The following is a 115343-nucleotide window of genomic DNA, read 5'->3' on the forward strand; positions in this document are numbered from 1 at the left end:
GGACGGCACCCGATCGCCGGGATGGCCGCCGCCTTCGCGGGCGTTTCCGGCGGCTACAGCGCGAACCTCGTCCTCGGCACCATCGACCCGCTCCTCGCCGGCCTCACGCAGGAGGCCGCGCACATCGTCGACCCCACCTACTCCGTCAGCCCGGCTGCGAACTACTACTTTCTCGCCGTCTCGACGTTCCTCGTTGCGATCGCCGCCACGTGGGTCACCGAGAAGATCGTCGTGCCCCGGCTCGGGGCTTACACGGGCGCCGAGAAGGCCGACGGTGAGCTGCGCCCCCTCGCTGCCGCCGAGAAGAAGGGACTCCGCAACGCCGTCGCCGTCCTCGTCCTCTTCGGGGCCGTCGTCCTCTGGGGAATCATCCCGGAGGGAGGGTTCCTGCGCGACCTGAAGACGGGCGGGATCCTCCACTCGCCGCTTCTCACGGCCATCGTCCCGTTCATCTTCCTCGGCGGCGCGCTGGCGGGCGTCGCGTACGGCCTCGGAGCGGGGACGATGAAGAACGACGCCGACGTCATGAAGGCGATGTCGAAGTCGATGGAGACCCTCGGCTCGTACATGGTCCTCGTCTTCTTCGCCGCGCAGTTCGTCGCCTTCTTCAACTGGTCGCACCTCGGGCTGATCGGTGCCGTGAAAGGGGCCGAGGTGCTGAAGGCGACCGGCCTCGGCGGCATCCCGCTCATGCTCGGGTTCGTCGTCCTCGCCGCCGCGGTCAATCTCCTCATGGGGAGCGCGTCGGCCAAGTGGGCCGTCATGGCTCCCGTCTTCGTCCCGATGCTGATGCTCCTCGGCTACACGCCCGAGCTGACGCAGGCGGCCTACCGCGTCGGCGACAGCGTCACGAACGTCATCTCGCCGACGATGTCCTACTTCGCCCTCATCCTGGCGACGGTCCAGCGCTACGACCCGAAGGCCGGGCTGGGCACGCTCATCGCCACGATGCTCCCCTACACCCTGGTCCTGTTCCTGTCCTGGAGCCTGCTCCTCGTCGTCTGGATCGCCCTCGGCCTTCCCGTCGGCCCGGGCGCCGGGCTGCGGCTGCCGGGCTGACGCCAGAATAGAAAATCAAGACCTGACCCCAAGCCGTACGGCGCGCCAGGCGATGACGAGGGAGGCGCCGAGCCAGAGGACGCCCCAGGCGATCGACGGGATGCCGGTCAGGCGGGCGAGGGCGCCCGCGTCGCTCGCGGGGACGGAGCGGAGGATCAGGTCGGAGGCGATGTCCCACGGGGCGTAGAGGAGGCTCGTGACGCCGAGGAGACGGAGAACGAAGCTGGAGGCGCCCTCGGGAAGCCAGCGGGCCACGGCGAGGAGGAGCGCGCCCGCGACGAGGCCGTAGACGAAGCCGAAGCTGCTGCGGACGTAGAAGAGGGTCAGGGCGAGGAGCGCCAAGCCGAGGAGCGCCGCGACGGTCCGGTGCATTCGGGGTTTTCCGCGGACGCCGAGGACGAGGAACAGAGCCCCGAAGAGGGCGCTGCCGAGGTAGCCCGCCGAGGAGATGACGAAGGGCCAGCCCCCCGCGGTCGTGCAGAGCCCCCCCTCCCGCGGGGAGAGCTCGATCGAGACGATGCGCCCGCCGGTCAGGACCGCCGCGAGGCCGTGAGAGACCTCGTGGAGGAGGACGACGAAGAGCCGCAGCGGCCAGACGAAGATCGTCGACCAGAAGGCGTAGACGAGGAGCGCGAGCAGAAGCGGCACGAGGAGCCGCTTCCACCCGGGCCTGGAGACGGCCGCCGACACGCTCAGGCCGCGTACTTCTCGAGGACCCCCGAGACGACCCGACGCGAGAGGCCGTGGTACGTCGGGCTGGCTGCCGCGAAGATGTCGCGCGCCAGCGCCCGCGTCCGATCGGTGGCGCCGAGCGCCGTGTAGAGCGGCCTGAGGTACTTCATCCGCCCGACGCGCGAGAGGACCTCGCGGATCTTCCCGAATGCGGGCTCGTAGTCGCTCCCGGAGGCGATCACGAGCCACTCGACGAGGAGCTCGTAGTTCCCCTTCCCCGTCAGGCCGAACGCGGCGTCGAGGGCGGCGCAATCTGCGGCCGACATCTTCCGCGGCAGCTTCTGCAGGTAGACGAGCGTCTCCGACGGGCTCCAGCCGGCGATCTGCTCGCTCGACGGGCGGACGCCCTTCTCCCACCCTTCCGCGAGGGACGCCAGTGCCTCGGCCTTCTCCGACCGGAAGACCGGCGCGTTGGCGGGAAGCCCGGGCTCGTGGAGCCACGCATCGGCGTTCACCTTCGCGGCCGTGCCGGGGAGCTTCTGCTCGAGGAACGCGAAGAACTCCTCGGTCGTGATCGACTGGAAGCGGAACGTCTTCATGTAGTCGGCCAGGAAGGCGTCCCACGTGGCGCGCCCGACCGTCCGCTCGAGGAGGACGACGAGGCGCGCCCCCTTCTCGTACGGCACCGAGGAGAACGCGTCGTCGGGGTCGACCCCTTCGAGGTGCGTCCGGAGCTTCGTCAGCGGCGAGTCCGCGCCGAAGCGGGCGATGGAGTCCTCGAGCGCCTTCTGCCCGATGGCCCAGCCGAGCGTCGCGGCCTCCTCGCCGTGGATCGCCTCGAGGATCCGCCGCTCGGCCCACACCGTGAAGCCCTCGTTCAGCCAGAAGTGCTCGGCCGTCGCGTTCGTCACGAGGTTGCCGGTCCAGGAGTGGGCCAGCTCGTGCGCGACGACGTCGACGAGCGAGCGGTCTCCCGCCAGGAGCGTCGGCGTCAGGAACGTCATCCGCGGGTTCTCCATGCCCCCGTAGGGGAACGACGGCGGGAGGACGAGCATGTCGTAGCGGTCCCAGTCGTACGGGCCGAAGAGCCCCTCGGCCTTCACGATCATCTCCTCGACACCCGCGAACTCCCACGCCGCCTTCTCGACCGTCGCCGGCTCGGCCCAGACGCGGGCCCGCGGCGAGAGGTCGCGCGACTCGAGCTCACCGACGGCGAGGGCGAGGAGGTAGGTCGGGATCGCCTGCGGCATGTCGAAGAGGAAGGTCCGCGTTCCCTTCCCCGGGATCACTCCCGACGGGCCGGCCGACATGACGGCCGAGAGCGCCTCGGGGACGGTCACCTCCGCGTGGTACGTCACGCGGAAGCGGGCCGTGTCCTGGCACGGGACCATCGAACGGGCGTGGATCGCCTGGCACTGGCTGAAGAGGTACGGGTGCCTCTTCCCCTCGGTCTGCGCCGGGTCGAGCCACTGGAGGGCCGCGGCGTCCGGGGCCGTGTGATAGCGGACCAGAACCTCGGCCGTCCCCGGAGGAAGCTTCAGCCTCAGACGCCGGCCGAGAACCGGGTCCTCGGGCCCGAGGTCGAACAGGACTTCGCCGCCGCCGGACGCCGTGACGGCGACGATCGTCAACCCCTTCGTGTCGAGGTCCATCGGGCCGCCGGCCGGCGTAGCGAGCTCCAGTACGGCTCGCCCGTCGATCCGTTTCCTCCCGAAGTCCACCGCGAGGTGGAGTCGGAGGTGCTTCGTCCGGGGCTGGGCGTCGTCGGCGTAGGAGTGGGGGTCAACGAGGGCCATGGGGGTCCCCTTTCGCGATTCGCTCCGCCGCGGGGCGGGATCGGGCATTTTCACACCGGTTCGCCCCTATCATCCCTCCCCATGAGCGAAGCCAAGCCGGCCGGCCTCCTCCGGTCGTTTCCCAAGGTCTTCTGGGTCGCCAACGTCATGGAGCTCTTCGAGCGGGCGGCCTACTACGGACTCAACTCGGTCCTGGCCGTCTACCTGACGGCGAATACGGCGGACGGGGGGCTCGGCTTCGGCGAGAGCTCGGTCGGGTTCCTGCAGAGCCTCATCTACGCCTGCAACTACGTCGTTCCGATCCTCGGCGGGGCGCTCGCCGACCGCTACGGCTACCGGCGGATGCTCCTCGTCGCCTTCGCGATGCTCTCGACGGGCTATTTCGCCGCCGGCTACATGTCGGCGTACGCCGCGGTCTTCGCCGCGCTCCTCCTGATGGCGGCGGGAGGCGGCCTCTTCAAGCCGATCATCTCGGGGACGATCGCCCGCTCGACGAACGAGTCGAACTCGGGGTTCGGCTTCGGCATCTACTACTGGATGATCAACATCGGCGCGTTCCTGGCGCCGCTCGTCGTCTCGATCCTCAAGGGCTTCTCCTGGCGGTACGTCTTCCTCGCCTCGTCCGCCTACTGCGCCCTGATGTTCCTGCCGACGATCTTCGCCTACCAGGACCCGCCGCTCCCGGAGAACCGCAAGACGATCCGCGACGTCGCCCACAGCGCCGCGATGGTCCTCGGCGACGCCCGCTTCATGCTGATGATCGTCGTCTACTCGCTCTTCTGGATCCTCTACTTCCAGAACTTCGGGTCGGTCCTCTGGTTCCTCCGCGACTTCATCGACCCCGCCCCGATGAACGCCGTCTTCGCGTCGCTCGGCCTGCCGTTCAAGTTCGACGCCGAGTTCGTCACGGTGATCAACGGGGGGACGATCATCCTCCTCCAGGTCTTCGTCAGCCGGATCGTGAAGAACCTCAAGCCCCTGCCCACGATGCTCGGCGGCGTGGCCATCGGCGCCCTCGGATTCCTCTTCCTCGCCTTCGCCCAGAACGTCTGGCTCTTCATCGCCGGCATCGCCGTCTTCTCGATCGGAGAGATGACGGCCCACCCGAAGTACTACAGCTACGTCGGCCTCGTCGCCCCGCAGGACAAGAAGGCCGTCTACATGGGCTACGCGTTCCTCTACGGCGTCTTCGGAAGCCTCATCGGCTCCTCGCTCGGCGGCGCGCTCTACGGCGCGTGGCTCAAGCCGCTGGCCGGAACACCCGAAGGCATCGTCGCCTCGCGGAACTTCTGGCTCCTGTTCGTCCTCCTCGACGTCTTCGCCGTCGTCGGGCTCTTCTTCTACAACCGCGCGTTCGCCCACGACACGCCGGAGGCGACCGCGAAGGCCCGGACGATCATGATCGGCCTCTACAGCCTCTTCGTCGTCGTCGGCATCTTCTTCCTCTGGATGGCGCTCTTCGGCGGCGAGGACGTCTCGTACAAGACGCTCGTCCAGGCCTTCATCCTGACTCTCCTCGGCGTGGGCGGGGTCCTGATCAGCCGGAGCCGGACGACGGGGAAATAGTCGGCGGGGCCGTCGCGAAGGGGAGCCTCGCCCCCGCCCACGGACCAGACCGCGTGGCTACCTCGCCTTCGCCGTCGGTTCGAGCGGGAGCTTCGACTTCTTCACGTCGATGACCGGGCCGAGCTCCCAGACGTTCCGGTACCCGTAGTTGTAGAGCGCGATGAAGGTCGAGAGGTTGAGCGAAGCCGTCGGCAGCTTCGAGGGAAACGGCCCCTCGGCGCCGCGGAAGTTGTTGTTGCAGTAGATGAGGATCAGGGTCTCCTTGTCGGGGAGCGCCTTCTGCAGGCTCTCGACGGCGATGTCGGGGAAGCTGAGGTTGAGGGCACCCTTCACGTGGAGCTCGTCGAACTTCTCGCGGCTTCGCGCATCGAGGACGACCGTCCCCGCCTCACGGCTCACCCGGAGAAAGTCCTCCTCCGTCAGCCGCCGCGTCTCGCGGTAGATCGCGGCCTGCCTGGCGACCTTCAGATAGCCCCTCCATGTCGATGGCGGGATTGACGGGGGGGGGGGGGGGGGGGGGGGGGGGGGGGGGGGGGGGGGGGGGGGGGGGCTCTGCCTCCATCCGGATGACGGCACCGGCCCGCGGGCCGGGGACACTCCGCGGCCGAGAGTGGAAGGGGTGTGCGAGCCGACCCGGTCCGTGGCATCGTTGCCGATCGCGGCGGGCTTTCGCCCGCCCAAGGAGAAGTTGCGATGAAACGGATTTCCATCCTCCCGGCCGTTCTCCTTCTCGCCGTCGGCGCGTCCGCCCCCGCGGCCGACCTCGGGACGTTCCAGAAGGCCTTCTTCAGCTCCACGAAGCCCGGAAGCTGGGTGAAGTACGAGCAGACGTCGACCGATCCGAAGGGCAAGGTCCAGAAGACCGAGGTGACGATGTCCCGGCTCGGTGGTGACGGCGACAGCACCTGGTTCGAGATGCGCTCGGTCCCGATGGAAGGGACCAAGGGGAAGCCGACCACGTTGAAGTACCTTCTGAACACGGACTTCAAGGTCGAGAAGAACGCCCTCGACTACATGAAGTACGTCCAGACGATGATCATGCAGGAAGACGGCAAGGAGGCGATGGAGTACCCGGCCGACATGATGAGCCAGGTGGGGGCCTCCTTCGCGTCGTACGTCGACTACGGCGCGAACGTCACCGCGCTCGGCCCCTGCTCGGCCGACGGGAAGACCGGCGAGAAGTACCGGATACAGGGATCGTTCGACGTCAAGATCGTCATCGTCCGGATGAAGGGAACGACGGACTCCGAGCTCTGCATGAGCGAGTCGGTCCCCTTCGGCCGCCTCTACGAGAAGACCGTCACGACGAACGACAAGGGCAAGCCGATGGGGACGACGGAGATGCGCGTCCTCGACTCCGGGTCGGGCGCCGTGTCGGCGATCAAGGGACCGGTCAAGAAGGTCGAAATGCCCAAGATGCCCTGGGGGGGCTGAGGCTCTTCCGGACAGGAGTCGAGGGCGGCCACCTCGCTGGACGCCGCCCCGGCTCCCCGCCCGTTCAGGCCCGTCCGAACCCGACCAGGAGGACGATCCCCGCCGTCACGACGACGATCCCCGCGAGCACCCGCCCGGGGATCCGCTCCCGGCCGATGAGGAAGGCGAACGGAACGGAGAGAACGGGGGCGAGCGACGTGAGGGCCGCGGCGACGGCGAGGGGCGAGTGGGTCAGGCCGACGACGAAGAGCGCCGTCCCCCCCACGCTCTCCAGGAGAAAGAAGGGCCAGGAGCGTCGCATCTCGGCGGCCGGGACGAGGAGGGGCGTTCCGCGACCCCTCAGGAAGAGCCGGGCGAGCGGCATGAGGGCGATGGCAAAGCCCATCCGGAACGTGTTCACTCCCGCGACCGGCAGGTCCGCGCCGCCACGGGCGATGGCGAACGTGTTGAGGGCCCAGAAGAGAGAGGTCGCGGCCGCCAGGAGGACGCCGGTGGTGTGCCCGGAGTGCGCCCGGAATCCGCCTCCCGGCCGCTCCCCGTTCGTCGGCTCCACGCCGCGGCGCCTCACGACGGTGACGACACCCGCGACGACGAGGACGACGCCCAGGAGGCCCGCCGGGCCGACGCTCTGCCCCAGGAACGCCCAGCCCGCGACGGCCGACCAGAGCGGGTAGGTCGACGCGATCGCGAGCGCTGCCGGCACGCCCAGGAGCTGGGTGCTCGCCAGGAAGAGCGCGTCGCCGACCACGTAGCTCCCGACGACGCTGAGAACGAGCCACCCCGCCCGGCCCGCCGTCACCTGAGCCAGCCCCCCTTCCGGGCCCATCGCGAGCGCGGCCACGAGGAAGAACGGAAACGAGAGGCTCGCCCGCATGAAGTTGACGGCCATCGGGCTCGAGACGCGCGCCGCGCGGGAGTAGACGTTCGCGGAAAGAGCCCAGAGCGCAGCCGACCCGAGGCAGGCGGCAGGGCCGAGGAGAGGGGTGAAGCTCAGGACCGGGCTCCCGGGATCACGCGGGCACGGCGGTCGCGGTGGTCGCCGTCGTCGCGGCGGTGAGGGCCCGGTGACGGTCGACCCAGTACGCCCAGGCGACGAGGAGCCACTGTGCGTGGCCGGCCCACGCGATCGCCTCCACCCCTGGCGGCGTCGACCCGAAGAGGTTTGCCGCGTAGATCACGAGAAGGAACCCGACGAGGCTCCAGAGGGCGATGACGCCGGTCCGGTCGACGGCCCTCGTCTTGCGGAGATAGAGGGCGAGCCCGCCGCCGAAGATGGCGAGCTCGACGACGAGCGTGGCGGGCAGCGAGTCCCAGAGGCCGAGACCCACTTTCGTCGCGCTCCAGGGCGAGAGCGGCAGGTCGGGACGGTGGGTCAGCAGGTCGAGGAGCCAGTGGCTCACGACGGCCGCGAACATCGTGGCCGCTCCGGCGGCGGTGCGCCGCGCCAGCCAATGGACCATCGCGAAGAGAAACCCCCACAGCGCGACGGACAGGAGACCGTGTGAGATGGGGTAGGAGACGAAGTCGAGCGGCGTGACGCGGGTGATCCCGGGCCGGATCTCGACCCGCTCGAGACCGAGCAGCAGCAGCGTGGGCCAAAGGAGATCGACGAACTGCGACGCGAGAAAGAGCGTCCCCAGCGACGCACGGGGCGCAACCGCCTTCGCCGCGAATCCGACTCCGAAGTGGCCGACGAACATAGCGGGGCGGAGCGTAGCAGCCCACCCCGAAAGGCCGCTGAGGTCCGGATTCCGGATCTCCGAGACCGACGCTCCAATCGACCGACTCTCACCCTTAATGTCGAATTGAGTATTCCCTAAGTGTGATATCGCGCTAGACTCGGCCCAAGGGAATGGCAACCCTAGGTACCATGGCCTACCGAGTCCGCCCTTGCGAGGAGGGTGACCAGTCCAGACAGCAGCGGTCAGCCGGCCGACGTCTCGACTCCCGACGACGGCATCGCCACCCACCACCCCCACCCGAACCCGATCTCACTTTCCCTCCCGGCCCGATTCAGGGATCGCGTCTCAAATAACCAATCGAGAGGAAAGCGTTCATGCAGTGGCATCAGAACTACTCCGCGCTCGCCGGGAGCCTCCTCCTGACCGCGCTCGTCGTCGCCATCCCCATCGCCTTCCTTTTCTGGGCCCTCGCCGTGAAGCGGATGAAGGGACACGTCGCCGGGGTCGCGACGCTGCTCCTCACGATCGCGATCACGGTCCTCGTCTACGGGATGCCGGTGAGCGCGGCCCTCTCCGCTTCGGCGCTCGGCATGGTGACCGGCCTCTTCCCGATCGGCTGGATCATCCTGACGGCCGTCTTCCTCTTCAACCTGACGGTCGAATCCGGCCAGTTCCAGGTCATCAAGACGTCCATCTCCTACCTCTCCGGCGACCGGCGCCTCCAGGCGCTCCTCATCGCGTTCTCGTTCTCCGCCTTCATGGAGGGCGTCGCCGGGCAGGGGGCCCCCGTGGCCGTCGCCGCGGCGATGCTCATCGGGCTCGGCTTCCCGGCGATCCCCGCCGCCGTCATCTGCCTCGTCGCGAACACTCCCCCGGTCCCGTTCGGCCCGGTCGGCGTCCCGACGACGATGATGTCCACCGTCACCGGGATCGACCTGAAGACGATGGCCCGCGCGATCGGCTACGACATGGCCTTCCTGGCGATCCTGATCCCCTTCTTCACGATCGTCGTGATGGCGGGCTTCAAGAAGGCAAAGGAAGTACTGCCCGCCTGCCTCGTCGCCGGGATCAGCTACGCGGCGACGTCGTACGTCTTTTCCACGTACTTCGGACCGGAGCTCCCCGCCATCGCGGCCTCCTTCGTCTCCCTCGTGACGCTCGTCGTCTTCCTGTCGTTCTGGAAGCCGAAGACCATCTGGCGCTTCGACCACGACCCCGACGTCGCGGCGACCAGCGGCGAGAAGCGGTACTCCTTCGGCGAGGTCTTCAAGGCGTGGTCGCCGTTCCTGATCCTGATGGCCGTCATGGGAATCTGGGGAACGCCCGCCTTCAAGAACCTGATCCTCAAGGACCTGAAGTGGCTCGTCGCCGTACCGCACTGGCCCGGCCTGGACGGTGTCGTCTGGAAGGCCGCCCCGATCGTGGTGGAGCCCGCGGCCTACGCGGCGAGCTACAAGTGGGAGTTCTTCACGGCTCCCGGCACGGCGATGCTCCTCTCCGCCCTCATCGCGATGGCGATCCTCCGGGTCGCTCCGTCCACGGGCCTCCGGGTGTTTCGCGCGACGCTGAAGCAGCTCGCCTTCTCGCTCGTCACGCTCGCCTCGGTCATCGGTCTCGGGTTCCTCGCGAACTACTCGGGGATGTCGTTCACGCTCGGTCTGGCCTTCGCCACCTATACGGGCAAGGCGTTCCCGATCTTCTCCCCGGTCATCGGCTGGCTCGGCGTCTTCCTGACCGGGTCGGTCACGTCCTCGGCGGCCCTCTTCGGGAAGCTGCAGCAGGTGACGGCGGAACACCTCGGCATGAACCCCATCCTGACGACTTCGGCAAACCTCTTCGGCGGGGTCATGGGCAAGCTGATCTCGCCCCAGTCCATCGCCGTGGCGTGCGCTGCCACGGGTCTCGTGGGAAGCGAGACGGACATCTTCCGCAAGACGATTCGCTACTCCCTGGTCCTTCTCGGGATCGTCATCCTCGTCGTGCTGCTGCAGGCCTTCGTCCTGCCCGGCATCCTTCCGACCGTCGTCCCGGCGGGATGACGGCCGCACCCCGACGAACACGCCGAGCAATGGAGGCTTGAATGACACAGGAGCTGACGATTCCCAAGGGCCTGGTCGACTCGAAGCCCGACGTCGCGGTCCTTCTCGACCTCGCCGACTACTACGCCCACCGCGCCCTGCCGGCGAGCGGCGTCGACAGCGACGTCGCCTACGACTGCCCGCGCACGCAGCTGATGGTGAGGACCGCGGTGAAAGGGACGACGATCGGTCGCCACTTCCACTCGGTGACCGACGAGATCGTCGTCGTCACGGGAGGGCGCGGCGAGATCCTCGTCAACGGCGTCTGGATCCCCGTGACGAGGGGCTCGCTTCACGTCTGCCCGCGCGGGATCATCCACGACACGAGGGCTCTCGAGGAGAACCTCCAGTACCTTTCCATCTTCACCCCCCACCTCCCCCCGGGGACCGACATCAACTGGATCTGACGAGCCCCGCGCCGGCGCAGACGTCCTCCGCAGCGCCGGGCGGAGCGAGAAGGGAGCCGCCTTGATCAACGAAACGCTCACGATGATCCCGGGACCGTCACCGGTCCACACCCGCATCCTCCATGCGCTGGCCCAGCCGACCACCTCCCACGTGGCACCCTCCTTCGTCGAGGAGTTCCGCGGGGCCCTCGCCGGCTTCCGCGCGCTCTGCCAGAGCGAGACCGCCCAGCCGTTCATCGTCGCGGGCGGCGGCACGCTCGCGATGGAGATCGCCCTCGTCAACCTCGTGGCGCCCGGCGAGAGGGTCCTCGTCATCTCCCACGGCTACTTCGGCGACCGCTTCGGCGACCTGGCGGCCTCCTTCGGGATCGAGGCCGACCTGCTGAAGTCGGAGTGGGGAAAGGCCGTTCCGGCGGAAGCGGTCGCCGCGCGCCTCGCGGCCGGCTCCTACGCCGCCGTGACGATCACCCACGTCGACACGTCCACCGGGACGCTCGCCCCCGTCGAGGCCTACCTCGAGGTCCTGAAGGGACGGCCGGAGCTCGTCATCCTCGACGGCGTCTGCGCGACGGGCGGGGTCGAGGAGAAGTTCGACGCCTGGAAGCTGGACGTCCTCCTCACCGGACCTCAGAAGGCGATCGGCGCCCCTCCGGGTGTCGCCCTCTGCCTCTTCTCCGAGAAGGCCATGGCGCACCGGAAGGCGCGCACCTCCGTCCCCGCCTACTACGCCGACGTGATGCGCTGGCTGCCCGTCATGCTGGACCCCGGAAAGTACTACTCGACGCCGTGCGTGAACGAGATCGTCGCGCTCGCCGAGGCGCTCCGAATGGTCCACGCGGAGGGTCTTCCCACCCGCTTCGCGCGTCACGCGCGGAACGCCCGCGCCTTCCGGGCCGGACTCGAGGCGCTCGGCCTGAAGCTCTTCACCGACGCCGGCTGCCGTGCCGACACGCTCTCGGTGGTCCTGCTCCCCGAGGGGGTCGCCGACGCCGCGTTCCGCAAGGAGGTCGCCGGCAGGGGCGCCGTCCTCGCCGGCGGTCTCGGCCCGATCGCCGGCAAGGCCTTCCGCCTCGGTCACATGGGAAACATCAGCGCCGCCGAAGTGGTCGCGGTCCTCGGGGCGATCGAGGGAAGCCTCGCCGCCCTCGGTGTTTCCATCACCCCGGGCGCCGCGGTCGCGGCCGCCGCCCCGCACTTCTGATCCCGGCCGGCCGGGGGGGGGGGGGGGGGGGGGGGGGGGGGGGGGGCGGGGGGGGGGGGGCCGGGGGAGGGGGGGGGGGGGGGCCCCCCGGCGGGGGGGGGGGGGGGGGGGTGGGGGGGGGGGGGGGGCTTTGGCGGGGGCGGGGGCGGGGGGGGGGGGGGGGGGGGGGGGGGGGGGGGGGGGGGGGGGGGAGGACCGTGCCGTGAAGAAGAACGGGCCGACGACGAAGCCCGCTTCTCCCGGTCCGTCCGTGGGCGGCCTCTCCCGGCGCGCCCTCTCGACGCCCGAGCCGTTCGTCCGCCTCTTCGCGCGGCGCGTCCAGCAGGAGGGCGCCCTCGACCTGACCCAGGGCGACTACAAGAACGCCGACTTCGCGCCCCACCCCGAGGTCGTGAGGGCCGCCCAGCGGATCACGCGGAACACGGTCCACAGCTACGGACCCGCCGTCGGCCGGATGGACGTGCGGAGCGAGGTCGCCGACTTCTTCAATCGCGACGGCCTCCTCGACTACCCCGCATCGCAGGTGCGCTTCCTCCCGGACGAGGTCCTCTTCACGCCCGGCACCCGCTCCGGCCTCGCGATGGTCCTCGAGGTCCTCGGGGCCGACGGCTCGGGCGTCGTCGTTCCGCGGCCGAGCTGGGAGTACGACTGGTACGTCGAACGCGCCGGCAAGAAGCTGGTGGAGCTCCCGACCTCCGCGCCCGAATTCCTCCCCGACCCGGAGGACCTCGACCGCCTCCTCTCGAAGGGGGGCATCTCCTCCGTCATCCTGAACAACCCGCACAACCCGACCGGTCGCGTCTACCCGCGCGCCCTCGTGGAGGACCTCGTGCGGGTCGCGGTGAAGCACCGCTGCTACGTCCTCTACGACTCCGTCTACCAGCGGCTCGACTACGTCGGCTGGTTCGTGAACCCCGCCTTCGCCGAGCCCGAGTGGCGCGACTGGGTCGTGTCGCTGTCGGGTCTCTCGAAGATGGACATGTTCGGTGCCTCGACGGGGACCCGCGCCTGCTGGATGGTCATCTCGGACCAGATCCGCGCGGGCGGCGTGAGGGCCCGCGAGATCCTCGCGAACCTCTCGGCCTGGCTCGTCGCCACGCCCTCGACGCTCGCCCAGGACTGGGCACTCGCCGCCCTGCAGAGCCCTCTGGCCGTCCTCCGGCGACCGTCCCCCTACATGCGCGAGCGCCGCGACTTCATGGCGAAGGCCGCCGACGAGCTGGCCCCGCTCGGCGTCGAGCGGACCGACTTCGGAGGCACGTTCTACGCCCCCCTCGCCTTCCCGGGCCTCGTCGGCGAGCCGTTCGACCGGCTCCGCGGCGGCATCCACGAGAGGGCCGTCGTGAAGGACTCGGTCGACGCCTTCGAGCTCCTCCTCTCCGGCGGCGTCGGCGGAATCCCGTTCATCGCCTTCGCCGGCTCCGACGCGGCCCGCTACGGGACGTGGCAGCGGCTCTCGTACGGCTCGAAGGACGTGAAGGAGCTCTCGGTCTTCATCGACCGCGTCCGCGCGCGGATCACGAAGCAGGGACGCCTCGGATCGAGCGCTCCCGCGCCGTCCGGCGCGGCCGCCCGTACGTCCCTCGACGCGATCTGGGAAAGCGTCTGTACCGCCGACGGCTACGACGCCCTCGACGGCCTCGACCCGAAGGCGTTCGCCGCGGCACGGAAGACGTTCCTCGAGAACCCGCGCCACGAGACGCTCCGCCTGACCGGGACGAAGCACCCCGACGCGACGACCCATCGCGCCGAGCAGCTCGAGAGGGCGCTCCACGCGGCCCCGGCCGGAGCGCCCGGCCGGGCGAAGCTCGCGCTGAAGCACCTCGAGTGGAACCCCCTCGTGGAGGCGAAGCCGGAATACGAGGAGACGATCACCGACCTCCTCGGACCGTGCAGCGAGGTCCTCCTCGACTTCGAGGGGCGCCAGATCAGCCCCGAATGGCTCGACCTGCCCGAGAGGGTCGTCCTCGCGCTCCTGCGCCACGGGATCGTTCCGGGCGAGGACCGCCACCTCCTCTTCCGCGTCCCGAACCCCTTCATCGAGCAGGACGAGGAGAAGATCGTCCGGATCCTCGGCTCGGTCGCCCGCGCGAACGTCCTGTTCCACCTCGCCTGCGAGAAGCTCGGGGTCACCCCCGTCCAGAACGCGCTTCCCGAGATCACCGTTCCCCAGGTGAACTCGATCGCCGAGATCGGGGCCGTCATCAAGATCGGGACGCTCTACCGGGCGGCGATCGCCGGGCTCTTCGAGGCGGCGGACGGGCACGCCGACGTCTTCCTCGGGAAGAAGGTCCCCGAGGCGCTCCGGGCCGCGCTCGTCGAGAAGATCTCCCGGGTCCGGCTCGTTCCTCTCTGCGAGAACGTCGGCGCCCTCGCGCACCTCCCCGAGTTCCTCGAGGCGTTCTATCTCGCGCTCGAGCGGGGGCGCGGCCTCCCCGGCATCCCGACGGCCGGCGTCTTCCGGACCCGCTTCGACCGCGAGGAGGCCGTCGTCCGCGTCTTCGTGGCGATGTCGGACACGGCCGAGCAGAGCGGCAAGATCGCGACGGACGCGGCCTGCACGCTCGCCCTCGCCGGGCGGGAAGAGGCCGAGCGCCGCCTCGCCGCCCTCGCGAAGAAGGCCGGGGAGCCGGCGCCGCGCGTCACCTTCCTGATCGGGGCCGGGCGCGCCGGGTTCCGGGGCGGGTTCGACCCGGATCACCCCGGCGTCGTCCGCCAGTTCTCGCGCGCCGACGGCGTCACGATGCAGGGAATCCGTGCCGACGCCCCCGCCGAGGCCGCGCGCCTCGCCGCGGCGTTCCGCGCCGCCGTCGCCTCCGGGCCCTTCGCACCCGTCGTGTCGTCCGCCGACCACGACGCGCTGATGCGGCTGCTGGAAGCGGGGGTGAAGGCGCACACCGAGACGCTCCTGCGTATCGCACCGCTCCTCTCCCCCTTCGGCGGGCTCGTCCCGCAGACGCGCGTGCGGATCCGCGCGACCGGCTCGGTGAACTACGGCCGGTCGATCCCGACCTACCCCGAGGAGTGGGGCGGCGGAACGTCCCTCCCCGACAACCGCGACCTGCGCGACGCCTGGCCCGAGGGCGTCACCCTCCCGCGCGCCATCGTCTACAACCTCGGCTGCACGACGCTCGGCCTTCCGGCCGTCACGAGCGACCTCGTCGCGCTCGACCGGCGCGCGGCGGTCCTCCTCGAGAGGCACGTCCCGGGCTACCGCGAGATCGTCGCCACCGAGCTCCCCTGCTTCGTAAGAGAGTCGGCGGCCCTCGTCTTCGGGAAGAAGCTGGCCGAAACCACGGCCCGCCGCTGCCTGCGGGCCTCGGCAGCTCTCTGGGTCGACGCGCGGACGCGCGAGGACCTCGTCCTGCCGACGTGCCTCTTCGCCATGGAGTACCTCCGCTGGCTCGCCGAGGACTCGGAGAGCTGGGACGAGACGAAGGAGCACGAGAGCCGGACGACGCGCGAGGAGGAGCTGATCCGCGAGACCTCGAGCGGCTCGTTCGCGGCGCTCTGCGCCGAGCCCCCCGGCGACCGCTGGACGGTGCTGCAGGGGCTCGTCGACGCCGAGGATGCGACCCGCCTCCTCCTCGCCCGCGAGCTGACGATCGAAGAGAAGAGGGAGTTCGTCGACCTGCGGATCGAGGGCTGGCTCCGGTCGCTCCCCGAGGCTCTCGCGCGGGAGCTGCGGCGGGAGTGGGCGCGCCTGCGGGAGCTCGGCAAGGACGACCTCGAGCTCGACACCATCGAGCGGCTCGTCGCGCTCGAGAAGCTGCGCGGGAGCCGCGGAGCGTAGGTATCCTGTTCGTGAAGAAGACGTTGCTGGACCGCCTCGGAGGGCTGGCGCGGTTCGCCTCGCGCCACCAGGGCGTCTTCTGGACTCTCCACAGCCTCTGGGCGCTCGGCTGGGGTATCGCGTTCCTCGCCGTCGGGGCCGCGCGACCGCAGCTCCTCCGATTCGGCCTCGTCTCGGTGGGCGTCGTCTGGCTGTCGAGCCTCGTCCTGCCCGCGGTCCTGGCCAGCCCGTGGATTCCGGAAGGAAGGGAAGGGGCAGCCCGCAAGCTCGTCCTCTGGGGTCAGAAGTACCTGCTGCAGGCGCTCGCCTTCTTCCTGATACCGCTCTACCACGGCAGCGCGACGTACCCCTCCCGGCAGATCCTCTTCATGGTGTGCCTCGCCATTGCCGCCCTCGCGGCGACGATCGACGTCGTCTACGACGAGGTCGTCGCGCGGCACCGGCCCCTCTTCGGGGTGTTCCTCGCGTTCATCGCCTTCGCCTGCGTGAACATCACGCTCCCGATGGCCTGGCAGGTCGGCGGCGTCTGGAACCTCGCGGCAAGCGGGCTCCTCGCGACGGCGGTGTTCGTCTCTTTCGCCGCGCAGCACGAGAAGGGGCACCCTTTCCGCACGGCCCTCCGCACCGCGGGCGTGGGCCTCCTCTTCCTCGCCCTCGTCACGCTGGGTCGCCCGGCCGTACCGCCCGCCCCGCTGAAGCTCGCCACGGTCCACTTCGGCACCCGGCTCGCGGAGAACGGTCGCGACGTCGCCACGCCGCTCGCCTTCCTCCCGGCCGGCGTTCCCGTGCGCCTGATGGCCGTCGCCGCGATCCGTGCCCCTGCCGGCCTCCGGGAGGGAGTGCGGCACGTCTGGTCCGTCGACGGGACCGTCGTCCGGGAAGGCCGCCTGATCGAGATCACCGGAGGCCGGGGCCTCGGCTTCCGCTCGCGGTCCGGTGCGTCCCTCCCCGCCCTCCGCCCCGGCCAGCGCGTCCGTCTCGACGTGGAGACCGCGCACGGGCAGCTCATCGGAAGGCGCTGGGCGCCGAGCTTGGGGTCAGGTCTTGATTTTCTATTCTGGGTGAACGCGCCGCCGTCACGTCTCGGCGATCGCCGCGCGGATGTCCTCGAGCCCTTCGTCGAGCCTTTCGAGGTGCGTCCGGAACGACAGGACGCAGATCCTCAGGGCGAAGGAGCCGCCGAGGACCGTCCCCGAGATGTGGACTCGCTGCCGCGCGTTCACCCTCGCGATCAGGTCGCGGTTCAGGCGGTCAGCGCCTCCCTGTCGAGGCCCGGCTTCACGAGCCGGAACGCCACGATCGACAGCTGCGGCCCGGCGACGATCTCGACCCCCGGCATCGCCGCGAGCTCCCGCGCGGCGTGGAGCGCGAGGTCGAGCTTCTCGTCGAGGCTCGCCCGAAACGCGCCGAGGCCGTGGAGCTTGATCGGCAGCCAGACGCGCAGGCCCCGGAAGGCCCGCGAGAGCTCCGGCGAGATCTCGCAGGTGTCGACGAAGCCCGGGTCCTCCTGCATGTGCGGAAGGTAGTCGGCCCCCGCGGCGTGGGCGCGGCGGAGGACCGCGGCGTCGCGGACGAGGAGCGCGCCGGTGCCGTAGGGAAGGAAGAGGCCCTTGTGCGGGTCGAGAACGACGGAGTCGGCCTTCTCGATCCCGGCCAGCACGGCCCGGCCCCTTTCGGTCAGCAGGAAGAAGCCGCCGTAGGCCCCGTCGACGTGGAACCAGAGCCGCTCCCGTGCGCAGAGCCGAGCGATCGCCCCCAGGTCGTCGACCGCGCCGGTGTTCGTCGTCCCGGCGTTCCCGCAGACGAAGAACGGAGTGAAGCCGGCGGCCCGGTCGGCCTCTATCCGCCCGGCGAGGAGGTCGAGGCGCACCCGGAACCGGTCGTCGGACGGAATCGACCGGACGTTCTCCGCCGGGAACCCCGCGAGCGAAGCGGCCTTCGAGATCGCGTGGTGGGTCTGGTCGGAGACGTAGAGCGTCCCCTTCAGGAAGTCGGCGGGAAGCATCTCCCGCCGCGCCGCGACGACGGCCGTGAACGACGCGAGTGAGCCGCCCGTCGCGAGGTAGCCGCCGCTCCCCTCCGGGAGCCCGACGATCCCGCAGAGCCAGCGGACGACGTTCGTCTCGAGCTGGACGAGAGCCGGAGCCGCCTGCCAGACGCCGACGTAGCGATTCGTGGCGTCGGAGATCAGGTCGGCCACGGCGGAGGCGAAGACGCCCCCTCCGGGGATGTAGGCGAGATATCCGGGCCCCGCCGTGTTGAAGCTCTTCGGGATCGCGCGGTCGAAGAGAAGGTCGAGGAGCTCCCCTGCCGGCGCCCCCGCCTCCGGAGCCTCCGGCTCAGAGAGCTCCCGGGCCAGCTCCGCGGCCCCCTCCACGTCGGCCGCCGGCTGTGACGGGAGCGAAGCCACGTGCGCGATCACCCTCTCGCCCACCGCTTCGAGGAGCGCCCTCATCTCGGGGACCGAGAGCTCCAGGGAGGAGTCGACGGCCTTCTTCATGCGCCGCGACGATACCCCTCCGCCCGGGGTCAGGTCTTGATTCTCTATTATGGATCGGCAGACGTCAGGCATGATGAAGGAACCGCGCCCGACCCTGGCGACGGGCGGAGAAAGGTACGTGATGAAAGAGGGCGCCTGGGTGAAGGAGCTGAAGGCCGCGATCACGGTCTGCGACCGCGAGGGCGTGGCCCTGGAGATGAACGACCGGGCCGCCGAGACCCACGCGACGGACGGCGGACGCGAGCTGATCGGCAAGAGCATCCTCGACTGCCACCCGGAGCGTGCGCGGGCGCTCTTCGAGGAGCTGCTGAAGACGGGCGCGCTCAACGTCTACACCATCGAAAAGGACGGCGTGAAGAAGCTCATCTACCAGGCGCCGTGGTACGAGGGCGGCGAGTACCGGGGGATCGTCGAGCTCTCGCTGCCGATTCCTTTCGAGCTGCCCCACTTCGTCCGGAGCTGAGATGGCCGAGATGTGGAAGACGACCCGCTCGATCCTGGTCGAAGCCCTGCGGGACTTCCTCCGGTCGTGGAGGCGCCTCGTCGCGGCCGACGTCGCCTGGAAGGCCGTCGCGTTCGCGTTGCTGACACCCGGGACGATCCTCCTCCTGCGGATCCACCTCTCGAGGCACTCGGACGACGTCATCGCCGACGCGGAGATCGCCAGGACCCTCCTGACGACCGTTCCGGGAATCCTCTCTCTCCTCGTCGGCGTCGCCGTCCTCTCTGCGATCACCGGCCTCGAGCTGACCGCCCTGATGGCGGTCGGCTTCGCCGGCGCCGACGGCAAGAGGCTCGGCGCGAGACAGGCCCTCTTCTTCGCCTTGTCGAACGCCCCCGCGTCCTCCGCCTGACGACGCACATGGTCGTCCGCGTCGTCGCGGGTCTCCTTCCGTTCGGCGTCGCCGGGGCCTCGTCTACCTCGCTCTCCTCCGGCCGCACGACATCAACTACTACCTCTCCCGGCGCCCGCAGGAGTTCTGGCTGGCCGCGCTCCTCGTCGCCGCCCTCGCGTCGGTATTTCTCGCCCTTCTCGTACGGACTGCCGCCCGCTGGACCTTCGCCCTGCCAATCGTCCTCTTCGAGGGCGTCTCCCCGTGGCGCGCCCTCGGGGAGAGCCGGCGGAGGTCGGAGGGGGACCGCGGAGTGATCTTCTCCGCACTCGGGGTGTGGGCTGCGTTCGCGGCCCTCGTCCTGGCGGCGTTCAGGTGGCTGCCGGAAGCCGCCGGCCGTTCGCTCGCGCCCCACTTCGGCGGCTCGCTGGCGGGAACCCTGACGTTCGTCTTCGTCGTCGCGACGATCACGGGCTTCCTCGCGCTCGCGGCCGGGGTCGTGAACGCAGTCCTCCTCTCCCTCGTCCTCGCCCGCCTCTACCTCGCCGTCGGCGAGCCGAAGAGCCCGCAGGCACCGGGAGAGGCCGTTTCCGTGCCGCAGGGCTCTCTCATCCGACATCCGCGTTTCCTCGCTTCGATCGCAACCGTCTCGGTCCTCGCCGTCGCGGCCCTCGTCCTCCTCGCCGCGGCGCCCGCCCGGAAGCTCCAGGAGGTGGTCGTAATCGCGCACCGCGGATCTTCGGCGACGGCCCCTGAGAACTCGCTTGCGGCGTTCCGTCTCGCCGCCGACCAGAAGGCAGACTACGTCGAGCTCGACGTACAGGAATCGGCCGACGGCGAGGTCCTCGTCGTCCACGACAGCGACCTGATGAAGGCGGCTGGGGACCCGATGAAGATCTGGCAGTCGGAGGCCGCCCGGATCCGCGCCGTCGACATCGGCAGCCGCGTCGGAGCGCAGTTTTCCGCCGAGCGCGTCCCGACGCTCGCCGAGGCGCTCGCCGTCTGCAAAGGACGTTGCAAGGTCGTCGTCGAGCTGAAGCAGTACGGCCACGACGTGCGCCTCGAGGAGAAGGTCGTCGAGATCGTCGAGGCGGCCGGGATGGCGGACGACTGCGTCTTCATGTCCCTCGACCACGGGATGGTCCGAAAGATGAAGGAGCTGCGCCCCGGGTGGCGGACGGGCGTCCTCGCGGCGAAGTCGCTCGGTGACCTGACCAAGCTCGGGGCCGACTTCGTCGCCGTCGAGAAGAAGATGGTGACGCGCCTTTTCGTGCGGCACGCCCACCGCTCCGGGCAGGAGGTGTATCCCTGGACCGTGGACGACCCGGCCTGGATGTTCACCCTCATGAGCCGTGGCGTGGACGGGCTCATCACGAACCGGCCCGACCTCGCCCGGCAGGTCATCGACCGACGCTCCGGGATGACCGAGGCCGAGCAGGTCCTCGTGGCGCTCCTCGTCCGGCTCGGCGCGCGCCCCGAGGCCCTCGCCTCCGACGAGGACCTGAGGCCGTAACCGAACGACCCCGGAGGAGATCTGCCGTGAATCGTCCGACCGCTCTCGACGTCACCCTCGTTCTCGCCGTCACGGCAGCCTCCGCGGCCCGCGGCGCCGAGCCGCAGGCGCGCCTCGTCGCCCGGAGCGTCCTACCCGCGGCAACGGTCCGCGCCGGCTCGCCGCCCTCGGGGGCGTTCCTTTCCGCACCCGAGCGCGCGACCGCGGCCTCCAACGGCGTGCGCGGGCTGGCCGAGGGACCTTACCTCGCCACCCAACCGGTCCAGGGCTTCTCGAGCATGGTACCCGGCGAGCTCGGAACCTGGTGGGCGCTCGCCGACAACGGGTACGCCTGGCGGCCGAACTCGGCCGACTTCCAGCTCGTCTTCTACCGGGTCGATCCCCGCTGGAACGACCCGGCCGGCCCCCGGATCGAAGGGACGGTCGTCCTCCACGACCCCGACCGCCGTCTCTCCTGGACGATCGCGTGCGACCCGAAGCGGGGGACTCCACTCCCCGGCATCTCGTTCAACTCTCTCCCGCCCACACCGGCGGCATGCGGGACCGATCCGTCGACGAGAGTCTTGACGGGCTTTGACCTCGACCCGGAATCGTTCGTCCGCGCGCCCGACGGGACCTTCTGGGTGAGCGAAGAGTTCGGCCCTTTTCTCCTCCACGTCGCGGCGGACGGACGCGTCCTCGAGGCGCCGATCGAGCTTCCAGGGGTGAGGTCGCCGCAGAACCCGTTCCTTAAGATCGCAGACCGCGAGCACGCCGAGCGCCCGAACCTCGCCGCGAGCCGAGGCCCCGAGGGCCTCGCCATCAGCCCCGACGGCGGCACGCTCTACGCGCTCCTCGAGGGCGCCGTGATCGGAGACGATCCCCGCGATCTCCGGATCTACGTCTACGACGTCGCGATGCGCGCCTTCGTGCCCGGCTTCCTTCGCGTGCGCCTCGAGATGCCGAGCCAGGCCGTGAACCTTGCGGCCCTCGTCGACGCCTCGGGCTCCCGCGTCTACCCGGACGCCGCCGCCCCGGCCGCCGGGCCGGTCTCGATCGGCGAGCTGAAGGCGGTGAACGGACGCCAGCTCCTCATGATCGAGCGCGACAACCATGGCGACGACCTCATGGCGCCGCGGTTCAAGAAGGTCTTCCTCCTCGACCTGTCGGCGGCGGCATCCAGTGATGGGTACGTCGGGAAGACGCTCCTCGTCGACCTCCTCGCGATTCCGGATCCGTCGGGCGCCGGGAGCGACGGCGACTTCTTCCGCCTCCCGTTCTACACGATCGAGTCCGTCCACGTCGTCGACCGCCAGACGCTCCTCGTCGCCTCCGACAACAACTTCCCCTTCTCGAACGGACGCGCGCGCAGCCGGAGCCAGGACCGTCGTGGTCCGCTCGCCGCGGACGACACCGAGATGATCCTCGTGAGGCTCGGGACGCCGCTCGACGCGGACCCGCGCCTCTTCCCTCCCGCCGCAAGGTAGCGGCCGGCGACGCGCAGAGTGTAGAAGGTAGACCTGACCCCGCGCTCAGCCGAGCGGCCCGACCTCCCGCTCGACCTCGTCGAGAACGGCGCACGCCCGGACGAGTTCCTTCATGTTGGTGTGGTCGGTGTAGAGGGGACGGTCGACGTCGAGGTGGTCGACGACGGTTCTCACGACCCGGCGCGCGGCCGACACGCCGCGCCCTGGCGTGAACTCGCGGAAGTCGAGGGCCTGCGCCGCGGCCATCATCTCGATCCCGAGGACGCCGTATGCGTTGTCGAGGATCTGTCCGTTCTTGATGGCTGTGTTCATCCCCATCGAGACGAAGTCCTCCTGGTCGGCCGCCGCGGGGATCGACTGGATCGACGCTGGCATCGAGAGGATCCTCTGCTCGACGATGAGGGAGTCGGCCGTGTACTGGCTGAGCATCAGGCCCGAGAACATACCCGCCCCCTTCGTCAGGAAGGCGGGGAGGCCGACGGAGAGCGCCGGGTGGTTGAGCCGGTTCAGGCGCCGCTCGGAAAGGACCGAGACCATCGTCACCGCGGCGCCGATCATGTCCATCGGGAGCGAGACGGGGGTCCCCTGAAAGTTGGCTCCGGTGAGGGTCAGCCGTTCCTCGGGCAGGAAGATCGGGTTGTCGCCGACGCCGTTGAGCTCGATCTCGATCTGGACCCGCGCGAAGGCGACCGCGTCGTGCGCCGCGCCGATCACCTGCGGCGTCGAGCGCATCGAGTAGGCGTCCTGCACCTTGGTCTTGAGCTTGCCGGTGAGCAGGTCGCTGCCCTCGACGCACTTGAGAATCGACGCGGCGGAGCGAACCGCCCCGGCAAACCCGCGCAGCTGGTGCAGGCGGACGTCGTAGGGCTTGAAGTTCGCGAAGAGCGCCTCGAGCGACATCGCGCAGGCGATCTCGGCCTGCTTCAGCCAGCGGTCGATGTCGTAGAGGTGGATCGCGCTCATCGCCGTCAGGAGGTTCGATCCGTTGATCGTGGCGAGACCGTCGCGGGCCATGAGGCCGGGGACCTCGATTCCCGCCTTCTCCATCGCGACCTTCCCGGGAAGGCGCTCGCCCCGGTACGTCGCCTCCCCCTCGCCGAGCAGCAGGAGCGCGACCTGCGACATCGGCGCGAGGTCGCCGCAGGCGCCGACGGAGCCCTTCTGGCAGACGACGGGCGTGACGCCCCGGTTCAGCATCTCGACGAGCGTCTGGGTGATGACGGGCCGGCAGCCGGAGTTGCCGTGCGCGTGGACGTTGATCCGCCCCGCCATCGCGCCGCGGACGTACTCCTCGGGCGCCGGGTCGCCGATGCCGGCCGCGTGGTTGTAGATGAGGTACCGCTGGAACTCCTTGACCTGCTCGTCGGTCAGGACGACCTCGGAGAACTCCCCGATTCCCGTGTTGACGCCGTACATGATCTCGTGGGCGTCGATCTTCTCCTCGAGGACCGCGCGGCAGGCGCGGATCCTCGCGAGGGCCTCGGGGGCGAGCTCGACCTTCTCTCCGTGGCGCGCGATGCGGACGAGATCCGGGACCGTCAGCGACGTGCCGTTCAGGACGATGGCCATGTGACGACTCCCCTCGCGCCGGCGCGCTCGTCGCCCGCCGGGCCATCGGGAATTATGCGTCGGGACGGGGAGGGAAGCGTGTCGTCGGGGAGCCGCGGCCGCCCGGTCCAGGTGCGGCTCAGCGCGCGGCGCGCAGCGGGACGTCGGGCCGGGCGCTGCGGTAGTTCGAGAACTCGAAGCGGATCTCGCGACGGACGCCGAGGAACATCCCCGCCGTCGCCGTGATCCCGATCTCCTCGCGGCACGGGGCCCAGGTGCCGGGAAGCACCTCGCGGCTCTCGTAGACGAGCCGCACGCCCTTCAGGTCGAGCAGCGCGCCCCCGAGGACCTTCACCGGGGTCGTCAGGTGACCGTCGATCTTCCTCAGCTGGTGCTCCGCGACGTCGATCCACGTCGTGCCGGCGAAGGCGTTGAGGACACGGTCGCGGATCGTCTTCGACACCAGGCCCGGCTTCGGGCCGAAGGCGACGACGTGCGTGGCCCGCCCGTCGAGCAGCTCCTCGCCGACGTACCGGAACTGGAGCCGGTGCAGGAGGTCGAGGAGCGGAACGCGCCCCGACATCAGCTCCTCCTCGTCGGACCGGGCGCCGTTCGCCTCGAGCGACGCGAGCCGTCGCTTCTCGTCCTCCTTGCGCGACTTCGCTCTCTCTTCTGCGGTCGCTTCGCGGCCGTCCACCTCGAGGAGCTCGCGCGAGACGACCCCGCGCCTGTCCATCACGACGGTGTAGCGCCGCCTCTCGGGCGTCTTCCGTCGACCTTCCCCGTCGAGCTCGGTCTCCACCTCGACCCGCTCCAGGGTGATGCGCCCCGCGGCCAGCTCTCCCTCGCGCTGCCTCGCGGCGGCTTCGAGGACGAGGGCGTCGACGTCCCAGGCTCGGGCGGGCGCCGCGCTCAGCAGAAGCGCGCACGCGGCGCCCAGTGCAACGGGCACCCACCCCTGCCGAACCCGCTTCAAGCGCCTTCTCGCGTCATCCGCGCGCCGCTGCCTCCAGGCCGGGGCCTTCCGCCCGGGCCATGCGCGGCGGGAGGAGCGGCTGCGGCCCTTCGATCGGCTTCGGCTTCCAGAGGTACGTCAGCGCATTCGCGGCTTCCGCCTTCGCCCAGCGCGCGAGGCCGTGCGCGAGCATGACGAGGATCGAGCTCCTCACCGAGAAGCCGACGAAGCCGGGCCGCCGTCCCGCGTTGTGGTTTCCGTAGATGCCGAGGGCCTTCTTCCGCTTCGCGATCGAGATGAGCCGCCCCTGGTAGAAGCGCATCGGGTAGAGGCCGACCTCGGCTCCGTCGCCGTAGTAGGGAGGCATCGCGAGCCGTTCCGCCGACCTTCGATAGAGGGGGTGGACCGCGACGAGGTAGTAGAGGGCGGTGTCCATCAGGAACGCCGTGGTCATCGTGTCGTAGTCGCCCATCAGGTGGTACTTGTCGCGGTAGATCGCCTCGTAGAAGTAGCGGAAGAACCGGCCGTACCCCTTGTTGTGGACCGCGTACTCCTTCTCCATCTCCGCCGCGGGGGTCCCGGCGAGCGCCTTCAGGATCAGGTTCACGCGCATGTGGACCGAGAAGCTCATCTGGTCGAGGCCGGGCGAGTAGAACGGGTCGAGGAACCCGCCCGCGTCGCCGACGCAGGTCCAGCCCGGCGCGATGAACTTGTCGAGGAAGTAGGGCAACGTCCCGAGGTACCGGCAGTCCCCTTCGACCGGCTCGGCGTGCTCGAGCATCTCGCGCGTGAGCGGGTTCGCGTGGAGGAAGTTCGTCAGCTTCTCGAGCGGCGTCGCCCCCTCGGGCTGGACGAGGCGCGTGTCCCAGACGAGGCCGACGCTCGTCTCCCCGCCGCGCAGCGGGATGAACCAGATCCAGTAGCCCCAGCCCGTGAAGTGGTTCGTGGCGAGGCGCCTCGAGGCGATGACGCCGCGGACGAACGGGTCGGCCGGGTCGGTTCCGACGACCTCGACGCCGTCGAGGTCCTTCACGTTGCGATAGCGGACCCAGATGGACGACGTCGGGTGTCCCTCGACCGGCCGGATCCCGCCGCGCTTCCTCGCCAGGAGCGCCTGCCGCCCGGAGGCGTCGACGACCCACTTCGCGCGGACGGTCACCTTCGTCCCGTCCGCCTTCTCGACCGTGACCGAGTTCCCGGCCTCCCCCTCGAGGGTGAAGTCGACGACCTTCGCGGGCCGCCAGACCTCGCTCCCTTCCGAGGCCGCCACCTTCAGGACGTGCTCGTCGAGGACGGCGCGGTCGAGCTGGAAACCGGGCGTCCGCGCGAGCTGCGTCGACCCCACCTCCGAGGCCTCGCGCAGGCGCGTGACCTTCTCGTTGTGGAACCAGTAGCGGAACGCCTGCTTGGCGAGGTGCTCGCGGCTCAGGTGGTCGTAGAGCTTGAGGACCCGCGTGAGGAAGTAGGCCGAGATCTCGACCGTCGACTCCCCCACCTTCCAGTCGAACGCCTCGCCTTTCTCGACGACGAGGACGCGCAGAGCCGGGTTCCGGCGGCGGAGGAGGATGGCGGTGGAGGCGCCGGCGATGGCGCCGCCGATGACGACGACGTCGTAGTTTCCGGTCTCGCCCGAAGCGGTCTGTCCACCAACGAGGACCTTTTCCGTCCCGATCATGGGCGGATGATATTGGAAACCTCCTCCCGCGACAACAAGACGCCGGACCTCGTGATGCAGAGGCAGTTGCGACCTTCCCGGCGCGAACGCCGAGCTGGCCGCTCGCTGGATTGTGGCTAGAATCGACCCCAACAAGGGGGAAGACATGAGAACGACCATCACACTCCTGGCGCTCCTGCTCGCGCTCCCGGTCACGGCGGAAGAGATCACCGTCGACAAGATCCTCGCCGCGCACAGCTTTGGCGCTTCGGCAGAGAACATCCTCGCGAAGGTCAACGACCCGGGGAACACGGTCTCCGCCGTGACGCCTTCGGACGCCGACAAGCTCCGCAACGCCGGTGTTCCCGAGAGCGTCGTCTCGGCGCTCCTCGCGAAGACCCCGCCGGCCGCGCCCGCGCCGGCCGTGGCCTCGCCGGCCACGCTCTCCTCCGGCACCCAGCCCGACAACCCGAGAGCCGTGGACGTCGTCAAGGCCGTCCAGGCCGGGACCTCCGAGAAGCTCATCGTCGACCAGCTCATGCAGAAGGGCGTGGAGCAGCGCCCCTCGCTGAACGACCTGATCTACCTGAAGGAGAACAAGGTCCCCGAGGGCGTCATCCGCGCGCTCATGGATGCTCCCCTCGTCGCCTCCGGGACAGGAGCCGGCCGGTCGGCCGGTCCGGCGCCCGTGCCGTCGTCGATCGAGGTCGACGGTCTCGTCCGCAAGACCAGCCTCTGGTCGAAGAACCGCGGCGGGAAGCTCGTCCTGAAGGCCGACAAGATCGAGTGGCTGGACGGGACGAACCAGGCGGACAGCTTCGAGATGTTCCCGGCCGGCCTCAAGGCCGTGCGCACGGAGTGCCTCGCCAAGCCGGACGGCAAGTTCTGCCACGAGGTCGAGCTCCAGATGTCGAAAGGTTCGGACTTCGCTTTCACCGACGCGAAGTCGGAGGTCGGCGGGAACGAGTCGATCAAGGCGCTGCTGAACGCCGTGAAGGCCCTCTACCCGAAGCTTCCGATCGTCGAGAAGATCAAGTAGCCGCCGGATCGCTCCAGGCGGAATCCCCGAGGGCCGCTCGGCACGCGCCGTCCGGCCCTTTCCGTTCCCCGGAAACACCCGGCTCGGTCTTCTCGTATCCGTTCCCATGACACACGAACGCTCCTCCGAGGGATCGTCGGGCCTTGAACGGTCGGTATTCACCTGGACGATGCGCCGCGCCTTCGTGCCCGGCGCTTTCGCCCTCGCCGCCCTCCTCGGATCGACGGCCCTCGCGACCGGCCCCGCAGGGCAGAAGTCCGTCCCGTCGAACACGGGAACCCCCGCCCGCGAGCAGGGCGGCGACAGGCGGAGCGGGTCGGAGTGGTTCGATCGCGGGATGGAGCTCCACGAGGACGAGCGGTGGGACGCGGCCATCGATGCGTTCCGCAAGGCGATCGAGGCCGGCTACCGCGAAGAGGTCGCCACCTTCAACATCGCCTGCGCCAGGGCCCGAAAGGGAGAGAAGGACCTCGCCTTCGAGTGGCTCGACAAGGCGATGCAGGGGGGCTTCGACGTTCACGGACACCTCGACGACTCCGACCTCGACGGGCTCCATTCCGACCCCCGCTGGACGGAGCTCAAGAGGAAGGCGCGCGAGGCACGGGCCGGCCGCGACCTGGCGAAGGTCCGCCGGACGGCCGAGCGCTTCGACCTCCTCGTCACCCGCACCCCGCCGGATGGTCGCGCCCTTTACGACGTGGGCCGGGACCTTCTCAAGTACGCCGACTACGACCGCGCGGCCCGTGCGTTCGTCGCCGCCGCCCAGGCGGGAGTCCGGGAGGGAACGTCCCTCTACAACGCGGCCTGCGCCCGGGCGCTCGCAAGCCAGAAGGCGGAGGCGCTGGACCTTCTCCAGCGCGCCCTCGACGCCGGCTTCGACGACCCCGACCACCTCCGCGAGGACGACGACCTCGACGGCCTCCGCGCCGACCCCCGTTTCCGGCAGCTCCTGAAGGACGCCGAGGAGCTCACCCTCGACGGCTTCCCGAGCCTCGGGGCCCGGCTGCTCCGGTCGCAGATGGTCGCGGAAGGGGGAGGAGGCGACGACCCGCTTCGAGAGCTATCTGAAGCGCCACCCCGGCAGCGGCCGCGGCTGGTCCAACCTCGGGTACGCGAGCCTCGCCGCGGAAAACGACCGGCAGGCCGCCCGGGCCTACCGAAAGGCTCTCGACCTCGGCTACCGGAAGTCCGCCACGATGTACAACCTCGCCTGCGCCCACGCGCGCCTGAAGGAGAAGGACGCGGCGTTCGCGTGGCTCGACAAGGCGATCGACGCAGGGTTCGCCTCGTACCGCCGGATCGAGGACGACGACGACCTCTTCAGCCTCCGCCGGGACCCGCGCTTCGGGAAGGCCGTAGCGAGAGCCATGGCCGTTTCCGAGAAAGGCGCACCCGAGCCGTAAGTTCGGCCCCCGACCAGCACGCCGCGGGAAGCGTGGTACTCTTCTCGTCGCAAGGTCTCTCTCCGTCTCCTCGCTCGTTCCCGCTTACGAGATCGATGGCGCGGCACAGCGTACCAAGCAAGCCCCGTCGGTCACGCTCTTAGTCTCCACCCCCCTCGAACCCCGGCCGTCCCAGGGCTGCCGCTCAAAGCAAGGACTCCAGATGAAGCTTTACGTTGGAAACCTCTCCTACAACACCACCGACTCCACGCTCAACGACCTCTTCGCCCCGTACGGCCAGGTCGAGTCCGCCCGCGTCATCACGGACCGCGACACCGGCTCCTCGAAGGGCTTCGGCTTCGTCGAGATGTCGAACTCCGACGCGCAGAAGGCGATGGGCGCCCTCAACGGCCGCGAGATCGACGGCCGCGCCATCCGCGTGAACGAGGCCAAGCCGCAGGAGAGCCGGACCGGCGGCGGCGGCGGCGGACGCGGCCGCTACTAGCCCGACAGTTCCATACACTACTGACTCAACGTCAGCGGGGGTTCGGGCTCGGCCTGGACCCCCGTTTTTCGTAGGTCGCCCAGGAAGAAGCGGAGCATGACCACCACCATCTGGGTCCTTCTCGCCCTCGCCGTCGCGGGTGGCCTCCTGTACGTCTTCAAGCACCGGACCAAGCGCGAATCCGACAGGAAGGCGCACGCCGAGAAGAAGGCGACGACCGCCCGGAACGACGCCCAGGCCATCCAGCGCACGCTCGACGGAAGGCGCTGAGCGGTCTCCCTCCCCGGGCCCGGCTGCGCGAAGCCGGCCCCCTACGTCATCCTGAGGAGTGACGCCCTCTTCCTCTCGTACTCTTCGCCCAGCCCGAGGCCCAGCGCCACGTCGCACAGGCGGAGCGCCTCCTCGAACTCCCCCCGGTCGCTCCTCAGGGCGATGCCGCGCTCGAGGAAACGGAGCTCGCCGAGCTCCTTCGTGAAGCGGCGGCCCAGGTCCTTCCGGGCGACCTCGAGGTAGCTCTCCGCCATCTCCAGGGCCTCGAGCGCGGCGTCTTCGTCCTCGGCGTCGGCCGCCAGCAGGGCGTACGCGAAGAACTTCACGCCGTTCGGGAGCGAGTCCGACGACGCGATCGCGCGGGCCACGTACTTCCCTCCCTCGTTCTTCAGCGAGGCTTCCCGGTGCCCCGAGAGGAGGTCGTCGAGGCGCTCCTCGGGGCTCTTGCGGCAGGGCTCGATCCGTTTCGCCATGGCGCACAGGGTACGGGAGGGCCCGGCGGTATTGCGAGCCCGCCTCGCAGGGGCTCCGATCGCCTGCAGCGCGACGGCCTGCTTCCCGGCCGAGCGTCCTGAAACGCCATGCTAGATTCGCGCACAAGGCCCGCTGATCCGGAAGAGGGAGTTCGTTCCATTGCCATGCGAGATGTCGACCCAAGCACCAGTGCCAGCCGCCCGGAGAGCATCCTGCGCCGGTTGATCCGGGCGGAGTACCTGACCGTCGCCGACTGGGACGTCGCTCTCCGCGACACCGCACGCATGGCCCGCGAGGCGAGCGGCGCCGACGAGGCGCTCGTCGCGATCTTCCAACCCGCCCAGGGGCGTTGGACCGCCGTGACGAGCGGCGGGGAGAGCCTCGCGGACAAGGAGATCTCTCTCGTCGCCTCGCTCAGCGTTCTCGAGAGCGTCCTCGAGAGCGGGGAACCCATCCGCGCGGCCGCCGGGAGTCCCGTCCTGTCGCGCTCCCTGAGCGCCTCCCGCAACCTCCTCTCCTCGGTCGTCGCCGTCCCCCTGAGGTTCTCCGTGGCCGAGTCGCGGTCCGACGTCCGCGTCGGCGGCTGCCTCTACGCGGACAGGAGGAACGGCGAGCCCTTCACCGAGGAAGACGCCGAGAACCTCCTCGACATCGCCCGGCTCACGGAGCGCACGCTGAACGCGCTCGCGCACCTGCGCCTCGTTCAGCGGCTCCTCGCCGAGGCCGAGCAGCGCAGGCGCCACCATCGCGAAGAGGAGGTCGTCGCTCGCGAGGTCGACGGCGAGCCGGCCAGGGACCCGGCCTTCCTCGCCGAGGTCGTGGAGCCTCTCCGGCGCGCCGCGAAGACCGGTGGGCTCGGAGTCCTCCTGCTCGGCCCGACGGGCTCGGGGAAGTCGCACCTCGCCCGCCTCTTCCACGAGTGGTCACCGCGGCGCGACCGGCCCTTCGTCGTCTTCGACTGCGGCCAGGTGACTTCCGCGGAGGCGATTGGAGCCGAGCTCTTCGGCTACGCGAAGAAGTCCGGATTCAGCGCTCCCGTCGAGGGGCGCCCGGGCCGCGCCCGACTGGCCGACGGAGGGACGCTCTTCATCGACGAGGTCGCGACGCTGCCGCTCGAGCTCCAGCAGCGCCTGCTCCGCCTCCTCCAGACGGGCCGGTTCTCGCCTCTCGGTTCCGGCGTCGACGAGGCCGTCGACATCCAGATCGTGGCGGCCGCCAACCAGGACCTCCAGCCCCTCATCCGGAACGGCTCCTTTCGCGAGGACCTCTACTGGCGGCTCGCCGAGCTGGAGGTCCACGTTCCGCCCCTTTCGTCGAGGCCGCTCGACATCGCGCCGTTCGCGAGGAGATTCCTGAAGGACGCCTCCACGAGGCTCCATCGGGCCTCCATCGAGGGCTTCACCCCCGAGGCGCTCGCCGCCCTCGAGACGCACGACTGGTCCCGCAGCGGGAACGTCCGGGGCCTCGAGCATGCCGTCAGGCGCAGCGTCCTGCTCGCCCCGGCCGACCGCACCCTTCTCGACGTGATCGACCTCGTCATCGGCAGGGGTCTGCCCCAGGGCTCCTCGCCCCCGCCGCCGCCGGCGCCCGACGCGCTCGCGAGCCTCCTGATGGCCAGGATCGCGGAGCACCGGGGAGTCCTCGCCCGCGTGGCCGAGGATGCCGACGTCGCGCGCGCTCTCGGCTATCCGGGGCCTCCGGTCCCCGCATCCACCCTGCTCCTGCGCATCCGGGCGTGCGGAATCGAGGAGGCCCTCGAGCGCTCCCGCCGTGCGGACGAACTCGACGTGAGCGTCCTCGTCGAGGCCGTCCGGAGGACCGGGTCGGGGACCGCGGCGGCCGAGCACCTCGGGATAACTCGCGACAGCCTTGCCTGGACGCTCCGGCGCTCGGGCCTCTCGATTCGAAAGGTCCTCCAGGGAAATCTCCCCTGAATCGCCCGTCCCTTTCCGCGATCGTCCTGCTCTTCTCGGTCGGCGTGTCGGTCCCCGCCCGCGCCCTGCCCGCGGACCGGGCCATCTCGCAGTACGTCCTTCGCACCTGGACGCCGCGCGAGGGCCTTCCCGGCGTCTCGTCCTACGCCATCACCCAGACGCCCGACGGTCTCCTCTGGATGGGCACGACGGACGGGCTCGTGCGATTCGACGGCTTCGACTTCGTCCTCTTCCAGAAGCACGACACCCCGGCCTTCACCCAGAACGAGGTCTCCTACCTCCACACCGACCCCGACGGCGCGCTCTGGATCGGCCTCGCCGACGGGACGCTCGTCCTCTACGAGGCGGGTCGTTTCCGGAGGATCCTGACGGCGGCCGAGGGGCACACGGGCCGGCTCTCCACCCTTCCGGGCGGCGACCTCCTCCTGAGCGGACCGGGAACGATCTACTCGAAGAGGGACGGCTCGATCCGCCCGTTCCCGCACCTCCCCGAGCGCTCCGGCGCCGTCACGAAGGCGGCGTTCGTCGACCGGTCGGGGCGCAGCTGGTGGAACGCCACCGGGGGAATCGCCGTCGTCGAGCCCGAGGGACGGACGACGCTCCTCGCGCGGGCGTGCGGCCACGACGTGGCGACCTCGGCCTCCTCGTTCTCCGAGGGCGTTGACGGCGACGTCTGGGTCGCCGCGGGGAGGGTCTTCCGCTTCCGTGGCACGACGTGCCGCGGCTCCTGGGGCCTCTCCGAAGGGCTGCCCGCCGAGACCGCCGTGCGCGTCACGGTGGATCGGGACGGGAACGCCTGGGTTGGAATCGACTCCCACGGCCTCGCGCGCATCCGGCCCGACGGCGCGATCGAGAAGTTCGGCCCCGCCGACGGCCTCGTCGGAGAGCGCCCCTGGGCGATCTTCGAGGACCGGGAAGGGAACCTCTGGGTCTCCACCTGGGACGGCGGGCTCCACCGCTTCTCGGCCGGCGCGTTCACCACCTGGGGCGTCGCCGAGGGCCTCCCGCACCCGAGCGTCCGATCGGTCGCCGAAGACCATGAGGGCGCGATCTGGGCGGCCACCAAGGCCGGGCTCGCGCGGCTCGGGCCGGGCCGGGTCGAGGCGTTTCCCTCCGACACGCGGACGCCGAAGGGCTGGCTCACCGCTCTCGCCGAAGCCCGGCCCGGTCACCTCGTCGCCGGCTCGCACGACGGCCTCTGGGACCTCGCAGACGGCCGCCTCACCCCCTCGCCGCTCCTCGACGGCTGGAAGGGGAGCTGGGTCTTCGCGCTGAAGAAGACGGCGGACGGCCGCCTCTGGGCCGGCACCGGCACCGGCCTCCTCGAGATCCGGCCCGGCGGGATCGACCCCGTTCCCGGAACGGACGCCCTCGTCTTCGACCTCTTCGAGGACCGCGCCTCGACCCTCTGGGCGATGACGCGGAAAGGGCTCTTCCGAAGGCCCGCCGGGAGAAACCGCCTCGAGAAGGTCGAGAGCGGACTCCCCGCCACCTGGGACGTCTTCACCTGCGCCGCCCAGGATGCGCGCGGCGACCTCTGGTTCGGCACGCTCGACGCGGGCCTCTTCCGGCTCGGCACGTCGGGGCTCCGGCGCTATCGGATGAGCGACGGGCTCCCCTCGGAGAGCTTCTGGGGAATCCTCACCGACGACACCGGAGCGCTCTGGCTGAAGAGCACCGCCGGGGTCCTCCGGATCCGGCCCGAGGCCTTCGCCGCCCACGACGCCGGCACGGCCTCTTCGATCCCCTTCCTCGCGTTCGGTCCCGAGGACGGCCTTCGCACCACCGATCCGGGTGGCGGGTCGAGCCCGTCGGCCCTTCGCGCGCGGGACGGCCGCCTCTGGTTCGCGACGTCGAAGGGCCTCTCCGTCGTCGATCCAGGGAGCGTCGGCCTCGGCGCGGCTCCGGCCGCCCTCCTCTCCGGCCTCAGGGTCGACGGCCGCGCCGTCCCACGCGAGGCCCTCCGAAAGCTCCCCGCCGGCAAGCACCGGCTCGAGATCGCCTTCACCGCCATCCACCTCCGCGATCCGGGGCGTCTCCGGTTCCGCTACCGGCTCTCTCCCCTCGACCGCGACTGGCAGGCGACGACGGGCCGCCGCGTCGAGATCGCCGCTCTCCCTCCCGGCCGATACGACTTCGAGGTCCAGGCGGGCCTCGGGGATCGCTGGGGCGCCCCGGAGCGATTCGCCGTCGCGATCGCCCCCTTCTTCTGGCAGCACAACGCCGTCCGCGCCTTCGCCCTCCTCGCCCTCGGCCTCGCCGCGTGGCTCCTCCACCGCACGCGCATCCGCCGCCTCGAACGCCGCGAGGTGCGGCTGAGCGCCCTCGTCGACGAACGGACCTCCGAGCTGCGCGTCGAGCAGGAGAAGGCGAGGACGCTTCTCCTCGAGAAGGAGTCGGCGCGACGCGAGCTCGAGGCGCGGCAGGAGGCCGAGGCGCTCGAGGCGTTCGGGAGAAGCGTCTCCGGCCTCCTCGATCCGGCCGGGATTCTCGAGCGCCTCGACGACGCCCTGCGGGATCGCCTTCCGCACGCGCGCCGCCTCACGGCCGCCGTGCGCGAGGGGCGCCCTCCCATCGTCCTCCCGCCCGACGACCCCGCCGCGCGTCCCGTTCTCGAGGCCCTCACGCGCCATCCTCGCGAGGTCGCGACCTTCCTTTCGCGATTCGATCCCGCCGAACGCGCCCAGGGCGAGGTCTCCCCGGCGCTCGCCGCCTGGGGAGCGCGTTCCGTCGTCCCCGTCGTCAGCGGCGATGCGGGGACCGGCCTCGTCGCGCTCTCTCCGGCGGATGGAGCTTCGATCTCCGAACGCGACCTCGCCTTCGTCGCGGGCCTTTCGGCGCAGGCCGGCGCCGCCCTCTCCGGGGCGTGGCACTTCCAGGAAGCGCAGCGCTGGCAACGCGTGAGCGAAGCCCGAAAGGACTGGGCGGCCCTCGACCTCCTCTCGCGCCTTTCGTACGCCGCCGTCTCACGGCTCGGCTTCGGGGGCGCGGCGTCGGAGGCGGCCGTTCTCGAGAGCGTCGCCTCCGCCGCCCCGGACCTCGCCTCGGACGGCGGGGTCCGCCTGCGCGCCACGCTCGCCCGCCTCGCCGGCGAGGGCCTCCTCGAAGAGCCCGCGGCCGGCCGATACCAGCTCCGCGACGTGCGGCTCCTCTCTCTCCCGGAAGCGGGACAGCCGCTCGAGGAGATCTCCCGCCACGGCCGCCAGCGCGTCGGCGCCTACCGGCTCCTCGACCGGATCGGCGTCGGCGGCATGGGCGAGGTCTTCCGCGCCGTCGACCTCCACGACGGCACCCCCGCCGCCGTCAAGCTCCTCTTCCCGCAGGAGGGGACGGACGCCGAGGCGAGGCATCGGCTCGAGCGCGAAGGGGAGATCGTCTCCGCCCTCTCGCACCCGAACGTCGTCCGGCTCCTCGCGCGCGGCGAGCACGACGGCCGCCTCTACGTCGCCATGGAGCTCCTCGAGGGCGACACGGTCCAGGCCCGCCTCCAGCGCGGCCCGCTTCCTCCCGAAGACGTCCTCTCCGCCGCCCGGCAGATCGCGTCGGCCCTCGCGGAGCTGCACCGCCACGGGGTCGTCCATCGCGACCTGAACGCCGCGAACGTCATGCACGTCGCCCCCGACCGCTACGTCCTCCTCGACTTCGGCCTCGCCCGCCGGATCGACGCCTCGATCCTCACCGCCGCCCATTCGATCCTCGGCACCATCCCCTACATGTCGCCCGAGCAGCTCCGCGGGGAGCCGCTCGACGCGCGCTCCGACATGTGGTCGCTCGGCGTCCTCCTCTACCAGATGGCGACGGGCCGGTTCCCGTGGGGAGACGACACGACTCTCCGGATGGCCCTCTCGATCCTCCGCACCAGCGAGACCGGGCGGGATCTCACGGTCGTCCCGGCCGTGATCCGGCCGCTCCTGGAACGCCTGCTCGTGCCGGAACGGGAGGGGCGGGCGACGGCGGTGGAGATTGTGGGGGCGGTGGCGCGGGGGTGAGCGGCGAGGCCGCTTCGGGTGTGGGCGGCACCGGTGGCGGTGCGGCCCACACCCGACGGACGGCGAGGAATCGACCTCCCGGTCGACCACCTCGACTTTCCATCTCCTGGAGTGGCCTCCGCAACGGCTGACGGTCTACCAAGGGCAGAGGATCCCCGTGGCGAGCGACTTGCGCTCCTCGCCTACGTCCTGCCAAAGACTCCACCTCACCTGTCGGTTGGCGTCCAGGTCCAGCCGGACAGCGAGTCTAGCGTCGCGAGCCGGCTCGAGGCCCACGGCAGGCAGCTCGGCAAGCGAGAAGACGGACGAGCCGACAACCTCGCAAAGAGTCCCGACCGGAAATCGGCCCGGATCGACCGCCGTGAAGCTCTTCTCCCGAAGAACGGGAAGAGTTATGCCCTCGGGGAAAATCTCGACAACGGTCTCCGCGGGAATGACCTCCTCGGAACCAACTACGCGGACAGCTTCTCGAAAACGAACGCCCATGGCGTGCTCCAGAGTGGCGAGGTAAAGGCGTTCTTTCTCTTCACCGATCAGAAGCCTATGCACCGTAATCATGCCACGCCGTTGCAGGTCCGGAATGCGCGCGGGGCGACGATTGGCGGGAAGCAGGCTGACGAGCAACGGAAGAAGCTCGTCAGAGCGCGGGCCAAAGACCACGACCTCGCCCTCCGTCGATGCCCCCAGCTTCGACAGGGAACGCTCGAGGCGTGGACGGAGCTCGCCTTGCGGCCCCAGGATTTCGAACGATTGCGGGGAATGGACTTCGGCGACCCCCTCGCCGGCCACGGCGGTGCACAACGCCGTCTCTCCGTGGCCGGCGTACACCAGGATCACACCATTATTGGCCCCCTCCATGTACCGTTCGAGATAGTCTAAGTACCCGAGCGCGCCGTGATCCAGGGCGTGGTCGCAGCGGCTGTTGTAGGGACGCCATTCCCTGGTGTGTCCTGTCACTAGACAACGGGTGGCCTGCCCGCTCCCGAACCCAGGCGGATAGCTGACTATCCAGGAGTCTGGGCGGCCGAATGTGCGCCAAAGATCCGTCACTTTCGCTACGGGCGCCAGTGGGTCGTCCGGTTCCGGGATGAGGTCGTGGTCGAGGTCGGACGAGCCCGGCCGGAAGGCGAGGCGAAAGAGCCGCCCTCCTTCCCAGAGGTAGCTCTCCTGGCGCCAGAGTTCATTGACGGGCACGATGAGGATCGCCAGGTTCTCGGGATCGAGGACCGGCGAATCCTCAGCCTCTTCCTTCTTCATGAGCCGACTCCTGTCTCAAGTGGGAGGCACCTCGGAATAGCGAGGACGCTAAGACCGCGATCAGCTGCCGGCCACTCCGCTTCTCTTGGTTCTATCCCGCTCTCCCGGCACGGCGCCGAGGGGGATCCGCCCGATGGACCCCTGCAGGTCGAGGGTTCGAGAGCTCGAGCCTCAAGCTCCTGGGGCGCCCCGGGCACAGCGAAAGCCCGTGTCACCATCGCGGTAGGCAGGTGATTCCCAGTGGCGGTGGGACACCCGCACAAACTTGGGACGGACGACCCACGATCCGCCCCGTTGGATGCGCCACTCGCCTTTTGGTGGGCCTTCCGGATCGGCTCTCGGAGAAGCACCGTCATAGTCCGCTCCCGCCCAGTCTGCGCACCACTCCCAGACGTTCCCGCTCATCCCGTAGAGCCCGAATCCGTTCCCGGCAAAGGCCTTCACAGGATTGGTTCTCAGCCAGACGTCCCGCCCTCTCGTCGCGGGCCCTCCCCCCTCCGCTCCGTAGTTCGCCTGGTCATAGAGAGGCTCACCTCCCCACGGGTACCTCTCCCCGTCGGCACCGCCGCGCGCCGCGAGCTCCCACTCCGCCTCCGATGGCAGCCGGCCCCCGATCCACGAGCAGAACTCTGCCGCGTCGTTCCAGGAGACGTGAACGACCGGGTGGTCTTCTTCCTGGTGAAACGACGGGTGGTGCCACGACAAGCCCCTGCATTTCCTTCATCTCCGTCTCACCCCACACTCGCGATGTTCCGGCGCGCTCAGCATCCGTTTCGTACCCGGTGCCCGCGACGAACAGCCCGGAACTGCCTCACCGTCACCTCCGCGTTCATCAGCTCGTAGTCCCTGCTGATCCGGACCGAATGGCGGGGAAATTCGTTCTCGTAACAATCCGAGTCGCCGACCGTGCAGCCCCTCAGGAAGGTTGAGGCAGGAATCCGGACGAACTCCAGGCTCCCGTCAGTTGTTCTTTCGGGGGGCGGGGCCGGGCCGTGGCGGTTGCCGAGGGCGACGACGCCGGCCCTTTGCCTCTGTCTGCCCAAAGGAATGCCGCCAGCGTCGCGAACGCGACGGCTGCGCCCGCAAAGACAACCGTGCTGATCGGCAGACCCGGAGACGTAGCCGCCGTCGCTCGCGGAGGCGGCGCCCCGTGCCCGCTCAAATTCGGCTCCGGAGTCCCCGCCGGGTCGCTCGGCTGTGCCGATGGAAGGTCATCTGCCGCCGAGCCACCGAGCGCTCCCGGCGCCAGCACCTCGCACGCGGTCCGGGAGTCCCGAAGGCCCTCCTGGTACCTCTTCCTGAGCTGGGCCGTCGGCGCGTTTGTTAGCCGCACCTGTAGGTCGGTGAAGAGCTCCTGGTAGCGGCGCCTCACCTCCGCCGCGCTCGCATTGGCGGGAACGCCGAGAATCTCTCCGGCTTCTTCCTTCGTCATGTGCGCTCAAGCGTTGTCGATGGTCTTCGAGCGAGCCGGGCCCCCTCGCATCCAGCATGCGCTCCTCATGGCGCGCACACGGTCCCACTGGCATTCGGATTACTGTACTGGCAGCTGCACGGAGAACCGATCGGCATTGCCGGCTGCCCCAGGAATGGCCCGCAGCGCCCCCCCTGGAACATGCAGCAGCTTTGCCCGCTCGCGGGTGTTCCCATCCCCGTTCCGCCCTCGACGCCCGCCACAGCGCACTCACCCTGCCAGACCCCCGTCCGCCCCTGGCGACCTCCCTCGTAGAAGCTGAAGTCGACCCTGACCGTGCATCCGCCACGCGGCGTCACGACCGGGAGCTCAGTCCCGGGCTGGATCTCGCACGTGATACCAGGCTGCGGAGTGCAAACGCCTGGAAACGACCGGCCAGTCCTTCGGTCCACCTCCACGAAAGAAGTGACCCAGATCGGGGTGTCGCATTCGTTCCGGACGACCGGACGGCCACCGTTGTCGTCGATTTCGAGGCAGGCCGTCGCCGGGACGTTCCGCCGAAACGCAGAGCGCATGGAGTCGATGAAGGCCGAGTCGGAACCCGTGACGGCGCTCCGCTCGTACCTGATGCTCGCCGGCCGCTCTCCCGCCTCGCGTGCCTCGACCCTGCTCGCAACGAGGTCTGCAAAGCTGCTGGCGTCCCGCTCCATGTCCCGGGACGATGCGACGTAGGCGTGAGCAAACCCCTCGATCCCGAGGCTGGCGTATTGCATCGTGTGAAACAGCTCGTGAGCCCACAGCTGCCAGTCGGTTGCCGCGGCCTCGTGCCTGTCGAAGACGATCACATGACCGACGGTAATGGCCTCCACGTCGTTGTTGTGGAGGAGTGTCAGGTTGGCGAGGTCCACCCGGCTTCGATCGAGCGTCGTCCAGCGCGCGTTGTTGAGCACGTCCTCGGGAACGAAGCCCGACAGGCGAGCGCGAATGGGCCCTGGCACGGGCGACGCGCCCCGCTCGGCCTGCGCCCGCGCGTGCCGTATTGCCGCTGCGAGGCCGGCGCCCGCCGGGTTGAACAGATCCCGCGCCGCCCCCGCCACCGCCTCGGGGAGCGTCTCGACAGCTCGCCGGACGAGTTGCGGGATCTGCTCCGGCTTCGGCGGGTCGATGCGAACGTAGCCTTCGGCGAAGTTCACGTCGGTGTTGGTCACGTCGCTCAACCAGCTCGCCTCGCCCACGGTCGGGAGGCAGAGGGCCGCCGCGCACGTGACGGCTACGACTGATCTGAGAAAGTTCATGGTCTTCACGGTCTTTTCTCCTTGCCCGGCTCGCGGCGTCCTTGCCACTGAGCAACTCCAGGGCCAGGCCTCGCATCAGGGCGCAAGCCGCAGAGTTTCCAGCTCGCGCTTCGCGTTTTGGCGCGTATTGGCGCTCCACATGTGGGGACCACACCTGTTCGCGTGTCGTACGCACTCATCTGACGGCCTGACCGGGGCTCGGGACGATGGAAGGTGCGACCTCCTGCGGGGCGCTTTCCCGGCACATCGTTTGCGTTTGTCGTCGGCCAAGAACTCGAAAATGTACGAGCCAGTGGAGAGCAAGGACTGAACCGCATGGACGCCGCTTCGAAAACAGGGACAGACGCCATCGCCAGTGCCCTCCGCGAGCAGCTCGCGCGCCTCGATGCCGGCATCGCCGACCTCAAGGGCACGCTACCCGACCTCGAGCAGATTCGCGATGAAGGAACCTCCGACGCCCGCTCCGCGGTCTTCGGGTCCGTCCTTCGCATCGTGAAAGGCCTCAGCGACGGGGTGCTCGAGACCGCCGGCCGGGCGACGCCGGGGGTCAAGACGGCGCACGACGTCGCTCTCGGCGCCCTTGGCCTTGCCGGGCTGACCGGCGAAGGGTCCGGAGGGAGGGTCGCTTCCGGTGCCGAGTCGATTGCCGCGATCGCCGACGGGAGCGGGATCGAACACCCGCTGGGTTTTGCCGCCGCCGGCGTGCGCGGCATCGAAGCAGCCCTCGCGGGTGACACCGTCGACGCGGCCACGTCCTTCACTCGGGCTGCCGGAGAGCTCGCCTCGGACTTCGGAAAGCCGTACGGGAGCGTCCTCGGGGGAGCCGCGACTGCGGTCGGCGTCGGGCGCGATCTGGGAGAAGGTACCGCGGGGATTCGCCAGGGTCTGGAGCAGATCGACCAGATCGACCTGCAGTCCGGCTCGGTCCGCCGACAGGTCGAAGAGCATCTGGAGCGGCTGACTGCTCGGCGTCAGCAGATCCTCGAGGAGCTCGCCCGCACGCGAGATGGCGAAGCGTCCGGGCCTGCCGACACGGTCTCGATCCAGCGAGAACCCGGGATGATGGCGACGGAGGGGACGATGAGCGACGAATCGATCGGACTCAGCGCGGCCGCGGCCGCCTACGAAGCGCAGCAGCACGCTCAGTCGGCAGCGCAGCACGAAACCGAGGCCGAGCAGCACGCCCAACAGGCTGCCCAGCACGAGGAGGAGGCGTTGCGTGCGGGTGAGCAGTCCCGGGCGTTCGAGGAGGACGCCGGCAGAGGGGCCGATCAGGCGCAGGCGCACGAAGCCGAGGCCCAGGTGGGCGCCTTCCAGTCGCAGGCGCACGAGAACGAGGCCCGCCACGCCGCCGAGCTCGGGTACGTTCACGCAGCCGAGGCCCAGAGAGCCTCGGAGCAGGGCCATGCTCACGAGGAAGAGGCTTCGCGAGCCGCGGGGCAGGCCCAGGCCCACGAGGGCGAGGCGCAGCGCGGGGCGGACCAGGCGCAACAGCACGAATCCGAGGCGCTCCGGAGCTCCGGGCAGGCGCAAGGGCACGAGGGTGAGGCCCAGAGATCCGCCGACCAGGCCCACGCACACGAATCGGTGGCGGCCCGGGCGGCCCAGCAGGCCCACGGGCACGAGACCGAGGCCTCCCAGGCGGCGCAGCAGGCTCACGGGCACGAGGCTGAGGCTCAGAGGTCGGCCGAGCAGGCGGAAGCGCACGGACAGGAGGCGTCCCGGGCCGCTGACCAGAGTCACACGCACGAGCAGGAAGCGGCGCGTGCCTCCGAGCAGGCCCAACAGCACGAGAGCGAGGCTTCGAAGGCTGCTGACCAGGCGCACGCGCACGAAGGGGAAGCACAGCAGGCGGCCGCGCAAGCGCAGCAGCACGAGACGGAGGCGCAGAGAGCCGCCGAGCAGGCTACCGCACACGAGTCGGAAGGCTCGCGCGTCCTCGAGCAGATACGACAGCACGAGACCGAGGCTGCCCGGGCTCTGGAGCAGACGCAGGCGCACGAGAACGAAGCCTCGCGTGCCCTCGAGCAGGCCCGTGCGCACGAGCTCGACGCATCGAAGAGTCTCGAGCAGGCGCGCCAGCACGAGGCCGACGCCCAGAAAGCGCAGGACCAGGCCCACGCTCACGAGACGGCCGCCCAGCAGCTCCTGCAGCAGATCCAGGCCTTTCACGACGAGATCGCACGGCTGAAGGCGGAGAGCGACAACCTCCACCACACGATCGAGGACCTCAGGCACCAGGCAGAGCAGGGCGTGCAGAACGTTCACGATGCGCAGCGACAGGCGCAGGAAGCCGACCAGCAGGCCCAGGGGCATTCGCAGGATGCCGCGAGGGCCGCCGTGGAAGCCGCAGCCTCCGCAGCCCGCGCAGCCGCGCACGCCGGCTAGGTCGGGCGGGTCATCGGGTCTCCAGAGTCCGCGCGGCAGAACGTGCGCGGAGCGGCCCCCGCTGGAGGGCCGCTCCGCCGCCTACCCGGCGCACATCGCGGCCCGGGCCGCCGAGACGGCGGCTTCGGACGCGGAGCTTCCGGCTTCGTGAGCATGCCCGGCTGCTTCCTGCGCCGCGCCGTTGGCTTGATTCTGCAGGTCGTGAATCTGCTGAATGGCGTGCTCAGCCTGGCCTCTGACCTCCTCGAGGGACCGGTGCAGGTCTCCCGCTTCCGCCTTCAGCCGGAGGATCTCCTCCTGATACGCCTGGATCTGCTGCAGGTGCTGCAGCGACTCGCTCTCGTGGCCACGGGCCTGATCGGTCGCCTGGAGCGCCTCGGCCTCGTGCGCCTGGGCCTGGTCCGCCGCCCGCTGGGCCTCGGCCTCCTCCTGGTGAACCTGTTCGAGCTCACGCTCTCCCTCGGCCTCGTGAGCGTGGATCTGCTCCAGAGTCCGGGACGCTTCCGACTCGTGGACCTGCGCCTGCTCGAGAGCGCGCCCAGCCTCTGATTCGTGGGAGTGGGCCTGCTCGGAAGCCCTCTGGGCTTCGGTCTCGTGGGCGTGCGCCTGGTCTGCGCCCTTCAGGGCCTCCGCTTCGTGCGCGCGAGCCTGTTCCGCCGACCGGACTGCTTCCTCCTCGTGGCCGTGCGCCTGGTCCGCCGCCTTCAGGGCCTCCGCCTCGTGGACCGCGGACTGATCCGCCGCCCGCGCCGCCTCAGTTTCGTGTGTGTGCCTGGCCTGACGCCCGGGAGGCCTCCGATTCGTGAGCGTCAGCCTGGCCCGACGCTCTCTGGGCCTCGCCCTCGTGCTCGTGTGACTGCTGGGAAGCCCTGGCTGCGTCCGATTCGTGAGCCTGGCTCTGCTCCGAAGCCCGCTGCGCTTCGGCCTCGTGGGTATGACCCTGCTCCGCGGCGTGCTGGGCTTCGCGCTCGTGCTCTCGAGACTGGTCCGACGCTCTCGCCGCCTCCGCTTCGTGGCCGTGGCTCTGCTCCGAGGCCCGCTGAGCCTCCTCTTCGTGCGACAGCCCCTGTTCGGCCGCACGCTGGGCCTCGGACTCGTGGGCGTGAGCCTGTTCGGCTCCCCGCTGCGCCTCGGTTTCGTGCCCATGCGTCTGATCCGAGGCCCGCTCGGCCTGCATCTCGTGAGCGAGCGCCTGATCCCCTGCGCGCTGGGCCTCCGTCTCGTGCTGGGCGGACTGCTGGGCGTGCTGCTGCGCCTCAGTCTCGTGCTGCGCAGCCGCCTGGGCGTGCTGCTGGGCTTCGTGAGCCGCTTCGGAAGCGCTCTGACCAGTGAGGCCATCGCCCGGTTCCGGCGCCCCCGCACCACCGCCCTGACCGCCCTCGGCCATCAAAGCGGCTGCGAAACGCGTCATGCTGTGGTTCTGCCCCAGATGCTGCCCCTGGAGCACCACATCCGCGAGCATCTCGGTCGGTCTGAGAGAGACGCCGTACTCCCCTGGCTCCAGCGCATTCGCGTGCGGCCACACGAGGCCATGGTGCGACCCGAGAACGGTGCTGACCGGGTCCCCGCTTTCGACATGATTGAAGACGTTCTCGGAAGGACGGCCTGGATAGAGCTTCTCCACGATCCCGGAGACACCGGGGGCGTTGAACGTGTGCGCCTCGAGGCCCGTTCGCGCCGCCTCCACCTGGGCGATCGCGCCCCCGAGGGAGTGACCGCCGATCTTGATCGGAGCTAACCCGACCTGCTCCATCACTCCGTCGGTGAAGGCCCGGGCGCGCTCGAGCTGCGAATGGAATGCTCCCCCCGCTGGCATCCCGACCTGTCCCCTGAAGAGGTCGAAATCTGCCGCGACATCCGGTCTCTCGCTCGGATCCGTCCCACGGAACATCACGAAAATGTTCCCCGTCCCGGCGTGCCTGTACGCCGCCGCCTGAAGCCCGGACGCCTCGTCGTTGACCGAGTCGACGATTTCGTACCCGGGCGGAGAGGAAGTCTTGAAGTCCTTCCGGTAGACGAAGTCGCTCAGGAATGCGAGCCGCTGAAATAGCCTCATCGTCAGCCTTTCGTGCAAAGTCCCCGCCGCCAGGGACCACCGCCGTGACCCACCCTGGAGTCTGCAGGATATCTGCGCGCCGCCCGAAGGACCGCGCTAGCCCGTAGCCCTTCACGGAGACCGCCACCGCTCTCCGCTCCCGGACGCGCCCCGCCATCATCTTCGACTGCAGGACGATGACCACCGCGCTCCCGCCGGTCGCGCTCTCCAGGCCCGCCAGCCGGCGGGGCCGCTGATTCTGGCTGCTGCCCGCCCAGGCTTCGGAGCCATCCCGCACTCTGTCTGCTCAGGTTGGAAAGCTCGTTGACGCAATGCTGGTGGCCCGCCAGACCCGCGAGGGCCTTCACGCCCTTCGCGAGCCTGACGAGGACGGTCAGTTCGTCCAGGTCGCCCCGCAGCCGCTCCAGCTGGGGGCGCTTGTCGACGGAGCTGTTCGCCAGCTCGATGCGCCTCTGCACGCCGCGGGCACCGTTCCTCAGGTCGTGGCCGATGGTGCACTTGCGGTACCGGGAGACCCCCCCGACCTTGTTCTCCATCCAGACGGTCAGGTCGTAGGCCACCTTGAAGACCAGAAGATGCTCGTAGCGCGCCATCACGACACCTCAGGAAAGGACCGAATAGACCACACAAGACAATGACCAAATGACAAAATCACTCATCATCACCCTCCGGAAGGCCGAACGCACAACGCGCGGCCGCCACGATCGTCGGAGGTGTCGTACAGGAACAACTTCCCCATGTCGAAGCGGAAGACCCACGCGGAAGAGGACGTTTTCCTATTGCTAGGCCATGGGCAACAACCTGTCAAGGTCAGGGCCACTTGATTTTGTCGTCACCCAGCGGGAGGAGTCGTAGAGCCCCTTCAGTTCCTCGACATTCGGCAGCCGCCAGTCGCTGTACTCTCCCGCCCGGAAGGCGTCGCAGTAGCGGAACGCGGCGTTCCAGTCGACGTTTCTCCCGTTGTCCTTCATCGCCCACATCAAGCCCGTCGAAGGGTCGACCCAGCCACCCTTTTCCTCCAAGTGGGCGATCTCTCTGCGCTCTTGCTCCCTCTCGATCGAATTGGCCAGCTCCACCGTCACGACCTTCTGGCCCGCCCCTTCCACCTCGATGACCTTCCGCCAAGCGACCCCAGCGTCGAGGTTGATGGCTTTCACCACGTTCTGCCCGAGCTCGACGGAGACCTTCAGCGTCTTGCCGCCCCCCGCCTGCCCCTTGCCTTCCCCGTTCACTTCGACGGTGCACGGGGCATCTGCATCGATCAGGAGAAAAGCACGGGCCGCCGCGGGCTGCGGTGCAGGCTGCGACGGCGTGGCGGTCCTTGTCTTCGGCTTCGGCTTCGGCTTCGGGGGCGGCACGGTCTGGCAGTACACCGCTTCTTCCGCCAAGCCCAGGGCAACGAGCGCAACCGCTCCGCCCAGCACCGCTCGTGTCCAGCATCTCGAACCTCTCATGCGTTCATCCTCCTCATGCCCGTCCCCTCGTTCCTGCGCTGCGCGCTCGAATCGCCGCCGCTCACCCGTCCAGCGACAGCTCTAGCACCTTGCCCTTCACGGTTGACCACGTCCCCGACAAGAAGTACGTCTCTTCTTCGTACTGCACCTCAAGTGCGTAGAAGATGACCGCCCCGTCCCAGACGACGTCCTGCCCTTTCACGAACCGGAGCAGATTCTGCCCGCCCGAGCGAATGTCCCAGGTGGGGTAGTCGTAGGACGCGCTGTTGAAGGTCTTGAACCCGCCCGTCGCCGGGTCCCGGTACGCCGCCGCGAGGCCGCTGACGTGGAGAGCGCTCCGGCCCGCGTTGCGGATGACGAACTGTCCGTTAACGAGCAGCTCGAGCGCCTGCCGGAGGCCCTGGGCCTCGCCGCTCAGCTTCTCGATGGCCTGCATTTGCTGGGCCGTGTCGCCGCGCATAGCCTCCTCCAGGCTCAGCAGCTTGCCCCACTGCATCGCCAGGAAACTCGAGATCGCCGCCAGAAGGACCGCGACGACGCCAACGACGATCGTGCTCTTCGGTAGGGCGCCCGGAACTGTGGGAGTTGGGATCGGGGGAGCCGGCGAGGGACGGCGCGAAGCCTGCGCTGTCGCCGTCGGCGACTGGTAGGCCGGGGCGCTCGGCTGCGCCGCGGGCAGGTCCTCCACGCCGGAGTCGGCGATTACCCCCGGCGCCAGCACCTCGCACGCCAGCTGGAAGTCCCGCAGGCTTCCTGATACGTCTTCCTCAGCTGCGCGGTCGGGGCGTTCGTCAGGCGGATCTGGAAGTCGGAGAAGACCTCCTGGTAGCGGCGCCTCACCTCTTCCGCGGTCGCGGTGACGGGGATCCCGAGGATCTCTGCTGCTTCTTGCTTCGTCATCTGCTCTCAGCCATTGTTGATGAAGGTCGAGCGGACGAGCGCCCGCTGCGACGCCAGGTGGGACAAGCCCCCGTCGGCGTCGCGGCCGAAGACCTGGTTGAGCTCGACGCCGGTTTGCGAGTCGTACGCCTGGACCGACACGGTACCGTCCTCCCGGTTCTCTATCGTCACCTCGCAGACCGGCAGCTCGAAGGCCACACTGTAGGTCCGCAGGTGCTCGTAGCGGTCCATCATCGAGCCTCACGAAAAGACCAAATGGACCAAATAGGAACATGACCAAATGACGAAATCACGCATCATCACCCTCCGGAACGCCGAACGCACAACGCGCGGGGGGTGTAGTGGGCGAGGTCGAGGGGGCTCCGGTACCGCTTCCCCACGCGGAAGTCGAAGAAGGAGACGGCCCACTCGGAAGAGGTAACGTCAATACTGGAAGACCATGGGCAACAAGCTGTCACGGTCAGGGGCCACTTGATCCTATAGTCAACCCCTCGGGAAGCATCGTAGAGCCCCTCCAGTTCTCCGATCTTCGCCAACCGCCAGTCGCTGTACCCTCCTACCCCGAAGGCGCGGCAGTAGCTGTCCGCCTCTTTCCAGTCGACGTCGCTCCCGTTGTCCGTCATTGCCCACATCAAGCCCGTCGAAGGGTCGGTCCAGTAGCCCCTCTGCTGCGCCAGTTCCAGCTGCTGCGCCGCGATGGCGTGCTGTCTCTGCGCCGCAACCGCCTGTGCCGCCGCCTGTTTCCGCTCTGCGATGTCCTTCGCCAGCTCCACGTTCACGACCACTTGCCCAAAGCCCTTCACCTCGACGACCTTCTGCCATGCCCCCCCCGCGTCGAGACTGGTCGCCTTCACCACGTTCTGTCCGAGTTCGGCGCCGACCTTCAGCGGGCCGCCTTCCCCCGCCTGCCCCTTCTCTTCTCCGTTCACTTCGACGCGGCACGGGGCATCGGCGTAGATCAGGAGGAATGCTCGTGAAGCCGGTACCGTCGGGGGTACCCATTGCCCTCCTGCGACCGGCGTTGGCTTGCCCCGGTCGTTTACCACGGTGCTCGCGATGGCCGCCACAAGTACGGTGAGGATGACGCTGAGGATGATGGTGCTCTTCGGCAGGCCTCCCGATGTCCCGGGCTCCGGGACCGGAGGAGGGTGCGAGGGACGGCGCGAGGCCTGCGCTGTAGTCCTCGGTGGCTGGACGACCGGGGCGCTCGGCTGCGCCGTGGGCAGGTCCTCCACGCCGGAGTCGGCGATTACCCCCGGCGCGAGCACCTCGCACGCCAGCTGGAAGTCCCGCAGGCTTCCCTGATACGTCTTCCTCAGCTGCGCGGTCGGGGCGTTCGTCAGGCGGATCTGGAAGTCGGAGAAGACCTCCTGGTAGCGGCGCCTCACCTCTTCCGCGGTCGCGGTGACGGGGATCCCGAGGATCTCTGCTGCTTCTTGCTTCGTCATCTGCTCTCAGCCGTTGTTGATGAAGGTCGAGCGGACGAGCGCCCGCTGCGACGCCAGATGGGAGAGCCCCCCGTCCGCGTCGCGGCCGAAGACCTGGTTGAGCTCGACGCCGGTTTGCGAGTCGTACGCCTGGACCGACACGGTACCGTCCTCCCGGTTCTCCACCGTCACCTCGATCGGGTAGTTCTGGCGCGGAGCGGGAAGCGGCCCAACGACGAGCTGCCCGAGGCTGACGGCATCGGCCGGGCCCTCCCGGAACTGGACGAGCTCGAGGACGATCCGGTCCTGGTTGGGGCGTGTCGTGAAGTACGTCTTCTTCACCCTCACCGGGAGGGGCATGTTCTTCCGGATGATCGTGTCGATGGCCACGCGCCCGGTGTCGAGGCTGAGCGTACGGACACCCACCGCGTAGCCAGTGACCCCCTTGAACTCCGGCGGGAGCTGGTACAGGTCCGCCTCGCCGGCGAGCTGGCTGGCGTGGAGGGCCGCACCGAAGGCCACCGCCTTGCTCGGCTCGTGAAAGAGGACTCGCTGGCCGGGGCGCGTGAACCGCTTCCGCATCCGGTCGCCGACGGCCGGGACCAGGGACGAGCCGCCGACGAGGAGGATGCAGTCGACGTCGGCAGGGCGAAGGCCCGCATCCTCGATGCACTTGAGCGTCACCGCCTCCGCGCGCTCGAGGAGCCCGCCAATGGCCGCCTCGAAGTCCCTCCGGTCGAGGTTGACCTCGACAGCCTGATTGCCCAGGAGGACGAGCTTCCTCACCTTCGTCTTTCCTGGCATCCCCAGCTCGATCTTCAGCGCCTCGGAGGCGCGCCGCAGCTCCTGGAGCGTCCGGACATTGAGCGAGGAAGGACTCCCGAGGGCCCTGTGGAACTGGGCGAGGACCATCTCGCCGATCGCCTCGTCCAGCTCCTTTCCGCCGAGGTCCGTGACGCCCCCCTTGGAGAGGACGTTGACGCTGCTGGCATTGAGGCTCAGGACGGTGACGTCGAAGGTACCGCCGCCGAAGTCGTAGACGAGGAGTACCTGGTCGTGGCATTCCCTCGCGACGCCATAGTGGAGGGCCGCGGCGACGGGCTCCTCAACGAGGCCGAGGACGGGGATCTCCGCCAGGGCGGCGGCGGCGAGGACCGCCTTTCGCTGCGGGTCGTTGAAGTGCGCCGGTACCGTGATGACCGCTGACTCGAGCGTCGTGGCCGAGTAGCTCTCCGCGTCGAACCGCAGCTTCTTGAGGACCAGAGCCCCTACTGCCTCCGCATGCCACGGCGTTCCCTGGTCGTCGTAGTGGATGGGATCCCGCTGGCCGAAGTGCCGCTTGAAGAACCGGATGGTCTTGAGGCCGGGGTCCTGCTCCAGGAGGTTCTCGACGACCTGCCCCACGAAGGCACAGCTCCCTGAGAGGTAGACGACCGATGGAGTGTGGAAGGCGTCCTGGTCCATCTGGTCTGGCATGAGGACGGGGGCACCGTCCGTTCCCATCCGCGAGATGAGGGAGAAGGTGGTGCCGAGGTCGACGCCCACCCTCACGCCGTCCCCCTCGGCGCCGGCCGGAGCGCGGCGAGGAAGAGCTGCCGCAGCTCGCCCCGGAGCTGGGCGAGGCCGGTGACGACCCCGTCGCGCCCTTTCTGGGGCGCCTGGAGCTTGCGCTCCTGCGTCTCGAAGCCATGCAGCTGTCTCTGAAGCCTCAGCTTCTCATCGGCCGTTTCCGTTCCCTTACGCGCCTGGTAGTCCCGCCAGGTGCCCTCGACCTGGGAGAGGAGGTGCGGCTGCTGATCGGAGAGATGCTGCTGGAGGGCCTGCGCCCAGCCTCTCTGGAGTTCGGAGAGCATCCGCTTCACCTCGCCTCGAAGCGCCTCGCGCGCCTTCTCCAGCTCCCTGCGGGTCGACTCGACGCGCTCCTTCTTGACCGAATGCCAGACGTAGAGGCCCCCGCTGGACAGAAGGAGGATGGACGCCGGGACCATGAAGCCCTGGTACTGCCTCAGGAACGAGAGCCCGAAGGCGGAGATGAACATGAAGAGGATGACCTGGAAGCGGCGGGCCATCATGACGTATTCGAAGAAGCCGGACCTGGGCAGCTCGCCCTGGTAGCGCCGCTCGAGCGAGACGCTTCTCTCGAGCAGGCGCTCGAGCTTCTCGTCGGGCAGGTAGCCAAACTGAATGACGACGGTGGGCCCCCGGCCGCGTCGAGGACCCGGTCGACCTCGGCGGAGACGATCCGGTAGAGGTCTTTCAGGGCGACGAGGTCGCCGATGCAGTGAGCGGAGATCTTCTCGCGGAGGATGCGCAGGAGGTCGTCCTCGAAGGCCTTCGGCACCCCGAGGGCGCGGGTCTTCGCCCGCTTCTCCTCGTCGAGAAACGAAAGGCCCGCGACCGCGGCGTCGACTTCGGCCCAGATCGCTCCCGACGGCGCCGTCAGCTGGGCCGCGAGCCGATCGACCGCCCCCCGCTCGAACTCACCGAGCTGCCGCTGGATCAGGCTCCGGATTTCGCTCACGGTCTCCCCTGCGCCGGCGGGCCCCGGCCGGACCTGCTGAAGCTTGGCGGCCTTCTGCTGGGCGAGCATTCGTTTGGCCTTGAGCGCCCGGAGCTCCTGCTCGAGCGCCATGCCGAAGACACTCGCTACCGACTCGGATGCCCCGGCGACGACGTAGGCGCGCAGGAGATCGACCGTGGCGTCCCAGGGCGGCGTGTGGAAGCGGTCGACGAGGCTCTTCGCCGGGAGGGCCGCTGCGTCGACCTGCTCGGCCGACCAGACCAGCGGCTGGAGCGCCGAGGAGAGCTCGGCCGCCCAGGGAGCGCCCGCGGGCACGGCCAGGATGATCACCGGCCGGTCCTCGGCCAGCCGCTCGACCGTCGCCCGGGCGGTCTCATCCGGAGGCCGGCCCAGAAGGACGGCCAGGACTGGAGCGCGCGCCGCCCCCGCCCGGCTGACCGGGGGCTCGGCCAGGGGGTGCTCCCGGAGCCGGAGCCGAGCCGGCACCGGGCCGGCCGCCGCCTCCCGGCCCGGCTTTGGAGATGGGGCCGTCGGATCGCTCGGAACGCTGATCCAGCCCCGAAACCTGTCGACGAGATCCGGATCGACGCCGTCCTGGCAGGCCAGCTCGATCTCGAGGATGCGCTCGCGAGCCTCGACCTGCGCGGCGTCCAGAGCCGGAAGGAGAGCCTGAGCCGCCGGAAGATTCCCGGCGTCCTTGATCCAGCGGGAGAGGTCCCCAGCAAGCTGGCAGGACGTGGGAAGGGCGGTCGGCGGGCTGATTCTCAGCAGGGCCATGGGGTCTCCGGAGGGCGCGCGTTACAGGACTCGAGAGGTTTGAAGTCGAGGTCGAATGGGGGCAGTGCCCAAATCATGCCGCATCCTCCGGAACGCTCGGCTCATGCCCGCCCTCATTCATGGCGGATCAAGGGCAGCTTCAGCTCGATCGCCTCGTCGGTCGCCTCGAGCCACGCCGAACGGGCGGGGGTGGATCTCTCGGACGGCTTCGAGGCCGACAGCTCGGCTCGCAGCGCGAAGAGCGAGCCGCCGAGAACGTTCCTTGGCTTGCCGACACCGATCGCCTCGAGCACCAGGACGATCGGTTTCGAGAGCCGGACGGGGAGGAAGACGAGGCAGGAGAGGAAATGCGAGGGCCGGGGCCGCAGCCGCCTCAGGAGGCTGCGGAACGGAGTCGTCGCCGAGAGGGCGTTCCGCATCTCGTTTCGGAACGCGATTTCCGAAGAGCGGTGCACGAGGTGGAATCGCGGGGGCTCAGCCGAATCCTCGCGCCACAGGTCCTCGGGACGCAGGCCGGGCGTGAATTCCCTCAGGACGATCTCGATTTGCTCGCGGGCGAGCCGCCGGTCGATCGCCGCGGTCTCGCCGCCCAGAGGGACGCCGCGGGAACGGTGAATCAGGTCCCTCCCGGGCTGGACGACGGTGGCGACCTCGTCGCGTCCCCACGCCGAGGCCATGGCGGGGGTGACGTAGTCGCCGGTGACGTACCGGCTGAGGGGCATGATGAAGAGCTCGGGCGCCATGGCGGTCTCGTCAACCTCGAGGCTCGCGGATCAGCTTCCCCACGGCCCGCGCGAGGCTGTCACCGGTGAGCCCGACCCGGTGGATCTTCCCCTTCCGATCGAGGAGGACGGTGTGGGGGAGCCTGCCGATCTCGTACGCTTCGTCGAGACGGTCGTCGCCGCGAAGACGGTCGACGATCTGCGGCCAGGTGACCTTCTCCTCGTCGAGAAACGCTCGGAGGTCTCGCGACCGGGGCTCCTCCTCGTCCTCGTTCACGCCGATGATCTCGAAGCCGTCGTCCTCGTGCCTGGCATAGAGCTCGACGAGCCCCGGCATCTCGTCCCGGCTCGACCCGGACCAGGTCGCCCAGAAGACGATCAGGACGACCTTGCCCTCGAGCGCATGGAGATTGACGACGGTTCCGCCGACGGTCTCGGCGGAGAACTGCGGAGGCCGCTTGCCGATCGCCGACAGGTGACGCCGGCGGGGCTCCACCTCCGCGGGGACGCCGAAGTTCTCGGTCACGAGCGGGCTCGCCGCGGCAGCCTCGATCACCGCCGCGGCATCGCTCACCCGGTCCTCGTCGACGAGGGCGTCGTACAGCCGCAGGCGGTACTCGTGGATCCGGTGCTCGTCGGGAGGCTTCGCCGAGGCCAGGCGCTTCACCAGCCCCAGCGCCCGGTCGAGCTCGGAGGGGAGCTCGACGCAGGCGAGGAACTCCTCCGCCACCAGGTCGACTCTGGCCGGCACGGGGATCACCTTGCGATACCTGTCGTTCGTTCGGAGGACGGCTCGCGCGTCGTCGAGCTCGTTGTAGACGCCGGTGAGCTTGTCGAACGCTTCCTCGGTGTCCGCCGGGAGCGGGCGGCGGGAGACGTACTTCTCCAGCCAGCGCGCATGGAGCCCTGCGAGCCGGCGGTTGCTCTTCCCCTCGAGGGAGCCGAAAGAGGACTCGAGGTCCTGGAGCGTGCCCCCGATGGGCGGCGCCTCCTCACTTCGGGCACAGCCGGCGAGGAGGCCCGCCGCGAGGACGGCGGCGGCGAGCGGGACGCCTGGCGCGAGCCGCGCAACCCGGGCCCTGGCGATGGGGCGAGTCACGAGGCGGGCTCCGCGAGCGCGAGCTCGACGAGCGCGCGAAGGCGCCCGGGCGGGAGGAGGCCCTTCAGGTCCGCGAAGACCCGGCCGCTTCGGTCGACGACGATGGTCCTCGGGAGCTCCTCGACGGCGAAGAGCGCCCAGATGCGCTCGTCCTCGTCCGGCACCTGGGGAAAGGTCAGACCGAGCTCGGAGACGGCCCGGCCGCGGACTGGCGCGGCTTCGCTGTTGAGGCCGAGGACGACGACGTCCCGCCCTCCGAAGGTCCGGTGGAGCCTCTCGACGGCCGGCAACGCTTCACGGCAAGGGGCGCACCACGAGGCCCAGAACTCGAGGACGACGACCTTTCCGCGGAGCGCCTGGAGCGAGGCGGGAAGCGCCGCGCCCGTGGGGAGCTCGACCTGCGGTGCGGGCGGGCGCGTCTCCGGCCTGGGGGCGAGACGCTTCGGTTTCACGACACCCAGGGGCTGCGAAAGGGAGAAGACGGTGAGGGAGGCGCTGGGCACCGAAGTGGCGGTCGACGCCACGATCTCGATCTCCCGATCCGGACCGGGCGGCAGGAGGGCGACGACGCTCGGGGCGCTCGCGCCGCTGTCGGTGACCGCGAGCCGCTTTCCCCCTTCGTCGAGGAGCTCGAGACGCGCCGGCAGGGCCGAAGGGAGCTCCAGCTCCACGAGCGTCTCCCGGCCCGCGTCCGTACGGACCCTGCGCCGCCAGGTCGGACGGGTCGTCTCGAAGAACGCGGCTATTTGCCCAACCTCTGCCGGCCGGACGACCCTCTCGAGGGGAGTTCCCGACCGGTGTTTCCACCGCAAGGAGTAGGGAATCGAGCCCTTGGGGATGCGTGCGGCCGCGATCCGGAGCCGGTACCGGCCCGGTGCCGGAAGCCACTTCCTCAGCTCGAGCACGGGCGACGCCGGGCGGGCACGGGGGATCGCCAGGCAGTCGGCACAATCGGTCCCGGGAGGGCACGAGGCAGACACCGCTCCGGGCCGGCCGTCGTCGCACTCCCCGTCCGCAGAGTGGGGGCAGCCCCAGGAGCACCCGACGTCGGAAGCGGGACGGGACCGGGCGATCCTCTTGCCGGCGGGATCCCAGAGGGAAAACTCGAAGCGCCCTTCCGGGTCCGGTATTTCCGCCTCGAGGAGGCCGGGCTCGGTCACCTCGACCTCGGATACGGCCTCCATCCAGCCCGGGAGGTACTCGACGAGCGGCTCGAGGGAAGACTTCTCCCGGGAGGCCCGCTCGCGAAAGAGCGTCTCGATGACCTCCACCTGCGGAACGGCTGCGGAGTCGTCGAAGAGGGCGAACAGGAGCGGGCCGGAAGCGCCGGCGGTGAAGTCGAGGAGCTGGAATCTCTCCGGTCCGCCGTAGCCCTCCGGAGCCAGCCCCGCCGTGGCCACGCCTTCGAGCTCGGATCCGGAGGTCTGGAGCCCCGCGAACTCGCGGCCCTGGAACATCCGGATGACGCCGCGGGCGCCCTCCTCGAGATCGTCGGGCCGGTCGACGCCGTGACGGTGGAGGATGGACTCGTCGGAGGCGGCAGAAAGGGATCGGACGACGGCGGCGTCGCCCACGCGGAGGAGGTCCGCGGGGACGGCGGCCCGCGAGACCGCCTCGAAGGACCCGTCCGCCCGGAGCACCGCGGAAGGCACCGACTCCGGCGTCGTCAGCCGGATACGGCAGGGCCGGCGGCACTCCCCCTCGAAGAGGCGCGCCCGCCGGCGAAGACCCGCGCCTTTCGCGTCCAGCCGCAGCTCGCCGGCCGGGCGTAGGGTGAGAGAGCCTCTCTTCGTCCCCTCCACGTCGAACGAGCATCGCTTCCCGCGGTCATCCCTGAGGAGGATCTCGACCCGAAGGTTTCGGCCCCTCGCGGGGACGGCGAGCGCCTCCGCAGCGATCCACGCTTCGGCGCTGGCGTCGCCCCTGTCGTCCTCCGCCAGGAGCGTCCCGTTCTCGTCCCGGAACCGAACGATGACCGGGCCGTCCGGACTGTCGACGCGTGCGCGAAGGTCCGTCGGCTCGACGAGGTGAAGGTCGAGCGCGTAACCCGGCCGGCCGAGTGTGCGCCCCATCGGGGCGTCCGGGTCGATCGCCCCAGCCACTTCGTCGGCCCGGATGACCGGGCCGGGTGAGACGCCGCGCAGGGCAACGCCGGAGTCGCCGAGATCCGCGGACGGGAACGAGAGGAGGACCCCTTCGGAAGGCAAGTCCGACCACGTTCTCCAGTCGCTCTCGGCCCCACCGGCGCGGGCTTCGCGGGGGAACACCCCGGACGCGGTCCGGGGCACCAGCACGGCGCCCGAGGCCTCGTCTCGCATCACCTCGACGTGGGAGACCGATTCCCAGGCGCCGGCACGTTCGAGGACGACCCCCGAGACGGTCTTCCGCTCCCGGGCACTCACGACACCGTTCCCGGCCTCGATCTTTCCGGACGTCGAGAGGAGCTCCCGCCACCCGCCCGGACGCCAGGGCCGCTCGGAAAGCGTCACCCGGATGACCGAAGCCGGCGCCCAGGGGCGGCCCCTTACAACGGCCCTGTATCGGCCCGAGGTGACCCGGACCGCCCCGGCACGCCCTTCTCCGCCCCCGCTGATCGCAAAGCCCGCCAACGAGGCCGGCTCGTCCTCACCTTCGACCGTCCGCTCGATCACCAGCTCCCCGTCGAGGCCGGCCGGCACTCCCCCGAAAAGGAGGAGGCCCGCCTTCACGATCTGGAACTCGACGCACGCCTCCACCTCCGGGGGCCGGATGGCGACTTCGCCGTCGAACGGGAGGGTGACCGGCCGACACCCCATCCCACGGGTCTCATCCGCCGGCGCAGCCAGTGCCCCGAAGGAGAGGAGGAGGCAGGGGGCGAGAAGCCAATGCGCGCGGTATGTCATTCGGGTCTGCTCCTCCTCCTGGCGGGACGGACGGTAGAGGCGCGATCTGATGAGCAACCCATGGGCCAACAGGTCGCAAGGCAAATCCGACGGCCTGGCACAAGAGAGAAGCGCCGATTGCGCGATAGCAGCAGCAGGCGCCCAGCCGGGGCCGGGCCAGCGCCCTCGCGGGGCAGGGCAAGGGCGGGGGGCCGCTGCGTGTCGATCGTCGAACGGCACGAGGTCGTCCTCTTCCGGCCGCACGCCACATCTTCCCGTGCCGCCGCTCACGCGGTCCCGCGTCGCCTCGCCGGGCTCCTTGCGACCAGTCATAGACGATCGGGAGTTCGCCCGCCTGGAGGCGCGCGCCATCCTCGAGCAGGTCCGGAAGGACCCCCGAGCGGGTGCGATATCGCAGGCGCCGGCGGAGAGACGGCGGGGGCGCAAGCTCGCCATGCTCGAACGCCGGAAGGGCCCGATCTGGCTCTACGGCCAGATCGCCCTCTGCGTCGTCCTGTTCGGCTACCTCGGGTGCTCGCTCGTCAGATGATGCGTCTCGGTCAGAAGCTCGACCGGACGCCGGCCCGCACGCGCCTCAGGTCGGGTCGGGACCCGAACGGTCCGTACCTCGAGCCGTAGGGGACGTCGGCGCCGAGGGTGAGGGCGAGCGCGTCCGTCGCGTTCCACGAGACCTCGCCCTTCACGAGGCCGTCGCCGTGGCGAAGGCCCTGCGTCCAGACGGCGCGCCAGCTTCCCCACCGCTCGGTCCGCTGCCAGATGGCGAGGAAGGCCGGGAGGATGGCCCGGTCGAAGAGGAGGAGCGGGTCGACGGGGGTGGCGCTCGCATTCGCGGCGAGCGTGAGGAGAAGAGTCCCGTCGCCGAAAGCCCGCTCGGCGCCCACGGTCCAGACGAGCGCGTCGCCGAGCCCGGGATCGTCCGAGAAGAGGGCCGCCCCCTCGGCCCGAAGGACCCACGCGCCAGTGACGCGGGAGAGCTCGACGCCGACGGCGTCTTCCCGCGCGTAGCGGCGGTCGGCCGGAAGGGCGACCGCATCGCCGTCGAGGAAGGCGCGGTCGGGTCGCGGCGTCAGGAGGGGCGCAGGGCGTATGCCGGTGCGCCCCCAGGCCCCGACGTCCCAGTCGCCGAACGTCGCGAGGAGGCGGAGGGCGCCCCATCCCGTGCGTGGGAGGTCGTTCTCTCCGTCGACGAGGACGACGGGAAGACCCGCAACAGTGGAATCGACTGGCGCGAATCGGGGCGAGGAGACGGGAACGCGCCACGGCGTCCCGAGCGGAACGAAGACGCCGTCGAAGCGGAGCGCGCCGGCCTGGCCCCGGGTCCGGAGGCCCCAGAGTGGGAGCTTCTCGTCGGCGAACGGGTCGGTCAGGTCACGCGGCAGGAAGGCGTCGGCGGGCGAGTAGCCGTCGGTCTTGCCCCACCCCAGGAGGAAGCGCCCCGCCTCGACGTCGACGGTCGGCGCGACGCTCCACGACACCCAGGCTTCCCGCACGGAGATGGCAGAGACCCTCTGCTCGACGGTCCCCTGCGCGGTCGCCCAGCCGACGACCCAGGGGTCGCGCTCCGAGGCGCGGTCCGCGTAGGCGAATCCCCGGGTCTCGACGAAGCCGCTCCAGGTCTGGGCGGACGCGCTCCCCGCAGATGCCATCGCGACGAGGATCGCGCCCAGGACCCGAGCCGGAAGCTGCGGGGTTCTCAGTCGCCCCCCTCCCGCACGAGGTTCTGGAGCGTGTGGCGCCCTGCGGGCTGCGGCCGGTCGAAGGCGAGCTTCTCGAGGCGGATGACGGTCGTCGACCTCTTGCCGAGGTCCTGCATCGTCATGCGCCGGGCGACGTGGCGGCCGTCGACGAGGGCGACGTCCTCGAGGAGGAGGCGCTTGCCCGGCTCCTTCTCGCCAGGGCGGAAGAGGTCCATCCGGACCAGGTAGAGGATGTCCTTGCGCAGGAACAGGAGCTTCCTCTCGTAGAGGCTCTTCCCCGCGTCGGAGCGGGGCCGCGCCTCGATGACGAAGCAGGGCTGGCCCGCCACGGCCTCCTCCGCGAGGAGCTTGGCGTCGTATTTCTCGTGGTCGAGCTCCTCCATGTCCTCGTAGTTGAAGTCGGTGCCGACGAACGAGGCGCTCCGGTCCTGCGCGGCGATGCGGCGCTCGCGTTTCATCGACGGGAGGTAGAGCCACTGGTCGGGGTTCTTTCCCGGCCGCGGGAGGGAGAGGAACCCGACCCCCTTCACCTCCGGTGGCGCCGTGAAGCGGATGAGCATCTTCGAGTCGCCCGCGTAGCCGAGCCGGTAGCTCTTCCAGCTCTTGCGGCGTTCCCTGCCGTCCTTCGACGTGACGACGAGGTCTCCCTCGTACTCCTGGCTCTTCGTCCTGTGGCGCTCCTCGGACTGGACGAGGAGCGACCGCGCCTCGTCGGCAACGGCGGGCCGGGCGACGGCCGCGAGAAGGATGGGGGCCGCGAGGAACGCGGCGAGCGTGAAGCGGCGTCTACTCATACTCGAGGGCCTCCGTGACGGGCGTGCGCGCCGCCTGCCGGGCCGGGATCCATGCGGAAGCGGCCGAGAGCAGCGGCAGGGCGACGACGAGCTGGCCCAGGAGGAGCCACGGCGTCTCGTGCGGGAGGCTCCAGCCAGCGAACGCGACGGCGACGGTCTTCTCGACGAAGAGCGCGAGGAGCGTGCCGAGCGGCAGGGATAGGACGAGGGCCGCCGCGGAGATCGCGAGCGCCTCGAGGGCGACGCTCCTCCGGATCTGCCCGCCGACGGCGCCGAGCGCCTTCAGGAGGCCGATCTCGCGCGTCCGCTCGACGACGGAGATCAGGAGCGACGTGACGATGCCGAGGACGCCGACGGCGAGGGCGAGGACGAGCGTCACCTGCATGAGAGCGTAGAAGGCGTCGATCGCCTTCTCGACGTCCGCCACGAACTCCCGCTTCGTGGAGACGAGCGCGGGCATCCTCCCCTGGAGCTTCGTGCGGATGGCGTCGCGGACCTCGCCCGCGTCCGCCCCGGCAGCGAGGTTCACGTCGAAGACGTCGACCCGGTCGTCCTCGAATGCGGCAAGAAACGTCCGGCGGTCGACGAAGACCGTCCCGCGATCCGAGGTGTAGTCCTTCACGACGGCGGCGATCGGAAAGCGGACGGTCCCGCGCGCCCCGGGCAGCTCGACGACGTCGCCGACCCCCATCCCGAACTTCCGCGCGAAGTTGTCGGATACGGTGCAGGAGGCGCCGCGCCCCACCTCGCGTCGGGCGATCTCCTCGCTCCCCTCGACCCAGTCGTGCCGGGTGCGGTCGAGCATCGCTTCCATCTCGATGGAGGCGAGGACGATCGTCTCCCCCCGGTAGTCGAGCCGCGGGGCCCGGTACGACTCGACGGAACGGACGCCCGGGACCGCCAGGAGGTCGTCCTTCACCTCGGGAGCGAAGCGGTAGTCGGGGCGCGCGAAGTTCGCCGAGGCGCGGACGTAGATGTCGGAGGTGAGGATGTCCCTCATCCACCGCACGAGCGTCGCCGTCGTCGCCTCGATGTAGCCGCCGATCCCGACGGCAAACGTCAGGGCGAGCGTCATCGCCGTCACCGTCCCGGCGCTCCGGCGCGGGGACGAGAGGAGGGCGTCGGAGGCGAGGCGCCCCGACACCGGGAAGAGGCGCGCGACGAGCGGCGCCCCGAGCGCGAGGAGGCGATGCGAGATCGGGCCGACGAGGAGAAGCGCGGAGAACGCCCCGAGCGCGACGATCGCCAGGATCATCGGCATCCCGGCGAGGGGGGCCGCGCGCCGAAGGCGACGGTCGCCGCGAGGAGGGCGAGCCCCGCGGCGACGCGCCGGCCGCTCCAGGCCCCTCCCGCCTGGTGGACCCCTTTCGCAAAGGCCTCCGTCGGCGAGACGGCCGCGGCGGCACGCGACGGTGCGAACGCACCGACGAGCGATGCGAGGAGGCCGAGGGCGAGACCCTGGAGGACGAGCGGGAGCGTGAGGCGCGCCTCGGAGGAGGCGGCGACGCCGTAGACCTGCTCGGCCCCCTGCCGCATGACGTCGAGCGCGGCGCGGGTGAGGCCGATCCCCGCGAAAACGCCGAGGATCGAACCGACGAGGCCGAGGGCGAGCGCCTCGAGGAGGAAGAGCGCCCGGACCTGCCGGGGCGTGGCGCCGAGCGCGCGGAGAGTGCCGATGTCGCGGCGGCGGCGGTTCACGGCGACGCTGAAGGCGTTGTAGATCAGGAACGCCCCCAGGCCGAGGGCGAAGCCGCTCGTCACGTCGAAGCCGGCGGCGAAGTTCGCGACGAGCTTCTCCATCTGCCCGCTCCTGCGGTCGGGCGTCTCGACCTTCACGTTCGGGGAACGACGGCCCGCAGGGACGCGGTCGCCGCCTCGAGCGCCACGCCCTCCTCGAGGCGGACCTCGAGCCGGTCGAAGCGGCGTCCGCGCCCGAAGAGCTCCTGCGCCGCGTAGACGTCCATGACGACGAGGTTCCCGCCGAAGGCCTCGGCGAAGCCTTTCGGCGTCAGGAGCCCCCGGATCGTCACGCTTCGCGGCCCGGCGGGAAGCTTCAGGACGAGGACGTCGCCCGTCTTCAGCCCCGCTCTCTCGGCGAGCGGCCGGGCGACGGCGACCGAATCAGCCTGCGCGAGGAAGAGGAGCGGGTCGTCGAGGTCGGCGTCCTCCCCCTCGAAGCCGTAGTCGCGCATCTCCCGGTCACCGAGGAGGTCGACGCCGAGGACGAGGAGGCTTCCCAGCTCGCCCCGCTCGGGAACCACGACCTGCTCGATGACGGGCGACTGCGCGCGAATGCCGGGCCGCTCGCGGATCGCCTCCTGGAGCTCCTCGGGGACGCCCCCTTCCTGCGTCAGCTGCAGCTGGGCCTTCCCCGCCATCCGGTCGACCGTCTCGCGAATGCCTCCGAGGAGGCTCCCCCGCGCCCCGACGACCGCCACGTAGGTCGCGACGCCGACGACGACGCCGAGGAGCGTCAGCCCCGTCTTGGCGCGATGGCGCTTCACGTAGGAGAGCGAGAGCGTCCGGAGGAGGAACCTCACCCGCGCGTGTCCTCCACGACGCGCCCGTCGCGGAATCTCACGACCCTCTCGCACGCCGCCGCGGCGTTCGGGTCGTGCGTCACCATGACGATCGTCGTCCTGCGCGCCGCGTGGATCGCCTTCAGCAGCTGGAGGATCTCCTCGCCCCGCGCGGTGTCGAGGTTTCCGGTCGGCTCGTCGGCGAGGAGGAGCGGCGCGCCGGTGACGAGCGCCCGCGCGATGGCGACCCTCTGCCTCTCGCCGCCGGAGAGCTCGTCGGGAAGGTGTGTCGTCCGCGCGGTGAGGCCGACCTCCGCGAGGGTCTTCAGCGCCCTCTCCCGCGCCTCGGCCGCCGGCCTTCCCGCGAGGTGGAGCGGCAGCTCGACGTTCTGCGCCGCCGTGAGCGTCGGCATCAGGTGGTAGGCCTGAAAGACGTAGGAGACGTGAGTTCTCCGGAAGAGCGAACGCTCCTCCTCGCTCTTCGTCGCGAGGTCCGCTCCGGCGACGAGGAGCGCCCCCGACGTCGGCACGTCGAGGCCGCCCATGAGGTTGAGGAGGGTCGACTTCCCGGAGCCGGACGGCCCCATCACCGCGACCATCTCGCCGTCGCCGATCGAGAGCGACACCCCGTCGAGCGCGACGACGCGCGCCTTGCCTTCGTACACCTTCAGGACGTCCTTCAGCTGGAGCATCGGGGAATGCTCCGGCCGGGCGGGGAGGGCGTCAAGAAGAACGACCGGAATCCCGCCCAAGGAAGCCTAGAATCGCCGGTGGTGCGATCTCTCGGGACCGTGGCGCGGGCCAGTGCGCTGGCGTGATGCAGTGGCTGCCGCCGTGCGCGTTCTCGCCTGCGCCCTCGCTTTTCGGGTGCTCTGCCCCTCTTCCGCCGTCGCCCTCGACCCCGCCAAGTCCCTGACGCAGTACCGCCTCGACGCGTGGCAGTCGGAGAAGGGCCTTCCCCAGGATACGGTCCAGTCCCTGCTCCAGACTCGCGACGGATACCTCTGGGTCGGCACCCAGGAGGGCCTTGCGCGGTTCGACGGCGTGCGCTTCCGCGTCTGGGACGAACGGACGAATCCCGAGCTGCGGAGCGGCTCCATCGCGTCGCTCCTCGAGGACTCCAGGGGCCGGCTCTGGATCGGCCTGTCCGGAGGAGTCGCCCGCCTCGAAGCCGGAATCATCACGAGCCTCGACGCCGGGCTCGCACAGGGAGTCACGGCCTGGTCGATGTGCGAGACCCCGGACGGCGACGTCTGGGTCGCGACGAGCGGTGCCGGCCTCCTGCGGTTCCGGGGCAAGGAGAAGACGGCGTTCACGACGGCGGACGGCCTCCCGAGCAACGACCTGCGCTCGATCTGCCGCGACCGTGCCGGGGATCTCTGGGTCGGCACCAGCGGGAAGGGCGTTTTCCGGATGCGGAACGGGATGATCACCGTCGTCGACACCTCGAAAGGGCTCTCGAGCGACGTCGTCCGCTCGGTCGCGCCCCACGCCGACGGCGGTATCTGGGTGGGAACTGCGGGGGGCGGGCTCCTGACGGTGAGGGACTCCGGCCGCGTCGAAGTGTCGCGGGTCCGAGGCCTTCCGACCGAGCAGGTCTCCGCCCTTCACGTGGACCGGGACGGGACGCTCTGGGTCGGGACCTGGGGAAGCGGAGTCGCCCGGGTTCGCGACGGGCGGGTCGACCTCCTCTCCTCGAAGAACGGGCTCTCGAACGACCAGATCTGGAGCCTCGGCTCGGACCGTGAAGGGAACGTCTGGATCGGGACGTGGGTCGGCGGCCTCAATCGCCTCACCGACGGGAAATTCCTCCCGCTCGGGGTGCCGGAAGGCCTCTCGAGCGACAACACGCGGGCCGTCCTCCAGACCCGCGACGGCGCCCTGTGGATCGCAACCGCCGGCGGCGGCCTCAACCGGGTCGAGAACGGGGTCGTGACGGTCCTCGGCGCCGGTGACGGCTTCGGGACGGACGAGATCTCCAGCCTGTCGGAATCCGCCGACGGGTCCCTGCTGGTGGGCACCTACACGTCCGGCGCCTTCCGCGTGAGCGGTCGACGCGCGACCCCGCTCGTTCGAGAGGGCCGCCTCCCGTCGGAGGACGTGCGCGGCCTCCTCGAAGCCCGGGACGGCTCCGTCTGGGTCGGGACCTCCGGCGGCGCGCAGCGCGTGACGGCGGGACGGCTCGGGCCCGCCTTCCCGGGCGAGCCGGCTCCGCTCCGGCGCGTCATCGGCTTCCTCGAGGACCGGGCCGGAACGATCTGGATCGCCACGCACGAGGGGCTATTTGCCTGGGAGGCGGGCCACCTCGTCAAGCGAACGACTGCCGAAGGCCTGGCGAACAATCGCGTACTCACCCTTCACGAAGACCTCGAGGGAGTCCTCTGGATTGGCACCGCCGGCGGCCTGACCCGCTTCATGAACGGCCGCCTCGAGAGCCTGACCGCTTCAGACAGCCTCCTCGACGACACGATCCTGGGCATCGTCGACGACGCCATCGGGGACCTCTGGCTGACCTCCAACCGGGGTCTCTCCCGCGTCCACAAGGCGGATATCGACTCCTTCTTTTCGGGACGGACGACGAAGGTCCCATTTACCGCCTACGGAACCAGCGACGGCCTCCGCAGCCCGACGTTCGCAGGGGGACAGCAGCCCACCGGCATCCGGATGGCCGACGGCCGCCTCGCCTTTCCGTCGTACCGGGGCGCGGTGATCATCGACCCTGGCGCGATCGAGAACGCACCGCCGCCTCCGGCCGTCGTCGTCGAGGAGATCATCGCCGGGGAGCGCACCTGGAGCGGGCCCGGCCCCTTCGAGCTCCCGGCGGGCACGCGGGGCCTGGAATTCCGCTACACGGCTCCGAGCTTCGTCGCACCCGCGACCCTCTCGTTCCGTTACGAGCTCGAAGGCATCGATCCCGGTCCGGTCGAAGCCGGGAGCCGACGGCGGGCCTTCTACACGAACCTGGAACCGGGGACGTACACCTTTCGCGCCACGGCGAAGAACCACGACGGGCACTCCTCCCCCGGCCCGTCGGTCGTGGTCGTGCGGATTCCGCCCCGCTTCGTGGAGACCTGGCTCTTCAAGGGCGTGCTTCTCGTCGCGCTCGGGGCCTCCGTCTTCGGCCTGCACAGGCTGCGGCTCGCCGCCCTGAGAAGAGGCCGGGACGAGCTGGAAGCCACGATCGCCCGTCGGACGGAGGACATTCGTCAGCTCAACCTGACGCTCGAAACGCGCGTGCAGGAACGGACGTCCGAGCTGGAGGGAGCGCTGGGCGAGATGGAGACGTTCACCTACACCGTCTCCCACGATCTGCGCGCTCCTCTCCGCTCGATCGACGGGTTCGCCGCCATGCTCCTCGAGGACGCTTCGGACGCGCTCGACGAGGAGAGCCGGCACCGGCTCGGCGTGGTGCGCGCGAGCTCGCAGCGGATGGGCAGGCTCATCGACGACCTCCTGACCCACACGCGCATCGGCCGCGGGCCGCTCCGGCTCGTCGACGTGAACATGGAGACCCTGGCGCGTCGGGCCTGGGCCGAGATCCAGGCAGACGGAAAGACCGGGACGGGAGCCGAACTGAGGATCGGGAGCCTTCCCGCGAGCCAGGGGGACCCGGATCTCCTGCTCAGGGTCTGGAAAGAGCTGCTCGCGAATGCCGTGAAGTTCTCGTCGAAGTCCCCGGTGCCGGTCGTCGAGGCCACCGGTGAAGAGTCGGGTGACGAGACGGTCTATCGGGTCCGGGACAACGGCGCGGGATTCGACATGAGGTACTCCGGAAAGCTCTTCGGCGTCTTCCAGCGGCTCCACTCGGAGTCCGAGTTCGCAGGTCTCGGCGTGGGCCTCGCGATCGTCGGGCGCATCGTCGCCCGGCACGGCGGCCGCGTGGAGGCGGAAGGAGCCGTCGGCGCCGGCGCGTCCTTCACGTTTCGCCTGCCGCGCCGGCCGGCCCGCGCGTCGTGATGGTGTGCCGGCCCTCTCAGCGGAAGTAGCCGGACACGTCGAGGACGACGTGCACCGGCTGGGCCGAGTCGTTTCGGACCGTCAGCCGGCCGAGGGCACCCGGTACGGCGACGGCGGCGGAAGCCCGCGTCCGTCCCGCGCGCAAGGCCAGGACCTGGGTTACGGGTGTCGCGGTTCCGGCCCCGAACAGGCGCAGCAGGCCGTCGGCGGCGGGTCCCACACCCGTGAGGTTCACGGCGACGGCGCGCGCATCGGCCGGGACCGAGCAGGTCCCGGCCGCGTCGAACGTCAGCGTGCCGTTCGCGGCGACGGGCGCCCCGGACCCGAGACGCGTGTCGAGGACACGACACGGCGTGACGGCGAAGAACCTCACCGCCGACTCGGTTCCCTCGAAGGCTCCGACGTCGCAGCGCACGCCCGCGGGGCGCGTCGCGCCGCGCGCGTCCACGGCCGCGTGGCAGCCCGCGAACGCCCCGTCGACGCCCGGGCTCCCCGGGAGGAGTGAGACGGTCTCCACGAGGCCGCCGTGGTCCGCGAGCGGGCCGAGGAGGGGCTCGGCGACGACCGGGACCGCCACGCAGTTCTCGTCGTTTCCGTCACCGACGTTTCGCTCCGGGAACTCGATCACGTCTCCGCCATTCGTCATCTGCGGCGAGCCGACGTCGCAGTTCTTCCCGATGTTCCAGGGGTTGCCGCCATTCGCCGCCGTGTTGTCGGCGACGATCGAAGCCCGGATCGTCACGTTCGAGGCCGGAGCTGCGATGGTGATGCCGCCGCCCGTCCAGCCTGCGTGGTTGCGCGTGACCGTGAGGTGGGAGAGCGTCACGTTCGCGCCGGTCGGGTAGATCGAGAACGCCCCTCCGATGGCGTATCCCAACGGGGCGACGGCGCCCTCGGCCCGGTTCCCCGTGAACGTGACGTTCGTGATGTTCGCCGCGGTCGGGTGATAGAGCCAGAGGCCGCCCCCCTGGCTGAAGGCGCGGTTCCCCGCGACGAGCGACCCGGTGAACGTGAGCGAGCCGTCCTGGTGGTAGATCGCGCCCCCGTTCCCGCCGGTGGCCCGATTCTCGAGGAACGTCGAGTCGACGACGACGAGAGCCTGCGGGCTCTGGTACATGACGGAGTGGATGGCGCCCCCTGCCCAGGCGACGTTGTCGCGAAAGGTGCAGCGCTCGACGCGCACCTCGCCGTCACCCGCCCCGTCGACGTAGAGCGCGCCCCCCGTCGCCCCGAAGCTCGAGACCCGGGCCTGCGTCTCGTTGCCGATGAAGGTGGTGTCCCGGATCGTCAGTCCGTTCGCCGGGCCGGTCCCGTCGCCGCCGAGGTAGCCGATGGCACCCCCGTTCCCGCCCCGGTTCCTCAGGAAAGTGCTCCCGTCCACGGTCGAGACCCCTCCCTGGACGTAGATCGCCCCTCCGCCGACGTCGTCGCCGGCCTGGGTGCAGACGTTGTCCTCGAAGCGGACGTTCACGACCGTCAGGGCCGCGGTCCCCCGCTCGTGGTAGTGGCTCCGGACGGCCGCGCCGAAGTCGGCGACGCGTCCGCGCCGGAGGGTCAGGTTCCGGAGGGCGAGCTGCCGCTGGTAGTCGACGGTGAAGAGCCGCACCGCGTCCTGCCCGTCGAGCGTTACGAGGCCTCCTCCGTCGACGTCGGTCGCCAGGGCCGCCGAGATCGTCTTCGTCGCGGTGAGGGGGATCGTTACGGGCCCGCCGCCACAGGAGAACGTCACGACGCCCCCGCCCGCGAGCGCCGCGTTCAGCGACGCCTCGGTACACGAGGCGGGCGTCCCGCCGCCGACGACGCCCGCGGCCCTGGCCAGGGCCGGGCAGAGGAGGAGCAGAACGATCGAGAGCCGCACCCGCGCACGATGGCGCGGTGGCCTGCCGTATTCAAGCCCTCCGGTGCTCGCCCCGAAGCGACTAGACTCCCCTTCCCATATGAAGTCCTTCCCCAGAGCCCGCTACGCCGTCCTCTTCCTCCCGATCGCGACCTTCTGCTGTGCCCCGGTCGCCACGGCGCCCCGGACCGCCCCCGCGGTCTCGACTTCCGGTCCCACGGGAGGTGCTCTCCCCTCGAGGCCGGCCGGTGTCCCGACCGACGAGCTGCACTGGCTGCGCGCGTCGGCCGAGTACCGCGCGATCACCATCCAGACGTTCCGGGCGGCCCTCGAAGCCGCCGCGGAGGCGAGCGCCGGGAGGCCCGCCGGGAGCTGGGGCGTTTCCGTCGACGCCGACGAGACGATCATCGACAACTCCGGCTATGAGGTCGAGCTCCAGCGGCAGGGCCTCGTCCACACGGACCCCGCCTGGAAGGCGTGGGTGGAACGCGGCGAGCGCACGGCCGTGCCCGGCGCCGCGATGTTCCTCGGCGGCGTGCAGAAGCTGGGCGGACGCGTCGCGGTGGTCACGAACACCGCCCACTCGCTCTGCGCGAACGTCGCCGCGAACCTCCGATCCCTCTCGCTCCCCTACGACATCCTCGTCTGCCGCGCCGACGACGGCGAGGACCGGAAGGAGGGGCGCTGGCGGAGCGTCGCCGACGGCACCGCGAGCCCCGACCTCGGCCCCGTCGAGATCCTCGTCTGGGTCGGGGACAACATCCAGGACTTCCCCGACCAGAGCCAGGCGCTTCGCGGCGAGCCCGAGGCCGCCTTCGGCGACTTCGGCGTCCGGTTCTTCGCGCTCCCGAACCCGATCTACGGAACGTGGGAGAAGAACGCACCGAGGTAGCGCGACCACAGCGGCAGGCGCAACAGCCGGCCGGGCCGGCTACCGACCGTTCGGGTAGTCGGCGAAGACCGGCTCTCCGTCGCGCTCCAGGATGCGGAGGAAGACGGGGACGACCTGCGGGTCGAACTGCGTGCCCGCGCCCTCGGCGAGGTGGGTCTTGACGCGCTCGGAAGGCCAGCCGGCCCGGTAGGCACGGTCGAAGCGAAGGGCGTCCCAGACGTCGACGACGGCGAAAAGCCGGGCTACGAGCGGAATCTCCTCGCCCCTCAGTCCGCGCGGGTAGCCGGTGCCGTCCCATCGCTCGTGGTGGCAGTACGGAATGTCGAGCGCCGGTCGGAGGAAGTCGATCCTTTTCAGCATCTCCCAGGCGTGCTCGGGATGGCGCCGCATCTGCGCCTGCTCTTCCTCGTCGAGCTCGCCGGCCTTGAGGAGGATTCCGTCGGGGAGCGCCATCTTCCCGACGTCGTGAAGGAGCGCGCCCCGCCGGACGTGGACGAGCTGCTCACCGCAGACTCCGAGCTCCGCCGCCAGCCGGACGGAGAGGTCGACGACGCGGCGGCTGTGGCCCTGCGTTTCGCCGTCCCTGAGGTCGAGGGCCCTGATCCACCCTTCGAGCGTCGCCTCGTAGGCCCGGAGAATCTCCTCCGCCCCGCGAGCCGCCGCCTCGACGGCGAGCTGGCGCTCCACGTCGGACGCCCGGCGGCCGGTCGTCGTTCTCGTTCCCCGTTCGGTCACGAAGCCCCCCCCGCCCGACCGTAGCGAAACGGGGAGGCCGAGGTCAAGGAGGCGTGGCCGTCACAGCGAAGCGACGAGACTGTCCCAGAAATCGCAGACGTCCGTCCGGACGCCGTCGACCGGTCCGGACGGGAGATCCCAGACGAGCGTGCGGTCCCGGACCGGGTCGTAGGCCGGCCAGTGCGGGAGACCCTCTCCGTTCGGGTCTCCCCCCGCAGCGAACCGTGCCCAGGCCGCGTTCATCGACTCCGAAAGCGCCCGCTCCGCCGCGCTGGGCGCGTACCCCGCGAACGCGTCGAAGCTCCCGAAAACGAACGGGATCTCGATGCCGTGGACCGCGCCGTAGAGACGGCTCGCCGGATAGGAGAAGAAGTAGCGGAACACCGGCGAGCCGCCCTTCGCGGCAGCCCGGGCGAAACGCCGGGACGGGCAGATGAAGCGGGAGTCGCTCGTGACGGCCACGTAGGCTTTCCGCGGCGAGGCGTAGGCCGAGACCGGGTACCGCGCGAGGACGAGCGGGGCGAGGGCGCCGACCTGGGCCGTGACGAGCGCCCGATATTCGGCCTCGGTCGTGATGGGCGGGGCCGCGGATCCCGTTTCGTCGGCGTTGGCCCCGATGGCGAACGGGACCCTGTTGTGCTCCCCCTTCCCGAGGACGACCTCGGGCGATGCGCTGAGGACGAACCCGTCGACCGCCGGCCCCCACAGCTGGCCCGAGGACGAGGTGACCGAGACGACGGGCGGGACGGCGCGCAGGAGATCCTCGAACGGCCGGGCGCGCAGACACGCGGCGGGATCGGCCGCCTGGGCACAGCCCGCCTTCCCGGTGAGCGTGTTGCCGAACGCGACGAACTCGGCGAGCGGCCGCTGCGCGCAGCCGCCGCTCTGGATCAGGGCGCGCTCGAAGAGGCCTGCGGCGAGCGGCGACGCGACGAGCGTGCAGACGTTCACGCCTCCCGCCGACTCCCCGAAGATCGCGACGCGCGCCGGGTCTCCCCCGAATGCGGCGATGTTTCGCTTCACCCAGCGCAGCGCGGCGAGCTGGTCGTACGTCCCGTAGTTCCCCGAGACGCCGCGGCGGGATTCAGCCGAGAGGAAGGGCTGCGCGAGCCATCCGAACGAGGAGAGCCTGTAATTCGCCGTGACGACGACGGCGCGCCCCTTCTCCGCGAGAACGGTCCCGTCGTAGTACGCGTAGGAGCTCGCTCCCGCGGCGTTTCCGCCCCCGTGGATGAAGAACAGGACCGGGAGCGGCGAGGCCGGCGGCACCGCGGGCGCCCAGACGTTCAGGGTGAGGCACTCCTCCGAGCCCGTGACGTTTCCGTCCTCGTCCAGCTGCGCGCAGGGAGAGCCGAACGTGGCCGCGCGCCGCACCCCGATCCACGGGGCCGGGGGCGCGGGCGGCCGCCAGCGGAGGGGACCCGTCGGAGGCGCCCCGAAGGGAACCCCGCGATACGACGTGCTCCCCCCGCTGGCGATCCCGGAGACGGCTCCCCCCTCCGTCAGGACTGCGCCGGCCGGTGCGACGACCTCGACCGTGACGGGTGCGGAGCGGTCCTCGGGACACGTCGACGAGGGAATCCAGCGGTACGTCGTCGTAACCGCCGGGAAGACGGAAAGCTCCCCGCCGGGCCCGAGCGGAACGTCTCCCGGAACGACCCGCCCGGCGCCCCGTCCCGGGGCCTGCAGACTCAGAACCACGGGACTTCCCGCTTCGACCCGGGACGAAGAGGAAGTGAGAAGCGGAGTCGGACCGGCCGGCGGGCACGGGGTCACCGGCAGGAAGGCGGGCGGGAGAATCGCGGGGTCCCCGGTCCCGTTGTCGATGACGCTCGCGTAGGCGTCGAGGGTGCCCGCCTCCACCGTCACCTCGAGCGTCGCGCCGCGCGGCACGACCGCGCCGCCGAACCAGTCGGAGAGCGACCGCTGCGTCCACGACGACGGGCCGGAGTCGAACACCGCATCGGCGAGCGTCGCTCCCGCCGAGGCCCTGAGTCGGAGCCCGCCCCGCGCACCCGCGGCGCCGCTCACGAACGCGACGTTCGTCCGGAAGCCCGACGTACCGGAGTCCGCAGAAAGGCCCGTGAAGACGAGGACTCGACCCGGGCCCGCGAGGGCGTCTTCGGCGGTGGGCTCCTGGGAGGCGGCGAAGGTCCCTGGCCGTCCCGACGGATCGACGTTCCGGGTCGCGCCGAGGACCGCGAGCCGCTCCGGCGAGGTCACCCGGACCGCTCCCGCGCTCCCGTCCGGGACTCCCAGCGCGCCGAGGAGGTCGGGCTCCTCGAAGGCGCCGCGAGGCGGGACGCTTCGCGACACGCGTCCACCTCCGCCGTGGGCTTCGAGCGTCACCTCGACCGGTGCGGGGCCCGGGTTGACCAGGCGCAGTCCCGTCCGCCAGAGCGTTCCGTTCGCGCCGGGGGCGCGGGCGGCGCCCGGGAGGAGAAGCGCGAACGGAGGTGCCGAGGGCATGTCGGTCCGGCGCGCCAGGGCGAGGAGTCCGTCGCCCGTGACGTTGTCGACGACGGCGGCATAGGCCACCGCCGACCCGCTGAGGACGCGAACCTCGACCCGTCCGAGCTCGATCTCGGGGTCGGATGCGAGCTCGCCGACCCCCTGCTGCCAGAAGAGCGGCGCCTTCGCCTCGAGACGCCGTTCGCCTCTCACGAGACCCGTGTCGTCGACGATCGTCACGAGCACCTCGGACCCCGGCTCGAGGAGGGCCACCGCCACGTTCGTCCGGAAGTCGGTGCCGGCAGCTGCCGTGTGCGTGAGCCAGGGCGCGATCCCTGTCTCGCCCGGCCACAGGGCCTCGGCCTCGCGGAGGGACGGAAGGGCGAGGCCATAGGTGCCTCGCGGATCCGCGATGTTGGCGGTGACCCCCCGGAGAAGAAATGGCCGATCCGCCCGGGCGAGGAGACATCCGGCCGCCGAGGAGAGGCCGAAGAGGGAATCGACCGGGTCGTCCAGGCGGCGCGTCTGCCGGGGTTCGAGGACGAGGCGCGTCGTTCCGGCCCGGCCAGTCGCCGCGAGGAGCTCGAGGTCGACCTCGAGGGGCGTATCCGAGGGGTTGTGAAGCCAGACCGTCGAGACGAAGCGGCTCCCGAACGCCCCGTCCGCGCGCGCCACGCCCGGGAGGACGAGACGCTCCTCCCCGGTCGCCGGAAGGGCGAAGAACAGGATCGAAGCCAGCGCGCACGACCGGCACGCCCCGGTGAACCAACCTCCCATGAGTCCCTCCAGCCCCTCTTGACGCACGCGGGGCGCCGATGGATGACGGCGCCTCCCGCTTTCCTCTCGCGTCGGTCCGGATCAGCCGCCGCGGCCCCCTACAGGCTGCGATCGCATCTCCATTACACTCCAGCGCACGTTCCGGAGGGATCCCCCGATGAGTCTTCTGACGAAGTTCAACCTCGCCCTGGTCGCCGTCTTCGCCCTCGCCCTGGTTCCCGCGGGCTGGATCTCGCACGACCTCCTCCAGAAGAGCGCACGGACCCAGGTGATCGAGAACGCGCGGATCATGATGGAGACGGCCCTCGCGGTGCGGACCTACACGATCCGGCAGATCCAGCCGCTGCTCGCGCCCCAGCTCGCGACGACGTTCCTCCCCCAGTCGGTGCCCGCCTACTCCGCCACCGAGATCTTCAGCGCCCTCCGGAAGACGAACCCCGAGTACGCCTACAAGGAGGCGACGCTGAACCCGACGAACCCGCGAAACCGGACCGTCGACTGGGAAGCCGACCTCGTGCACGCCTTCCGCAACGACGACCGGAAGATGGAGATCATCGGAGAGCGGGACACGCCGCAGGGCCGCGCGCTCTTCCTCTCCCACCCGATCCGGATCAAGGACGAGAAGTGCCTCGCCTGCCACACGACGCCGGACATCGCGCCGGCCTCCCAGGTGAAGGCTTACGGCCCGAACAACGGCTTCGGGTGGAAGCTGAACGAGATCATCGGCGCCCAGATCGTCTCGGTGCCGATGTCGCTCCCGGTGAAGATGGCGCGGGACGCCTTCCGAACGCTCATCCTGACGCTGGCCGGCGTCTTCGCGCTCACGCTCCTCATCCTCAACCTCCTCCTGAGGTTCGTCGTCATCCGGCCGCTCCGCGAGCTGTCGGCGATGGCCGACCAGGTGAGCCTCGGGAACATGGACATCCCCGACGTGAAGGTCGGCGGGAGCGACGAGGTCGCGCAGCTCGCCTCCTCGTTCGGGCGGATGAAGATCAGCCTCCGCAAGGCGCTCGCGATGCTGGAGCAGGAGTAGCCGGAAGGCCCCGGCGACGATGCCGCTCGACGAGGTCGGCCCCGGACGGACGTTCGGGAGCTACGAGGTCCTGGAGGAGCTGGGGCGGGGCGGCATGGGGCGCGTCTACCGCGCGCGGCACGTCACGCTCGAGCGCGAGGTCGCGCTGAAGCTCCTCTCCGAGCAGGTCGCCGAGGATGCGTTCTACGTCCAGCGTTTCCTGAAGGAGGCGCGCGCCGCCGCACGGCTGAATCACCCCGGAATCGTCCAGATCTACGATTTCGGGCAGGTCGGGTCCCACTGGTTCCTCGCGATGGAGCTCGTCGAGGGGCGCTCGCTCGCCCACTTCCTGAAGACGTGGGGACGCTTCTCCGAGCAGAACGCGATCGTCCTCGCGCGGCAGACGCTGAACGCGCTCGCGGTAGCCCACGCGGCCGGCATCGTCCACCGCGACATCAAGCCCGACAACGTGATCCTCGGGAAAAAGGGGATCGTCAAGCTGGTCGACCTCGGTCTCGCCAAGAAGATCGACGACCCGGGAGCTTCATCGACGGGCTTCGCAGCCGGGACCCCGTATTACATCTCACCGGAGCAGATCGAGGGCCGCGCCGACGTCGACGGCCGGGCCGACCTCTACTCGCTCGGCGCCACGCTGTTCCAGCTCGTGACGGGACAGGTCCCGTTCCCCGGCCCCTCCAGCGCCGTCATCATGTCCCGCCACCTCAACGAGCGGGCACCCGACCCCCGGATCCACACCCCCGAGCTCTCGGAGGCGTTCTGCGTGGCCGTCCTGCACCTGCTGACCCGCGAGCGGGACCGGCGGCCGCGGAACGCCGAGGAAGCCGAGCGCGAGTTCGCCCTCCTCCAGGCCGGTGAGGTGACCCCACCGGCCGTTTCCGTGTCCGCGGCGCACCCTCCGGCGACCGCCCAGGACCCGGCCGGCTCCGCTTTCGAGACCGCCGTGTCGAGCGCCCTCGCCATACCCGCGGCGTGGGACGCCGAGGTCTATCGCCGCGTCGAGGAGAAGCTCGCGGCCCGGGTCGGTCCGCTGGCGCGCCTCCTCGTGAGGAAGGCGACGAGAGAGGCCGCCGATTTCGGCGATCTCTGCCGGCGTCTCGCGGAGCAGATCCCCGACGCATCCGCCAGGCCCGGGTTCCTGAAGGACGTCCTGGCGGGCCCGGCCTCGACCCGCCCGTCCGGGCCCGGAAGCGGGGCTGCCAGCACCAGAGAGGCCGGAGAGACGAGAGGAGCCACAGGAGCCACAGGAGCCAGTGGAGCGGGTGGAGCCGGTGGACCCCAGGTCCCGTCGAGTCCGGCGCCCAGGCCGGCTTCTTCGCCATCGGGAAGCGGCTCGTCGTCTGGCCCGGGCTCCTTCCCTCCCGCCCTCCTCGCGGCAGCCGAGCAGAGGCTCGCAGCCGAGATCGGACCCCTCGCCCGGGTTCTCGTGAAACAGGAATCGAAGCGCCAGCCGAACTGGGGCGCCCTGGTCGAGGCCCTCTCGCTGCAGGTCCCCGACGAGGCGGGGCGCCGGCGCCTGCGGGAGGCCCTCGCCCCTCTCGGGGTTTGACGCGCCACCAAAACGGCTCCAGACTGACGCACCACACTCCCCCGGGAACAACCCGGCAACGGCCCGACGCGCCGGGAGAGGGATGCGAATGCCGACGATCAGCACCAGAAAGTTCATCGCCCTCCGCAAGCTCACACGCTCCCTCGCCGAGACGCTCCGCACCGACCTGCGCGGCACGTTGATGACGGTCGAGCCGCTGATGCGGCCGCGGGTGATGTTCGGCGAGCACGTTCAGGGGCACGGCAAGGATCTCGTCAAGGGCGCCGACAGAGCCTTCAAGGACCTGGCGGCCGACTACGCCGAGGTGGCCGGAAGCAAGCCGTTTCACATCCCGAAGGAGCTGAAGTCGCCATTCGAGGTGATGAGCGCGTCTCTGGAGATGCAGCCGGTGGAGTACTCCTACACGGCCCGCGGCGATCGGGACAGCAAGACCGTCCGGATCACGTCTCCGCTGAGGTGGGTCGTCAACTACCGCGACTACGGCATCGAGGACCTCAAGCGCGTCCTGGCGGACCGCAACCGGACCGAGGAGCAGCTCCGGCGCTTCGTCCTCCATTTCCTGCTGGTCGAGCACGTCTTCACCCGGCAGCCCGGCATCAAGGACATGCTCGCGTCGCTCCGGTTCCCGGTCGTCGTCGAACGCCGTCCGGAGTTCGGGAACCTCCCGATCACCTGCATCACGACCGCGGTCTCGACCTACCGCCCGGACGACGAGGTGCTCATCGAGACGACGGAGATCTCCGGGAGCGAGGAGTTCGAGGAGTTCGTGCGGGTCTCGGACATCTCGGGCCTGAAGGACGCCTTCCGCGAGAAGCTCGTCGAGATCGTGAAAGCCCAGGACCCGGAGCTTCTCGAGGAAGCCTGACGCCGGCGCAGGCTGCGCCACCCTTCTCGCGTTCAGCTCTTCCTTCGGATCCAGAGCCCGCCGCCCCGCGTCCGCTGCCACTGCGGAAGCTCCTTGAGGATCGCCCCCCGGTGGGCCGTCTCGAGGAAGCTCGCGAAGACGGCGATCTCCCAGGCCGCGTTGTTCAGGAGGAACGCCCGCCACAGGTAGGCCTCGTTCCAGGCCCGCCCCTCGGTCACCCACGAGCTCGGGTACTCGAACGGCCAGAAGACACCGTTGGGGTGGACGTGGACGCCTCCTTTCAGCCTCGGGATCACGCGGAAGAGGAGGTGGTTCAGGTCGCTCCCGGTCCTCGAGACGTGGCTCGTCTCGACGCACAGGACGTCACCCGACGAGAGGGAGGTGAACGTGTCGAACGGCACCTCGTGGACCCGCGCCGGAAGGAGACGGACCTTCTCGGCCTCTTCGGCCTTCAGGAGCGGGCGCAGGCGCTCCGCGTCGGGATCGACGACCGTGATCGAGATCGTCCGGCCGAAGACGTGCTCGTTCAGGTCGAGGAGCACGGGGACGAACGGGCCCGCGCCGGCGCAGACGACGCGCCGCGGCCGGAGCTTTCTGAGCACGGCGTGCAGGAGCGCGACGTCGCCCCAGCCGTAGGCCGGGTCGTCGGGGGAGCTGCGCCGCCCCTCCGTCCCCGCCGGCAGCGGCGGTTCGGCGCCCCAGCGCTTCATTTCGCGGATCACCGTCAGCTGCTCCTCGACGAGCGTGTCGATGCCGGGGAGCTCCTCGGGGGGTTTTCCGAACAGCTCGCTCTCGCGGCGCCGCACGTCGTCGAGGTCCGGGATCGGGGAGTGCGGATGGCCGGGCGGCACCCAGAGCCTGCGCATCGTCTCGCGCGCCTGGGCCAGGTCGTCGCGTTGCCCCTTCACCGTCTGGCGAAGCTCCTCGCGCTCGCCCTCGAGGGCCAGGATGTAGCGGTGGATGTCCTTGAGAACCGGGAGCTGCCGCCCCACCTTCTTCAGGAAGCGGATCAACGGAACCTCCTTGTTGCGGGACCTCCAGTCTATCTCCTCCCCGCCTATACTCGAGGACACGAATCGTCGAGGAGGTCTCCCCCGATGGCGAAGCCGTTTTCATTCGGTGCGATCGACGTCCGTCTCGAGGCCGAGTCCGAGCCCCGCCCTGCACGGGCCGAGGACGACGCCCCTTTTCGCATCCTCGTAGCCGCCGACTTCTCCGGCCGGGCCGCCCGCGGCCTCGTCGAGACGGGCGCGCCGGTCGGCGAAAGAAAGGCGATCCGCGTCGACCTCGACTCGCTCGACGCCACCATCGCACGCCTCGAGCCGCAGGTCCGCCTCGGCGACGGCGACGTGTTCCGATTCCGCGAGCTGGACGACTTCCTCCCCGATACGCTCTTCGCGCGGATCGCGCGATTCGGCGCGCTGAAGGAAGCCTCCGACGCGGACGCGAAACGCCGGGCCACGAGCCGTCCCGCGGCCGGGCTCCTCGACCGGATCCTGGACGGGACGGCCCGGGAGGAGGCTCCGGTCGCCGCCGCCGGCCCGGACAGGCCGACGGAGCTGATGCGGGCCATCCTCGGAAGCAGCGCATTCCGGGCTCTCGAAGCCGCCTGGCGTGGCGTCGACTTCCTCCTTCGGCGCCTGGACGTCGACGGCCCCCTGACGCTCCACCTCGTCGACATCTCGCCGGGGGAGCTTCGGTCCGACCTCCTCGCGGGCGACGACCTCGGCAAATCGGGTCTCCACCGGCTTCTCGTCGACAAGACCGTTGGAACGCCCGGGGCGCACCCGTGGGCCGCCTTCGTCGTTCTCGGCGCGTTCGGCGCCTCGAAGGAGGACGCCGAAGCTCTGGGACGTCTCGCGAAGATCGCCTCCAAGGCAGGGACGGCCGTTCTCGCCGGCGCCGAGCCGGGGCTCGTCGGCTGCGCGTCGCTCGCCGCGACGCCGGACCCGCACGACTGGTCCGCACCCGAAGGCGAGGGGGCCGAGGCGTGGGCCGCGCTCCGACGCCTTCCCGAGGCGCGGTACGTCGGCCTCGCGCTGCCACGCCTCCTCCTCCGCCTTCCGTACGGCAAGGAGACGAACGCCGTCGAGGCGTTCGAGTTCGAGGAGCTCTCCTCGCCGCCGGTGCACGAGGAGTACCTCTGGGGTAGCCCGGCCCTGGCCCTCGCCCTTCTCCTCGGAGAGGCGTTCCTGGAGGACGGCTGGAGCCTCCGGCCTGGCTCGGCGCAGGACATTCCGGGCCTCCCGTTCGCGCTCGTCACCCAGGACGGCGAGAAGCACGCCGTCCCCTGCGCGGAGACCCTCTTCACCGTCCGCGCCATGGAGGCCGTGACGGCGAAGGGTCTGATGCCCCTCCTCACGCTGAAGGGGACCGACACGGTGCGCCTCGCGACGTTCCAGTCGATCGCCGAGCCCTACGCCGCGCTGGCCGGGCGCTGGGGCTGATTCCCCGGGCAAAGACCGCACTCGTACGCGAGCCGGGAGCGCAGGAAGGGCCGGGCTCCCCTCGGGGAGCCCGGCCCTGGATCTTCAGGCGAACTCTCGGGCGTCAGGAGATGTCGTAGGCGAACTTGCCCTCGTCGCCGACGCGGACGTGGACCTTCGAGATCGTCCCTCCCTCGGCCATCCGGGAGAGGAACTCGCCGGAGAGGTCGGGAAGGACGGTCTTCGTGAGGATCGAGTCGACGTTGCGTGCGCCGCTCTCGACCTCCTTGCACCGGCTGCCGATCTCGTTGATGACGGCCTCGTCGTAGCTGAAGGTCGCGCCGTGGTTCTCCATGAGGCGCTTGCCGACCCGGCCGAGCTGGAGTCGGATGATGAGCTTCATGACGGCTTCCGAGATCGGGTAGTACGGGACGATCGACATGCGCCCCAGGAAGGCCGGCTTGAAGACCTTGTCGAGCCCCGGCTTGATCGTCTCGACGATCTTCTGGGGTGTCGGGGCGGTCTCGGGGTCGGCGCACATCTTCATCATCTGGTCCGACTCGGCATTCGTCGTCAGGAGGATGACGCAGTTCTTGAAGTCGATCTCGCGCCCCTCGCCGTCCTCCATCTGCCCCTTGTCGAAGACCTGGTAGAAAAGCTCGAGGACGTCGGGGTGCGCCTTCTCGACCTCGTCGAGGAGGACGACGGAGTAGGGCTTGCGCCGCACGGCCTCGGTGAGGACGCCGCCTTCGCCGTAGCCGACGTAGCCCGGAGGGGAACCCTTCAGCGACGACACGGTGTGGGCTTCCTGGAACTCGGACATGTTGATCGTGACCATGTTCCGCTCGCCACCGTAGAGGGTCTCGGCGAGGGCGATGGCCGTCTCCGTCTTGCCGACGCCGGACGTCCCGACGAGCATGAAGACGGCGATCGGCTTGCGCGGGTCGGTGAGACCGGCGCGGGAGGTCTGGATCTTCTGCGCGATCGCGGCGAGGGCGTGGTCCTGGCCGACGACCCGCTCGCCGAGGAGCTGGGCGAGGTTCCTCACGGTCTCGATCTCGTCGGCCTGCATCCGGCCGACGGGGATTCCGGTCCAGCCCGCGATGATCTCCGCCACGGCCTGCGCGTTGACGTGCGGCTGCATCATCGGGGTGTCGCCCTGGATGGCCACGAGCTCGGCGTTGAGGCAGGCCATCTCGGCCCGGAGAATCTCGAAGTCGGGGTTCGCCTCTCCTCCGGCCGCGGCCTCGAGCTTGCCCCGCACTTCCTTGATCCGGTTGACGGTCTCGATCTCCTTCTTGCACTGTTCGTCGAGGACGGCGAGTCGCGCTTCGGTCTCGGCCTTGGCGGCCTTCGATTTCTCGATCCGCTCGGAGTGGTTCGCGCCCACGGCCGTCTCGCGCTCGAGAGCCTCGATCTCGGCCGTCAGCTGGTCGATCCGGCGCCGGCAGTCCTCGATCGGGGCGGGCGTCGCCGCCTGGCTGATGTTGACCTTCGCGCACGCCGTGTCGAGGACGGAGACGCACTTGTCCGGAAGCTGGCGGCCCGAGATGTAGCGGTGAGAGAGCTTGACCGACGACTCGACCGCCTCGTCGAGGATGCGCAGGCCGCCGTGGTGCTTCTCGAGGTTCTTCGCCAGCGCCCGCATCATGACGATGGCGACCTCTTCGGTCGGCTCCTCGACCTTGACGACCTGGAAGCGGCGGGCGAGGGCGGCGTCCTTCTCGAAGTACTTCTTGTACTCGGCCCAGGTCGTCGCGGCGATCGTCCGCAGCTCGCCGCGCGCGAGCGCCGGCTTGAGGAGGTTCGCGGCGTCGTTCTGCCCCGCCGAGCCGCCGGCGCCGATCATCGTGTGCGCCTCGTCGATGAAGATGATGATCGGCGGCTGGGCGGCCTTGACCTCGTCGATGACCTGCTTGAGCCGGTTCTCGAACTCGCCCTTGATGCCGGCGCCGGCCTGGAGGAGGCCGAGGTCGAGCGTCCGGACGACGACGTTCTTCAGAGGCCCCGGCACGTCGCCCTGGACGATCCGCTGGGCGAAGCCTTCGACGACGGCCGTCTTGCCGACGCCGGCCTCGCCGGTGAGGATCGGGTTGTTCTGCCGGCGGCGGGTCAGGATGTCGATGACCTGCCGGATCTCGAAGTCGCGCCCGAGGATCGGGTCGATCTTCCCCGCGCGGGCCTTGGCCGTGAGGTCTTCCGTGTAGAGGTCGAGCGCTTTCGTCTTTCCCGGAACGCCCATCGCGACGTCGGGACCGCCGGCGGCCCCGGGGGCGGACGCGAGGGCCTGGGCCTCGCGATCCTCCGCGGAACCCTTGACGACGTCGGCGAACGTCTTCGTCAGCTGCTCCACGGAGATGCCGGCGAGATCCTTCGAGATCTCGCGCGTCAGGCGGGAGAGGTCGTCGTCGGTGAGGAGGACGAGGAGGAGATGCCCCGACCGCACCCTGGACGCGCCGTACTCGATGGAGGCGACGACCCACGCCTTCTCGATGAGGCGCGGGAGCCGCGGCGAGAGGGCGGGCGTCCGCGCGTTGCCCGTCTTCAGCCGGTCGAGGGCGCGCGTCACGTCCTTGGCGAAGCGGGACGCGTCGATCTCGAAGCGTCGCAGGATCTTCAGGAAGTCCGTGTCGGGCGCCTCGAGGATCTTCAGGAGGACGTGCTCGACCTCGACGTCGTAGTTCGTCCGGGACAGGCAGAGCCCGGCTGCTCCCTCGAGCGCCTGGCGGCAGGTGTCGTTGAGTCGACCGATCAGGGACTTCAGGTTCACGCTCATCTTGTCGTCCTCTCGCGCGCCGGATTTCCTCAATTATCGACCGGAAGGATGACCTCGTCGGCATCCTTCCGGGGCGTTTCGCTTGTGATCCACGTCGTCCACCCGAGCATTGGGGGGAGGGCGGACTTCGAGTCGAGGGAGCAGGGGGGGACGTCCTCCTTCCGGAGGACGAGCTGGACGTCGTAGTCGAACTCCAGCCCCGCGAGGAACCTCACGAGGTCGTTGAGGGGCTTCCACGCGGGCCCGACCGGAAGGAACGAAACGAACCGGGAGAGGGTGAGCGGGCCCAGCCTCACCCGGAACTTCGACTGCGAAACGAACACGGTCGCGCCCGCGACGACGGTCCGGCCGAGCTGGGAATTGGCCTGCCCGATTCTCGTGACGTTCTCCGCCTCCAGCGGGAACCACTGCCCCTGGAACTGGACGATTCCGGCCGGGGAGTCGAAGTAGTCGCGGACGACCGAGGCGATCGCCTCGGCCGAGTGCGGCTTCTGCGCGATGTGCCCGGCGTAGAGGAGGAGCGCCTGGTCCTTCACGGCCATGCGGCCGCGCAGACCCGGCGTCCCCATGCCGATCAGGTCGAAGCCGTACTCCGTGAAGGAGTCCTCGCCGGTCCTTTCGTAGGCGACCGGGAACCGGTACTTCTCCCACGCGCGGTAGAAGAGCGACGCGAAGCGATGGTTGAAGATGTCGAGAAAGGCCCAGAGCGCCGTGTCCTTGTAGGAGTTCCGCTCGCGGACCAGCTCCGTGTACGGGTGGGGCAGGACTCCCAGCGGCCCCGTGAGGCCGATGAAATTGACCGTCATCTCGGGCGGCCGATCCTCCTGTCCGGGGGGCGGCGCCTTCAGGTCGACGATCTCGCTCGGGGGGAACGTGAGCGACGGATGGGACCGGAACCGGACCACCTCGTCCGCCGGCCTCACGGACCGTCCGACCCCGTCCTTGGCGGGCGAGATCCGCTCCAGCAGCCGCACCGCCTGGAAGAAGGCGAAACGGTACGGCTCGGAGTAGAGGAGGTCCTTCATGTCGCCATCAGAGGACGATCTGCTCCCCGGCGCGCGGCGCCCACCGGCGGATGACGCCCTCGCGCTGGCGGCTCGTCAGGACGAGCTGGCTGAAGGAGTTCACGGACGAGTAGAGCCCGAGGAAGCGTTCGAGGACCTGCGCGAAGAGAAACGCCCCCGTGCCGACGAACTGGTTCTCGTCGAGCTCGACCGTCACCTCGATGCCGCGGACGAAGCTCGGCTGCAGGACGCCGATCGACCGCAGGACCCGGCGGGAGCCGACCTTCGTGATCCCCGCGATCTGCTGGCGCGTGACGGAGGAGTCGGCGAAGTCGTAGAGGCGGAGGATCTCCTGGAGTGCTTCCGGACCCTGGCCACCCTCCCGTTCCACGAGGGAGAGGAGGTTGAGCGAGAGGTGGGAGAGGAGCCGCCACTGCAGGCCCCGGCGGAGCGGGGGCCTCACGGTGGGCGTCGGGCGCTTCAGGCAGCGGATGCCCGAGAAGACGCCCGCCCCCTCGAGCTGGAAGTCCGCTTCGCTTCCCTCGAACGGAAGACGCGAGGGAAGGTCGCGATTCGTGCAGAGGATCTCGACCGAGAGAGTGTCCGCCTCGGGCTGCGCGGGGTCGAACCCGAGATCGACGAGCGAGAGGTAGGCGTCGGTCCCGTCGTCGTCCCGTCGCGCCGACGGACGGCGGCTCATGTACCAGAACGCCGGCGCCTGCCCCTTCTCGAAGCCGTGGCGGTACGAGTAGAAGGGCTCGTAGGTCGTGACCTTGTCGCTCCCCCGCGCAATGCTCGTGACGCCCTCGACGGCGTAGACCTCCGTCACGTCCTGCCGCCTCACGTCCGGGATGACCCGGTACTCGGGCTGCAGGTTGGTCAGGCGGATCGGCTCGGCGATCTGCCGGAAGATGTTCGCGACCGGGGTGCAGTTCAGCCGGAAGGTCTGGGCCGAGACGTTCCGCTCGAGCGGGAAGTCGCGGTTGAAGTAGAGGAGGATCTCGAGGACGTCGTCGAAATCGTCCCGGGCCGCCTGCTCGAGCCCCTTCACGTCGAAGAAGAAGAACTTCTCCGGGAAGGCGAAGTACTCGGCGAGGAGGCGGTAGCCCATGAAGGAGCGGTCGGTGTAGGGGAGAAGCCCCTCGTCCCGCTCGAAGCCCACGCCGGCGACGACGGACTTCGGGAGCCTCACGGGCGACGGGACGTCCCGCGGGCCACCGGGCCTCAGCTCGACGGCGACGAGGTGGTTGTGGAGCAGCTCGTGGAGGGCGTAGACGACCTTTCCCTCGCCCTGAAGATAGAAGCGGAGCGACTCGAGCGGCTTCTCCTCCGACTCCGAGATCTTCTCCCTCAGCTCGCGGAGCGGGACGCCTCCGAACGTCTTCAGCTCGAGCCGCAGGACCATCCGCACCCCCTCTTCCGGGCCGACGCCCGGCACCGGGAGCTCGAAACGCGCCTGGCGGACTTCGAGTGGCCAGAGGTGCACCGGGTAGGCCGTTCGGAAGCGGCACGCCGTCCCCGACACGGAGCGGGAGTAGAGCATCGACCCGCGGGGAATCCTCTGGCCGGACTGGAGGCTGACCTGCGACGGGTCCAGGACGAACTGGACGACCGTCATCGAAGGGATCGGGGCGAGGAGGTGCGGGTAGAGGACGTTGAGGAGCGACTCGGTGATCTCGGGGAACTCGTCGTCGACCTTGAGGTGCACGCGGGAGGCGAGGAACGCAAAGGCCTCGATGAGCCGCTCGACGTGGGGGTCCTCGCAGGTGTCGGGCTCCAGCAGGAGGCGCCCGGCGATCTTCGGGTACTTCTCCGCGAACTCGGCCCCCATCTGCCGGAAGAAGGAGAGCTCGCGTTCGTAGTATCCCAGGAGCTCGTCGCGCATCACTCCCCCTTCACGCGGAACTCGCCGCTCCCGATCTGGAGCAGGGTGTCGAACGAGACCGGCTCGGGTGCCGGGTCGACCTTGAGCCGGCCGTCGATCCGGAACTTCAGCGCCAGGCTCGGCCCCGGCTCGGGATCGACCGTAACGGTGACGCCCTCGAGGCGCGGCTCGAAGGCCTCGATCGCTTCCTCCACGGCACGGCGGAGGCGCAGGCGATCGGCGCCGCTCCGGCCCGAGAACGTGGAGATGTCCGGGAGGCCGTAGGCGGCGATCGAGGACTGGACCTCCTTCAGCTCGGGGGGGATGCCCAGCGTCTGGCGCGTGTTGAGGAGCCACTCCATGTCCCTCCGCACCGACTGCTTGAGGATCCGGAGGTTCTTCGCGCGCGAGGCGGCCGCCTCGCGGGAATACTCGGGCTCGTAGTCGATCAGCCGGTCGAGGACCGACGGGCGGACACGGATCTCGTTGTCGAACCGCGACATCTCGGGCGGGCTCCTCGGGCGGACCGGAAACGGTGGAGGATCGGCCGGGCGGCTCCCAGAGCCGCCCGGCCGCGTGAAGCTACTTTCGGGCCGAGGACGGCAGGTCGGCCACGAGGCGCAGCGAGACCTGCAGCTCGTCGAGCTGGAAGTGAGGCCTCAGGAACGCGACGGCGCGGTAGGCGCCGGGCTTCCCCGGGATCTCGGCGACCTCGATCTTCGCCTCGCGCAGGGGGTACTGCGCCCTCGTCGCCTGGGACGCCGTGTCGTCGGTGGTGATGTATCCGGCGATCCACTGGTTGAGGAAGTACTCGCAGTCCTTGCGCGTCATGAAGCTGCCGACCTTGTCGCGCATCATCGCCTTCAGGTAGTGCGCGAAACGCGAGACGGCGAAGATGTGCGGCAGCATCGTCGAGAGACGCGCGTTCGCGTTCGCCGAGTCGAGGTCGTACTTCTTCGCCTTCTGGCACGACTGGCCGCCGAAGAAGGCCGCGTAGTCGGTGTTCTTGCAGTGGACGAGCGGCAGGAAGCCGAGGTCGGAGAGCTCCTTCTCGCGCCGGTCGGTGATGGCGATCTCCGTCGGGCACTTCAGGGCGACGTCCCCTTCGTCGGTCTGGAACGTGTGGACCGGAAGCCCCTGGACGAGGCCGCCGCCCTCCACGCCGCGGATCGCGACGCACCAGCCGTACATCGCGAACGCCTCGGTGAGGCGGGTCCCGAAGGAATAGGCCGCGTTCCCCCAGAGGTACTTGTTGTGGTCCTTCCCGTCGACGTCCTCCTCGAAGTTGAACGTCTCGGTCGGAACGGTCTCCTTGCCGTACGGCAGGCGCATCAGGGTCCGCGGCATCGCGAGGCCGACGTAGCGCGAGTCCTCCGAGTCGCGGAAGGAGCGCCACTTGGCGTACTCGGTCCGGTCGAAGATCTTCGCGAGGTCGCGAACCTCTGTCATTTCCTGGAAGCTCTCCCACCCGAAGAGCTGCGGCGCAGGGGCCGCGATGAACGGGGCGTTCGCCGCCGCGGCGACCTGGGCCATCTTCTCGAGGAGGAGCTGGTCCTGCGGGTGGTTCGAGAAGTAGTAGTCGCCGATGAGGGCGCCGAACGGCTGGCCGCCGAACGTCCCGTACTCCTCCTCGTAGACCTTCTTGAAGACCGCCGACTGGTCGAACTCCGCCGCCCTTTCGAGGTCCTTCAGAAGGTCCTTCTTCGAGACGTTCAGGACCCGGATCTTGAGCATGACGCCCGTTTCGCTCTCGTAGACGAGATGATGGAGGCCGCGCCACGACGCCTCGAGCCGCTGGTAGGGCTCTGCGTGCATGATCTCGTTCAGCTGGGCCGACAGCAGGCGGTCGATCTCGGCGATGCGCGCCTGCAGGGAGGTCTCCAGGTTGCGCGACAGGACCATCTGGCCCTGCATCGCCTGCTGGACGAATTCGGCGATCATGTCCCGAGCGCCCTGCGCCTGGCTCTCGTGCTGGACGAGCCGGCCCTCCTCGAGGATCTTGCTGAGGAGGTCGCCCTCGCCGGCCTGCTCTCGGACGATCGATTCGGCCTTGCCGCGTTCGGGGGCGTTACTCACTGTCGTCCCCCTTCTTGGGCCCCTCGGGTGACAGGCCGAGCTCGTTGGCCAGCTGCTGCTGGCTCCCCGCGTTCTGGAGGACGTCGTTCAGCATCTTCTCGAGCTTGTCGTTCCCGTCCGCCTTGGACAGGAGGTCCGACAGCCGCTGACGGGCCTCGACGAGCTTTCTCAGCGGGTCCACCTGCTGGACGATCTTGTCCGGCTCGAAGTCGTCCAGCGCCTTGAAGCGCAGGTCGACGCCCATCTTGCCGCCGTCGCCCGTGAGCTTGTTCTCGACCGACATCGCGACGCGCGGGGCCATCCCCGCGAGGACCTGGTCGAAATTGTCCCGGTCGATCTCGGTGATCTTCCGGTCCTTCATGCGCGGGAGGGGCTGATCGGGCTGGCCCGAGAAGTCGCCGAGAACGCCGACGACGAACGGGAGCTCCTTCAGCTCGATGGCGCCGCCGATCTCTACGTCGTACGTGATCTGGACTCGCGGAGGGCGGACCCTCTTGAGCTTCTGCTGGACGCTTTCTTTCTTCACCATGGGCTTTCCTCCCTGACGACTTTCCGGCGATTCCTACGCCGTGTCTCGTGAGCTCTCACGCGGCTTCACTCGCTCTCCGGACGGATTCCGAGGACTTCCTTGATCTGGTCGAGGACGTTCGGGTCCTTGATCACGTCCCGAAGCCAGCTCTCCAGCGGCATCTGGCCCCACGTGATCGCCCGCTGGACGAGGTACGACACGGGGCTGTGGGGCTCGGTCTGCCGGAAGAACTCCGCGACCTCGCCGAGCCGCGCGAGGGCCTCGCCCCTGCCCCGGATCGGTCCGGACGCACCGGCCACACGGTAGACCACGGCGGCCCCGCCCTCGCCGCCCTCGGCGTCCGCGGCCGCCCCGGACCCTGTCGGGGCATCGGGCTCCAGCGCCTTCTTCTCCTTGAGGATCCCGTCGATGAGGCGCCGGACCTCTTCGATCGACTGCTTCAGCTCGGCGAGTCCCGGAGTCTGGCGGCCGAACTTCTCGTCCATGAGCCGGTCGAGGCCCTGGTACTCGTCCCAGCACTGCGCGAGCGCCTTCGATGCGTCCTCGTAGAAGACCTTTGGCGTGCCGGCCTTCGCCTTGCGGAAGTCCTCTCCGCTCGTCTTGTTCTCACCCGCGGCTTGCCGCTTCAGCTCGGCGAGCCGGGCCTGAGCATCCGGGTCGAGCGCTCCCCCAGCCGTGTCGGGAATGTCGAACGGCCGCGACTCGCTCCACTCGAGCCACGAGAAGTTCATCCCGGGGGCACGCGTGAGCGGCGCCTTGCGCAGCGCGAGCGCGACCTGCCTGTCGAAGAAGGCGAGGACGTTCGCCCGCCCCTCCATGTCGCCCTCGTCGATCTCCGGGTAGCAGGTATCCCAGAAATCGGCGTGGAAGCCCTTCATGACCCTCAGCCCGTCGCGGCATCCGGCGAAGCCGTGGAGCATCGTGAGTCCCTCGGCGAGCCACGCCGCGACCTGCAGGTCCTTCGTCTTCGCGAGAAGCGCGTCGGTCGCGAGCGCCACGGTCTCGTCCCAGTCGGCGACCTTCAGCTCGCGCTTCCAGTCGCCCTGCTCGAGGACGTCGTCGGCACGGCGGGCCTCCCGGATCTCGTCGAAGAGACCGGAGTACTGCAGGCTCTCGCCCGACGGACGGTCAGTAGAGATCGGAGCGAGCAGCCGATCGAGGTCGAGGAGCGGAGCCTCCGACGACATCTAGAAGCCTCCCAACAGACAGCAATGTGATGGTACTGTAGCTGACTCAGAAGCTCCTGTCATCCGGAACAAAGCCGTTTTCCCCGGCGGCTCCGGCGTTGCCCGGGAGCAGCGATGAGGAGGACCGACATGCCGACACCCAAGGAGCTCTTCGACGCGGGAAGGCTCGACGCCGCCATCGAGGCCCTGACCCAGGAAGTCCGCGAAGCGCCCGCAGACCCGCAGAAGCGAACGTTCCTGTTCGAGCTGCTGTCCTTCGCCGGCGATTGGGACCGGGCCGAGAAGCAGATCCTCGCCGCCGTCGGGGCCGATGCCCAGTCCCAGATGGCGGCCGCGGTCTATCGCGGCCTCCTCCAGGCGGAGCGGGATCGAGCCCGGGTCTTCGCCGGCAAGGCGAGGCCCCACTTCCTTCGTTCGGTTCCCGGCTACGTCGAGAAGGGGCTCGCCGCATTGGGCCACGTCGGAGAGGGGAGGATCGCCGAGGCGCGGGCCCTGCTCGACGAGGCCGAAGAAGAGCGCCCGCCCTTGTCCGGACGGCGGGGAGAGACCCCCTTCGCCGACCTGCGGGATTTCGACGATCTCTGCGGTGCCGTCGTCGAGGTGGTCTTCCAGGGGAAATACACGTGGTTCCCGCTGGAACAGGCCAGGAGCCTCGAGCCGACCCCCCCCAAGAAGCTGCGGGACCTGATCTGGCCCGGAGCGCGCATCACGGCCGATGACGGTACGACGGGCGACGTCTTCCTCTTCGCCCTCTATCCCGGGTCATCCTCCCATTCGGACGACCTCATCCGGCTGGGCCGGATGACCGACTGGAAGAACCTGTCCGAAGACCTCCAGACGGGCCTCGGACTGAGGACCTTCCTCGTGGACGACGAGGACGTCAGCATCTTCGAGCTCGGCTCCGTCGACTTCGACCCGCTCGAGGCCGAGCCGAGCTGAACAGTCTCGGTCCTCGTCGCTGACGGGGATGAACGCCCCTCCCGGCGGAGGAATCGCGAAAAGCAGGCGGCCCCCCTCTCGGGGGGCCGCTGCGTTCTGACGTCCGCCGTTCGGGGACGGTCCCGCCTCGTCAGGCGCCCTTGTTCGCCTTGAGATCGAAGGAGGTCTTCACCGTGCCAGCGAGCGTGCCCTGGGCGGTCTGCTCCTTGTACTCCATCTCTATCTTCGAGAAGTTGAAGGAGACCGACTGGATCGGAATCGGATCCGAGCCGCCCGCTCCTCCCTCGTTGTACGAGGAGAGCATGAGGTCGGTGAAGGTGTAGACGAGGTAATCCTGCTGCTCCTTTCCGGCCTTGCGGCAGCTCAGGACGGCCTTCGGGATGTGCTCACCGGTCGCGCACATCAGGAGGAGCTTCGGGCCGGCCTTGCAGGCCTTCATCACGAACCTGAAGTCCTGCATCGAGACCTTTCCCGCGCCGAGACCCTTGCCGTACGACGACGATCCCGTCTGGGTAACGCCGAAGTCAAACGAGAGGCACTCGATCTCGTTCGGGTGCTTGCTGTCTCCCGACTCCCCGGGAGCCCCGTCGATCTTCAGATAGTAGTCAGCCTGTGACATGGTGTGCTTCCTCCTTTTCGACAAGTTCCGAGCTATAAGGTAGGAGTCGATTCTCGCGAAATCAAGGCCGCGGTCAATGGTTTCGACAACGCTGTGACGCCCGGCACCTTCACGCCTCCCCCTTCTCAGGGTGCAGGAAGGCCGTGAGCGGCTCGTTCCAGCCGGGCTGCGACGGAGGGGCCGCGGGAGGCTCCGAGGCATCCCCTTCGGGAGCTCCGGGCTCACCTCCCGCGCCGGGGGCGACGGCCGTCTCCTCGACGAACTCGTAGTCGGTACCGTCCGGGTGAAGCAGGAGGAAATCCTCCGGCCGCAGGTCCCTGAAGAAGAGAACGGCACGGGAACGGCCTCCCGCCCGCGACACGAGGCTTCCGACCGGGGCGGCTCCTTCGAAGGCGCCGTCCCTGGACAGCCAGGAAAGCCAGGTCTGCACCTGCAACTCGGCCGGAAGGAGGTTGCCGAGAGGCAGGCGGACGGCTCCTGCGCCCCCGGGGCTCGCGCAGGCCGCCTTCACCCTCGCGATGAACCGTGGCCAATCGGCCAGCGCCGTCGAACCGAGGAGCGATTCGGCGAAGTCCCCGAGGGTGACACCCCGGGCCTCCTTCTCCACGCCTTCCGCGATCTTCGCGGGTTTCTTCACCGCCACTTCGATCCGAGCCCCCCGGAAGCTCTCGTAGAACGCCGAGACCGTGCGGCCCTGCCGGAAATTCCGGCGAATGTAGGCGGCCCGCTCCTCGAAGACGTCGAGGTACGACAGCGCGACGAACGGGTCGGCGACGGCCTTCCCCTGCGGGACGACGGCGAAGAGCGTGAAGGGGAACTGGCGGAGACCTCCCTCGTCGTGGCTCCCCCACAGAGCTCCGGCGACGGAGCGCTTTCCACCGGGAAGGGCGAAGAGAAATGTGTGAAGCGGGATCTCGACACCCTTGTACTCCTCGAGAAGGGACCAGCGGCGGCTGAAGCCGTTCCCGAGCCAGTCCCGGAAGTCCTTCGAGCCCTCCTCCGTGAAGCCGGAGGAGATGAAATCCTTGTAGATGGGAAGCTTTCCGTAGAGGTGGAGCGGGTACGTCTCCAGCTTCGGAGGCCCGTCGGCCCCCGAGATACCGTCCTTCAGCTTCGAGAAGAGACTCCACGCTGCCACTCGTTCACCTCGATCTTCAGCTTCCGTGCAGGGCGGGCGAATCCGGAGAGCCCGGCGCGCCGGGCTCTCCGGGGAAGGACCTCAGTTCGGAAGGATGGGGGGCATCGGCTCCTCGAACGCGAGCTCGAAGAGACCCTCGAGAGGCTCGGTTCGCTGGAGAGCGTTGGGGATCACGACGCGGATCGTCCAGACCTTCTCCTTCTCGCGTTCCTTCTCGGGATCGTCCGAGTCGCTGCGACGATCGCGCTCCTCGCTCGCCACGCGCACGAAGTAGAAGAAGCGGAGCGGCCCGCCGTAGGCCTCGAGGCTTCCCGTCCAGCCTGCTTTCGACTCCTCGTCGCGCCCCGTGATCGACATCGGCGCGTCCGAGGGCCCGAGGCGCCAGACGTACGGGTTCGGCTGCTTGCCGGTCTTGAAGTCGGTCGAAGGCCGGACGACGACCGACCGGTCGAAGAGGAAGAGGGAGTTGACCCGGTCGCCCATGAAGCGCTTGCCGGGGCTCGGTGTGAACTGCAGAGGCCGGATCTCGACCTTGTGCTCCTTGATGACGGAGGTGCTGCGGCCACCCCCGAAGAGGAAGAGCTGCCAGCCGCGACCGACGGCGAGGAGCCCGCGGCTCGCGTCGCCGACGAAGTCGAACTGCGGCTCCCAGCCCCAGAGGATCGGGTTCAGGGCGTACTCGTCGGCGAGGGAGCCGACGTCGGTGAGGACGCCGGAAAAATGCCCCTGGTTGATCGAGGCGAGGTCCAGGCGGTACGTGACGCTGTTGCCGCTGCCGCCCGGCTTGAGGGACGTGCCGGCCGCGTAGGCCACGCGCTCCTGGCGCAGCTGGCTCTCGCGGACGAACGGGAACTGGCCGACCAGCTGCTCGCGGATCTTCCTCACGACCGGCTCGGACGCCTGCTGGAAGGCCGGCTGGATCGCGTCGCGCATCAGGTTCGCGCCCCGGTTCTCGACGGCGATCAGCTGGCGCCCGTAGACGCTCCGGCGCACGGCCGGGTTGCGCGAGAAGGCGTGGTACCCGCGGAGGGAGACTCCGTCCTGGGCGAGGGACAGCTGACGCCACGCCTTGAGCTCCTGCTCGGGCAGCGGGACGACGTTGTTCTTGAAGAGGTTCGCCGCCGCCACGAGCTCCGGCGGGGCCTGCGCCGGGCCGCTGGAACGGCGGACCGGCGCCGCCTTGCTCTTGAAGTACGCCAGCGACGGGTTGAGCCTCCGGTTCGCGGCGAACGCCTGGACGTCGTCGAACGTGAGGGCGCCCGACATGTCGGTCACGGGGGCGTCACCGCCACCCCTGGACTCCGGGCTCCAGCGGGTGATGGCGGCCTGGAAGTCGCGCCAGGAACGCGCCTGCAGGGCCGAGCCCGGAACGACGAAGCCACCCCCGCCTCCCCCGCCCCCACGCCCGGCGAACCGGTCGATGTAGCGCCTGAGGTAGTCGAGCATCGTCTCGGCGTGCGCCTGCGCGAGCTGGTCGACGTCGGGGCGTGTGGCGATGGAGGACGCCTCGGCGAAGCTGATGTAGGAGACGCCGAGCGGGATCATCTGCTGCGCGTGGTTGCGGGTGAAGCAGACGTTCTCCAGGCAGGCGGGCCCGACGGCCCTGTCGAGGAACTGCTGGGTGTACGGCAGGACGCGGTAGACGAGGGCGAGATCGGCCGTGCGCGGCACGAATGCCGACAGGGCCGTGTCCTGCCAGAGCGGCTTCTGCTCGACCGGAATCGCGGTGATGGCCGTCACGTTCGCGGTCGCCTTCGCCTTGGCGTCCACCTGCTTCTTCGAGAACGCCTCGAGGGTCGCCTTCTGGTCGGCCGGCGTCGACTTGCGCGACGCCTCCTCGACGACGGCCTTCGGGTTCTCGGCCGCTTCGAACGCGGCGAGGTCGGAATAGTTCGTCACCTCGACGAGCATCGGCGAGATGGCCGCCGCCGCGGGGCTCCACGCCTTCTTGCTGGCGTTCTGCGGGTCACCGACGACGAGGTAGGCGTACGCGAGGATCTGCGCCTCGAGGTTCTTCCAGTCCGACTCCATCTGGCCCTTGACCCGGTTCCGCGTGTTCTCGTTGACGACGCCCGGGACGACGGTCGTGAAGCGCATCAGCTGGTCGTAGTCGGCGTCGAAGTTCTTCCGCCAGTCGTCCGGGCCGAAGCCGGGGAACTCCTTCGAACCCGGCTTCGCCGTCCCGAGGTGCTTCGTCGTGTCGCCGTAGACCTTCGCGAACTCTTTCCCGGTCGCGGCCGTCCGGTCGAGGTAGCCCTTCGAGGAGGGGTCCTCGATCTTCAGGAGCTCCGAGTACTTCTGGACGTAGAGGGCGAGCAGCTGGTTGAGGCGGAAATCCCACCGCGCCAGGTTCGCGACCGTCCAGAACTCCTCGAACTTCCGGATCGGCGCGCCCGGGTCGGGGACGCGGAGCAGCTCCGGGTCCTTCGGGGGGTCCTCCGGGAGCGCCGCGAGGATCAGGTCGGGGTTCCCGCTCGTCCCGACCGCGGCGACCCAGTCGTCGATCTCCTTCGATTTGGCGCCCGGCGCCATCCCCTTCGTGTTCGCGAGGAACGCGACGAGCGGGACGACCTTCAGCTCCGAGGCGGCGACCAGGGGCTTCTGCTCCCCCGTGAGCGCCCCCTTCTTCACGGACCACCACTTCAGGTGCCCGTCGAGCGCGGTGAAGAACGTCCTGTAGTCGTACGGGCCGGACCAGTCGAGCTGGGCCATCCGCGCCTCCCCCTCCTTCATGACGGGGTTGAGGACGCGCTCGACGTAGAGCCGCTGGTTGATCTTCCCGAGGAGGCCGAAGAGCTGCCCCGAGGAGGCGCGCTGGAAGAAGAGCGCGAAGAGGAACGGCCGCTGCCGGATCGCGGCCTGGTGCTTGTAGATCGCCTCGGAAAGCCCGTAGGCCTCGGCGATCGAGCAGGCCTCCTTCTTCTCGACGCAGGCCTCGGCTTTCTGTGCCGTCTCCCGCATCGGCTTCACGAACCGCCGCATCGAGAGGTAGGGGAGGATCATCCCGCAGATGCAGAGCACCGGCAGGAGGATCATGGCGATCCGCATGATCAGGCGGGTCGTCTTCTCGCGCTCGATGGCCGCCTTCGTCCGGGCGATGAGTCCCTGCTCGGGGAAGACCTTCTTCTCGTAGAAGTCCTTGATGAAGAAGGCGCGGGAGCGCTTGAAGATCTGCTCGAGGTTCTCGAGGACTCCCTCGGCCGAGCTGCCGAGGAGCTCGCGGGTGGCGCGCGCGATCGGCTTGCCCTGCTGCACGCCCGAGGAGAGGTAGAAGCCGCGGAAGACGAACGGGTCGTCGTAGCGCGTCTCCTGGAAGACCCCCTGGAAGTACCGCTTGAGCGAGCCGCCGAGCGCCCGGAGCTCCTCGGGAAAGACGAAGATCCGGTCGACGTTCTGGACGATCTCCTCGTTCGCCGTGAACTTCATCCGGAGCTTGTGGATCCGGGTCAGGATCTCCTCGTAGGCCTCGTCGAACGTCGCGACCGCGTACTGCTTGTCGGGTCCCTGCGGGTTCGACCATCCGACGAGCTGCCGCTGGTCGACCGGGTCGAGCTTGGAGAAGAACTCGGAGAAGCCGAGGATCCGGTCGGCCTTCGTCACCATGATGAAGACCGGGAAGCGGATCTCGAGCACGCGCTGGAGGTTCATGAGCTTCGACCGGATGTTCGCGGCCTTCTTGTCCTGCTCCTCGGGAGTGTCCTCGAGAAGCGAGGTCGCCGGGATGACCACGAGGACGCCGTTGATCGGGCACTCCTTGCGGTACTTCTTGAGCATCTTCAGGAAGGTCGACCACTCCGTGGCGTCGGGGGCGGCCTCCTCCTGGAACGTGAACCGGCCGGCGGTGTCGAGGATGACCGCTTCGTTGGCGAACCACCAGTCGCAGTTGCGCGTGCCGCCCGAGCCGGAGAGGCCGTCGCCGCCGACCGGGAACTCCAGCCCCGAGTTCTTCAGGGTCGTCGACTTGCCCGACTGCGGCTCGCCGATGAGGAGGTACCAGGGGAGCGAGTAGATCTGCAGGCCCGTCCCCTTCAGCTGGGCGAGGGACTCCGTCCACTTCTGGGAGAGCTCCTTGACCGCCTCGCGGACCTCCTGCTTGGAGGCGCCGGCCCCCCCCTGCGCGTCGCGGGCGAGGTCCTTCTCGAAGGCGCCGCCGCGGGCCTTGTCGCCCTTCTTGACGAACGCGTCGAAGGCGGCGACGAGCAGGGCGATGACGATGAGGCCGCCGACGACGGCCCACCAGTACTTCCCGAACCCCATCGCCCGCGCGGTGACGAGGCCGATGGGCATGAGGAGGAAGACGATGCCGAGGGTCTTGACGGGCTTCGGGAGGCGTCCCAGGAGGTCGAGCAGTTCGTACATGGCGACCTCAGAGGACTCCCAGCTTGTCGGCGACGTTCCTGATCTCTCCGACCAGGGCGGCCCAGGAGAGGAACGTCAGGAGCCAGAAACCGATCAGGACGCCGAAGCTGACGATCGCGACGCGGCCGAGCGTGACGACGGGGTTGAGCCGTTTTCCCGCCGTGGCCATCACCGTGTAGGCCTCCGGGGTGATCTTGTCGCTCTGTGACGCGAGGTACTCCGAGAGGAGCCGGTAGGTGTTCTTGCGCACCTCGGCGAGCTTCTCCGGCCGCTCGCGGTACTTCCCGCGGAATCCGAGCGCGAGACCGGCGTAGACGATGCTGGCCAGCTCCACGTCCTCGGGCCTCAGCTCCTTGGCAATGGCGAAATACTGGTCGCCCCCGATGTTCGAGCGGAAGTACTTCTCCTCGAGGAGCCGGTCCTGCCAGTCCCGCGCGAACTCCCAGCCCGAGTGGATGAGGATCTCGTCGGCGAGGACGACGAGCGGGTAGCGGGCCTGGTCGTACAGGGCCTGGAGGCGCGGGTCTTGCCGCACCGCCGACGCCTGCTCGCGGAAGATCTCGTCGAGGTCGGCCGCGGCATCCTCGATGTCGGCCCGAACTCCCTTCCTCACCTTCTGGCGGAACGACGACAGGAAGAGAAATTCCTTCGCCGCGACCTTGAACAGCTCGGTCGTGTAGTCCATCTCAGCTCCCGGGTTTCGTGATGATGTAGAGCGAGAACTTGAGCTTGGGGTCGAGGGCGTCGGAGAGGGCGACGTTCCGGTCGCGGACGACGTTCGCCCAGTACGGCCCCTCCTTCTCGATCTTGAAGTAGAAGTAGTCTTCCCTCTGGGGGAGGCCCGCCGGGGTCCGCTTCAGGAGCTCGAGGTCGAGACCGAAGAGGCGCCGCTGCCGCAGGATCGGGATGTCGCGCACCGTACCGAGCTTCATCGTGACGATCCGGCCGCGGAGGTCCTTCTCCTCCATCTCGGCCTCGATGGCCAGGAAGACCTCGGTCTGCGCGGCGAGCCACTCCTCGAGGAGGTCGGCGACGAGAAGGTCGTCCCTGAGGACGAAGTCGACCTTGACGAAGCGGGACGCGACGATCTTCTCGAGGAGCGCCTCGATGACGCGGCACGTCTCGTGGAAACAGGGGCCGAGCTTCTCGTGGTCGTAGACCGGGATCTTCACGGGAATCTTCCCGTCGTCGAAGATCGACAGCTCTCCGGCGAGGCGCGCGAACTCGGTGTAGACGTCGAACGGGTGGATGCGCGGGATCCGCGTCAGCTGCTGGAAGAGGAAGAGGAAGCTGCCGAGGATCTGGAGCTTGATGATCGTCTGCCAGCCGGACGTCCCGTCGGACTGGATCGTCAGGCGGCCCTGCGACACGTCGGTGAGGAGGAGACGGTGCTTGGCCTCGATCCGGTTCGTGACCCCGTCACAGAGGGCCTGGATCGTCCGCGAGCCGCCGAGCTCCGTCAGCGACGGGATGAACTCGCGGGACAGGACCGGGAAGTTCCGCCCCGATCCCGACCGCTCGACGACGGCCACCTCGATGCATTCGTACCCTTCCTGGCTCTCGGCGCCGAAGAAGAGCTTGCCGTTGCAGCGCCGGACCCCGACCGGCTGTGGGTTGCCGCCGGAGTTCTCGTCGAGGACCTCGGCGTTCTCCGCGACGTAGCGCCGGTCGACCCCGGAAGGCCCCTCGCCCGCGGCGAAGGTGTTCGGTGCCGTCTCGCGCATCACCGGGACACCCACGAAGACGCGCATCCGGCCGCTCGCCTTGTCGAGCTCGTTCTTGAAGCTCCTCGGCGAGAGCCGGAGCGTGGAGTCGGACGACAGCGCGGTGCCGTCTTTCAGCTTCAGGGAGACGTCGCGGATCTCGAAGACGAAGTTCTCGAGCTGGTCCGGCGCCACGTCCAGCGACTGGAGGCCGTAGAAGAACGGCTGTATCCGCTGGATCTCCCGCTGGAGGGCCTCCTCGCGATAGCGCTCGGCCGTCTGGAGGTGGTGGGGCCTCAGGAACATCCCCTCGGCCCAGAGGACCTGCGGCGTCTTCTTCATGGGTGCGGTCTACCAGCGGCGCTCGACGGAGAGCTCCCGCTCGAGGACCGAGACGAGGATCTTCTGGCCGACCCACTTCTCGCGGGAGAGGACGATGACGTGCCGGGTCGGATCGGGGTTCTGGAACTTGTAGTCGGCGATCAGGACGAGGAAGCGCTCGCCCTTGGTGACCGGAACGCTCACGCTCTTGTCACACGCGCCGGCGCCCTCGCCGGTCGTGAAGGTGACGGTCTGTATCCGGTTCTGGCCCTGGATGTTGTACCGGGTCTGGTCGTAGAACCACTTCTCACCCATCTCCTGGATCTTCCGGGACTCGGCCTCGGTCGCGCGGATCACGTCGACGGCGAGGGCGAGGCCGCCGTTGATGGCCGGTCCGCACCGGAAGGAGACGGTGCCGGCCGACGCGCCGCAGCCCGTCAGGGCCGGGAGGGCGGCGCACACGAGGCCGCATGCGGCGATCCGGAGGAGGGAGCGGGACGTCGTCTTCGTCATGAGTGTTCTCCTCGCTGGTTCTTCCTGAGTTTCTCGAGCTCTTCCTTCGACAGGCGGGCCACGCCCTGCAGGATCTGGTCGTTGACGAGGTCGGGAGAGAGGTCGCGGACGGCGATCTTGTAGAGGTCCCACCACTCCGCCGCCTCGCCCCTGAGCTTCCACCCCGCGCTGCGCGGTGCCGACTCGATCGTCACCGGGTTGATCCGCCTCCAGAGACGGTCGAACCACTCCCCCGGCGCCTGGTGGAACGCCGCGAGGATCGCGACCTGCCACTTCTTCAGCTCGTCGAGGTACTCCTCGACCCGCTGGACGCTGACCGGCTTGCCCTGCTCGAGGGCGTGGAGGAAGTGGCGCATCGTCTCCTTGAAGCCGGGGAGCTTGAAGGCCATCGTCTCGTTGCCGGGCATCGTGAGCGACTGGATGAGCCCGAGGGTCATCCCTTCCATCGCCAGCGCGTACTCGATGACCTTCCTGAGGACCAGGACGTTGCGGTCGGCCTGGGCGAGATCCTCGCCGAGAACGAGCTGCCGGAGAGGCAGCCCGGTCCCCGGGACGCCCGCCTGCTGCGACTTCGTGCGGGCGACGCTCTTGGACGGGCTCTCTTCGGCGGCCTTCTTCTGCAGCTCCTCGAGCTTCCGGCGCAGGCGCGGCACCTCGGGGTCGACGCCGGCCCCGGCGGGAAGGACCGGGAAGTACCGGCGGAGGAGCTCGAGAAAGCGGGTCCGCGCGTCCTTCGAAAGGGGCGCGAGCTCCTTCTCGACGCGCCGCTTCAGCTGCCGGCGGCGGTCGTCGGGGACCCCGAACCGCAGCTCGCCCGCCAGGACGAAGAGCTCGTCGGCCAGCTCGCGCGCGCGGCCGTCGAGGAGGATCTCGGCCGGTGTCCGCGGCGCGCCCCAGGCGACCGGGGCCGGTGCGGGCGCCGGGACCTCCCTTTGTGCGGAGGGAGCGGGCGCCGCTGAAGCCCCCGCTCGCTCCGGCGCCGCATCGCGGGCGGGTTCCGGCTCGGGGGCAGGCCGGCGGGACGGCGCCGGTGCCACCGCCGACTCCGCGGGAGAGGGAGCCGGGGGCGGTGGGGGCGGAGGAGGAGCCGAGCGGCTGAAAGGCGAGGGACCCGCCGAGGCGGTGGCGTCGCCGATGTCCTCGGAGAGAAGGGTCGTGGCCCGGCCCTTCCCCGCCGAGGCCCTCGGCGCCGGCCGTTCGGCCTCGTCCCGCTGCTGGCCGGAGTCGGAGCTCGCGCCACCGGTCGCGGGGCCGACGAAGCCCGCGGGGACGGACGTGATCCCGCGGTCGGAGAGCCAGTCGCCGACGGGTCCGAACCGATCGGCGACGAGCCCGGCGAGGACGCTCCGGGCGGCCAGCCGCGTCCCTTCCTCGGGCTGCGCCACCGAGGACGCCGCGGCCCGCGCGCCGTCGAGAAACCGCGCGACGCGCGGCGAGACGACGGCCGTCTCGAAGGTGCCGGTCAGGTTCGCCGGCTTGACGAGGATCTCCCCGAGCCAGGCGAGAGACTCGCGGTAGAAGGTCTTCTTGTAGAGGTCCTCGCGGGCGGCCCGGCGCGTCACGCCTCCCTGGGCGAGGAGCTCGTCGACCTCGGGGTCGTCGAGCCGGAGGATCGCGTCGAGGAGGTGCCGGGTGTCGACGTAGCCCTCGCGGCGGCCGGCCGCGCACTCGGCGGCGGACGCGATGAGCGGCTCGCAGGCGGTGCCTTCCCAGTGGCTCACGGGGAGCGGCTCGAACGGAGGAGGGGCGGCGAGCGGGCTCGTCAGGTAGACCTGCACGGGCGTCAGGGAGACGAGGAATATGTCGCCCGACTTCACCTCGGTTTCCGTCGTCACGGCCTGCTGGGCCGCGAAGGTCCCGTTCGAGCTGCCGAGGTCGCGGAGGAAGATTCGCCCCTGCGCGAAACGGACCTCGGCGTGCGACCCGGAGACGCCAGCGGAGACGGAGAGGACGAGGTGGTTGCGGTCTTTCGTCTGGCGATCGAACGGGAGGCGCCCGATCCGAACGAGCTGCATCGCCTGCCGCGCCTCGGCAGCGTAGCGGAGCCCTTCCATGGGCCCCAGCCAGACCTCGAGCGTGAGGGACCGCGGGGGAACGCTCACGCGTCACCTCGTGGACAGGGGCGACACGCCAGCGCCTCGAAAGAGGAAACGGACGAGTTGAAGGACACAGTGTCCGGATCTTACCCTCGGAGACGGCGGGCTGCGACCCGCCGTCTCCCGGGCCGAGGGATGTCAGCGCCGCGACGCCGAATCCGCTTCCTCTTCGAGAAGCTCGGCGAGGACGTCCTGGATCTCGAAGTGAAGCGGCTGGCGGTGGATCAGGAGGGCCCTGAGCTCGGCGACGACCTCGTCCACCTCGCGCAGCACCTGCTCCACGCGGCCCGTCGGGTCCTCCGGGACGAAGTCGCCCGGGGCCGTCGCGATCGAGAAACCCGTGATCCGCGTCACGAGCCGGAGCGCGAGGAGGACGGCACGCTCGAAGAGAGGCGGCGGAATCGCGTTCGGACGGCCCGGGACGCGGTCCTCGTCCTTCCAGAAAACGCGCGACCTGTCCAGGAGCGTCTCGGCGACCGGCTCGCCGGCGAGAGCCGCTTTCAGACGGGAGGCAGGATCCCCTTCCTTCGTCCGGGCCGCGGCGGTCGCGGCGCGCTGGATCGCCTGGAGCAGCAGCGGGAACTCCGTCCGCTCGCCGCCCGCGAGCGCACGCAGCAGGAGAACGCCGAGGGAGTGGAGATCCGAAGGGGCTCCGAAGCGCGGGTAGACCTTGTACCGCGCGCCCGGGAGACGGACGCCGAAGGAGCGCCGGAGCCTCTTCACCGCCGCGTCGTCGAGCTCGACCGGCTCTGAGACGAACGTCAGCTCCTCGTAAGAGGCGGGAACGCCCTGCTTCCTCTTCGCGACGAGGGCGTCGATGCCGAGCCCGAGCGCCTCGTCGGGGAACGTGATGTGGATCCAGTCGGGCTCCTCGGGCCTCGGGAAGAGGCCGTTCGGATCCGACAGACGGCCCTCGATCCTCACGCCGAGACCGGCGTCGGCCGGTTCGATCTCGGAGAGGTAGACGTCCCCGGGCCGGCGCGCGGCGAGCCGGAACTCGAGGATCTCCGGCGCGGCGTACGGGAACGTCGGTTCGACGGGCGGCACGACGACCTCGACGCCGAACGAGGACGTCTTCGTCGCGGAAGCGAGCCCGTGCAGGCGGACCTCGAACGTCCAGAGCGCCGGAAGCGAGGAGCCGGCGCCGTAGCTGTCGAGGAGAACGTGCCCCGGCTGGAGGTCCAGATGGGGCTGGCCGGTGACGCGGTAGAACGCGAGGACGCCCGCGGCGAGCTGCCGAAAGGCCGTCATCTTGAGGTAGAGGACTTCTATCGCGTCGACCCCGGTCCCGTCGTGCCCGTACAGGTACCGGCCCGTCGGCGGGAGCGTCTCGCGGAGCCATTCGACGCGGCGCCGGGCCGTCTCGGACTCGAGGCTTTCCGGGGCCGATGGCGGGATCAGCTCGGCCTCGGTCCTGCCGCCGACGAAATCGGCCCACTCGTCCCACTTCACCGGCGAGAGCCCCGTGACGAGGAACGGAGAGGGGCAGAACGAGAACGGCGACCATCGCGCGGCGAAATCGCCGAGCGAGGCGCCCCCCGCCTTTCGCAGGACCAGGGCCTCCTCCCTGCAGGCACGCGAGGGGAACGCCTTCAGCTGCTCCTCGTCCCAGTCACGAACGAGCGCCCGCGCGAGACCCTTGAGGAGCTCCTCGGGGCCACCCACGGGGACGTCGGCCTGCCCGGGGAAGGGCACGTACGAGAAGACGGCGATGACGCGATCCGTCGTGGCGCACGTGGCACACCCGACGAGGCGGTGGAGCGACTCGAGGTACGACGGCAGCCGGCGCTCCCGCAGGAAGATCTCGTCGGTCAGGAGCTCGAGCGGCTTGCCGCAGGTCGGGCAGGGCGGCACGAAGAACGACCGGGACGGCCTGTCGTAGAGGAGCGCCGGCAGCGCCCCATCCGGGCCGCCGTCGGGCTGCAGGAGTCTCGGGAACCAGGGGCTCTCCGCCCGGAGCGAGCGGAGCCGGTCGCGTTCGGCCGCGAAGCGGTCGAGGAGCGTCCGGTTCGTGGGCCGTGCGGCGCTCTCGGAGAGCGCCTCGGGCAGGACGTTCGGAAGGAGCTTCACGGCGACGAGCTCGACGACGCTGTCGACGTCTCCCTTGAGCGCTCCCAGGTAGACGCGGCTCGTTCCCTCGTCGGACGACAGGGGCAGGGGCACCGGCCCCTCCTCGGCCCCGCCGGCGAGGGGACCCAGGACGAGGTGCAGCCCGAAGGGCGACGGGGCGTCGCCCGCGGGGAGGAGGCGGGCGGTGGAAAGGTCCTTCACTTCGACCCTCCCCTCCGCCGCGCCCGAACTTCGGTCGGCACGCACGCGCTCACCACTTCGATTCCTCCGGAGCGCCGAGTCTACCCTCCCCGCGGCTTCTCTTCTTCGACCCCTGCCTCCGGGCCACGCCGGAGGAGCCTCGCCACGAGGAGGAGGAGCGCCACGACGGCGCCCACCAGCGCCGCCCAGAAGAGCTTCGGTCCCGCTTCCTTCTCCCGTTCCACGGCCTCCGGGGCCGGCGGCGCGAGCGCCGCCTCGAACGCGGGGGCTCCCAGGAGACGGGATGCGAGGAGCTCGAGGTCGTAACGCGGAGGGGCGAGTCCCGCCTGACCGTGGACGAGCGTCAGGGCGACTCCCTCCTCCCTCACGAACCGGATGCGATGGGCCGGCAGGAGGAGCGACGCACGGACGAGGGGAACGGGTGCGTTGTCGCCGTCATCGATCGAGACGAAGAGCTCGCGCCCCTCGCCCGCGGAAAGCTCGAGGAGGAGCGCGGGCGCCTTCCGGTCGGGATCGGCGTTCTCCCACGCTCCCGAGGAGACCTCGGCGAAGGTTCCGGCGGTCTCGGGACGCCCTCCGAGCCGCTCCCTCAGGACTCCGACGCGCCGGCTGAAGACCCGCGCCGTCGACTCCAGCTCGAGGCGCGCCGCCGGAAGCCTCTCGAACGGCAGCTCGACCCGGTGGAACGAGAGGCGGCCCGCCTCCCCGGGACCACTGCGCGGGCGGGGGTCTTCAGCCCTCTGCGGAGCCGGGAGCTTCAGCACGAGCGGCTCGTCCAGGGTCTCCAGCAGGTACGGCACCTGCCGGCCGTCGGCCGTCGCGATCCTCACGTCGGACAGCGTGGGACTCACGGCCAGGACGGCGGCGTCGAGGCGAAGGGCCGTCAGGCCGGCAGGGCCGTTCGGGATCGGCCGCGAGACGCGGAAACCGGCGAGATCGAGTGCCGCCCCCGAAGGGATGCCAGGCCCCGCCAGGACCGGGGTCGCGGCGACCGTCACGGGCTGACGGTCGCCCCAGCGCGCGTTCGCCGGGGAGGGGCCTTCGCGCCGCGCGATGGTCGGGCGCGAGGCCTCGAGATCGTATCGGGGGGCGGGCAGCCGGGTCGCCCCGAACCGCGCCGTCAGCGGCGCTCCGTCGGGGCTTTCGAAGTAGATCCAGGGAAGCCCCTCGAAGACGGCAGTGAGCGAGGTGACTTCGAGGGGCGGATTCCCCGCGTCGTCGATGACGAGCTCCAGCTCGGCCTCGGCCGGCAGCACGGCGAGCCGGACCGACATCTCTGCGGCGGCCGCGTCGGCCCGCTGGGCCCGGCGAAGCGTCGCCGCTCCCAGCTCGAAGGGGACGAGCCGGCCGCCGGTGAGGCGCGATTCGAGGACGCGAGCGTCCCTGAGGACATCGCCCGAGTCCACGCCGACCTCGATCGCCGTGATGGGCAGGCCCGCGGCGCCCGGCTTGAGACGGAAGCGGGTCTTCCCGGGCTCGCTCGCCCGGCGCTCGAACGGGATCGCCTCCCTGAGCGGTTCCGGCGCACCGCCGGTCCCGGCGAGGCGCGCCTCGACGCGTGGCGGAAGGGGCACGCGCCCGCTCCGGGCGTCGTTCCAGACGAGGCGCAGGAAACGGTGATCGCCCTCCGGGAAACCGGCTTCGGTCCGGGCCAGCCCTTCCTCGGGAAGGTCGAAGAGAGTGCCTTCGGCCACGAGGACCGTCCAGCGCGCCCGGTCCCCGCTTCCCTCGAGACGGAGGCGCTTGAGGTATGGCGCGGAGAGACCCGAGAGGCGAATGCGGTCGATCCGTCGGAGCGCGCCGAGGTCGGCTTCGAACCCGCTCGCGTTCTTCGTCTCCGGGATCGGGAGCAGCGACGCGCGCACCCACTCCGGCTCGCTGGGGGCCGGCGCCACCAGGAGGTACGGCACCTCTCGCCCGTCCTGTCCGAAGAGGCGCAGGTCGTGGAGGAGACCGGGCCCCCGGCGCGCCTCGGAACCCGAGAGGAGCGCCCCGTCGACGCCGAGGCGATTCGCCCCGGTTGCCGCGGGCGTCACCGCCCTCGAGTACCGGAAGGAGGCCTGGGCGGGGCGCACACCCTCTTCTGCCGCCGCGGAAAGGGCGACGGCGAGGAACGTGAGGGGAACGAGACGGCGCATCGGCGTCATTCCTTCTCCCTGGCAGCGAGGACGAATTTCTGCAGCGCGACGGCGACGAGGGCGAGGGAGACCGCGAGGCCCACGAAGGAGGCGACGCGGTAGAGCCCGCCGAGGCGCCCGAGGTCGTGCAGGAACGCCTTCAGCACCGTCACGACGAGGAGCGCCAGCGCCGCGATCCTCGCGGCGCGGCTCTTTCCGGCGATGCCGGCGGCGAGGAGGCCGACGGCGAAGACGGCCCAGGCGAGCGTGTACGCGAGGTCCTGCGCGAGCGAGGTCCCCCGGGCGAGGTTGAAGGTGAGGGTCGGGCCCGCCGAGAACCAGTCGGCAATCTCGATGTTGACGAGTGCGAAGAGGAGGATCGTCGCGAGCGTCACCTGGGCCGACGACGCGCGGACCCCGCCTCCGGCGAGCTCGTCGGACGTTCCCCGGAGGAAGCGCGCGGCGACGAAAAGCGCCACCGCCGCGACGAGGTAGGTGTAGAGGTACCAGTTCAGGATCGGCGTCGCGCTCCGGGCGTGGTACGAAAGGACCGCTTCGTTCAGGACGAGGCGCGCGAAGACGACTCCCGAAAGGCCGGCCGAGGCGAGGAGGAGGCCACGGTGGGGGATGCGCGTGTAGAGCCATGCCAGCGCCGCTGCCTCGAGGGCCCAGCCGATCGTGATCCACTCCTTGTCGAGCTGGAGCGGGATGGCGATCGTCACGAACGCGAGCGCCGCTCCCGCCACGAGGGCGAGGCGCCCGAGGTCGCGCGCCGCGGGCGCCTCGACGCGAAGGAGCGCCACGAGGAGAAGCGCCAGTGCCGCGGCGATGCCGACCGGCAGGACCGCGACGAAGCCGTCCCACCCCGCCTCGGCGAAGCTCGTCCTGCCGAGAAGGAAGAAGGCGGCGCTCGCGAGGACCGCCGCGACCCACGGGGCGCGCGCGGCGGGCGCGCGCCGGGCGGCCAGCGGCGGGAGCGCGAGGAAGAGGAGCCAGAGCAGGCCCGCAAAGAGAAGACGGGAAACGGCCCGCTCCAGGCCCGCCTCACCCGAGTCGCCCCAGAGGAAGACGGCGAGAAACGAGACGCCGACGGAGACGACCGGGAGGCCGTGCCACCCCTCGAGCGTCGCGACGACGACGAGCGCCCCGGCGAGGAGGATGTGGGCCGCGACGAGGAGCGCGAGGCCGGGCCGTCCGGGGACGGTGCCGGCGAAGAGCGCCACGCCCTGCCCGAGCAGGAGCGCCGCGGCGGCGCCCTGCGCGACGGCCGCACGGAGCGCCTCGCCCCCCTTCGGTGACCGAGGGGCGAGGACCCGTCCCAGGAGGCCGAGACCGGCGACGACGAGCGTCGAAATGACGGTCACCGTCGGCCACGGGGCCTCCCTGGCCGCGCCGACGAGGACCAGGAGAACGATCTGGGAGAGGACGAGCGCGACGGCGAGGAGCGCGCCGACCCCCGTCGCGAACGCGGCGGCCGCGAGCGCGAGATCCAGGACGAGGAGGATTCCAAGGAGGGGCCACGGCGGGACCGCGAGCGCCGGCTGCGTCGCGACGAAGAGGAGGAAGAGGTGCCCGACGAGGCCGAGGTGGATCCCGTTCGGGCCGCCCGCCTCCGCCGCCCCGGTCTTCGACCGCACCCAGGCGCTCCCGCCGACGACGACGAGCGCGAAGCCGAGGACGACGAGAAGGCCGGGGACGAGGAACGAGCCGAGCGGAACGGTCATCCACCACACCGCGAGGACGCCCCAGGAGAGGAGTACGCCGGCGAGCGTCGCCACCGGGAAGCGCCCTGCGGCCCCTTCCGCGAAGAGCCCGACGTTCAGCACCGCCAGAAGGAGCGCGAGTCCCCAGAGCGCCGAGGCGGCGACCGGGCCGGCCGCGAGGAAGAGAAGGAGGGCGAGCGCCGCGAAGAGGAGGACGACGGAGAGGCCCCCGGGACTCAGCGACTTCCCGAAGCGGCGCGCGAGGAGCGGGACGCCGAGGTAGAAGAGCGAGAAGACGCCGTAGAGCGCGAGGCCGGGGAGGAGCCGCTCCGGAGTCAGGTGCTTCGCCGACCAGACCGCCTCGGCGAGGAGCGCGAAGAAGGCCCCCGCGAAGAAGACGCCCCCCTCCTCGCGGACGATCGCGTACGCCGCGCAGAGGGCGAGGAGGACGAAGACGACGGCGAAGAGGAGTCCGGGCGACGCCGCCCGCGGCTCCTCCGCGACGAGGACGGGTGCCAGGGCGAGGAGGAGCGGCGCGGCGTACGCGGCCCGCAGGCCCACGGCCTCGAGCGGCCGGCCCACCTTCTCCGCCACGAACGGCGCGGCGAGGAAGAAGACGGCGAAGAGGGCGAGGAACGCGAGGATCGAGGGCCACGCGCCCGGCGCGTAGCTCCGGAAAGCCCAGACCGCGAAAACGACGAGCGTCGCGAGGCCGCCGGCGAGGTGGAGCGTCGAGGGGCCGCGCCAGACGGCGACGGCGAAGAGGCCCGCCGCGAGGAGAAAGAGGAAACCGAACAGGAGCTCGAAGCGAGCGCCATACGCCGGCACGGCCGCCAGAAACAGGGCGAACGCCAGCGGGAGGAGGCCCGCGAGATGGGCCGAGCCCTCGAAAAGCGGGGATTTCCCTTCACCGCCCCTGCTCTCGGGCTTTCCGAGCGCGAGGCCGGCGTAGAGAACGAGCGGGAAGACGAGGAAGACTCCCGCTGCGATCCCGAGCTTCCCTTCGGTGAGGAACTTCGCCACCCAGCCCCACTGGTAGATCGCGGTGAGGATCGCGCAGAGGACAGTGAGAACGGGCCACTTCTTCCGGTGCGCCACCCACGCGAGGCCGGCGTTCAGGAGGAGGAGGTAGCCGAAGAGGCCGAAGGGCCGGTCCTCGCCCGTCGAGAGGAGGGCGGGCGTCGCGAACCCGCCGACGAGGCCGAGGAGCGCGATGAAGATCGAATCGCGCCTCACGGAAAGGAGGACCGCGACCGCCGTCACGAGGACCATCAGCCCGAACGTCGGGATCGCCGGGATCAGCTTCCAGAGGGCGTGTGCCGCGAAGAACGTCGAGAAGAGGACCGCGATCGCCGCGCCGTCGAGGGCGTTCGCCGTGACCGGGTACTTTCGTGCCGCCTTCAGCTCGCAGACGACGAGGAGCGCGATTCCGGACAGGAGGCCGATGGCCATCCGGAGGGGCGGCGTCAGCCAGCCGTGATCGATCGAGTACCGCAGGAACGAGATCGCCGCGACGACGAGCATGACGCCGGCAATCCAGGAGAAGAGCTTGACGCCGACGAGGCTCTCCCAGTCGAAAGGGGGCTTCGGCGGCGGGGCGGGCGGCGCGGGGGGGCGGGGCGGCGCGGCCGGCCGAGGCTGAGCTGTCGGCCGAGGCGGACCGGAGAGGTGCGGATTCGGCGCGCCGCCGACGCGAGGAACAGGGAGCGCCGAGACGGTGGGTAACGGCGGCGGCAGCGTGATCGGCGGAACCGCAAGGGGCGCTGGCGGGGGTGCGGCGGCGATCGGAAGCTGGTCGGTGTCGTCCGCCGACGGCGACGGGCGGGGCTCGGTCGGAGCGGCGACCGGGGGAAGCGCCCCGACCGGCGGGACCAGGACGGGCGGGACCGGAGGCGCCGGTGGCCTGGGAGGCGCCTGCCAGGCTCGCGGAGGGGAACCCGGCGCCGGAGAGGGAACGGCGGCGGCCGTCGTCGCTTCGGGGACCGGGGCGGGCTGCGGCGCCTGAAGCCCGGCGTTCAGCTCGACGAGGCGCTTCTCGAGACGCGCGTTCGCCCGCTCCAGCTCGGACGCCCGCTCTTCGAGCTTCGTCAGGCGGCTCTTCGTGACGAGGGCGACGACGAGGGAGACGACGGGCGCCAGGACCAGCACCGCCGCCAGCAGGAGAAGGAGGGCCTCCATCACGCGGTCCTCATGCGACGGCCGGCCTCATTCCTCGGGCAGATCGTCGTCGTCGTCCGCGTCTCCGAAGAAGAACGAATCGCCGCACGGCCGGCTGCAGTAGTTCCGCGAGCCGACCCTGTAGACGCAGTAGAGGCAGAACACCGTGCCGCAGACGGGGCAGCGTTCCAGCTCGCCCGGTTCGCAGATCCGCTCGCAACGCTTGCAGACGTCGCCCAGGGCGCTTTCGCCGTCATCGAGGAGAGCCATGTCGACATCATAGCTCCCGACTCTGGTACCATTCGCGGCTCTGCGGCCGGCTCGTGGCGATGTAGCTCAGTCGGTAGAGCGGGGGTCTCATAAGCCCCGTGTCGGCGGTTCGAGTCCGCCCATCGCCACCAAATCTCTCCGGCCGGCCCGTCTCGCCTACCATCCGCGGGTGCGGACCCCCGTCGATTCCCGCCCGCCCGACGCGCCCCCCCTGCGAGACGCGTTTGCCCGCCACCTCGCCGCCTCTGGCCTTCTCGACGGAGCCTCGACCCTCGTCGCCGCCTGCTCGGGCGGGGCCGATTCCACCGCCCTCCTCGTTCTGCTCGCCCGGGAAGCGCGACTCCGGGACGTCCCTCTCGTCGCGTTCCACGTCGACCACCAGCTGCGGGGGGCAGAGGGCCACCGGGACGCCCGGGCCGCCGCCGATCTCACTGCGCAGCTGGGTCTTCCCTTCGTCTTTCGCAGCTTCCCGGTGCGCGACCTGCGCGTCGCGGGCGAGAGCCTGGAGTCCGCGGCGAGAAGGCTCCGGTACGAGTCGCTCCTGGCGCTTGGGCGCGACCTCGGTCCCGGCACCCTCCTGGCCACCGGACACACCCTGGAGGACCAGGCCGAGACGGTGCTCCTCCACCTCGAGCGCAGGGTCGGCCGGTCCCGCGGAGGAGTCCGGGCGCGGAGGTCCGACGGGGTCGTCCGACCGCTCCTCCCCTTCCGCCGCGAAGCGCTCCGGGACCACCTCCGGGCCGAAGGGGTCCCGTGGCGGGAGGACGCCTCCAATGCCGACGAGAGGTTCGCCCGGAACCGGATCCGGCACCGGGTCCTTCCCGCTCTCGAGGCGCGGTGGCCCGGCGCCACCCTCCGCCTCGCTCGCGCCGCGGAATTCCTGACGAGGCGCCTGGAGGGAATTGACGCCCGCCTCGACGCGGCCCTCGCCTCCCGGGCCACCCCCCTCGCCGGTCCATGGCCCCGGGCGCTCCTGGCCGGCCTCGATCGGGAGTCGGCCGGCCGGCTCCTCGTCCGGGCCGCCGGGGGGGACGGGCGCCGCCCGGGGCGGGCGCAGGTGGACCGGGTCCTCGATCGCCTCGCCGCAGGGGAAGTGTCCTTTCGCGAGGCGTTCGCGGGCCGCCGGATCGCCGTCGATCGCCTGACGGTCCGGCTGACGCCCCCTGCTAGACTGGTTCCATGAACCTTCTCTACGACGAGCGGTTCTCGCCGGCCGAGATCGCCCACCGCGTCCAGTCGATCGGCCAGAGGATCTCGAACGACTTCCCCGAGACTCCGATCGTCCTGATCGCGATCCTCAAGGGAGCCGCGATCTTCGCGTCCGACCTGGCCCGCACGCTCCCTCGCTCGGTCCGCCTCGAGTACATCGACGTGATCCGCGGCGGCGAGGAGGAGATCGTCGACTTCCACTTCGTCACGCCGTTCAACGTCCGGGGGGCCGACATCATCATCCTCAAGGACGTCATCCGGAGCGGGATCATCGAAAGCTACCTCGCCGACCAGCTGCGCGAGGAGGGGCCGACCTCGATCCGCTTCGCCGCCATCGTCGACCGACCCCAGGAGCGCAAGAGCTCACTCCTCGTCGATTACGTCCTCTTCCCGTCCGAGGACGGCATTCTCGTCGGTTACGGCATGGAGTTCGCCGGCGAAGGGGGAAACTTCCCGTTCATCGCGAAGGTGAGGACGCCCGGCGACCCTCCCTTTGCGCAGGCCACCGGACCGATCAAGATCGTCCGGGGCTGATCCGCGGCCATCCCGGCGCCGTAGATTGCCGGGAAGGGTGACCTTTGAGCACGACCGTAAAGAACGTACTCCTGTGGATGGTGATCCTGGTCGTCATCCTTCTCCTGTTCAAGGCGGTGGACTACGGGCGGACCACGCCGCCCCTCAGCTTCACCGAATTCATGGAGATGGTGACGAAGGGGGAGATCGACCGCGTCGTCATCCGGGGCGGCGAGATCCGCGGCTTCAAGAAAGGCACCGCCGAGGGGCGGGAGCCCGGTTACCGGACCTACGCGCCGCCGTACGACGACCTCGTTCCGGAGCTGCGCAAGGCGAACGTCGCGATCACCGCCGAGGAGCCGCGCGAAGGGGGCATCTTCATGATGCTCCTGCAGTGGGCCCCGATCCTGTTCCTGATCGGCCTGTGGATCTTCATCATGAGGCAGATGCAGACGGGCGGGAACCGCGCGATGGCCTTCGGGAAATCCAAGGCCAAGCTCCTGACGCCGAACCAGAAGAAGGTCACGTTCAAGGACGTCGCCGGCTGCGACGAATCCAAGTACGAGCTCTCCGAGATCATCGACTTCCTCAAGGAGCCGGCGAAGTTCCAGAAACTCGGCGGGAAGATCCCCAAGGGCGTCCTGATGATGGGCCCCCCGGGAACGGGCAAGACGCTCCTGGCGCGCGCGGTCGCCGGTGAGGCGAACGTCCCGTTCTTCTCGATCTCCGGCTCCGACTTCGTCGAGATGTTCGTCGGCGTCGGCGCGAGCCGCGTGCGGGACCTCTTCGAGCAGGGCAAGAAGAACGCCCCCTGCATCATCTTCATCGACGAGATCGACGCCGTCGGCCGCCACCGCGGCGCCGGCCTCGGCGGCGGGCACGACGAGCGCGAGCAGACGTTGAACGCCCTTCTCGTGGAGATGGACGGCTTCGAGGGCAACGACGGCGTCATCCTCATCGCCGCCACGAACCGTCCCGACGTCCTCGACCCGGCCCTCCTGCGTCCCGGCCGCTTCGACCGCCGCGTCGTCGTCGACCGCCCCGACGTCAAGGGGCGCGAGGGGATCCTCAAGGTCCACGTCAAGAACATCCCGATGTCCGACGACGTCGACCTCTCCGTCGTCGCCCGCGGCACGCCCGGCTTTGCCGGAGCGGACCTCGCGAACCTCGTGAACGAGGCGGCGCTGACGGCGGCCCGCGCCGACAAGAAGAAAGTCGAGATGGACGACTTCAACTACGCCAAGGACAAGGTCCTCATGGGGGCGGAACGGAAGTCGATGGTCATGTCCGACCTGGAGAAGCGCAACACGGCTTACCACGAAGGCGGCCACGCGCTCATCGCCGCCTTCGAGGAGCACGCCGACCCGCTCCACAAGGTGACGATCATCCCGCGCGGCCGGGCTCTCGGCCTCACGCAGCAGCTCCCCCTCGAGGACAAGCACTCGTATTCGAAGGAGTACGTCGAGGCTCGCCTCGCCGTCATGATGGGCGGCCGCCTCGCCGAGGAGGTCTGCCTCGACCAGATCACGACCGGCGCCTCGAACGACTTCGAGCAAGCGACGACGATGGCCCGGCGGATGGTCTGCGAGTGGGGGATGAGCGACCTCGGCCCGATGACGTTCGGTCACGAGGAAGGCGAAGTCTTCCTCGGCAAGGATTTCGCCCGCAGGCCCGACTACTCCGAGGACACCGCGCGAAAGATCGACGCCGAGGTGAACCGGATCGTCACGACGGCCTACCAGCGGGGCAAGGTGCTCGTCCAGGAGAACCGCCCGGCCCTCGACGCGATCGCGGCCGAGCTCCTCGAGAAGGAGTCCCTCGACGGCGACGAGGTCTACACCCTGATCGAACGGATCACGGGCAAAGAGGTGCCGCACGCGACGAAGGCGCGGCCGACGCCGCCGACCGCGGGCGATCCGACGGCCACTTCCTTCGGCAACAAGAAGGACGAGGGCTCCGCGGCGGCTCCTTCCGGCCTCGTTCCGGCACCCGTCTGAGGTCGCTCGGCGCCCCTCGCGGTCCCGTCGGGACGCTCCTGACGCGGAGGGTGCCGTTCCGTCCGCCCCGCCGCATGGAGGCGCGGCCCGGAGCCGCCGTGCCGCGACGCCGGCCGGCGCTCGCGACGCGACGGCATCCTCTCTTCGGAATGGTCCCGCTCCTCGCGGGACCCGGCTCCTCCGGGACGGCGGGACCCGCTTTCGCGTACGACCCCGACTTCCGGCCCGACCTCCCCGCCGGGGCGGTCCGCGGCGACCCGCGGCGCCAGCTCTTCTGCTGCGAGGTCCCGCGCTACTTCTACGTCGACGTCGACCGGACCTGCCGCGACTGCGGCGCCCCGTTCGTCTTCTCGGCGCGCGAGCAGAAGCACTGGTACGAGACGCTCGGCTTCCGCCTCGACGCCAGCGCGGTGAGATGCCTCCCCTGCCGACGTGCCTACCGCCGCGACAAGGGAATCGCCCGCGCGCTCGCCGACGCCTCGCGAGCCCTCGCCGAGGCGCCTCTCCACCCGCCCGCCGTCCTCGCCTACGCCCGGGCCGCCGTCGCTCACGCCGAGCGCTTCGGCCACGCCCCCCTCGACGGCGCGGTCGCCGCGCTCAGGGCGCTGCGTCGCCACGCGCCGTCGGTCGTGGAGGCGATCTACCTCGAGGGGCGATGCGCCGAGGCCGCTGGTCGGCCGCGCCGCGCGGCGGCGAGGTACGAGAGGTTCCTCGCGGTGGCACCCCCACGCGGCAACGCCGCGTTCGCGCGAGACACCCGCGCCCGCCTCGCACGCCTCGTGGCGGCGCGAGGCTCCTCAGGGCGCACCCTCTCTCGCTAGACTCCGGCTTCGGAGAAGCCTCCCGATGACCTTCAGACCTCTCCCGCTGCGCTCCGGTGCGTCGCTCGACTTCGGCTCCGTCGGGGGAGTGATGGCGATCCTCAACGTCACGCCCGACTCCTTCTCCGACGGCGGGCGCCACCTCTCCGCGGCGGTCGCCGTCGACGCGGGGCTGCGCTTCGCCGATGCCGGCGCCGCGATGCTGGACGTGGGAGGCGAGTCGACGCGCCCGCGGGGCACTTCCTACGGGGAGGGTGCGGGGGAGGTGACGCCCGAAGAGGAGCTCGCGCGGGTCCTCCCCGTCATCGAGGGAATCCGCGCCGCCAACCCCTCGATTCCGATCTCGGTCGACACCCGTCGGGTCGAGGTGGCGCGCCGCGCGCTCGACGCCGGGGCCGACGTCGTGAACCTCGTGACGGGGCTCGATCCGCCCGACGGGCTCCTCGACCTCGTCGTCGCGCGGGACGCCGCCATCGTCCTGAACCACATGCGGGGCGTCCCGTCGACGACCTTCGAGGTGTCGCGGTTCGGCCGCGACGTCGTCGCCGACGTCGCGGGGGACCTCGCGCGTGCCCGGCGCCGCGCTCTCGTCGCCGGCCTGCGTCCGGACCGCGTCTTCGTCGACCCCGGTCTCGGATTCGGAAAGACCCCCGAGCAGAACTTCGCCCTCCTCGCCGGCGTGGCGCTCCTCGCCCCGGAAGGCGCACCCGTCGTCGTCGGGGCTTCCCGGAAGGCCTTCCTCGGCTCCCTGTCGGGCAGGCCTCCCGCAGAGCGGCTCCCCGAGTCTCTCGCCGCGTGCGCCGTCGCCGTGCGGGAGCTGGGCGGCCGCAACCCGCTCCTCCTCCGGGTCCACGACGTCGAGGAGACGCTCCGCTTCCTCGCGGTTCTCGGGCGCGGCGGCGCCCCGGGCCGGGCTACTTCAGGATCTTGAGCGAGACCATCGTCTCGGCACGCGGGTCCAGCCCCTCCTCGAACGCGAAGGCCTGTCCCACCGAAAGGGTCAGCTCGAGCCGCGAGAGCATGAAGATGCGGAAGTCGACCTGCGCGCCGGCGTTTCCGACGACGTGCCGTGCGGCGTCGGTGCCGAGGTCGGGTTCGGAGTCCATGTTCGTGACCATCGCGCTCGCGAAGAGGGCGGGGCGCGCCCAGCTCACGTAGACGTCGGCGGTCCCCGCCTTCCGGAACCGGATCGGCGGGAGGTTCCACTCGAGCATCGCGCGCGCGAAGTTGCTCCCCGGGATCTCGTCGATCTCGACGCCGGGGAAGCTCAGGAATTCCCGGTAGCGCTTCTCGGGCCGGTAGTCGACCCAGTTGTTCCCGAACCCGCCGAAGTAGAAGCTCGCGAACGGCTCGTTCTCGACACGCGGCGTCCATCCGGCCGTGCTCCTCACCCAGACCGAGGAGTGCCGGAGGGGAAGGGCGAAGCCGACGTCGTACGTGCCCCAGGCTTTCGGGTACGACCTCCCGCCGACGCGGTCGCCGGCGAAGCCGATCTCCCAGGCGTGCCCCTTCTCCTCGTCCACGTACCCGAGGGAGTGGCGCTCGTTCCTGTAGTGGAGACGGGCCCGGAGCGCGAAGAGCGTGTCGTACGCCGTCGCGACGTTCTGGAAGTCGGGGAGGCGGTCGAGGCCGCCGTAGTAGGTCGCGTTCGCCTCGACGCGGAGCTCGCGTGGCCTGTCGTAGAGGAGCGCCTTCTGCCAGCCGACGCGGAAGGAGTACCCCTTCATGCTCGTCTTCGTGGGGCCGACGAGGTCGTAGAAGTCGCCGGCGTTCCACCGGACGCGGGCACTCCAGTCGTAGCGCTCGTAGCGCGCGTCGAGGTGGAGGCGCTCGCCGCTCGGCAGGCTCCCGTCCGGCGAGTACGCGGCCGTCAGGTTCAGCTTGTTGAGCTGGACGGGGTCGGAGAGGTTGACGCGAAGGCCGACGGCCGCCGAATTCTTGTAGCCCTGAACGACCGGGTAGATCGAGTCGAGGCCGATCCCCGCGAAGGAGCGGTAGGTGGCGCGAGATTTCACGAGGGGCTCGAGGTCCACCACCGACGGCGGCGGCACCTTCCACTCCTCGAGGACGGGGTGCTTCACGATCGTCTCGTTGCCGAGGAAGGTGATCGGGCTGACGTCCTGAGTGACGCGGGCCTCGACGCGGGCGGGCACGAACCCCTCGCCCGTGAAGCGGAACGCGAGGAGGGAGCCGTCGGGCATCGGGAGCGGGCGGAAGAAGCCCGTCTCCGTGTTGCTGAGGGCCTCCTTCTCCCCCGTCGCCGGGTTCCAGCGGAAGAGGTTCGCGACGCCCGTGTAGAACGAGCTCCCGGTGAGCGTCTTCCCGTCGGGCGCGAAGACGAAGTTCATCGGGATGGCGGCACCGAAGTCGGTCGTCGCGACGGGGGTCGCGTCGCCCGCGAGGAGCGCCTCGGTCCTCATCACCTGGAGCGTGTGCTGGCCGGTGACCGCCGACACCGAGAACGAGAGGAGCGTCCCGTCCGGGGAGAGGTCCATGTCGTAGAGCGATTCCCCGTACGGCCACGAGCGGACCTGTTTCCACTCGGTCCAGGGGGCCGCGATCCGCACGAGCGTCGCGATGCCGTTCATGGTCCTCACGCCCCAGAGCGACCGGTCGGCCCGGTTGAAGACGAGCTCGCCGATCCGCGCCTCCTCGAGGAGGATCTTCGACGCGCCCGTGCGCGGGTCGAGCGACCGCACGTCGCGGTGGTCGGCGTTGTCGGTCGTGTAGAAGAGCGTCTTCGAGCCGGGGTCCCACGCGAGCGAGGTGACGAAGAACCCGAGCGGGCCCTTGATCTCGGCGATTCGCTCCACCTTCCCGTCGTCCACCGAGATCGCCCCGACGTGGGCGACGACCCCCGGGTGGTTGAATGCGGCGTAGAGCTTCCTGGCATCCGGGTCGTAGAAGGCCCTCGAGACGCTGCCGAGGGCCTGCGGCGAGAGGTCCTCGTACGGCGTCGTCGGGTAGGTCCGGATCGCGGCGAGGTTCTTCTCCTGGAACTCCTTCTCGAAGTCGACCCACTCCTGCCACGCGTCGGGGATCGGCTTCCCGAAGACCTGCCGGAACTGCGACGCGTAGTAGGCCTTCGACCCCTCCCGGCGCCCGAGCCACTCGACGAGCTTCTCCGGCGAGTACCGGTACGCGAGGAACGTCATGAAGCGCCCGCCGTAGACGTACGAGTTGGCCTCGAGCTGGAAGTCGACCTTCGTCCCCTCCGACACGAGGCCGAGCGGCGTGTAGAAGCGGCTCCCGTCGCGGACCATCGAGCGGAAGACCATCTCGTCCCAGGCGCTTTGCGCGCGGCCCCGTCCGCCCGCCATCCACGTCTCGAAGAAGACGGCGGCCCCCTCGTGGTACCAGCGCGGGGTCAGGCTGCGCGGCGTCGTCAGGTAGTTGTACAGGATCGTCTCCGGCTGCTCCGGGGTCGTCGGGACCTTTCCTCCGAAGACCCGGCGCCAGGACCGGTCGCTCTTGCCCGCGTTGTCGTCGAGCGTCACGTGGACGAGCTCGTGGTTCATCATCCAGTTGACCGTCTCGTTCGCCGGGACGGTCTCGTAGGTGAAGGCCACGGGCGCCACCTGGAACATCATGAAGTTCCGGGGGACGACGTTGACGCCCGCGTTGCCATAGTCCGAGAAGTCGTTCAGGAAGACCGTGACCTTCTCGGACGGCTCGTACGAGAAGGCCCTCCGG

Annotated in this window: 83 protein-coding genes, 1 tRNA gene and 2 pseudogenes (2 of these 86 cut by a window edge); 32 read left to right on the forward strand and 54 right to left on the reverse strand. The window is 70.0% G+C overall.

Annotation, left to right across the window (positions count from 1 at the left end):
- Nucleotides 1–1059, forward strand: the 3' portion of a protein-coding gene (locus IPN03_20910; GenBank protein ID MBK9376112.1) for an AbgT family transporter. It extends 435 nt beyond the left edge of the window; 1059 of the gene's 1494 nt are visible here — the last part of the coding sequence; its start codon lies off the left edge, out of view; the stop codon is at nt 1057–1059.
- Between the two features lie 15 nt (nt 1060–1074).
- Here the strand turns inward: IPN03_20910 and IPN03_20915 are convergent, their stop codons facing one another.
- Both IPN03_20915 and IPN03_20920 read right to left on the reverse strand, forming a co-directional pair.
- Nucleotides 1075–1749: a M50 family metallopeptidase gene (locus tag IPN03_20915; GenBank protein MBK9376113.1), complete on the reverse strand. Its 675-nt coding sequence runs from the start codon at nt 1747–1749 to the stop codon at nt 1075–1077.
- A gap of 2 nt (nt 1750–1751) precedes the next feature.
- Nucleotides 1752–3527, reverse strand: a complete 1776-nt coding sequence (locus tag IPN03_20920; protein MBK9376114.1) for a M1 family metallopeptidase — start codon at nt 3525–3527, stop codon at nt 1752–1754.
- A gap of 81 nt (nt 3528–3608) precedes the next feature.
- Here IPN03_20920 and IPN03_20925 point away from each other — a divergent pair, with 81 nt between their 5' ends.
- A complete protein-coding gene (locus IPN03_20925; GenBank protein ID MBK9376115.1) occupies nt 3609–5093 on the forward strand; it encodes an MFS transporter in 1485 nt (494 codons plus the stop codon).
- 57 nt (nt 5094–5150) lie between these two features.
- Here IPN03_20925 and IPN03_20930 read toward each other — a convergent pair whose 3' ends face one another.
- The gene (locus IPN03_20930) at nt 5151–5690 is read right to left on the reverse strand and encodes a rhodanese-like domain-containing protein (protein MBK9376116.1); all 540 of its coding nucleotides are present in this window, start codon (nt 5688–5690) and stop codon (nt 5151–5153) included.
- Nucleotides 5691–5786: 96 nt separating this feature from the next.
- Between IPN03_20930 and IPN03_20935 the strand changes: the two genes are divergently transcribed.
- Nucleotides 5787–6527: a hypothetical protein gene (locus tag IPN03_20935; GenBank protein ID MBK9376117.1), complete on the forward strand. Its 741-nt coding sequence runs from the start codon at nt 5787–5789 to the stop codon at nt 6525–6527.
- Nucleotides 6528–6591: 64 nt separating this feature from the next.
- Here the strand turns inward: IPN03_20935 and IPN03_20940 are convergent, their stop codons facing one another.
- Nucleotides 6592–7416 carry a DMT family transporter gene (locus tag IPN03_20940; protein MBK9376118.1) on the reverse strand — a complete coding sequence of 275 codons (825 nt, stop codon included), beginning with the start codon at nt 7414–7416 and terminating at the stop codon, nt 6592–6594.
- A 121-nt stretch (nt 7417–7537) separates the two neighbouring features.
- Nucleotides 7538–8227, reverse strand: coding sequence for a hypothetical protein (locus IPN03_20945; protein ID MBK9376119.1), 690 nt, complete (start codon nt 8225–8227; stop codon nt 7538–7540).
- 356 nt (nt 8228–8583) lie between these two features.
- Between IPN03_20945 and IPN03_20950 the strand changes: the two genes are divergently transcribed.
- The 4 genes from IPN03_20950 to IPN03_20965 all read left to right on the forward strand — a co-directional run bounded on the left by IPN03_20950 (nt 8584) and on the right by IPN03_20965 (nt 15688).
- The gene (locus IPN03_20950; GenBank protein ID MBK9376120.1) at nt 8584–10248 is read left to right on the forward strand and encodes a lactate permease LctP family transporter; all 1665 of its coding nucleotides are present in this window, start codon (nt 8584–8586) and stop codon (nt 10246–10248) included.
- 41 nt (nt 10249–10289) lie between these two features.
- Nucleotides 10290–10694, forward strand: coding sequence for a cupin domain-containing protein (locus IPN03_20955; protein MBK9376121.1), 405 nt, complete (start codon nt 10290–10292; stop codon nt 10692–10694).
- 61 nt (nt 10695–10755) lie between these two features.
- Entirely contained in the window at nt 10756–11895 is a 1140-nt protein-coding gene (locus IPN03_20960) for an alanine--glyoxylate aminotransferase family protein (protein ID MBK9376122.1), read from the forward strand.
- 202 nt (nt 11896–12097) lie between these two features.
- On the forward strand, nt 12098–15688 hold the full coding sequence (locus IPN03_20965) for a phosphoenolpyruvate carboxylase (protein ID MBK9376123.1): 3591 nt from the start codon (nt 12098–12100) through the stop codon (nt 15686–15688).
- A 415-nt stretch (nt 15689–16103) separates the two neighbouring features.
- On the opposite strand, the gene IPN03_20970 is transcribed toward IPN03_20965, so the two are convergent.
- Together IPN03_20970 and IPN03_20975 are read right to left on the reverse strand one after the other, a co-directional pair.
- Nucleotides 16104–16442: a hypothetical protein gene (locus IPN03_20970; protein MBK9376124.1), complete on the reverse strand. Its 339-nt coding sequence runs from the start codon at nt 16440–16442 to the stop codon at nt 16104–16106.
- A 322-nt stretch (nt 16443–16764) separates the two neighbouring features.
- A pseudogene (locus tag IPN03_20975) lies at nt 16765–18143 on the reverse strand (decarboxylase).
- A 166-nt stretch (nt 18144–18309) separates the two neighbouring features.
- On the opposite strand from IPN03_20975, the gene IPN03_20980 reads away from it, so the two are divergent.
- The 4 genes from IPN03_20980 (at nt 18310) to IPN03_20995 (ending at nt 22000) form a co-directional block, all read left to right on the forward strand.
- Nucleotides 18310–18651 carry a PAS domain-containing protein gene (locus tag IPN03_20980; protein ID MBK9376125.1) on the forward strand — a complete coding sequence of 114 codons (342 nt, stop codon included), beginning with the start codon at nt 18310–18312 and terminating at the stop codon, nt 18649–18651.
- Nucleotide 18652: 1 nt separating this feature from the next.
- A complete protein-coding gene (locus IPN03_20985; protein ID MBK9376126.1) occupies nt 18653–19042 on the forward strand; it encodes a hypothetical protein in 390 nt (129 codons plus the stop codon).
- A gap of 292 nt (nt 19043–19334) precedes the next feature.
- Nucleotides 19335–20534, forward strand: coding sequence for a hypothetical protein (locus IPN03_20990; protein ID MBK9376127.1), 1200 nt, complete (start codon nt 19335–19337; stop codon nt 20532–20534).
- A gap of 26 nt (nt 20535–20560) precedes the next feature.
- Nucleotides 20561–22000 (forward strand): esterase-like activity of phytase family protein, encoded by a 1440-nt coding sequence (locus tag IPN03_20995; protein ID MBK9376128.1) that lies wholly within the window; start codon nt 20561–20563, stop codon nt 21998–22000.
- 45 nt (nt 22001–22045) lie between these two features.
- On the opposite strand, the gene IPN03_21000 is transcribed toward IPN03_20995, so the two are convergent.
- The 3 genes from IPN03_21000 to IPN03_21010 all read right to left on the reverse strand — a co-directional run bounded on the left by IPN03_21000 (nt 22046) and on the right by IPN03_21010 (nt 26178).
- Nucleotides 22046–23569 carry an aromatic amino acid lyase gene (locus tag IPN03_21000; protein ID MBK9376129.1) on the reverse strand — a complete coding sequence of 508 codons (1524 nt, stop codon included), beginning with the start codon at nt 23567–23569 and terminating at the stop codon, nt 22046–22048.
- A 118-nt stretch (nt 23570–23687) separates the two neighbouring features.
- Complete coding sequence (locus tag IPN03_21005) at nt 23688–24524, reverse strand: hypothetical protein (GenBank protein MBK9376130.1); 837 nt, start codon at nt 24522–24524, stop codon at nt 23688–23690.
- A gap of 13 nt (nt 24525–24537) precedes the next feature.
- A complete protein-coding gene (locus tag IPN03_21010) occupies nt 24538–26178 on the reverse strand; it encodes an NAD(P)/FAD-dependent oxidoreductase (GenBank protein ID MBK9376131.1) in 1641 nt (546 codons plus the stop codon).
- Between the two features lie 145 nt (nt 26179–26323).
- Here IPN03_21010 and IPN03_21015 point away from each other — a divergent pair, with 145 nt between their 5' ends.
- From IPN03_21015 to IPN03_21030, 4 genes are all read left to right on the forward strand, one after another.
- Complete coding sequence (locus tag IPN03_21015) at nt 26324–27196, forward strand: hypothetical protein (GenBank protein ID MBK9376132.1); 873 nt, start codon at nt 26324–26326, stop codon at nt 27194–27196.
- Nucleotides 27197–27365: 169 nt separating this feature from the next.
- Nucleotides 27366–28742 (forward strand): tetratricopeptide repeat protein, encoded by a 1377-nt coding sequence (locus IPN03_21020; GenBank protein ID MBK9376133.1) that lies wholly within the window; start codon nt 27366–27368, stop codon nt 28740–28742.
- Between the two features lie 59 nt (nt 28743–28801).
- Nucleotides 28802–29083, forward strand: coding sequence for an RNA-binding protein (locus IPN03_21025; protein MBK9376134.1), 282 nt, complete (start codon nt 28802–28804; stop codon nt 29081–29083).
- Between the two features lie 96 nt (nt 29084–29179).
- A complete protein-coding gene (locus IPN03_21030) occupies nt 29180–29353 on the forward strand; it encodes a hypothetical protein (GenBank protein MBK9376135.1) in 174 nt (57 codons plus the stop codon).
- A 41-nt stretch (nt 29354–29394) separates the two neighbouring features.
- Here the strand turns inward: IPN03_21030 and IPN03_21035 are convergent, their stop codons facing one another.
- Entirely contained in the window at nt 29395–29826 is a 432-nt protein-coding gene (locus tag IPN03_21035) for a hypothetical protein (GenBank protein ID MBK9376136.1), read from the reverse strand.
- Between the two features lie 222 nt (nt 29827–30048).
- On the opposite strand from IPN03_21035, the gene IPN03_21040 reads away from it, so the two are divergent.
- Together IPN03_21040 and IPN03_21045 are read left to right on the forward strand one after the other, a co-directional pair.
- Nucleotides 30049–31761: a sigma-54-dependent Fis family transcriptional regulator gene (locus IPN03_21040; GenBank protein MBK9376137.1), complete on the forward strand. Its 1713-nt coding sequence runs from the start codon at nt 30049–30051 to the stop codon at nt 31759–31761.
- A gap of 44 nt (nt 31762–31805) precedes the next feature.
- Entirely contained in the window at nt 31806–35750 is a 3945-nt protein-coding gene (locus tag IPN03_21045) for a protein kinase (protein ID MBK9376138.1), read from the forward strand.
- Nucleotides 35751–35885: 135 nt separating this feature from the next.
- Here the strand turns inward: IPN03_21045 and IPN03_21050 are convergent, their stop codons facing one another.
- The 3 genes from IPN03_21050 to IPN03_21060 all read right to left on the reverse strand — a co-directional run bounded on the left by IPN03_21050 (nt 35886) and on the right by IPN03_21060 (nt 39722).
- Nucleotides 35886–37007: a hypothetical protein gene (locus IPN03_21050; GenBank protein MBK9376139.1), complete on the reverse strand. Its 1122-nt coding sequence runs from the start codon at nt 37005–37007 to the stop codon at nt 35886–35888.
- A 171-nt stretch (nt 37008–37178) separates the two neighbouring features.
- Nucleotides 37179–37712, reverse strand: a complete 534-nt coding sequence (locus IPN03_21055; GenBank protein ID MBK9376140.1) for a formylglycine-generating enzyme family protein — start codon at nt 37710–37712, stop codon at nt 37179–37181.
- Between the two features lie 792 nt (nt 37713–38504).
- Nucleotides 38505–39722 carry a DUF4157 domain-containing protein gene (locus tag IPN03_21060; protein MBK9376141.1) on the reverse strand — a complete coding sequence of 406 codons (1218 nt, stop codon included), beginning with the start codon at nt 39720–39722 and terminating at the stop codon, nt 38505–38507.
- A 306-nt stretch (nt 39723–40028) separates the two neighbouring features.
- On the opposite strand from IPN03_21060, the gene IPN03_21065 reads away from it, so the two are divergent.
- Together IPN03_21065 and IPN03_21070 are read left to right on the forward strand one after the other, a co-directional pair.
- Nucleotides 40029–42101: a hypothetical protein gene (locus tag IPN03_21065; protein ID MBK9376142.1), complete on the forward strand. Its 2073-nt coding sequence runs from the start codon at nt 40029–40031 to the stop codon at nt 42099–42101.
- Nucleotides 42102–42248: 147 nt separating this feature from the next.
- Complete coding sequence (locus IPN03_21070; GenBank protein MBK9376143.1) at nt 42249–42650, forward strand: hypothetical protein; 402 nt, start codon at nt 42249–42251, stop codon at nt 42648–42650.
- A gap of 205 nt (nt 42651–42855) precedes the next feature.
- On the opposite strand, the gene IPN03_21075 is transcribed toward IPN03_21070, so the two are convergent.
- The 17 genes and pseudogenes from IPN03_21075 to IPN03_21155 form a co-directional block, all read right to left on the reverse strand.
- Nucleotides 42856–44175: a hypothetical protein gene (locus IPN03_21075; protein ID MBK9376144.1), complete on the reverse strand. Its 1320-nt coding sequence runs from the start codon at nt 44173–44175 to the stop codon at nt 42856–42858.
- Nucleotides 44160–44750 (reverse strand): four helix bundle protein, encoded by a 591-nt coding sequence (locus tag IPN03_21080; GenBank protein ID MBK9376145.1) that lies wholly within the window; start codon nt 44748–44750, stop codon nt 44160–44162. The genes IPN03_21075 and IPN03_21080 overlap by 16 nt, the downstream gene beginning before the upstream one ends.
- A gap of 189 nt (nt 44751–44939) precedes the next feature.
- Complete coding sequence (locus IPN03_21085) at nt 44940–45611, reverse strand: DUF1566 domain-containing protein (protein ID MBK9376146.1); 672 nt, start codon at nt 45609–45611, stop codon at nt 44940–44942.
- A 61-nt stretch (nt 45612–45672) separates the two neighbouring features.
- On the reverse strand, nt 45673–46299 hold the full coding sequence (locus IPN03_21090) for a hypothetical protein (protein ID MBK9376147.1): 627 nt from the start codon (nt 46297–46299) through the stop codon (nt 45673–45675).
- A gap of 14 nt (nt 46300–46313) precedes the next feature.
- Nucleotides 46314–46511 (reverse strand): hypothetical protein, encoded by a 198-nt coding sequence (locus IPN03_21095; GenBank protein ID MBK9376148.1) that lies wholly within the window; start codon nt 46509–46511, stop codon nt 46314–46316.
- A gap of 6 nt (nt 46512–46517) precedes the next feature.
- Nucleotides 46518–46742: a hypothetical protein gene (locus tag IPN03_21100; GenBank protein MBK9376149.1), complete on the reverse strand. Its 225-nt coding sequence runs from the start codon at nt 46740–46742 to the stop codon at nt 46518–46520.
- A gap of 68 nt (nt 46743–46810) precedes the next feature.
- The gene (locus tag IPN03_21105; protein MBK9376150.1) at nt 46811–47959 is read right to left on the reverse strand and encodes a DUF1566 domain-containing protein; all 1149 of its coding nucleotides are present in this window, start codon (nt 47957–47959) and stop codon (nt 46811–46813) included.
- Nucleotides 47960–47965: 6 nt separating this feature from the next.
- A complete protein-coding gene (locus tag IPN03_21110) occupies nt 47966–49489 on the reverse strand; it encodes an Hsp70 family protein (protein ID MBK9376151.1) in 1524 nt (507 codons plus the stop codon).
- The gene (locus IPN03_21115; GenBank protein ID MBK9376152.1) at nt 49486–50007 is read right to left on the reverse strand and encodes a hypothetical protein; all 522 of its coding nucleotides are present in this window, start codon (nt 50005–50007) and stop codon (nt 49486–49488) included. The genes IPN03_21110 and IPN03_21115 overlap by 4 nt, the downstream gene beginning before the upstream one ends.
- Nucleotides 50007–51236 carry a hypothetical protein gene (locus IPN03_21120; GenBank protein ID MBK9376153.1) on the reverse strand — a complete coding sequence of 410 codons (1230 nt, stop codon included), beginning with the start codon at nt 51234–51236 and terminating at the stop codon, nt 50007–50009. The genes IPN03_21115 and IPN03_21120 overlap by 1 nt, the downstream gene beginning before the upstream one ends.
- Before the next feature lie 113 nt (nt 51237–51349).
- Nucleotides 51350–51979 carry a hypothetical protein gene (locus IPN03_21125; GenBank protein MBK9376154.1) on the reverse strand — a complete coding sequence of 210 codons (630 nt, stop codon included), beginning with the start codon at nt 51977–51979 and terminating at the stop codon, nt 51350–51352.
- Nucleotides 51980–51989: 10 nt separating this feature from the next.
- On the reverse strand, nt 51990–53057 hold the full coding sequence (locus IPN03_21130; protein MBK9376155.1) for a redoxin domain-containing protein: 1068 nt from the start codon (nt 53055–53057) through the stop codon (nt 51990–51992).
- Nucleotides 53054–55939: a TlpA family protein disulfide reductase gene (locus IPN03_21135; GenBank protein ID MBK9376156.1), complete on the reverse strand. Its 2886-nt coding sequence runs from the start codon at nt 55937–55939 to the stop codon at nt 53054–53056. Before IPN03_21135 ends, IPN03_21130 begins: the two co-directional genes overlap by 4 nt.
- A gap of 539 nt (nt 55940–56478) precedes the next feature.
- Entirely contained in the window at nt 56479–57585 is a 1107-nt protein-coding gene (locus IPN03_21140) for a hypothetical protein (protein ID MBK9376157.1), read from the reverse strand.
- Between the two features lie 47 nt (nt 57586–57632).
- On the reverse strand, nt 57633–58430 hold the full coding sequence (locus IPN03_21145) for an outer membrane lipoprotein-sorting protein (protein ID MBK9376158.1): 798 nt from the start codon (nt 58428–58430) through the stop codon (nt 57633–57635).
- Nucleotides 58423–60970, reverse strand: a pseudogene (locus tag IPN03_21150) (ABC transporter permease). Before IPN03_21150 ends, IPN03_21145 begins: the two are co-directional and overlap by 8 nt.
- On the reverse strand, nt 60967–61641 hold the full coding sequence (locus tag IPN03_21155) for an ABC transporter ATP-binding protein (protein ID MBK9376159.1): 675 nt from the start codon (nt 61639–61641) through the stop codon (nt 60967–60969). The pseudogene IPN03_21150 and the gene IPN03_21155 overlap by 4 nt, the downstream one beginning before the upstream one ends.
- 130 nt (nt 61642–61771) lie before the next feature.
- Between IPN03_21155 and IPN03_21160 the strand changes: the two genes are divergently transcribed.
- Nucleotides 61772–64906, forward strand: a complete 3135-nt coding sequence (locus IPN03_21160; protein MBK9376160.1) for a hypothetical protein — start codon at nt 61772–61774, stop codon at nt 64904–64906.
- Nucleotides 64907–64922: 16 nt separating this feature from the next.
- Here IPN03_21160 and IPN03_21165 read toward each other — a convergent pair whose 3' ends face one another.
- Entirely contained in the window at nt 64923–66764 is a 1842-nt protein-coding gene (locus IPN03_21165) for a right-handed parallel beta-helix repeat-containing protein (GenBank protein MBK9376161.1), read from the reverse strand.
- 79 nt (nt 66765–66843) lie between these two features.
- On the opposite strand from IPN03_21165, the gene IPN03_21170 reads away from it, so the two are divergent.
- The gene (locus IPN03_21170) at nt 66844–67635 is read left to right on the forward strand and encodes a hypothetical protein (protein ID MBK9376162.1); all 792 of its coding nucleotides are present in this window, start codon (nt 66844–66846) and stop codon (nt 67633–67635) included.
- Nucleotides 67636–67674: 39 nt separating this feature from the next.
- On the opposite strand, the gene IPN03_21175 is transcribed toward IPN03_21170, so the two are convergent.
- Nucleotides 67675–68370: an HD-GYP domain-containing protein gene (locus tag IPN03_21175; protein ID MBK9376163.1), complete on the reverse strand. Its 696-nt coding sequence runs from the start codon at nt 68368–68370 to the stop codon at nt 67675–67677.
- A 60-nt stretch (nt 68371–68430) separates the two neighbouring features.
- On the reverse strand, nt 68431–71598 hold the full coding sequence (locus IPN03_21180) for a carboxylesterase family protein (GenBank protein ID MBK9376164.1): 3168 nt from the start codon (nt 71596–71598) through the stop codon (nt 68431–68433).
- 157 nt (nt 71599–71755) lie between these two features.
- On the opposite strand from IPN03_21180, the gene IPN03_21185 reads away from it, so the two are divergent.
- From IPN03_21185 to IPN03_21195, 3 genes are all read left to right on the forward strand, one after another.
- A complete protein-coding gene (locus IPN03_21185; protein MBK9376165.1) occupies nt 71756–72631 on the forward strand; it encodes a DUF3365 domain-containing protein in 876 nt (291 codons plus the stop codon).
- A gap of 19 nt (nt 72632–72650) precedes the next feature.
- Nucleotides 72651–74177: a serine/threonine protein kinase gene (locus IPN03_21190; protein ID MBK9376166.1), complete on the forward strand. Its 1527-nt coding sequence runs from the start codon at nt 72651–72653 to the stop codon at nt 74175–74177.
- A gap of 88 nt (nt 74178–74265) precedes the next feature.
- Entirely contained in the window at nt 74266–75042 is a 777-nt protein-coding gene (locus IPN03_21195; GenBank protein MBK9376167.1) for a hypothetical protein, read from the forward strand.
- A gap of 32 nt (nt 75043–75074) precedes the next feature.
- Here IPN03_21195 and IPN03_21200 read toward each other — a convergent pair whose 3' ends face one another.
- Nucleotides 75075–76055 carry a class I SAM-dependent methyltransferase gene (locus tag IPN03_21200; GenBank protein ID MBK9376168.1) on the reverse strand — a complete coding sequence of 327 codons (981 nt, stop codon included), beginning with the start codon at nt 76053–76055 and terminating at the stop codon, nt 75075–75077.
- Between the two features lie 84 nt (nt 76056–76139).
- Between IPN03_21200 and IPN03_21205 the strand changes: the two genes are divergently transcribed.
- On the forward strand, nt 76140–77489 hold the full coding sequence (locus IPN03_21205) for a type VI secretion system contractile sheath large subunit (protein MBK9376169.1): 1350 nt from the start codon (nt 76140–76142) through the stop codon (nt 77487–77489).
- A gap of 103 nt (nt 77490–77592) precedes the next feature.
- Here the strand turns inward: IPN03_21205 and tssH are convergent, their stop codons facing one another.
- The 7 genes from tssH to tssA form a co-directional block, all read right to left on the reverse strand.
- On the reverse strand, nt 77593–80244 hold the full coding sequence (gene tssH, locus IPN03_21210; GenBank protein ID MBK9376170.1) for a type VI secretion system ATPase TssH: 2652 nt from the start codon (nt 80242–80244) through the stop codon (nt 77593–77595).
- Nucleotides 80245–80273: 29 nt separating this feature from the next.
- The gene (gene tssG, locus IPN03_21215) at nt 80274–81269 is read right to left on the reverse strand and encodes a type VI secretion system baseplate subunit TssG (GenBank protein MBK9376171.1); all 996 of its coding nucleotides are present in this window, start codon (nt 81267–81269) and stop codon (nt 80274–80276) included.
- A 7-nt stretch (nt 81270–81276) separates the two neighbouring features.
- Nucleotides 81277–83133, reverse strand: a complete 1857-nt coding sequence (gene tssF, locus IPN03_21220) for a type VI secretion system baseplate subunit TssF (GenBank protein ID MBK9376172.1) — start codon at nt 83131–83133, stop codon at nt 81277–81279.
- Nucleotides 83133–83615, reverse strand: a complete 483-nt coding sequence (gene tssE / locus IPN03_21225; protein MBK9376173.1) for a type VI secretion system baseplate subunit TssE — start codon at nt 83613–83615, stop codon at nt 83133–83135. The genes tssF and tssE overlap by 1 nt, the downstream gene beginning before the upstream one ends.
- Before the next feature lie 79 nt (nt 83616–83694).
- Nucleotides 83695–85188, reverse strand: a complete 1494-nt coding sequence (gene tssC / locus IPN03_21230; protein ID MBK9376174.1) for a type VI secretion system contractile sheath large subunit — start codon at nt 85186–85188, stop codon at nt 83695–83697.
- The gene (tssB, locus tag IPN03_21235) at nt 85181–85717 is read right to left on the reverse strand and encodes a type VI secretion system contractile sheath small subunit (protein MBK9376175.1); all 537 of its coding nucleotides are present in this window, start codon (nt 85715–85717) and stop codon (nt 85181–85183) included. Before tssB ends, tssC begins: the two co-directional genes overlap by 8 nt.
- A 65-nt stretch (nt 85718–85782) precedes the next feature.
- A complete protein-coding gene (gene tssA / locus IPN03_21240; GenBank protein MBK9376176.1) occupies nt 85783–86904 on the reverse strand; it encodes a type VI secretion system protein TssA in 1122 nt (373 codons plus the stop codon).
- Between the two features lie 129 nt (nt 86905–87033).
- On the opposite strand from tssA, the gene IPN03_21245 reads away from it, so the two are divergent.
- Nucleotides 87034–87843: a SciE type virulence protein gene (locus tag IPN03_21245; protein MBK9376177.1), complete on the forward strand. Its 810-nt coding sequence runs from the start codon at nt 87034–87036 to the stop codon at nt 87841–87843.
- 130 nt (nt 87844–87973) lie between these two features.
- On the opposite strand, the gene IPN03_21250 is transcribed toward IPN03_21245, so the two are convergent.
- The 11 genes from IPN03_21250 to IPN03_21300 form a co-directional block, all read right to left on the reverse strand.
- Complete coding sequence (locus tag IPN03_21250; GenBank protein MBK9376178.1) at nt 87974–88462, reverse strand: type VI secretion system tube protein Hcp; 489 nt, start codon at nt 88460–88462, stop codon at nt 87974–87976.
- 109 nt (nt 88463–88571) lie between these two features.
- Nucleotides 88572–89600 (reverse strand): type VI secretion system-associated protein TagF, encoded by a 1029-nt coding sequence (gene tagF / locus IPN03_21255; protein ID MBK9376179.1) that lies wholly within the window; start codon nt 89598–89600, stop codon nt 88572–88574.
- 81 nt (nt 89601–89681) lie between these two features.
- The gene (locus tag IPN03_21260) at nt 89682–93959 is read right to left on the reverse strand and encodes a hypothetical protein (GenBank protein ID MBK9376180.1); all 4278 of its coding nucleotides are present in this window, start codon (nt 93957–93959) and stop codon (nt 89682–89684) included.
- Nucleotides 93960–93966: 7 nt separating this feature from the next.
- The gene (locus tag IPN03_21265; protein ID MBK9376181.1) at nt 93967–94644 is read right to left on the reverse strand and encodes a DotU family type IV/VI secretion system protein; all 678 of its coding nucleotides are present in this window, start codon (nt 94642–94644) and stop codon (nt 93967–93969) included.
- 1 nt (nt 94645) lies between these two features.
- Nucleotides 94646–96004, reverse strand: a complete 1359-nt coding sequence (tssK, locus tag IPN03_21270; protein MBK9376182.1) for a type VI secretion system baseplate subunit TssK — start codon at nt 96002–96004, stop codon at nt 94646–94648.
- Between the two features lie 9 nt (nt 96005–96013).
- A complete protein-coding gene (locus IPN03_21275) occupies nt 96014–96496 on the reverse strand; it encodes a hypothetical protein (GenBank protein ID MBK9376183.1) in 483 nt (160 codons plus the stop codon).
- Complete coding sequence (locus tag IPN03_21280; protein MBK9376184.1) at nt 96493–98598, reverse strand: FHA domain-containing protein; 2106 nt, start codon at nt 98596–98598, stop codon at nt 96493–96495. Before IPN03_21280 ends, IPN03_21275 begins: the two co-directional genes overlap by 4 nt.
- 132 nt (nt 98599–98730) lie before the next feature.
- Nucleotides 98731–100863 (reverse strand): hypothetical protein, encoded by a 2133-nt coding sequence (locus tag IPN03_21285; GenBank protein ID MBK9376185.1) that lies wholly within the window; start codon nt 100861–100863, stop codon nt 98731–98733.
- A gap of 80 nt (nt 100864–100943) precedes the next feature.
- Nucleotides 100944–103001, reverse strand: a complete 2058-nt coding sequence (locus IPN03_21290; protein ID MBK9376186.1) for a DUF3999 family protein — start codon at nt 102999–103001, stop codon at nt 100944–100946.
- Between the two features lie 5 nt (nt 103002–103006).
- A complete protein-coding gene (locus tag IPN03_21295) occupies nt 103007–106861 on the reverse strand; it encodes a DUF2339 domain-containing protein (GenBank protein MBK9376187.1) in 3855 nt (1284 codons plus the stop codon).
- A gap of 27 nt (nt 106862–106888) precedes the next feature.
- On the reverse strand, nt 106889–107110 hold the full coding sequence (locus IPN03_21300) for a hypothetical protein (protein ID MBK9376188.1): 222 nt from the start codon (nt 107108–107110) through the stop codon (nt 106889–106891).
- Nucleotides 107111–107165: 55 nt separating this feature from the next.
- Here IPN03_21300 and IPN03_21305 point away from each other — a divergent pair.
- The 6 genes from IPN03_21305 to folP all read left to right on the forward strand — a co-directional run bounded on the left by IPN03_21305 (nt 107166) and on the right by folP (nt 112581).
- Nucleotides 107166–107241, forward strand: a tRNA-Met gene (locus IPN03_21305).
- 38 nt (nt 107242–107279) lie between these two features.
- Nucleotides 107280–108293: a tRNA lysidine(34) synthetase TilS gene (tilS, locus tag IPN03_21310; protein ID MBK9376189.1), complete on the forward strand. Its 1014-nt coding sequence runs from the start codon at nt 107280–107282 to the stop codon at nt 108291–108293.
- Nucleotides 108290–108853 (forward strand): hypothetical protein, encoded by a 564-nt coding sequence (locus IPN03_21315; GenBank protein ID MBK9376190.1) that lies wholly within the window; start codon nt 108290–108292, stop codon nt 108851–108853. The genes tilS and IPN03_21315 overlap by 4 nt, the downstream gene beginning before the upstream one ends.
- A 77-nt stretch (nt 108854–108930) precedes the next feature.
- Nucleotides 108931–110829: an ATP-dependent zinc metalloprotease FtsH gene (gene ftsH / locus IPN03_21320; GenBank protein ID MBK9376191.1), complete on the forward strand. Its 1899-nt coding sequence runs from the start codon at nt 108931–108933 to the stop codon at nt 110827–110829.
- 149 nt (nt 110830–110978) lie between these two features.
- Nucleotides 110979–111650, forward strand: coding sequence for a zinc-ribbon domain-containing protein (locus IPN03_21325; protein MBK9376192.1), 672 nt, complete (start codon nt 110979–110981; stop codon nt 111648–111650).
- Between the two features lie 25 nt (nt 111651–111675).
- Nucleotides 111676–112581: a dihydropteroate synthase gene (gene folP / locus IPN03_21330; GenBank protein MBK9376193.1), complete on the forward strand. Its 906-nt coding sequence runs from the start codon at nt 111676–111678 to the stop codon at nt 112579–112581.
- Here folP and IPN03_21335 read toward each other — a convergent pair.
- On the reverse strand, nt 112565–115343 hold the 3' portion of the coding sequence (locus IPN03_21335; GenBank protein ID MBK9376194.1) for a hypothetical protein. It continues 182 nt past the right edge of the window; only the last 2779 of its 2961 coding nucleotides appear in the window; its start codon lies off the right edge, out of view; its stop codon occupies nt 112565–112567. The genes folP and IPN03_21335 overlap by 17 nt on opposite strands.

The organism is Holophagales bacterium (assembly GCA_016719485.1).
Taxonomy (GTDB): Bacteria; Acidobacteriota; Thermoanaerobaculia; order UBA5066; family UBA5066; genus UBA5066.

Bases quoted from the DNA above. Each gene is read 5' to 3' on its own strand.
- IPN03_21120 (MBK9376153.1), bottom strand. From the start codon at position 51,236: ATGGCCCTGCTGAGAATCAGCCCGCCGACCGCCCTTCCCACGTCCTGC.
- IPN03_20950 (MBK9376120.1), top strand. From the start codon at position 8,584: ATGCAGTGGCATCAGAACTACTCCGCGCTCGCCGGGAGCCTCCTCCTG.
- tssB (MBK9376175.1), bottom strand. From the start codon at position 85,717: ATGGTGAAGAAAGAAAGCGTCCAGCAGAAGCTCAAGAGGGTCCGCCCT.
- IPN03_21245 (MBK9376177.1), top strand. From the start codon at position 87,034: ATGCCGACACCCAAGGAGCTCTTCGACGCGGGAAGGCTCGACGCCGCC.
- IPN03_21295 (MBK9376187.1), bottom strand. From the start codon at position 106,861: ATGGAGGCCCTCCTTCTCCTGCTGGCGGCGGTGCTGGTCCTGGCGCCC.
- IPN03_20940 (MBK9376118.1), bottom strand. From the start codon at position 7,416: ATGGCCGTCAACTTCATGCGGGCGAGCCTCTCGTTTCCGTTCTTCCTC.
- IPN03_21185 (MBK9376165.1), top strand. From the start codon at position 71,756: ATGAGTCTTCTGACGAAGTTCAACCTCGCCCTGGTCGCCGTCTTCGCC.
- IPN03_21020 (MBK9376133.1), top strand. From the start codon at position 27,366: ATGCGCCGCGCCTTCGTGCCCGGCGCTTTCGCCCTCGCCGCCCTCCTC.
- tssH (MBK9376170.1), bottom strand. From the start codon at position 80,244: ATGAGCGTGAACCTGAAGTCCCTGATCGGTCGACTCAACGACACCTGC.
- tssF (MBK9376172.1), bottom strand. From the start codon at position 83,133: ATGCGCGACGAGCTCCTGGGATACTACGAACGCGAGCTCTCCTTCTTC.
- IPN03_20955 (MBK9376121.1), top strand. From the start codon at position 10,290: ATGACACAGGAGCTGACGATTCCCAAGGGCCTGGTCGACTCGAAGCCC.
- IPN03_21065 (MBK9376142.1), top strand. From the start codon at position 40,029: ATGGACGCCGCTTCGAAAACAGGGACAGACGCCATCGCCAGTGCCCTC.
- IPN03_21275 (MBK9376183.1), bottom strand. From the start codon at position 96,496: ATGACGAAGACGACGTCCCGCTCCCTCCTCCGGATCGCCGCATGCGGC.
- IPN03_21250 (MBK9376178.1), bottom strand. From the start codon at position 88,462: ATGTCACAGGCTGACTACTATCTGAAGATCGACGGGGCTCCCGGGGAG.
- IPN03_21145 (MBK9376158.1), bottom strand. From the start codon at position 58,430: ATGAGTAGACGCCGCTTCACGCTCGCCGCGTTCCTCGCGGCCCCCATC.
- IPN03_21290 (MBK9376186.1), bottom strand. From the start codon at position 103,001: ATGCGCCGTCTCGTTCCCCTCACGTTCCTCGCCGTCGCCCTTTCCGCG.
- IPN03_21035 (MBK9376136.1), bottom strand. From the start codon at position 29,826: ATGGCGAAACGGATCGAGCCCTGCCGCAAGAGCCCCGAGGAGCGCCTC.
- tssG (MBK9376171.1), bottom strand. From the start codon at position 81,269: ATGAAGGACCTCCTCTACTCCGAGCCGTACCGTTTCGCCTTCTTCCAG.
- IPN03_21155 (MBK9376159.1), bottom strand. From the start codon at position 61,641: ATGCTCCAGCTGAAGGACGTCCTGAAGGTGTACGAAGGCAAGGCGCGC.
- IPN03_21170 (MBK9376162.1), top strand. From the start codon at position 66,844: ATGAAGTCCTTCCCCAGAGCCCGCTACGCCGTCCTCTTCCTCCCGATC.
- IPN03_20945 (MBK9376119.1), bottom strand. From the start codon at position 8,227: ATGTTCGTCGGCCACTTCGGAGTCGGATTCGCGGCGAAGGCGGTTGCG.
- IPN03_20980 (MBK9376125.1), top strand. From the start codon at position 18,310: ATGAAAGAGGGCGCCTGGGTGAAGGAGCTGAAGGCCGCGATCACGGTC.
- IPN03_21095 (MBK9376148.1), bottom strand. From the start codon at position 46,511: ATGACGAAGCAAGAAGCAGCAGAGATCCTCGGGATCCCCGTCACCGCG.
- folP (MBK9376193.1), top strand. From the start codon at position 111,676: ATGACCTTCAGACCTCTCCCGCTGCGCTCCGGTGCGTCGCTCGACTTC.
- tssK (MBK9376182.1), bottom strand. From the start codon at position 96,004: ATGAAGAAGACGCCGCAGGTCCTCTGGGCCGAGGGGATGTTCCTGAGG.
- tssA (MBK9376176.1), bottom strand. From the start codon at position 86,904: ATGTCGTCGGAGGCTCCGCTCCTCGACCTCGATCGGCTGCTCGCTCCG.
- IPN03_20985 (MBK9376126.1), top strand. From the start codon at position 18,653: ATGGCCGAGATGTGGAAGACGACCCGCTCGATCCTGGTCGAAGCCCTG.
- IPN03_21315 (MBK9376190.1), top strand. From the start codon at position 108,290: ATGAACCTTCTCTACGACGAGCGGTTCTCGCCGGCCGAGATCGCCCAC.
- IPN03_21030 (MBK9376135.1), top strand. From the start codon at position 29,180: ATGACCACCACCATCTGGGTCCTTCTCGCCCTCGCCGTCGCGGGTGGC.
- IPN03_20925 (MBK9376115.1), top strand. From the start codon at position 3,609: ATGAGCGAAGCCAAGCCGGCCGGCCTCCTCCGGTCGTTTCCCAAGGTC.
- IPN03_21300 (MBK9376188.1), bottom strand. From the start codon at position 107,110: ATGGCTCTCCTCGATGACGGCGAAAGCGCCCTGGGCGACGTCTGCAAG.
- IPN03_21135 (MBK9376156.1), bottom strand. From the start codon at position 55,939: ATGACATACCGCGCGCATTGGCTTCTCGCCCCCTGCCTCCTCCTCTCC.
- IPN03_21115 (MBK9376152.1), bottom strand. From the start codon at position 50,007: ATGGCCCGCCGCTTCCAGGTCATCCTCTTCATGTTCATCTCCGCCTTC.
- IPN03_21085 (MBK9376146.1), bottom strand. From the start codon at position 45,611: ATGAGAGGTTCGAGATGCTGGACACGAGCGGTGCTGGGCGGAGCGGTT.
- ftsH (MBK9376191.1), top strand. From the start codon at position 108,931: ATGGTGATCCTGGTCGTCATCCTTCTCCTGTTCAAGGCGGTGGACTAC.
- IPN03_21190 (MBK9376166.1), top strand. From the start codon at position 72,651: ATGCCGCTCGACGAGGTCGGCCCCGGACGGACGTTCGGGAGCTACGAG.
- IPN03_21105 (MBK9376150.1), bottom strand. From the start codon at position 47,959: ATGACGAAGCAAGAAGCAGCAGAGATCCTCGGGATCCCCGTCACCGCG.
- IPN03_21000 (MBK9376129.1), bottom strand. From the start codon at position 23,569: ATGGCCATCGTCCTGAACGGCACGTCGCTGACGGTCCCGGATCTCGTC.
- IPN03_21080 (MBK9376145.1), bottom strand. From the start codon at position 44,750: ATGGCGCGCTACGAGCATCTTCTGGTCTTCAAGGTGGCCTACGACCTG.
- IPN03_21325 (MBK9376192.1), top strand. From the start codon at position 110,979: ATGGTCCCGCTCCTCGCGGGACCCGGCTCCTCCGGGACGGCGGGACCC.
- IPN03_21195 (MBK9376167.1), top strand. From the start codon at position 74,266: ATGCCGACGATCAGCACCAGAAAGTTCATCGCCCTCCGCAAGCTCACA.
- tssE (MBK9376173.1), bottom strand. From the start codon at position 83,615: ATGTCGCGGTTCGACAACGAGATCCGTGTCCGCCCGTCGGTCCTCGAC.
- IPN03_20920 (MBK9376114.1), bottom strand. From the start codon at position 3,527: ATGGCCCTCGTTGACCCCCACTCCTACGCCGACGACGCCCAGCCCCGG.
- IPN03_20935 (MBK9376117.1), top strand. From the start codon at position 5,787: ATGAAACGGATTTCCATCCTCCCGGCCGTTCTCCTTCTCGCCGTCGGC.
- IPN03_21265 (MBK9376181.1), bottom strand. From the start codon at position 94,644: ATGGACTACACGACCGAGCTGTTCAAGGTCGCGGCGAAGGAATTTCTC.
- IPN03_21015 (MBK9376132.1), top strand. From the start codon at position 26,324: ATGAGAACGACCATCACACTCCTGGCGCTCCTGCTCGCGCTCCCGGTC.
- IPN03_21010 (MBK9376131.1), bottom strand. From the start codon at position 26,178: ATGATCGGGACGGAAAAGGTCCTCGTTGGTGGACAGACCGCTTCGGGC.
- IPN03_21140 (MBK9376157.1), bottom strand. From the start codon at position 57,585: ATGGCATCTGCGGGGAGCGCGTCCGCCCAGACCTGGAGCGGCTTCGTC.
- IPN03_21125 (MBK9376154.1), bottom strand. From the start codon at position 51,979: ATGGCGCCCGAGCTCTTCATCATGCCCCTCAGCCGGTACGTCACCGGC.
- IPN03_21260 (MBK9376180.1), bottom strand. From the start codon at position 93,959: ATGTACGAACTGCTCGACCTCCTGGGACGCCTCCCGAAGCCCGTCAAG.
- IPN03_21180 (MBK9376164.1), bottom strand. From the start codon at position 71,598: ATGGGAGGTTGGTTCACCGGGGCGTGCCGGTCGTGCGCGCTGGCTTCG.
- IPN03_21025 (MBK9376134.1), top strand. From the start codon at position 28,802: ATGAAGCTTTACGTTGGAAACCTCTCCTACAACACCACCGACTCCACG.
- IPN03_21205 (MBK9376169.1), top strand. From the start codon at position 76,140: ATGGCGAAGCCGTTTTCATTCGGTGCGATCGACGTCCGTCTCGAGGCC.
- IPN03_21050 (MBK9376139.1), bottom strand. From the start codon at position 37,007: ATGAAGAAGGAAGAGGCTGAGGATTCGCCGGTCCTCGATCCCGAGAAC.
- IPN03_21100 (MBK9376149.1), bottom strand. From the start codon at position 46,742: ATGGACCGCTACGAGCACCTGCGGACCTACAGTGTGGCCTTCGAGCTG.